General features: G+C 34.2%; 143 protein-coding genes and 5 tRNA genes (1 of these 148 running past the window's edge). 85 read left to right on the top strand and 63 right to left on the bottom strand.

The features are described 5' to 3' along the window. The 3 genes in view from ACX119_RS07710 to ACX119_RS07700 are tightly spaced (at most 46 nt apart) and all read left to right on the top strand, a layout consistent with a single transcriptional unit that may run on beyond the window. A protein-coding gene (locus ACX119_RS07710; protein WP_459350696.1) for a 2-oxoacid:ferredoxin oxidoreductase subunit alpha crosses the window boundary here: on the top strand, positions 1 to 1130 show its 3' portion. Its footprint begins 781 nt before the window's first position; 1130 of the gene's 1911 nt are visible here — the last part of the coding sequence; the start codon falls outside the window, past its left edge; its stop codon occupies positions 1128 to 1130. Then, complete coding sequence (locus ACX119_RS07705; RefSeq protein ID WP_459350695.1) at positions 1120 to 2082, top strand: 2-oxoacid:ferredoxin oxidoreductase subunit beta; 963 nt, start codon at positions 1120 to 1122, stop codon at positions 2080 to 2082. Before ACX119_RS07710 ends, ACX119_RS07705 begins: the two co-directional genes overlap by 11 nt. A gap of 46 nt (positions 2083 to 2128) precedes the next feature. Further along, positions 2129 to 2563, top strand: a complete 435-nt coding sequence (locus ACX119_RS07700; RefSeq protein WP_459350694.1) for a hypothetical protein — start codon at positions 2129 to 2131, stop codon at positions 2561 to 2563. Here the strand turns inward: ACX119_RS07700 and ACX119_RS07695 are convergent. After that, the gene (locus ACX119_RS07695) at positions 2556 to 3089 is read right to left on the bottom strand and encodes a hypothetical protein (RefSeq protein ID WP_459350693.1); all 534 of its coding nucleotides are present in this window, start codon (positions 3087 to 3089) and stop codon (positions 2556 to 2558) included. The two genes, ACX119_RS07700 and ACX119_RS07695, sit on opposite strands and share 8 nt — an antisense overlap. Positions 3090 to 3195: 106 nt before the next feature. On the opposite strand from ACX119_RS07695, the gene ACX119_RS07690 reads away from it, so the two are divergent. Then, complete coding sequence (locus ACX119_RS07690) at positions 3196 to 3525, top strand: hypothetical protein (RefSeq protein WP_459350692.1); 330 nt, start codon at positions 3196 to 3198, stop codon at positions 3523 to 3525. A gap of 1 nt (position 3526) precedes the next feature. Here ACX119_RS07690 and ACX119_RS07685 read toward each other — a convergent pair whose 3' ends face one another. Genes ACX119_RS07685 through ACX119_RS07675 form a run of 3 tightly spaced genes read right to left on the bottom strand, consistent with a single transcriptional unit; the run spans position 3527 to position 5107 of the window. Beyond that, positions 3527 to 4078, bottom strand: a complete 552-nt coding sequence (locus ACX119_RS07685; RefSeq protein ID WP_459352014.1) for a hypothetical protein — start codon at positions 4076 to 4078, stop codon at positions 3527 to 3529. 54 nt (positions 4079 to 4132) lie between these two features. Further along, positions 4133 to 4903, bottom strand: a complete 771-nt coding sequence (locus ACX119_RS07680; RefSeq protein WP_459350691.1) for a coenzyme F420-0:L-glutamate ligase — start codon at positions 4901 to 4903, stop codon at positions 4133 to 4135. A 39-nt stretch (positions 4904 to 4942) separates the two neighbouring features. Further along, the gene (locus ACX119_RS07675) at positions 4943 to 5107 is read right to left on the bottom strand and encodes a hypothetical protein (protein WP_459350690.1); all 165 of its coding nucleotides are present in this window, start codon (positions 5105 to 5107) and stop codon (positions 4943 to 4945) included. A 203-nt stretch (positions 5108 to 5310) separates the two neighbouring features. On the opposite strand from ACX119_RS07675, the gene ACX119_RS07670 reads away from it, so the two are divergent. Genes ACX119_RS07670 through leuD form a run of 4 tightly spaced genes read left to right on the top strand, consistent with a single transcriptional unit; the run spans position 5311 to position 9073 of the window. Continuing rightward, positions 5311 to 6582, top strand: a complete 1272-nt coding sequence (locus ACX119_RS07670; protein WP_459350689.1) for a 3-isopropylmalate dehydratase large subunit — start codon at positions 5311 to 5313, stop codon at positions 6580 to 6582. Then, positions 6579 to 7070, top strand: a complete 492-nt coding sequence (locus tag ACX119_RS07665; protein ID WP_459350688.1) for a LeuD/DmdB family oxidoreductase small subunit — start codon at positions 6579 to 6581, stop codon at positions 7068 to 7070. The genes ACX119_RS07670 and ACX119_RS07665 overlap by 4 nt, the downstream gene beginning before the upstream one ends. A gap of 1 nt (position 7071) precedes the next feature. Further along, positions 7072 to 8487, top strand: coding sequence for a 3-isopropylmalate dehydratase large subunit (leuC, locus tag ACX119_RS07660; protein WP_459350687.1), 1416 nt, complete (start codon positions 7072 to 7074; stop codon positions 8485 to 8487). Position 8488: 1 nt separating this feature from the next. Then, the gene (gene leuD / locus ACX119_RS07655; protein WP_459350686.1) at positions 8489 to 9073 is read left to right on the top strand and encodes a 3-isopropylmalate dehydratase small subunit; all 585 of its coding nucleotides are present in this window, start codon (positions 8489 to 8491) and stop codon (positions 9071 to 9073) included. Here leuD and ACX119_RS07650 read toward each other — a convergent pair. The 5 genes from ACX119_RS07650 to ACX119_RS07630 all read right to left on the bottom strand — a co-directional run bounded on the left by ACX119_RS07650 (position 9051) and on the right by ACX119_RS07630 (position 11732). Continuing rightward, on the bottom strand, positions 9051 to 9767 hold the full coding sequence (locus ACX119_RS07650; protein WP_459350685.1) for a nucleotidyltransferase family protein: 717 nt from the start codon (positions 9765 to 9767) through the stop codon (positions 9051 to 9053). The two genes, leuD and ACX119_RS07650, sit on opposite strands and share 23 nt — an antisense overlap. 3 nt (positions 9768 to 9770) lie before the next feature. Continuing rightward, the gene (gene rpsI / locus ACX119_RS07645) at positions 9771 to 10220 is read right to left on the bottom strand and encodes a 30S ribosomal protein S9 (protein WP_459350684.1); all 450 of its coding nucleotides are present in this window, start codon (positions 10218 to 10220) and stop codon (positions 9771 to 9773) included. Then, positions 10217 to 10681, bottom strand: coding sequence for a 50S ribosomal protein L13 (rplM, locus tag ACX119_RS07640; protein ID WP_459350683.1), 465 nt, complete (start codon positions 10679 to 10681; stop codon positions 10217 to 10219). The genes rpsI and rplM overlap by 4 nt, the downstream gene beginning before the upstream one ends. Continuing rightward, complete coding sequence (locus ACX119_RS07635; RefSeq protein ID WP_459350682.1) at positions 10674 to 10997, bottom strand: 50S ribosomal protein L18e; 324 nt, start codon at positions 10995 to 10997, stop codon at positions 10674 to 10676. Before ACX119_RS07635 ends, rplM begins: the two co-directional genes overlap by 8 nt. Positions 10998 to 11066: 69 nt before the next feature. Further along, a complete protein-coding gene (locus ACX119_RS07630) occupies positions 11067 to 11732 on the bottom strand; it encodes a DNA-directed RNA polymerase subunit D (protein ID WP_459350681.1) in 666 nt (221 codons plus the stop codon). A gap of 276 nt (positions 11733 to 12008) precedes the next feature. Here ACX119_RS07630 and ACX119_RS07625 point away from each other — a divergent pair, with 276 nt between their 5' ends. From ACX119_RS07625 to ACX119_RS07580, 10 genes are read left to right on the top strand one after another with little or no spacing between them, the layout of a single operon-like run. Next, positions 12009 to 12194 (top strand): hypothetical protein, encoded by a 186-nt coding sequence (locus tag ACX119_RS07625; protein WP_459350680.1) that lies wholly within the window; start codon positions 12009 to 12011, stop codon positions 12192 to 12194. A gap of 57 nt (positions 12195 to 12251) precedes the next feature. Further along, positions 12252 to 12938 carry a ribosome assembly factor SBDS gene (locus ACX119_RS07620; protein ID WP_459350679.1) on the top strand — a complete coding sequence of 229 codons (687 nt, stop codon included), beginning with the start codon at positions 12252 to 12254 and terminating at the stop codon, positions 12936 to 12938. Beyond that, positions 12938 to 13618 carry an exosome complex RNA-binding protein Rrp4 gene (gene rrp4, locus ACX119_RS07615; protein WP_297591709.1) on the top strand — a complete coding sequence of 227 codons (681 nt, stop codon included), beginning with the start codon at positions 12938 to 12940 and terminating at the stop codon, positions 13616 to 13618. The genes ACX119_RS07620 and rrp4 overlap by 1 nt, the downstream gene beginning before the upstream one ends. Beyond that, positions 13618 to 14352 (top strand): exosome complex exonuclease Rrp41, encoded by a 735-nt coding sequence (gene rrp41 / locus ACX119_RS07610; RefSeq protein ID WP_459350678.1) that lies wholly within the window; start codon positions 13618 to 13620, stop codon positions 14350 to 14352. The genes rrp4 and rrp41 overlap by 1 nt, the downstream gene beginning before the upstream one ends. Before the next feature lie 3 nt (positions 14353 to 14355). Continuing rightward, on the top strand, positions 14356 to 15171 hold the full coding sequence (gene rrp42 / locus ACX119_RS07605) for an exosome complex protein Rrp42 (RefSeq protein WP_459350677.1): 816 nt from the start codon (positions 14356 to 14358) through the stop codon (positions 15169 to 15171). Between the two features lie 4 nt (positions 15172 to 15175). Next, positions 15176 to 15388: an eL43 family ribosomal protein gene (locus tag ACX119_RS07600; RefSeq protein ID WP_297591712.1), complete on the top strand. Its 213-nt coding sequence runs from the start codon at positions 15176 to 15178 to the stop codon at positions 15386 to 15388. Next, positions 15372 to 15617 (top strand): KEOPS complex subunit Pcc1, encoded by a 246-nt coding sequence (locus ACX119_RS07595; protein ID WP_459350676.1) that lies wholly within the window; start codon positions 15372 to 15374, stop codon positions 15615 to 15617. Before ACX119_RS07600 ends, ACX119_RS07595 begins: the two co-directional genes overlap by 17 nt. Before the next feature lie 23 nt (positions 15618 to 15640). Further along, positions 15641 to 16027 (top strand): prefoldin subunit beta, encoded by a 387-nt coding sequence (locus ACX119_RS07590; protein ID WP_459350675.1) that lies wholly within the window; start codon positions 15641 to 15643, stop codon positions 16025 to 16027. Between the two features lie 52 nt (positions 16028 to 16079). Continuing rightward, the gene (locus tag ACX119_RS07585; protein WP_459350674.1) at positions 16080 to 16766 is read left to right on the top strand and encodes an ERCC4 domain-containing protein; all 687 of its coding nucleotides are present in this window, start codon (positions 16080 to 16082) and stop codon (positions 16764 to 16766) included. 34 nt (positions 16767 to 16800) lie between these two features. Then, complete coding sequence (locus tag ACX119_RS07580) at positions 16801 to 17559, top strand: sulfurtransferase (RefSeq protein WP_459350673.1); 759 nt, start codon at positions 16801 to 16803, stop codon at positions 17557 to 17559. Here ACX119_RS07580 and ACX119_RS07575 read toward each other — a convergent pair. Next, positions 17518 to 18024 (bottom strand): NOB1 family endonuclease, encoded by a 507-nt coding sequence (locus tag ACX119_RS07575; protein ID WP_459350672.1) that lies wholly within the window; start codon positions 18022 to 18024, stop codon positions 17518 to 17520. The two genes, ACX119_RS07580 and ACX119_RS07575, sit on opposite strands and share 42 nt — an antisense overlap. After that, positions 18014 to 18829, bottom strand: a complete 816-nt coding sequence (locus ACX119_RS07570) for an NAD(+)/NADH kinase (RefSeq protein WP_459350671.1) — start codon at positions 18827 to 18829, stop codon at positions 18014 to 18016. The genes ACX119_RS07575 and ACX119_RS07570 overlap by 11 nt, the downstream gene beginning before the upstream one ends. A 90-nt stretch (positions 18830 to 18919) precedes the next feature. On the opposite strand from ACX119_RS07570, the gene ACX119_RS07565 reads away from it, so the two are divergent. The 4 genes from ACX119_RS07565 to ACX119_RS07550 are packed head-to-tail and all read left to right on the top strand — an operon-like array spanning position 18920 to position 23183. Then, positions 18920 to 19765, top strand: coding sequence for a sulfurtransferase (locus ACX119_RS07565; protein WP_459350670.1), 846 nt, complete (start codon positions 18920 to 18922; stop codon positions 19763 to 19765). A 1-nt stretch (position 19766) separates the two neighbouring features. Then, on the top strand, positions 19767 to 20078 hold the full coding sequence (locus ACX119_RS07560) for a hypothetical protein (RefSeq protein ID WP_459350669.1): 312 nt from the start codon (positions 19767 to 19769) through the stop codon (positions 20076 to 20078). A gap of 36 nt (positions 20079 to 20114) precedes the next feature. Next, positions 20115 to 21062, top strand: a complete 948-nt coding sequence (locus tag ACX119_RS07555) for a 4Fe-4S binding protein (RefSeq protein ID WP_459350668.1) — start codon at positions 20115 to 20117, stop codon at positions 21060 to 21062. A gap of 54 nt (positions 21063 to 21116) precedes the next feature. Further along, entirely contained in the window at positions 21117 to 23183 is a 2067-nt protein-coding gene (locus ACX119_RS07550; RefSeq protein ID WP_459350667.1) for a cellulose synthase family protein, read from the top strand. Here the strand turns inward: ACX119_RS07550 and ACX119_RS07545 are convergent. After that, positions 23180 to 24682: a chemotaxis protein gene (locus ACX119_RS07545; RefSeq protein WP_459350666.1), complete on the bottom strand. Its 1503-nt coding sequence runs from the start codon at positions 24680 to 24682 to the stop codon at positions 23180 to 23182. The two genes, ACX119_RS07550 and ACX119_RS07545, sit on opposite strands and share 4 nt — an antisense overlap. A 419-nt stretch (positions 24683 to 25101) precedes the next feature. Here ACX119_RS07545 and ACX119_RS07540 point away from each other — a divergent pair, with 419 nt between their 5' ends. Together ACX119_RS07540 and ACX119_RS07535 are read left to right on the top strand one after the other, a co-directional pair. After that, the gene (locus tag ACX119_RS07540; protein ID WP_459350665.1) at positions 25102 to 26430 is read left to right on the top strand and encodes a cation:proton antiporter domain-containing protein; all 1329 of its coding nucleotides are present in this window, start codon (positions 25102 to 25104) and stop codon (positions 26428 to 26430) included. After that, positions 26423 to 26851 carry a hypothetical protein gene (locus ACX119_RS07535; RefSeq protein WP_459350664.1) on the top strand — a complete coding sequence of 143 codons (429 nt, stop codon included), beginning with the start codon at positions 26423 to 26425 and terminating at the stop codon, positions 26849 to 26851. Before ACX119_RS07540 ends, ACX119_RS07535 begins: the two co-directional genes overlap by 8 nt. Before the next feature lie 4 nt (positions 26852 to 26855). On the opposite strand, the gene ACX119_RS07530 is transcribed toward ACX119_RS07535, so the two are convergent. Next, a tRNA-Gly gene (locus ACX119_RS07530) sits at positions 26856 to 26932 on the bottom strand. Positions 26933 to 26995: 63 nt separating this feature from the next. Here ACX119_RS07530 and ACX119_RS07525 point away from each other — a divergent pair. Continuing rightward, positions 26996 to 27259: a hypothetical protein gene (locus tag ACX119_RS07525; RefSeq protein WP_459350663.1), complete on the top strand. Its 264-nt coding sequence runs from the start codon at positions 26996 to 26998 to the stop codon at positions 27257 to 27259. On the opposite strand, the gene ACX119_RS07520 is transcribed toward ACX119_RS07525, so the two are convergent. Continuing rightward, the gene (locus ACX119_RS07520; protein WP_459350662.1) at positions 27251 to 27760 is read right to left on the bottom strand and encodes a 50S ribosomal protein L16; all 510 of its coding nucleotides are present in this window, start codon (positions 27758 to 27760) and stop codon (positions 27251 to 27253) included. The genes ACX119_RS07525 and ACX119_RS07520 overlap by 9 nt on opposite strands. A gap of 98 nt (positions 27761 to 27858) precedes the next feature. On the opposite strand from ACX119_RS07520, the gene endA reads away from it, so the two are divergent. Next, entirely contained in the window at positions 27859 to 28422 is a 564-nt protein-coding gene (gene endA, locus ACX119_RS07515) for a tRNA-intron lyase (RefSeq protein ID WP_459350661.1), read from the top strand. Here endA and ACX119_RS07510 read toward each other — a convergent pair. Both ACX119_RS07510 and ACX119_RS07505 read right to left on the bottom strand, forming a co-directional pair. Further along, positions 28419 to 29075: a DNA repair helicase gene (locus ACX119_RS07510; RefSeq protein ID WP_459350660.1), complete on the bottom strand. Its 657-nt coding sequence runs from the start codon at positions 29073 to 29075 to the stop codon at positions 28419 to 28421. The two genes, endA and ACX119_RS07510, sit on opposite strands and share 4 nt — an antisense overlap. A gap of 68 nt (positions 29076 to 29143) precedes the next feature. Further along, complete coding sequence (locus ACX119_RS07505; RefSeq protein ID WP_459350659.1) at positions 29144 to 29581, bottom strand: universal stress protein; 438 nt, start codon at positions 29579 to 29581, stop codon at positions 29144 to 29146. Between the two features lie 262 nt (positions 29582 to 29843). On the opposite strand from ACX119_RS07505, the gene ACX119_RS07500 reads away from it, so the two are divergent. Continuing rightward, complete coding sequence (locus tag ACX119_RS07500; RefSeq protein WP_459350658.1) at positions 29844 to 30275, top strand: universal stress protein; 432 nt, start codon at positions 29844 to 29846, stop codon at positions 30273 to 30275. A gap of 106 nt (positions 30276 to 30381) precedes the next feature. On the opposite strand, the gene ACX119_RS07495 is transcribed toward ACX119_RS07500, so the two are convergent. Beyond that, positions 30382 to 30459, bottom strand: a tRNA-Glu gene (locus ACX119_RS07495). Positions 30460 to 30570: 111 nt separating this feature from the next. On the opposite strand from ACX119_RS07495, the gene ACX119_RS07490 reads away from it, so the two are divergent. Both ACX119_RS07490 and ACX119_RS07485 read left to right on the top strand, forming a co-directional pair. Next, complete coding sequence (locus ACX119_RS07490) at positions 30571 to 31455, top strand: DNA ligase-like domain-containing protein (protein ID WP_459350657.1); 885 nt, start codon at positions 30571 to 30573, stop codon at positions 31453 to 31455. 53 nt (positions 31456 to 31508) lie between these two features. Next, positions 31509 to 31652: a hypothetical protein gene (locus ACX119_RS07485; RefSeq protein WP_459350656.1), complete on the top strand. Its 144-nt coding sequence runs from the start codon at positions 31509 to 31511 to the stop codon at positions 31650 to 31652. A gap of 39 nt (positions 31653 to 31691) precedes the next feature. Here ACX119_RS07485 and ACX119_RS07480 read toward each other — a convergent pair whose 3' ends face one another. Beyond that, entirely contained in the window at positions 31692 to 31859 is a 168-nt protein-coding gene (locus ACX119_RS07480; protein ID WP_459350655.1) for a hypothetical protein, read from the bottom strand. Positions 31860 to 31983: 124 nt separating this feature from the next. On the opposite strand from ACX119_RS07480, the gene ACX119_RS07475 reads away from it, so the two are divergent. Beyond that, positions 31984 to 33477, top strand: a complete 1494-nt coding sequence (locus tag ACX119_RS07475) for a peptidase (RefSeq protein WP_459350654.1) — start codon at positions 31984 to 31986, stop codon at positions 33475 to 33477. Positions 33478 to 33540: 63 nt separating this feature from the next. Then, the gene (locus ACX119_RS07470) at positions 33541 to 33900 is read left to right on the top strand and encodes a tetratricopeptide repeat protein (protein WP_459350653.1); all 360 of its coding nucleotides are present in this window, start codon (positions 33541 to 33543) and stop codon (positions 33898 to 33900) included. Between the two features lie 2 nt (positions 33901 to 33902). On the opposite strand, the gene ACX119_RS07465 is transcribed toward ACX119_RS07470, so the two are convergent. Next, the gene (locus tag ACX119_RS07465) at positions 33903 to 34379 is read right to left on the bottom strand and encodes a hypothetical protein (RefSeq protein WP_459350652.1); all 477 of its coding nucleotides are present in this window, start codon (positions 34377 to 34379) and stop codon (positions 33903 to 33905) included. An 81-nt stretch (positions 34380 to 34460) separates the two neighbouring features. Here ACX119_RS07465 and ACX119_RS07460 point away from each other — a divergent pair, with 81 nt between their 5' ends. Further along, entirely contained in the window at positions 34461 to 35105 is a 645-nt protein-coding gene (locus tag ACX119_RS07460; RefSeq protein WP_459350651.1) for a hypothetical protein, read from the top strand. On the opposite strand, the gene ACX119_RS07455 is transcribed toward ACX119_RS07460, so the two are convergent. Next, positions 35106 to 37325: a beta-propeller domain-containing protein gene (locus ACX119_RS07455; protein WP_459350650.1), complete on the bottom strand. Its 2220-nt coding sequence runs from the start codon at positions 37323 to 37325 to the stop codon at positions 35106 to 35108. It abuts the gene before it with no gap. A 145-nt stretch (positions 37326 to 37470) separates the two neighbouring features. On the opposite strand from ACX119_RS07455, the gene ACX119_RS07450 reads away from it, so the two are divergent. Beyond that, the gene (locus tag ACX119_RS07450; protein ID WP_459350649.1) at positions 37471 to 38256 is read left to right on the top strand and encodes an ArsR/SmtB family transcription factor; all 786 of its coding nucleotides are present in this window, start codon (positions 37471 to 37473) and stop codon (positions 38254 to 38256) included. 2 nt (positions 38257 to 38258) lie between these two features. Here ACX119_RS07450 and ACX119_RS07445 read toward each other — a convergent pair whose 3' ends face one another. Next, positions 38259 to 38582, bottom strand: a complete 324-nt coding sequence (locus ACX119_RS07445) for a nitroreductase/quinone reductase family protein (protein WP_459350648.1) — start codon at positions 38580 to 38582, stop codon at positions 38259 to 38261. Between the two features lie 34 nt (positions 38583 to 38616). Here ACX119_RS07445 and ACX119_RS07440 point away from each other — a divergent pair, with 34 nt between their 5' ends. The 9 genes from ACX119_RS07440 (at position 38617) to ACX119_RS07400 (ending at position 47801) form a co-directional block, all read left to right on the top strand. Continuing rightward, positions 38617 to 39123: a PRC-barrel domain-containing protein gene (locus ACX119_RS07440; protein ID WP_459350647.1), complete on the top strand. Its 507-nt coding sequence runs from the start codon at positions 38617 to 38619 to the stop codon at positions 39121 to 39123. A 207-nt stretch (positions 39124 to 39330) separates the two neighbouring features. After that, the gene (locus ACX119_RS07435) at positions 39331 to 40329 is read left to right on the top strand and encodes an ATP-binding cassette domain-containing protein (RefSeq protein WP_459352013.1); all 999 of its coding nucleotides are present in this window, start codon (positions 39331 to 39333) and stop codon (positions 40327 to 40329) included. Next, positions 40326 to 41111, top strand: coding sequence for an ABC transporter permease (locus tag ACX119_RS07430; RefSeq protein WP_297591746.1), 786 nt, complete (start codon positions 40326 to 40328; stop codon positions 41109 to 41111). The genes ACX119_RS07435 and ACX119_RS07430 overlap by 4 nt, the downstream gene beginning before the upstream one ends. Before the next feature lie 71 nt (positions 41112 to 41182). Next, positions 41183 to 42748, top strand: coding sequence for a 6-bladed beta-propeller (locus tag ACX119_RS07425; RefSeq protein ID WP_459350646.1), 1566 nt, complete (start codon positions 41183 to 41185; stop codon positions 42746 to 42748). A 197-nt stretch (positions 42749 to 42945) separates the two neighbouring features. Beyond that, positions 42946 to 44556: a hypothetical protein gene (locus ACX119_RS07420; protein WP_459350645.1), complete on the top strand. Its 1611-nt coding sequence runs from the start codon at positions 42946 to 42948 to the stop codon at positions 44554 to 44556. A 174-nt stretch (positions 44557 to 44730) separates the two neighbouring features. Then, positions 44731 to 45369: a DUF47 domain-containing protein gene (locus tag ACX119_RS07415; RefSeq protein ID WP_459350644.1), complete on the top strand. Its 639-nt coding sequence runs from the start codon at positions 44731 to 44733 to the stop codon at positions 45367 to 45369. Positions 45370 to 45378: 9 nt separating this feature from the next. Next, complete coding sequence (locus ACX119_RS07410) at positions 45379 to 46365, top strand: inorganic phosphate transporter (protein ID WP_459350643.1); 987 nt, start codon at positions 45379 to 45381, stop codon at positions 46363 to 46365. Positions 46366 to 46416: 51 nt separating this feature from the next. After that, positions 46417 to 47502: a sodium-dependent bicarbonate transport family permease gene (locus tag ACX119_RS07405; RefSeq protein ID WP_459350642.1), complete on the top strand. Its 1086-nt coding sequence runs from the start codon at positions 46417 to 46419 to the stop codon at positions 47500 to 47502. Next, entirely contained in the window at positions 47499 to 47801 is a 303-nt protein-coding gene (locus ACX119_RS07400; protein ID WP_459350641.1) for a DUF3240 family protein, read from the top strand. Before ACX119_RS07405 ends, ACX119_RS07400 begins: the two co-directional genes overlap by 4 nt. On the opposite strand, the gene ACX119_RS07395 is transcribed toward ACX119_RS07400, so the two are convergent. Beyond that, positions 47798 to 48097, bottom strand: coding sequence for an ArsR/SmtB family transcription factor (locus ACX119_RS07395; protein ID WP_459350640.1), 300 nt, complete (start codon positions 48095 to 48097; stop codon positions 47798 to 47800). The two genes, ACX119_RS07400 and ACX119_RS07395, sit on opposite strands and share 4 nt — an antisense overlap. Positions 48098 to 48137: 40 nt before the next feature. On the opposite strand from ACX119_RS07395, the gene ACX119_RS07390 reads away from it, so the two are divergent. The 12 genes from ACX119_RS07390 to ACX119_RS07335 all read left to right on the top strand — a co-directional run bounded on the left by ACX119_RS07390 (position 48138) and on the right by ACX119_RS07335 (position 58270). Further along, on the top strand, positions 48138 to 48542 hold the full coding sequence (locus tag ACX119_RS07390; protein ID WP_459350639.1) for an arsenate reductase ArsC: 405 nt from the start codon (positions 48138 to 48140) through the stop codon (positions 48540 to 48542). Between the two features lie 2 nt (positions 48543 to 48544). Next, positions 48545 to 49228, top strand: a complete 684-nt coding sequence (locus ACX119_RS07385; RefSeq protein WP_459350638.1) for an MIP/aquaporin family protein — start codon at positions 48545 to 48547, stop codon at positions 49226 to 49228. Positions 49229 to 49250: 22 nt separating this feature from the next. Next, positions 49251 to 50531, top strand: coding sequence for a glutamate-1-semialdehyde 2,1-aminomutase (gene hemL, locus ACX119_RS07380; protein ID WP_459350637.1), 1281 nt, complete (start codon positions 49251 to 49253; stop codon positions 50529 to 50531). After that, positions 50528 to 51463 (top strand): hydroxymethylbilane synthase, encoded by a 936-nt coding sequence (gene hemC, locus ACX119_RS07375; RefSeq protein WP_459350636.1) that lies wholly within the window; start codon positions 50528 to 50530, stop codon positions 51461 to 51463. Before hemL ends, hemC begins: the two co-directional genes overlap by 4 nt. Further along, complete coding sequence (cobA, locus tag ACX119_RS07370; protein WP_459350635.1) at positions 51460 to 52200, top strand: uroporphyrinogen-III C-methyltransferase; 741 nt, start codon at positions 51460 to 51462, stop codon at positions 52198 to 52200. The genes hemC and cobA overlap by 4 nt, the downstream gene beginning before the upstream one ends. Before the next feature lie 2 nt (positions 52201 to 52202). Then, positions 52203 to 53000 (top strand): uroporphyrinogen-III synthase, encoded by a 798-nt coding sequence (locus ACX119_RS07365; protein WP_459350634.1) that lies wholly within the window; start codon positions 52203 to 52205, stop codon positions 52998 to 53000. Between the two features lie 90 nt (positions 53001 to 53090). Next, positions 53091 to 54491 (top strand): Fe-S cluster assembly protein SufB, encoded by a 1401-nt coding sequence (gene sufB / locus ACX119_RS07360; RefSeq protein WP_459350633.1) that lies wholly within the window; start codon positions 53091 to 53093, stop codon positions 54489 to 54491. A 26-nt stretch (positions 54492 to 54517) separates the two neighbouring features. After that, positions 54518 to 55918: a Fe-S cluster assembly protein SufD gene (sufD, locus tag ACX119_RS07355; RefSeq protein WP_459350632.1), complete on the top strand. Its 1401-nt coding sequence runs from the start codon at positions 54518 to 54520 to the stop codon at positions 55916 to 55918. Between the two features lie 5 nt (positions 55919 to 55923). Further along, complete coding sequence (locus ACX119_RS07350; RefSeq protein WP_459350631.1) at positions 55924 to 56232, top strand: Rieske (2Fe-2S) protein; 309 nt, start codon at positions 55924 to 55926, stop codon at positions 56230 to 56232. A gap of 4 nt (positions 56233 to 56236) precedes the next feature. After that, positions 56237 to 57481, top strand: a complete 1245-nt coding sequence (locus tag ACX119_RS07345) for a cysteine desulfurase (protein ID WP_459350630.1) — start codon at positions 56237 to 56239, stop codon at positions 57479 to 57481. After that, positions 57478 to 57921 (top strand): iron-sulfur cluster assembly scaffold protein, encoded by a 444-nt coding sequence (locus ACX119_RS07340; protein ID WP_459350629.1) that lies wholly within the window; start codon positions 57478 to 57480, stop codon positions 57919 to 57921. Before ACX119_RS07345 ends, ACX119_RS07340 begins: the two co-directional genes overlap by 4 nt. 1 nt (position 57922) lies before the next feature. Next, the gene (locus ACX119_RS07335) at positions 57923 to 58270 is read left to right on the top strand and encodes a hypothetical protein (protein WP_459350628.1); all 348 of its coding nucleotides are present in this window, start codon (positions 57923 to 57925) and stop codon (positions 58268 to 58270) included. Here the strand turns inward: ACX119_RS07335 and ACX119_RS07330 are convergent. Then, entirely contained in the window at positions 58263 to 59489 is a 1227-nt protein-coding gene (locus tag ACX119_RS07330) for a phosphoglycerate kinase (protein WP_459350627.1), read from the bottom strand. The genes ACX119_RS07335 and ACX119_RS07330 overlap by 8 nt on opposite strands. Positions 59490 to 59608: 119 nt before the next feature. Between ACX119_RS07330 and ACX119_RS07325 the strand changes: the two genes are divergently transcribed. Continuing rightward, positions 59609 to 60277, top strand: a complete 669-nt coding sequence (locus tag ACX119_RS07325) for a phosphatase PAP2 family protein (RefSeq protein WP_459350626.1) — start codon at positions 59609 to 59611, stop codon at positions 60275 to 60277. Here the strand turns inward: ACX119_RS07325 and ACX119_RS07320 are convergent. Beyond that, positions 60266 to 60577, bottom strand: coding sequence for a hypothetical protein (locus ACX119_RS07320; RefSeq protein WP_459350625.1), 312 nt, complete (start codon positions 60575 to 60577; stop codon positions 60266 to 60268). The genes ACX119_RS07325 and ACX119_RS07320 overlap by 12 nt on opposite strands. A 134-nt stretch (positions 60578 to 60711) precedes the next feature. Here ACX119_RS07320 and ACX119_RS07315 point away from each other — a divergent pair, with 134 nt between their 5' ends. Next, complete coding sequence (locus ACX119_RS07315) at positions 60712 to 61656, top strand: ATPase V (protein WP_459350624.1); 945 nt, start codon at positions 60712 to 60714, stop codon at positions 61654 to 61656. 54 nt (positions 61657 to 61710) lie between these two features. Continuing rightward, on the top strand, positions 61711 to 62313 hold the full coding sequence (locus ACX119_RS07310; protein ID WP_459350623.1) for a hypothetical protein: 603 nt from the start codon (positions 61711 to 61713) through the stop codon (positions 62311 to 62313). Here ACX119_RS07310 and ACX119_RS07305 read toward each other — a convergent pair. Then, positions 62307 to 62621 carry a single stranded DNA-binding domain-containing protein gene (locus ACX119_RS07305; protein ID WP_297591776.1) on the bottom strand — a complete coding sequence of 105 codons (315 nt, stop codon included), beginning with the start codon at positions 62619 to 62621 and terminating at the stop codon, positions 62307 to 62309. The genes ACX119_RS07310 and ACX119_RS07305 overlap by 7 nt on opposite strands. Before the next feature lie 121 nt (positions 62622 to 62742). Between ACX119_RS07305 and ACX119_RS07300 the strand changes: the two genes are divergently transcribed. After that, positions 62743 to 62843, top strand: a tRNA-Leu gene (locus ACX119_RS07300). 40 nt (positions 62844 to 62883) lie between these two features. Here ACX119_RS07300 and ACX119_RS07295 read toward each other — a convergent pair. Beyond that, positions 62884 to 63006: a hypothetical protein gene (locus ACX119_RS07295; RefSeq protein WP_459350622.1), complete on the bottom strand. Its 123-nt coding sequence runs from the start codon at positions 63004 to 63006 to the stop codon at positions 62884 to 62886. A 185-nt stretch (positions 63007 to 63191) separates the two neighbouring features. Between ACX119_RS07295 and ACX119_RS07290 the strand changes: the two genes are divergently transcribed. Both ACX119_RS07290 and ACX119_RS07285 read left to right on the top strand, forming a co-directional pair. Then, a complete protein-coding gene (locus tag ACX119_RS07290; protein ID WP_459350621.1) occupies positions 63192 to 63812 on the top strand; it encodes a hypothetical protein in 621 nt (206 codons plus the stop codon). Next, positions 63812 to 64432: an HD domain-containing protein gene (locus ACX119_RS07285; RefSeq protein WP_459350620.1), complete on the top strand. Its 621-nt coding sequence runs from the start codon at positions 63812 to 63814 to the stop codon at positions 64430 to 64432. The genes ACX119_RS07290 and ACX119_RS07285 overlap by 1 nt, the downstream gene beginning before the upstream one ends. Here the strand turns inward: ACX119_RS07285 and ACX119_RS07280 are convergent. From ACX119_RS07280 to ACX119_RS07265, 4 genes are read right to left on the bottom strand one after another with little or no spacing between them, the layout of a single operon-like run. Next, positions 64429 to 64740, bottom strand: a complete 312-nt coding sequence (locus ACX119_RS07280; RefSeq protein ID WP_459350619.1) for a hypothetical protein — start codon at positions 64738 to 64740, stop codon at positions 64429 to 64431. The genes ACX119_RS07285 and ACX119_RS07280 overlap by 4 nt on opposite strands. Continuing rightward, the gene (hemB, locus tag ACX119_RS07275) at positions 64737 to 65717 is read right to left on the bottom strand and encodes a porphobilinogen synthase (protein ID WP_459350618.1); all 981 of its coding nucleotides are present in this window, start codon (positions 65715 to 65717) and stop codon (positions 64737 to 64739) included. Before hemB ends, ACX119_RS07280 begins: the two co-directional genes overlap by 4 nt. A gap of 31 nt (positions 65718 to 65748) precedes the next feature. Next, a complete protein-coding gene (hemA, locus tag ACX119_RS07270) occupies positions 65749 to 67014 on the bottom strand; it encodes a glutamyl-tRNA reductase (protein ID WP_459350617.1) in 1266 nt (421 codons plus the stop codon). Beyond that, complete coding sequence (locus ACX119_RS07265) at positions 67011 to 67664, bottom strand: precorrin-2 dehydrogenase/sirohydrochlorin ferrochelatase family protein (RefSeq protein ID WP_459350616.1); 654 nt, start codon at positions 67662 to 67664, stop codon at positions 67011 to 67013. The genes hemA and ACX119_RS07265 overlap by 4 nt, the downstream gene beginning before the upstream one ends. Positions 67665 to 67765: 101 nt before the next feature. Between ACX119_RS07265 and ahbA the strand changes: the two genes are divergently transcribed. Continuing rightward, on the top strand, positions 67766 to 68782 hold the full coding sequence (gene ahbA / locus ACX119_RS07260; protein ID WP_459352012.1) for a siroheme decarboxylase subunit alpha: 1017 nt from the start codon (positions 67766 to 67768) through the stop codon (positions 68780 to 68782). Here the strand turns inward: ahbA and ACX119_RS07255 are convergent. The 11 genes from ACX119_RS07255 to ACX119_RS07205 form a co-directional block, all read right to left on the bottom strand. Next, positions 68779 to 69117, bottom strand: coding sequence for a hypothetical protein (locus tag ACX119_RS07255; protein WP_459350615.1), 339 nt, complete (start codon positions 69115 to 69117; stop codon positions 68779 to 68781). The genes ahbA and ACX119_RS07255 overlap by 4 nt on opposite strands. Before the next feature lie 6 nt (positions 69118 to 69123). After that, complete coding sequence (locus ACX119_RS07250) at positions 69124 to 70122, bottom strand: aldo/keto reductase (RefSeq protein ID WP_459350614.1); 999 nt, start codon at positions 70120 to 70122, stop codon at positions 69124 to 69126. A gap of 96 nt (positions 70123 to 70218) precedes the next feature. Continuing rightward, the gene (locus tag ACX119_RS07245; RefSeq protein WP_459350613.1) at positions 70219 to 70893 is read right to left on the bottom strand and encodes a chlorite dismutase family protein; all 675 of its coding nucleotides are present in this window, start codon (positions 70891 to 70893) and stop codon (positions 70219 to 70221) included. A gap of 49 nt (positions 70894 to 70942) precedes the next feature. Continuing rightward, positions 70943 to 71152 (bottom strand): DUF167 domain-containing protein, encoded by a 210-nt coding sequence (locus ACX119_RS07240; RefSeq protein WP_459350612.1) that lies wholly within the window; start codon positions 71150 to 71152, stop codon positions 70943 to 70945. A 29-nt stretch (positions 71153 to 71181) separates the two neighbouring features. Further along, positions 71182 to 71952, bottom strand: coding sequence for a Fe-S cluster assembly ATPase SufC (gene sufC / locus ACX119_RS07235; RefSeq protein ID WP_459350611.1), 771 nt, complete (start codon positions 71950 to 71952; stop codon positions 71182 to 71184). A 94-nt stretch (positions 71953 to 72046) separates the two neighbouring features. Further along, complete coding sequence (locus ACX119_RS07230) at positions 72047 to 73003, bottom strand: transcription initiation factor IIB (protein ID WP_459350610.1); 957 nt, start codon at positions 73001 to 73003, stop codon at positions 72047 to 72049. After that, positions 73000 to 73248: an H/ACA ribonucleoprotein complex subunit GAR1 gene (locus tag ACX119_RS07225; RefSeq protein ID WP_459350609.1), complete on the bottom strand. Its 249-nt coding sequence runs from the start codon at positions 73246 to 73248 to the stop codon at positions 73000 to 73002. The genes ACX119_RS07230 and ACX119_RS07225 overlap by 4 nt, the downstream gene beginning before the upstream one ends. Before the next feature lie 95 nt (positions 73249 to 73343). Further along, on the bottom strand, positions 73344 to 73643 hold the full coding sequence (locus tag ACX119_RS07220) for a signal recognition particle subunit SRP19/SEC65 family protein (protein ID WP_459350608.1): 300 nt from the start codon (positions 73641 to 73643) through the stop codon (positions 73344 to 73346). A 1-nt stretch (position 73644) separates the two neighbouring features. Further along, the gene (locus ACX119_RS07215; RefSeq protein ID WP_459350607.1) at positions 73645 to 74028 is read right to left on the bottom strand and encodes a 30S ribosomal protein S8e; all 384 of its coding nucleotides are present in this window, start codon (positions 74026 to 74028) and stop codon (positions 73645 to 73647) included. Between the two features lie 63 nt (positions 74029 to 74091). Beyond that, entirely contained in the window at positions 74092 to 74670 is a 579-nt protein-coding gene (gene scpB / locus ACX119_RS07210; RefSeq protein WP_459350606.1) for an SMC-Scp complex subunit ScpB, read from the bottom strand. Between the two features lie 53 nt (positions 74671 to 74723). Beyond that, positions 74724 to 75401, bottom strand: a complete 678-nt coding sequence (locus ACX119_RS07205) for a chromosome segregation protein ScpA (protein ID WP_459350605.1) — start codon at positions 75399 to 75401, stop codon at positions 74724 to 74726. Positions 75402 to 75496: 95 nt separating this feature from the next. Between ACX119_RS07205 and ACX119_RS07200 the strand changes: the two genes are divergently transcribed. After that, positions 75497 to 76573: an alcohol dehydrogenase gene (locus tag ACX119_RS07200; protein ID WP_459350604.1), complete on the top strand. Its 1077-nt coding sequence runs from the start codon at positions 75497 to 75499 to the stop codon at positions 76571 to 76573. Positions 76574 to 76624: 51 nt separating this feature from the next. Further along, a complete protein-coding gene (locus ACX119_RS07195) occupies positions 76625 to 77374 on the top strand; it encodes a response regulator (protein ID WP_459350603.1) in 750 nt (249 codons plus the stop codon). Here ACX119_RS07195 and ACX119_RS07190 read toward each other — a convergent pair. Both ACX119_RS07190 and ACX119_RS07185 read right to left on the bottom strand, forming a co-directional pair. After that, the gene (locus tag ACX119_RS07190) at positions 77366 to 77866 is read right to left on the bottom strand and encodes an Lrp/AsnC family transcriptional regulator (RefSeq protein ID WP_297591797.1); all 501 of its coding nucleotides are present in this window, start codon (positions 77864 to 77866) and stop codon (positions 77366 to 77368) included. The genes ACX119_RS07195 and ACX119_RS07190 overlap by 9 nt on opposite strands. A 72-nt stretch (positions 77867 to 77938) precedes the next feature. Continuing rightward, the gene (locus ACX119_RS07185) at positions 77939 to 78499 is read right to left on the bottom strand and encodes a YkgJ family cysteine cluster protein (protein ID WP_459350602.1); all 561 of its coding nucleotides are present in this window, start codon (positions 78497 to 78499) and stop codon (positions 77939 to 77941) included. 110 nt (positions 78500 to 78609) lie between these two features. Between ACX119_RS07185 and eif1A the strand changes: the two genes are divergently transcribed. Both eif1A and ACX119_RS07175 read left to right on the top strand, forming a co-directional pair. Then, on the top strand, positions 78610 to 78921 hold the full coding sequence (eif1A, locus tag ACX119_RS07180) for a translation initiation factor eIF-1A (protein ID WP_297591799.1): 312 nt from the start codon (positions 78610 to 78612) through the stop codon (positions 78919 to 78921). 72 nt (positions 78922 to 78993) lie between these two features. After that, positions 78994 to 79185 (top strand): cold-shock protein, encoded by a 192-nt coding sequence (locus ACX119_RS07175; RefSeq protein ID WP_297591800.1) that lies wholly within the window; start codon positions 78994 to 78996, stop codon positions 79183 to 79185. Positions 79186 to 79274: 89 nt separating this feature from the next. On the opposite strand, the gene ACX119_RS07170 is transcribed toward ACX119_RS07175, so the two are convergent. Further along, positions 79275 to 79401: transfer RNA gene (locus ACX119_RS07170), tRNA-Tyr, on the bottom strand. 109 nt (positions 79402 to 79510) lie between these two features. On the opposite strand from ACX119_RS07170, the gene ACX119_RS07165 reads away from it, so the two are divergent. The 6 genes from ACX119_RS07165 to ACX119_RS07140 all read left to right on the top strand — a co-directional run bounded on the left by ACX119_RS07165 (position 79511) and on the right by ACX119_RS07140 (position 84796). Further along, the gene (locus ACX119_RS07165; RefSeq protein WP_459350601.1) at positions 79511 to 80122 is read left to right on the top strand and encodes a hypothetical protein; all 612 of its coding nucleotides are present in this window, start codon (positions 79511 to 79513) and stop codon (positions 80120 to 80122) included. Positions 80123 to 80211: 89 nt separating this feature from the next. Next, the gene (locus ACX119_RS07160) at positions 80212 to 80622 is read left to right on the top strand and encodes a translation initiation factor IF-5A (protein WP_459350600.1); all 411 of its coding nucleotides are present in this window, start codon (positions 80212 to 80214) and stop codon (positions 80620 to 80622) included. 116 nt (positions 80623 to 80738) lie between these two features. After that, positions 80739 to 81428 carry a diphthine--ammonia ligase gene (locus ACX119_RS07155; protein WP_459350599.1) on the top strand — a complete coding sequence of 230 codons (690 nt, stop codon included), beginning with the start codon at positions 80739 to 80741 and terminating at the stop codon, positions 81426 to 81428. Further along, positions 81421 to 82746, top strand: coding sequence for a signal recognition particle receptor subunit alpha (locus tag ACX119_RS07150; protein ID WP_459350598.1), 1326 nt, complete (start codon positions 81421 to 81423; stop codon positions 82744 to 82746). The genes ACX119_RS07155 and ACX119_RS07150 overlap by 8 nt, the downstream gene beginning before the upstream one ends. A gap of 20 nt (positions 82747 to 82766) precedes the next feature. After that, complete coding sequence (locus ACX119_RS07145; RefSeq protein WP_459350597.1) at positions 82767 to 83912, top strand: tRNA pseudouridine(54/55) synthase Pus10; 1146 nt, start codon at positions 82767 to 82769, stop codon at positions 83910 to 83912. A 176-nt stretch (positions 83913 to 84088) separates the two neighbouring features. Next, on the top strand, positions 84089 to 84796 hold the full coding sequence (locus ACX119_RS07140; protein WP_459350596.1) for a hypothetical protein: 708 nt from the start codon (positions 84089 to 84091) through the stop codon (positions 84794 to 84796). 10 nt (positions 84797 to 84806) lie between these two features. On the opposite strand, the gene ACX119_RS07135 is transcribed toward ACX119_RS07140, so the two are convergent. Then, positions 84807 to 84980 carry a 30S ribosomal protein S27ae gene (locus tag ACX119_RS07135; protein WP_297591807.1) on the bottom strand — a complete coding sequence of 58 codons (174 nt, stop codon included), beginning with the start codon at positions 84978 to 84980 and terminating at the stop codon, positions 84807 to 84809. After that, on the bottom strand, positions 84980 to 85396 hold the full coding sequence (locus ACX119_RS07130; RefSeq protein WP_459350595.1) for an eS24 family ribosomal protein: 417 nt from the start codon (positions 85394 to 85396) through the stop codon (positions 84980 to 84982). Before ACX119_RS07130 ends, ACX119_RS07135 begins: the two co-directional genes overlap by 1 nt. An 81-nt stretch (positions 85397 to 85477) precedes the next feature. On the opposite strand from ACX119_RS07130, the gene ACX119_RS07125 reads away from it, so the two are divergent. Next, complete coding sequence (locus ACX119_RS07125) at positions 85478 to 86038, top strand: DUF309 domain-containing protein (RefSeq protein WP_459350594.1); 561 nt, start codon at positions 85478 to 85480, stop codon at positions 86036 to 86038. Here ACX119_RS07125 and ACX119_RS07120 read toward each other — a convergent pair. After that, on the bottom strand, positions 86022 to 87308 hold the full coding sequence (locus ACX119_RS07120) for an alkaline phosphatase family protein (RefSeq protein WP_459350593.1): 1287 nt from the start codon (positions 87306 to 87308) through the stop codon (positions 86022 to 86024). The genes ACX119_RS07125 and ACX119_RS07120 overlap by 17 nt on opposite strands. 229 nt (positions 87309 to 87537) lie before the next feature. Between ACX119_RS07120 and ACX119_RS07115 the strand changes: the two genes are divergently transcribed. Together ACX119_RS07115 and ACX119_RS07110 are read left to right on the top strand one after the other, a co-directional pair. Then, entirely contained in the window at positions 87538 to 88554 is a 1017-nt protein-coding gene (locus ACX119_RS07115) for a galactose-1-phosphate uridylyltransferase (protein WP_459350592.1), read from the top strand. Positions 88555 to 88596: 42 nt separating this feature from the next. Next, positions 88597 to 89037, top strand: a complete 441-nt coding sequence (locus ACX119_RS07110; protein ID WP_459350591.1) for a hypothetical protein — start codon at positions 88597 to 88599, stop codon at positions 89035 to 89037. Here the strand turns inward: ACX119_RS07110 and ACX119_RS07105 are convergent. From ACX119_RS07105 to thiD, 3 genes are read right to left on the bottom strand one after another with little or no spacing between them, the layout of a single operon-like run. Next, positions 89034 to 89471 (bottom strand): GNAT family N-acetyltransferase, encoded by a 438-nt coding sequence (locus tag ACX119_RS07105; RefSeq protein WP_459350590.1) that lies wholly within the window; start codon positions 89469 to 89471, stop codon positions 89034 to 89036. The genes ACX119_RS07110 and ACX119_RS07105 overlap by 4 nt on opposite strands. 8 nt (positions 89472 to 89479) lie before the next feature. Then, complete coding sequence (locus tag ACX119_RS07100; RefSeq protein WP_459350589.1) at positions 89480 to 90181, bottom strand: nucleotidyltransferase family protein; 702 nt, start codon at positions 90179 to 90181, stop codon at positions 89480 to 89482. Between the two features lie 52 nt (positions 90182 to 90233). Next, positions 90234 to 91529 carry a bifunctional hydroxymethylpyrimidine kinase/phosphomethylpyrimidine kinase gene (gene thiD, locus ACX119_RS07095; RefSeq protein ID WP_459350588.1) on the bottom strand — a complete coding sequence of 432 codons (1296 nt, stop codon included), beginning with the start codon at positions 91527 to 91529 and terminating at the stop codon, positions 90234 to 90236. A gap of 104 nt (positions 91530 to 91633) precedes the next feature. Between thiD and ACX119_RS07090 the strand changes: the two genes are divergently transcribed. Both ACX119_RS07090 and thiC read left to right on the top strand, forming a co-directional pair. Next, a complete protein-coding gene (locus ACX119_RS07090) occupies positions 91634 to 91825 on the top strand; it encodes a hypothetical protein (RefSeq protein WP_459350587.1) in 192 nt (63 codons plus the stop codon). A gap of 458 nt (positions 91826 to 92283) precedes the next feature. Continuing rightward, the gene (gene thiC / locus ACX119_RS07085) at positions 92284 to 93612 is read left to right on the top strand and encodes a phosphomethylpyrimidine synthase ThiC (protein WP_459350586.1); all 1329 of its coding nucleotides are present in this window, start codon (positions 92284 to 92286) and stop codon (positions 93610 to 93612) included. Here the strand turns inward: thiC and ACX119_RS07080 are convergent. The 10 genes from ACX119_RS07080 to ACX119_RS07035 all read right to left on the bottom strand — a co-directional run bounded on the left by ACX119_RS07080 (position 93595) and on the right by ACX119_RS07035 (position 103147). Further along, complete coding sequence (locus ACX119_RS07080) at positions 93595 to 93999, bottom strand: NUDIX domain-containing protein (protein WP_459350585.1); 405 nt, start codon at positions 93997 to 93999, stop codon at positions 93595 to 93597. The genes thiC and ACX119_RS07080 overlap by 18 nt on opposite strands. 5 nt (positions 94000 to 94004) lie before the next feature. Continuing rightward, positions 94005 to 94856: a prephenate dehydrogenase/arogenate dehydrogenase family protein gene (locus tag ACX119_RS07075; RefSeq protein WP_459350584.1), complete on the bottom strand. Its 852-nt coding sequence runs from the start codon at positions 94854 to 94856 to the stop codon at positions 94005 to 94007. Next, positions 94853 to 96223, bottom strand: coding sequence for an aminotransferase class I/II-fold pyridoxal phosphate-dependent enzyme (locus ACX119_RS07070; protein ID WP_459350583.1), 1371 nt, complete (start codon positions 96221 to 96223; stop codon positions 94853 to 94855). The genes ACX119_RS07075 and ACX119_RS07070 overlap by 4 nt, the downstream gene beginning before the upstream one ends. A gap of 4 nt (positions 96224 to 96227) precedes the next feature. Beyond that, on the bottom strand, positions 96228 to 97325 hold the full coding sequence (aroC, locus tag ACX119_RS07065; RefSeq protein WP_459350582.1) for a chorismate synthase: 1098 nt from the start codon (positions 97323 to 97325) through the stop codon (positions 96228 to 96230). A 327-nt stretch (positions 97326 to 97652) separates the two neighbouring features. Next, entirely contained in the window at positions 97653 to 98921 is a 1269-nt protein-coding gene (gene aroA / locus ACX119_RS07060) for a 3-phosphoshikimate 1-carboxyvinyltransferase (protein WP_459350581.1), read from the bottom strand. Next, complete coding sequence (locus ACX119_RS07055) at positions 98911 to 99765, bottom strand: shikimate kinase (RefSeq protein ID WP_459350580.1); 855 nt, start codon at positions 99763 to 99765, stop codon at positions 98911 to 98913. The genes aroA and ACX119_RS07055 overlap by 11 nt, the downstream gene beginning before the upstream one ends. Then, the gene (aroE, locus tag ACX119_RS07050) at positions 99765 to 100586 is read right to left on the bottom strand and encodes a shikimate dehydrogenase (protein ID WP_459350579.1); all 822 of its coding nucleotides are present in this window, start codon (positions 100584 to 100586) and stop codon (positions 99765 to 99767) included. The genes ACX119_RS07055 and aroE overlap by 1 nt, the downstream gene beginning before the upstream one ends. A 51-nt stretch (positions 100587 to 100637) precedes the next feature. Continuing rightward, the gene (gene aroD, locus ACX119_RS07045) at positions 100638 to 101309 is read right to left on the bottom strand and encodes a type I 3-dehydroquinate dehydratase (RefSeq protein ID WP_459350578.1); all 672 of its coding nucleotides are present in this window, start codon (positions 101307 to 101309) and stop codon (positions 100638 to 100640) included. A 1-nt stretch (position 101310) separates the two neighbouring features. Then, on the bottom strand, positions 101311 to 102372 hold the full coding sequence (locus ACX119_RS07040; protein ID WP_459350577.1) for a 3-dehydroquinate synthase II: 1062 nt from the start codon (positions 102370 to 102372) through the stop codon (positions 101311 to 101313). Next, the gene (locus ACX119_RS07035) at positions 102365 to 103147 is read right to left on the bottom strand and encodes a 2-amino-3,7-dideoxy-D-threo-hept-6-ulosonate synthase (protein ID WP_459350576.1); all 783 of its coding nucleotides are present in this window, start codon (positions 103145 to 103147) and stop codon (positions 102365 to 102367) included. Before ACX119_RS07035 ends, ACX119_RS07040 begins: the two co-directional genes overlap by 8 nt. Positions 103148 to 103303: 156 nt before the next feature. Here ACX119_RS07035 and mqnC point away from each other — a divergent pair, with 156 nt between their 5' ends. Further along, entirely contained in the window at positions 103304 to 104422 is a 1119-nt protein-coding gene (gene mqnC, locus ACX119_RS07030) for a cyclic dehypoxanthinyl futalosine synthase (protein ID WP_459350575.1), read from the top strand. On the opposite strand, the gene ACX119_RS07025 is transcribed toward mqnC, so the two are convergent. Further along, positions 104417 to 105859: a menaquinone biosynthesis decarboxylase gene (locus tag ACX119_RS07025; protein ID WP_459350574.1), complete on the bottom strand. Its 1443-nt coding sequence runs from the start codon at positions 105857 to 105859 to the stop codon at positions 104417 to 104419. The two genes, mqnC and ACX119_RS07025, sit on opposite strands and share 6 nt — an antisense overlap. Before the next feature lie 113 nt (positions 105860 to 105972). Here ACX119_RS07025 and ACX119_RS07020 point away from each other — a divergent pair, with 113 nt between their 5' ends. Next, complete coding sequence (locus ACX119_RS07020) at positions 105973 to 106203, top strand: hypothetical protein (protein WP_297591830.1); 231 nt, start codon at positions 105973 to 105975, stop codon at positions 106201 to 106203. Position 106204: 1 nt separating this feature from the next. Here the strand turns inward: ACX119_RS07020 and ACX119_RS07015 are convergent, their stop codons facing one another. Next, positions 106205 to 106579, bottom strand: a complete 375-nt coding sequence (locus ACX119_RS07015) for a hypothetical protein (RefSeq protein ID WP_179361415.1) — start codon at positions 106577 to 106579, stop codon at positions 106205 to 106207. Between the two features lie 97 nt (positions 106580 to 106676). Between ACX119_RS07015 and ACX119_RS07010 the strand changes: the two genes are divergently transcribed. The 3 genes from ACX119_RS07010 (at position 106677) to ACX119_RS07000 (ending at position 108680) form a co-directional block, all read left to right on the top strand. After that, complete coding sequence (locus tag ACX119_RS07010) at positions 106677 to 107366, top strand: trans-sialidase (RefSeq protein ID WP_459350573.1); 690 nt, start codon at positions 106677 to 106679, stop codon at positions 107364 to 107366. Between the two features lie 67 nt (positions 107367 to 107433). Further along, positions 107434 to 107625 carry a hypothetical protein gene (locus ACX119_RS07005; protein ID WP_459350572.1) on the top strand — a complete coding sequence of 64 codons (192 nt, stop codon included), beginning with the start codon at positions 107434 to 107436 and terminating at the stop codon, positions 107623 to 107625. A gap of 140 nt (positions 107626 to 107765) precedes the next feature. Continuing rightward, the gene (locus ACX119_RS07000) at positions 107766 to 108680 is read left to right on the top strand and encodes a trans-sialidase (RefSeq protein ID WP_459350571.1); all 915 of its coding nucleotides are present in this window, start codon (positions 107766 to 107768) and stop codon (positions 108678 to 108680) included. A 28-nt stretch (positions 108681 to 108708) separates the two neighbouring features. Here the strand turns inward: ACX119_RS07000 and bcp are convergent, their stop codons facing one another. Beyond that, entirely contained in the window at positions 108709 to 109173 is a 465-nt protein-coding gene (gene bcp, locus ACX119_RS06995; RefSeq protein ID WP_459350570.1) for a thioredoxin-dependent thiol peroxidase, read from the bottom strand. A 98-nt stretch (positions 109174 to 109271) separates the two neighbouring features. Between bcp and ACX119_RS06990 the strand changes: the two genes are divergently transcribed. From ACX119_RS06990 to ACX119_RS06975, 4 genes are all read left to right on the top strand, one after another. Further along, on the top strand, positions 109272 to 109976 hold the full coding sequence (locus ACX119_RS06990) for an MIP/aquaporin family protein (RefSeq protein ID WP_459350569.1): 705 nt from the start codon (positions 109272 to 109274) through the stop codon (positions 109974 to 109976). A gap of 38 nt (positions 109977 to 110014) precedes the next feature. Beyond that, entirely contained in the window at positions 110015 to 110434 is a 420-nt protein-coding gene (locus ACX119_RS06985; RefSeq protein WP_459350568.1) for a hypothetical protein, read from the top strand. Next, positions 110434 to 111249, top strand: a complete 816-nt coding sequence (locus tag ACX119_RS06980) for a hypothetical protein (RefSeq protein WP_459350567.1) — start codon at positions 110434 to 110436, stop codon at positions 111247 to 111249. The genes ACX119_RS06985 and ACX119_RS06980 overlap by 1 nt, the downstream gene beginning before the upstream one ends. 38 nt (positions 111250 to 111287) lie before the next feature. After that, a tRNA-Arg gene (locus ACX119_RS06975) sits at positions 111288 to 111362 on the top strand. Positions 111363 to 111700: the final 338 nt, after the last annotated feature.

Here is a 111700-nt window from a genome sequence, read left to right as displayed (position 1 = left end):
TTCAATCGTACTATCCGATTACTCCTGCATCTGATGAAAGTGTCTATTTAGAATCCAATGAAATCTTGCAAGTTCAAAATGAACGACCTGGTTCTACAATAGTAATTCAAACAGAGGATGAAATTTCTGCAATTGGTATGATGATTGGTGCTGCATTAACTGGTGTGCGTTCATCAACTTCTACATCAGGTCCTGGATTTGCATTGATGACTGAGGCATTAGGTTGGGCTGGAATTAATGAAGTCCCTATTGTACTTACATTGTATCAAAGAAGTGGTCCGTCCACTGGTCTTCCAACTCGACATGGTCAAGATGATTTACTATTTTCAATATTTGCAGGACATGGAGATTTTCCTAAAATAGTATATGCATCTGGTGATATTGAAGAAAGCTTCTATGATACTGGAAGGTGCTTTAATTATGCAGATGTTTATCAAATGCCTGTAATTCACATGATGGACAAATTTCTTTCAAGTTCCGTGGTCACATGTCAAAAATTTGATCCTAACAAGGTCTCCATTGATAGGGGAAAATTACTTGATAAAATTGAAGGTGAGTATAAGAGATTTGCATTTACTGATGATGGAATTTCTCCACGCTCAAAACTTGGAATGGATAATGGTGTTTTTTGGAATACAGGTGACGAGTCTGATGAGTATGGGCATATTTCTGAAGATCCTCAAATCAGAATCAAGATGATGGATAAAAGAATGTCCAAATTAGATCTTGCTTTAGAAAAAATCCCTGATGAAGAGCAAGCCGTATCTTTTGGCATTCATGAATATACAATAATTTCATGGGGATCAACTAAGGGACCAATTATTGATGCCCAAAAAATGCTAAAAAAAGAAGGAATTGACATTGGATTTTTGCAAATTAAACTTCTTAATCCGTTCCCTGCAGAATACGTGAAATCTCTTCTAAAAGATGCAAAAACACTCATCGACATTGAAGCAAATCATTCAGGACAGTTTGGAAAAGTATTCAAGCAAAACATATCAAGAGAAATTGATTACTATATTTTGAAATACACTGGACGTGGCATGACAAGCACTGAAATTTATGATTCTATAAAGAAGATTATTGAGAACAAAGCTGAAAAGCGGGAGATTTTAACTCATGGCGCTTAAGCTTGCAGATTACAAAACAGATGTTCACAATGATTGGTGTGCAGGATGTGGTGATTTTGGAATAGTCAATGCACTACAAATGGCCCTTGCTGAGATGGGAATTGAAAGAGACAAGGCAGCAATATTTTCAGGAATTGGTTGTTCTGGAAAGACGTCTCATTTCATTAACACATATGGTGTTCATACCTTGCATGGACGAGTTCTCACTTTTGCTCAGGGTGGGAAATTGGCAAATCCTGACATGACAGTAGTTGCAGTTGGAGGTGATGGTGATGGTTTAGGGATTGGAGCTGGTCATTTTGTAGCTGCTGGAAGACGAAATGTGGATATGACTTACATAATTTTTGATAATGGTGTTTATGGATTAACAAAAGGTCAGGCCTCTCCTACTCTAAAACTAGGTGAGAAAACAAAATCACTACCCTCTCCAAATACCAATTACAATGTTAATCCAATAGGATTGGCAGTTGCAAGTGGCTTTACATTTGTTGCAAGAGGTTACTCATATGATGTAAGACACCTTAAGGATTTGATAGTCAAAGCTGTAAAGCATAAGGGTCTGTCATTTCTTGATGTGTTGCAACCATGCCCTACATACAATGATCTAAACACAAGAGATTGGTATGCTGGTGTTGATTTAGCAAAAGAATCTATGGAAAGACATTCTAGAATTTACAAGTTAGAAGATACTCATTTTGAACCAAGGGTTCACTATGGGGAGGAGGCTGAAGTTAATGAAAAAATCTCTCAGGCAATGATAAAATCCTTAGAGTGGGGAGACAAAATTCCAACTGGTATCTTTTATCAAAATGAACTCATATCTACTTATGAAATTCGTCTAAAAGATAAGATTCCAAACTATTTAGAGAATCCCCCTGCATCTCAAACCATTTCTAAAGACGGCTTACCTACAACCGATGTTTCAGAAATTCTTGATTCTTTAGAAGTTTAGTGTGCCACCTAACAAGTTATAGACTAGTTATTTGATTATTCTCCTGTTGAACATAACTGATGCAAATAGAATATTTCGAAAATCAATTATCAAAGGCTTCTTTGAGCCTGAATTGGTTAATTTAGATTTTAAAAAATCACCGGTCAAACATCCTACAATAAATTATGATGGCCTTATGCAGTCGGACTTGCTTCACATATTCTTTGATGTTGAGACTGGTTCTGATTATCCTGATGGTGATGAGTGGTTTATTGTTGATATGTTATTTCCTCATGAAGTTAAATTGCCTGATAATCTAATTGGAACTGATTACTTTACGACTCTATCAGTTGAAGACGGAAAAACTTTTTGGCATCATCGTGAGTTAATCCGTTACAAATATGGCAAGTCTAAAAAATTAGATGATGCCTTGGAGTTTTTAGAATCAAAATATCAGGAACTTCATGAATTACTAGAACCACTTCAAAAGGATCTCAAGTGATTTCTTTCCAAGTGTCTCCTCTGAAAGTATATTTCTTATTTTCAGATAAAGCAGTGTTTAATCTCCATCTTACTGATTGCGAATCAAACTTGTAAACTATCTCATTAATGTCTGATGGCAATTTTGTAGGATCCAAATGGTATGGTAATAACTCTAAAACAAAATCTATCTTCTCTATTGCATTATCAAACCACACTTTATCTTCAATATCAATTGCAAAAACAATTTTTGGATTGCCAAAAAAATTGATTTGAATTCTTAGTGCATTTCCTGCACCTCTTCTTCTCTTCATTTCTTTGAAAACTGATTTTACTTTCTCCCACCTTTTATAATCAAACCACTGAAAAAACTCTTGATTAAATGCAAGAGGAATATCCATATCTAGAGAACTAACAAAATGCTCATCATTTGCCTCAATTTCATCTTGAATTATAGTAAAATGAGAGTTGAGAAAACCATAGAGAACTTCAATTTCCCATGGAGAAATTCCATAATATCTCAATGTTGTTTTCAAATTCTCTGACAATGAATTAAAACGAACAAAAATTGTAATTAAAGCTTCAATCACTCACAAATAGGCCTAATTTGACCTTAAAATTAAAATTATATGGATAGTACAAGTAATGTTAGATATGAAGAAAGAATTTGTAGTTAGAAGTATTGATTCTGCACCTGATGGGGCTCCTTATGTAATTGTCTCGTTATCCTCATTAAAAGATCTAAAAGAAGGGAATCAAACTCAGCCATCTCCTTTTGGAAGTCCAAAAGTCATGGGATTCACAAACATGAATGACATGATGAAAGATCTCAACAAGATGCTTGGTGGCATGGGGGGAATGGGTATGCAAGCAGGTGGGGTAACTCAATTAAAGCTTGAAATGCATGAGTACAAAGAAATGGGTCTCTCAGTTGGAGACAAAGTGTTCTTGGAATTAAGTAAAGAAGAATCTCTTGGTGTTTAATCTACCAAATAGTATTGAAATACTTCCAACCATAAAATGCAGCAATTGTACCAATGACAAATAGCATTGGTTTCCATGCAAAAACTGGAATGCTTGGAGTAGCTAGCTTTACCTTGTAATTATCTACAATTGCATGAATGTTTTTCTTTATTTTACCATGCCAAATACTATAATCTACTTGGTATTTCTTTAGAATTTCTTCTACTTCGTAGACAACAGGTGTTCTTTGTGAGAATAAATGCTGTAGATAATCCCTTGATACTTCTACTTCGGCATGAATTCCTATCAATCCTTTTTTCAAATCAACCATTCGAACATGCATCTCCCATGGTTTTTTTAATTTTAAATTCAAACCATTGCCAATTTGTCCGGGTTGTTTGTGTTCAAATTTTACTTTGGTAAACCCTTCACTTGTAAAAATTTTCAATAATTCTTCAAAACTCTTCTTAACAACAATATGCAGCTGCTCTACTCCTTTATTATCAACATGAATTCTATGTTTTAATCCATCAAGAAATGAAACTGTTTTTGGGTATGTTGTAAGATACTCCATTATTCTGTCCACCAAAAAACCTCTATTTAAAGGCGAACCCAAAAAATATTGTTTCTATGGTGGATTTGACAATCCTCTCACATACACACACTGATCTGGTGCTATTGCCATCTCTGTGGGGTTTATTTTTCGGTCAGTAAGCTTTGAGTCTGAATTTCTAACAATTGCAATAGGTTTTGATTCTCCACCCTCTCCCATTTTGTGATTTGCAATTGTAGCCAAGTTATCCACCACTGCCTGAAATGTTACCTTTAGAGGATTTCCGTCAAGATCTTTTTTTGCCCGCATATCTAAAACTGGTTCAATACCTGCACATGCTATTGCAACCCCTGATGTACCGATTCTTGCTGGCATTAATCTACTGTCTACCAGAATAATCCCTACATGAATTAACAACTTTAAGAAAATCTTTCTGCGTAACTGCTCTGCAATGAGATATGGATTTAATGGATATAGAATTACTTTGCCTTTTTTTGCATTAGATTTGTCTATTCCAGCATTTGGAGCCATGATGTTATCTGCTGATGTTATAACAAAACCTCCTATTCCTCCAAATATTTTATCAGATTCTCTAATGATTACTTCGGCAATCTCAGGCTTTAACAGATATTTTTTAGAAATTGTATTTCCTTTTACTGATGGTTTTATTTTATGAAGATCTATTATTCTTCCTTGGGCGTTTGAGACATATTTTGTTGAAATAACTATGACATCGCCATCTTGCAACCTTTCATTATTACTTTCTAATGTCAGCATTAATTCTTCAAAAATGTCAAAACTTCCTACCTTTCTTTCTGCCAAAAGTGGTAAAACAGTTAATTGCACATTTTTTAACAAATTCCTTTCTTTTTTATTGTTGTGAAATCATATTATGATTTCTACGGATTCAATTATCTCATTATCTCCAAAATAGTTTTTACTGTTGACGCATGCTTCGCATACTAACCACTCAGGAGTGTGTTTACCGCCTCTTGCTGGTTTGTAGGTTACCTTGTATTTTGGTTCGTATCTGTCTTCACAGATATTCATAACTTGATTTTTGATTTTTGATTAATAATATTATCATAAATGTTCCAAAATTGGAAATACCTGGTGATTAGCAGAAATTCTAAATCATTATGATATAATTACTGTAGATTTTGGATCTATCATACTAATCCCTGAACAATTTTCATTTTATTCCTCTTACCACATCTGAAAGCTTTTAATCTGTATTACAAGCTTTTTTGATTATGAACATAGTAGAGAAGATTCTAGCAAAGAATTCGGGAAAATCCAAAGTCTCACCTGATGATGTAATATTTGCTAATGTCGATAAAGTAATGGTTCATGATGTTTCAGGACCTGGTGTAATCAAGGTCTTTGACAAGTTAAAGAAGCAAGGAATTTCAGTTGATAAATTATGGGATCCAACCAAAGTTTGGGTTGCTGAAGATCATTTTGTTCCTTCAGCTGAAAAGGTATCAGCTGAAAATATCGTAAAATTATCAAACTTTACAAAAAATTACGGAATTGAGAAACATTTCAAATATGGGATGGGTCAATATGGGATTTGCCATACCTTATCCCATGAAGAGGCAATGGTCAGACCTGGTGATGTTTATGTTGGTGGTGATTCTCACACAAATACCACCGGTGCACTTGGCGCCTTTGCATGTGGATTAGGACATACTGATGTTGCCTATGTTTTGTTGAATGGAAAAATATGGTTTAAGGTTCCAGAGACTTTTTACTTTAAACTAAATGGAAAACTCCCCGAACATGTAATGGCCAAAGATCTTATTTTGAAAATTATTGGAGATATTGGTACTGATGGTGGCGCATATAGAACAATGCAGTTTGGAGGGACTGGTATTGATGAAATGTCAGTTGAGAGCAGATTGACATTGTGTAATATGACTACTGAGGCAGGAGCAAAAAATGGAATTGTTGAACCAGATCAAAAAGTTGTGGATTATCTTACAAGCAGAGGAGCCACCAATTTGAATTTGATAAAGGGTGATGCTGATGCAGAGTATGCAAAAACTTTTGAATATGAAGGATCTGAAATGGAACCAATTGTTGCAAAACCATTTTCTCCAGAAAATATTTCAATAGTGAGAGAAGCTCCTTCAGTAGAATTAGACAAAGCATACATTGGTTCTTGTACAGGTGCAAAATACGAAGATTTGGAATCTGTTGCAAAGATACTCAAAGGAAGAAAAGTCAAGATTAGAACTGAAATTTTACCTGCTGCTATTTCCATTTATCAACGTGCAATGGAAAATGGATTGTTGAAAATTTTCTTAGATGCCGGTGTTACAGTTGGTCCACCAACATGTGGTGCATGTTGTGGTGCTCACATGGGTGTATTGGCAAAAGATGAAATCTGTATTAGTACTACAAATCGTAACTTTCCAGGTAGAATGGGACACGTAGAATCTCAAACTTACCTTGCATCTCCATTAGTTGCCGCAGCTTCAGCAGTTACTGGAAAAATAACTGATCCGAGGGATTTGAAATGAAGGGAAATGTCATAAAATACGCACAAGATAACATCGATACGGATGTGATTATTCCTGGTCAGTATCTCAAAGTACATGATTATGCAGAACTTGCCACTCATGCAATGGAGGGTCTTGATCCTGATTTTCACTCTAAAGTAAAAGAAGGTGATTTTATTTTATCTGGGAAAAATTTTGGATGTGGTTCTTCTCGTGAACATGCTCCAATTGCATTATCTCATTCTGGTGTAAAGGCAGTACTTGCATTATCCTTTGCAAGGATTTTTTATCGTAATGCAGTAGACGGGGCTTTCTTGTTGCCAATTGAAATAGATGAAGATGCTTATAATGGAATTTCAGAGGGTGACGAAATTGACATTGATGTTTCAAAAAATGAAATTACTAATCTCACCAAAAATCAAACATACAAAATGAAACCTTTCTCTGAGATCATTGGAAAGATAATTGCAGCTGGCGGTCTATTCAAATACAAACCAGACCAGGATTGAAATGGGAAAAACTCTTTTTGAAAAAATTTGGGATTCACACACTGTTGTTGAGAATGATAGTGGTCCATCACTGATTTATGTTGATAGACATTTAGTTCATGAAGTAACATCTCCTCAAGCTTTTGATGGATTAAGAATGAATAATCGTAAAGTTCGTAGACCTGATCTAACTATTGCGACAATGGATCATAATGTTCCTACCAATGATAGGTCACTTCCAATATTAGATCAAACATCTGCAATCCAGATTCAAACATTAGAAAAAAATTGTAATGATTTTGGAATTACATTGTTTGGAATCAATAGTCCAAACCAGGGAATAGTTCATGTTATTGGTCCGCAATTAGGAATCACTTTACCTGGTAGCACTATAGTTTGTGGTGATAGTCACACTTCAACTCATGGAGCTTTTGGTGCACTTGCATTTGGAATAGGAACAAGTGATGTAGAACATGTTTTAGCATCTCAAACAATTTGGCTTGAGAAACCTAAACCCTTTGAAATTAGGGTTGAGGGAAAAAGGAAGAATCCTCATGCTGTTACTGCAAAAGATATTGTTCTATCTATTATCAAAAATATTGGAACTGGAGGTGGTACAGGCACAGTTTTAGAGTATCGTGGTCAGGGAATCACTGATCTATCCATGGAACAAAGAATGACTATTTGTAATATGTCCATAGAGGCAGGTGCAAGAGCAGGCTTGATTGCCCCTGATGAGAAGACCTTTGAATATCTTCGAGGTCGAAAATACGCCCCAAAAAATTATGAATCACTTGTTGATTATTGGCGAGATGAACTAAAAACTGACAATGATGCAAAATTTGAAAAACAATTCATTTTGCATATTGATGATATTGCACCGCAAGTAAGTTGGGGAACAAATCCTGGAATGACATGTGATGTAACTGAATCAATTCCAACTCCTGAAGAATTCTCAAAAGGAGATGTTAATCAAAGAAAGGGTGCAGAAAAAGCACTTGACTATATGGACCTTAAAGCAGGTACTCCAATTGAAGAAATCAAAATAGATAGAGTATTCATTGGTTCATGTACTAATGCCCGATTAGAAGATCTTATTGAAGCATCCAAAGTAATTAAGGGACAAAAAATTTCTTCACATGTTAGAGCAATGGTTGTTCCAGGTTCTCAAATGGTAAAAAAACAAGCTGAAGAGATGGGTCTTGATAAAATTTTCGTTGATGCAAATTTTGAATGGCGCGAAGCCGGATGTAGCATGTGTCTTGGAATGAATCCTGATATTTTATCTCCTGGTGAGCGGTGTGCAAGTACATCAAACAGAAATTTTGAGGGGCGACAAGGAACTGGTGGTAGAACACATTTAGTTAGCCCTGTAATGGCAGCTGCTGCAGCAATTCACGGTCATTTTGTAGATGTTCGAAAATTGGATTTGAATTAAATTGGATTCTTTTAAAAAAGTAACAAGCATTGTGACGCCTCTTGATAAGGTAAATGTTGATACTGATCAAATTGTTCCAAAACAATTCTTAAAATTAGTTCAAAAATCTGGATTTGGAAAATTTTTGTTCTATAATTGGAGGTATGATGAAAATGAAAATCCAAAAACTGATTTTGTTTTAAATGATTCAAAATATCATAATTCCAAAATTCTTGTAACCGGTGATAATTTTGGTTGTGGCTCTAGTAGAGAGCATGCGGTTTGGGCTTTACTTGATTATGGTTTTTCAGTGATAATTGCGCCTTCTTTTGCAGATATTTTCCTTAGTAATTGTTTCAAAAATGGTGTTTTGCCTATTTCATTGGATGAAAAACTCGTTGAGAGACTCCAACAAGAAACTAATCCTGTTGAGATTGATCTTGAAAATCAAACCATCAAAACCACATCTGATGAAATTCATTTTGAGATTGATCCTCACATGAAAAAAATTCTTTTAGAGGGACTAGATGATATTGCACAAACTTATCAATATGAGGATAAAATAACTGAATTTGAAAAGAATTCTAAAGTCCCATCTGTTTTATGATCTTTTGTACGGTTTTTTCATTTCTTTCTAAAACCGTTGGAGATTCCGCATCCATCCATTCTCTATCTTTAATGTCATAAGCACTAATTTTTCCTTCCTTTGATAATTTCTGCAAAATATCATATGATAAATTGACCTCTCTTTGCTTTGTTTTTTTAATTCTTTTAATAATTTGAGTATCTAGCATATAGATCCCCAGACATTCTGATAATTGCAACTTCATTACTGGTTTTTCTTTGAATTCTTTAATTATTCCATCTTCTACTATTGCAAATCCTGTTTCCTCCTTTCTTCTTGTTCTTGTTGCAATACACGCTGTACTTTTTTTATCTTTGAAGACTTGCTTCATCTCTTTAAGATCAATTGCACATAGATTATCTACAAACCATAATAGGAATTCTGATTCTCCCTTGAGATTTTTTTCAACGTGGAGAAGATCTCCTCCAGTTCCACTTTGTGAATCTTGAACAAATGTAATTCCCTTTTGGTTTCCATAATAATTTTTGATTTGTCCTCCCAATCCATTAAAATCTGAAATAATGATTATCTCTTTTACAAAACTAAATGACTTTAGATATTTTATAATATAATCAATTACTGGTATTCCATTAATTGGCGACATTGCCTTTGGAAAGAATTCAGTATATGGTTTTCCTCTGGTTCCCTTGCCGCCTGCTAAAATTACAGCCTTCACAGTCTAACGGTAAGATTTTTGTTTTCTTCTTCGAGCACCAGGTCCGCCAAATTTCTTTGGTTCCTTTTGTCTGGCATCTCCACTAATCAGATATTTATCAAATTCTGAGATACGCTTTCTTAGGTCTTCTCTAGTTGATTTTGGGAATGGATGATCTTTTGGATCTTTCTTTGATTTAGTCCATCCAATTAGTGCTCTTGAAATTCCTGTTGCAACAGCACTTGCTTGCCCCATAAATCCGCCTCCTCTTACTCTAACTGAGATATCGATTTTATCTCTTAATTCTCCAGTGATTTCCAATGGTGCTAAAATTACTTCTCTTGCAGTTTCTTGTGGAATCATTTCAACTGGTACATTATTGATTCTAACTTTGCCTTGTCCTTTTGTGATATAGACATGTGCACTAGATGTTTTTCTAGTTGCAAAATAAATTTCGGTTTTTGGAGTTGTCATTCAGTCCACCCTACTACTCTGCCTAATTCTCCCATTGTTGTATAGTTTGATGGGGATCTTTTAATTTTAGCTTTTTCAAACTGAATCTTTTCAAATGATTTTAATTCTTTTGGAGAACCAATATATGTTCTAAGTCTTTGATGTGATGATTTCCCTGATGGTTTTCTATCATAAGGTAACATTCCACGAATCATTTTTGCAATGATTGTATCTGGTCTTCTTGGATGTACAGGTCCATGCTTTGGATTAATTACACTGTTAATTTCTAAAAATTCTCTGTACTCTTTAATGTGATTTCCTCTTGTTCCACTCATCATTATTTTTTCACAATTCACAACTGAAACTCTATTTCCCTTTATCAATAATTTTGCAACTTGTGATGATAGTCTTCCTGCGATGTGATTAGAACCATCTACGACAATAGGTCTGTCTGTTCTAACAACTGTTTCTTGATCAGCCAAGTAGTACTACTCCTTTTCCTGTTGGGTTTTGTTCAATTAAATCTGAATAATTAATTAGTTTTCCACCATTTTCAATGATTTTGTTAGCTGCTGAATTTGAAATTGAAAATGAACATAATGTAATTTTGTGTGGGATGATTCCCGTACCTAGTACTTTTCCTGGAAAGACCACTGTATCATTTTCCTTTGTTAGCTGAGCAATTCTCTTCAAATTGATATCTCTTCGTGCTACTGATGGCTTTAATGCATATTCTGCTAATTTTGCCCAAATTGGAGCATCATTTTTAGTTGATGCCTTTTTTAGATCTCTGGCCATGCGTATAACGACTTGATTAGTCATGTGAATAATGCGGTTTAAAACCCAAATATAATGTCTATGCTTAGATTATGCTTCTATTTTACTTATCATTTCTTTGAATTCTGATAATCTGTTACTTACCTCATCTACTCCTGAAATTATAATTTGCTCAGGGTTGAGTGCTCCTGTTGATTCTACTGTGAGAACCCTTTCATCTTCTTTGTCTGTTTCTGTAAGTACTGACACATTAGCAGAATTCCATTTTGCATGTTCTGTACCTCTTCCTAGTCTGGCATAACATTCCACTTTGATTCTTTGACCTGGTGCTAGTTGTACTATTGGAATTTTATCTGATGTTGGCTTTATTGAGTCATCTTCAGAGGATAACTCATTTGATAGGACACTTCTTGTTACATCTGAATCCCCAGAATCTAATACTAACATGACTTTGCAATTTGAGCATCCTGTTTCACTTTGACATTCACACTTTGATGGCTCATTAAATCTTACCAAGTCTGTTTTTAATGGAATTAAACCTAATCTATGTGCCAATCCTTCATCTGGCAATACTGATGAATTTTCTATAATGTCTACCGTATCAATTGCAAATACTGGAACTCCGTTTAGACAAACTCTTCTTAGCGCATTAGCATACTGTAATGGCACTCCTTTTAGCTTTACAGCTATTTTTTGATTATCTTTGCTAATTACTTCTAAGGATGACAAATCTTGAAGAAAATCTTCAAAGTCCACATAAAAATCTAGCTAGTTTTGGACTTGGTATTATTTCTCCCATTTATCATTAAATCGATTTTTACTATAATCTAGCCATTTAGCCTTAATGTTTCCTAGTAAATAATCTTGATTTGCAATATGCTTGGATGTGATACAGGCCTTTACACAAGTTATGTTTTACCACTTTGAGAATGGAAATCAAAAACCCTACTGTAAGCAGATCATGAGATTTTGTGTAATTCATGCCAAACTAATCTCAAGGGATGAAAGTAAAATTAGGATTCAGGTGCTAAATTGAGAAAAGTAGAGATTGATGTGAAGGAGAAGGATTATCTTGATTTTCTATCCATTTGTGTCGAAGAGGAACTATCTGTTGAGGAGAAACTCAAAAATATAATTCGATATCACCTGATAACTTATAGAAATCGAAGAAAGATAGAAAACAGTAAATTATTTTCACATACTAAGGATTGTGATTGATTTGAACATGGTATGTTTAGTACAGATAAATAGCAAATCCACATACATCTTTTAGAAATGGCCGATGTTACAGTGGTAAGATACTCCTATGAAGGAGAAAAATTTGAAATTATGGTAAAACCAGATCCTGCATTGGATTACAAACTTGGAAAGAAAAAAGACATTTCATCTGTTTTGATTTCCGATGAGATTTACACTGATTCAGGAAAAGGAACAAGACCTTCAAGTGAAAAATTACTAAAGGCATTCAAAACTGAAGATCAAACCCAAATTGCTGAGATCATTCTTCAGAAGGGAGAGCTAAATCTTACAACTGATCAAAGACGAAAAATGATCGAAGATAAACGAAAACAGATTGTGACATTTATTGCAAAAACCTACGTAGATCCTAGAACTCATTTACCTCATCCTCCATTAAGGGTGGAGCAAGCAATGAAAGATGCACGAGTTTCAATTGATCCGCACAAAAGTGTCGATGATCAAGTAAAAGAGATAGTTGAAAAATTACGTTCTATTATTGCTCTAAAATCTGAGAATCTGAATTTGGAAATAATAATTCCTGCACAATATGCATCTCAATCATATGCCGTTTTAAAATCAGTAGGTTCTCTGAAAAAAGAAGAATGGCAAAATAATGGTTCTCTAAAAGCAATACTTGAAATACCCGCTGCAGCAAGGCCAAACGTGATAGACAGATTAGGCTCTATAACTAAAGGCTCTGCTACAGTTGAGGTAATGAAATAATGGATAATAAAAGAAAATACGTAATCCCTGGTGATGTTGTTACTACAGGCCCTTTCAGACCTGAGCAAAATGTGATTCTTGAAGGAAACAAGATAATTTCTACAACTATTGGTATTTCTGAAATTTATGATGACTCAGTTAAGGTAATTCCATTAACTGGAAAATATATCCCTAAAATCAATGATCTTGTAATTGGTAAAGTAATTTCTCACACTTCTTTGTCTTGGGAATTAGACATCAATTCCTGCTATGTGGGATTTTTGCCAGCACAAGATGTTTTTGGACGAGATTTCTCTGCTCATGCTGATGAACTTACATCAAAACTAAAATCTGGAGATCTTGTAGCAGCAAGAATCGCAAATTTTGATAGAACAAGAGATCCACTTGTAACAATATCTGATAGAGATTTAGGTAAAATAGACTCTGGAGACTTGGTAAAAATCTCTCCAAGCAAAGTTCCACGTTTAATTGGTAAAAGAGGTACTATGATTCAAACTATTGAAATGGCAACTAATGCTGCAATTACCATTGGCCAAAATGGATGGGTAGTAGTTGCATGTGAAACGCCCGAGGGATTATTAAAGGCTAAAAAGGCAATCCAAATGGTCGATGAGAAAGCACATGTTGCAAATTTGACTGATCAAGTGAAAGAAATGTTAGAATCAAAAGGTGAATCATAATGGGCGGAAGAGACGCAACAATGATCCTATTGGACGAAAATGGTATTCGTTGTGATGGAAGAAAAGTCGATGAACCACGACGAATAATGATCAGAGCTGGTGGACTAAAGAATGCTGATGGTTCTGCCTATATTGAATTTGGTGATAATAAAATTTTAGTTGGTGTTTTTGGACCAAGAGACGTTCATCCAAAACACATGTCAAATACTGATACAGGAATTTTAAGAGTTAGATATCATATGGAACCCTTCTCTGTTGGTGAAAGAAAAAACCCTGCACCATCAAGAAGAGAAATTGAAATTTCCAAAGTAATCAAAGAAGCATTAGAGCCTGCAGTAATGTTGGATAAATTCCCAAGAACTGCAGTAGATGTATTTATTGAAGTATTGCAAGCTGATGGTGGAACAAGATGTGCAGCACTTACCGCAGCCTCTGTTGCACTAGCTGATGCTGGAATCCCAATGAGGGATATGGTAGCCGCAATAGCTGCAGGTAAAGTTGCTGATACCGTAATCCTTGATGTTAATAATGAAGAAGACCAAGCAGGTCAAGCAGATATGCCAATTGGATATATGCCAAATCTTGAAAAAATTACACTATTACAATTAGATGGTGTATTAACTCCTGAAGAATACAAGAAATGTGTTGAAGTTGGAGTTGAAGGATGTAAAATCGTTTATGATTTACAAAAGAAAGCACTACAAGACAAATACTTTGGAAACGGAGGAGACTAAAAAATGACTTCTACTTCTGTTATTGATGAACTAAAAAAAACACAAATCCTTGAATTACTAGAACAAGGAAAAAGAGTTGATGGACGAGCGCTAGATGAACCAAGAGAACTTCATGTTGAAATTAATGCAATTCCAAAAGCAAACGGCTCTGCACGAGTAAGATTGGGAGAAACTGAAGTCATCTGTGGTGTAAAAATTCAACCGGATAGACCTTTCCCAGATATGGGTGACAAAGGAATTTTCATTTGTACTGCAGAGTTATTGCCTCTTTCACATCCTACTGTTGAAACAGGTCCACCTGGACCTGATGTAATTGAATTGGCACGAGTTGTTGATAGGGGAATTAGAGAAAGTCATATGATAGATGTATCACAATTAGTAATTGAGAAAAACAAATCAGTTGTTGGGGTATTTGCAGATAATGTTGTAGTTGATTATGATGGTAATCTCTTTGATGCATGCTCTTATGCTGCTACTGCTGCTTTACTATCTTCAAAATCTCCTAAATGGAACATGGTAGATGATGTTCCAACATTGGTAGAAGGTGAGGATCAACCAGTTCCAATATCAACAATTCCAGTATCTGTTACAATGGGTAAAATTGGAAATCATATTGTAGTTGATCCAAATGGAGATGAATGGGATAGTATGGATTCTAGAGTTACAATTACTACTGATTCTGATGGAAATATTTGTGCTTTACAAAAAGGTGGAAGTGATGGATTCACACTAGATGAAATTGTCAAATGTGGTGAGATTTCTGTTCGTGTAGGTGCAAAAATAAGAGAAAAATTAAAAGAAGCATCAAAGGCAGGATAATAAAATGGCAAAAGCAAAAAAATCACTCAAAGGTTTAGGTGCAAGATATGGAATTAAACTTAGAAAACAATATACTAAAATTCACTTACAACTAAAAGAAAAAAGAACTTGTCCTGAATGTGGCTCTAAAACCTTTGGTAGAGATGCTGTAGGAATTTGGTCTTGCAAAAAATGCAGCTTTAAGGTAGCTGGAACTGCATATGACATTAAACTTTAGTGCAAAAATTACAATTGATGCTAAAGACAAAACTAAGGCTATTTTTGATTCTGTAAACACTGATAATGATTTTTACCCCGAAAACCCAGTACAGACTAAAATCAAATTAAGCGATAAAATTGAAATTTCAGTAGAATCTGAACACCTGCCCCATTTGAGAGCAAATCTTAATTCAACACTTAGGTTGATTCAAGCAAGCTATGATTCTATAGAATCGGTAAAGATATAATGAAATAAATTTTCTGAGTAAACATGTCATCACCACAAATGCCTCCATGGCTTCAAGAACAACTAATGAAGCTACAACAATCCCAACAAAACCTTCAATCAATAATGACTCAAAAACAACATTTGGAGATGGAAAAAGCTGAAACTCAAAAAGCACTTGAAGAATTAAAAAAAGTTGTAGATGGTGATAATGTTTTCAAGCAAGCAGGAACTGTTTTGATCAAATCCACAAAACAAGAACTGATTAATGAATTGGAAGAAAAATTTGAGATGGCAAAGACACGTGGTACTGTTTTAGAAAAACAAGAAATTCGTGTAAAAGAAACACTAAAGGAACAAGAAACCAAAATCACTGAAATGATGAAATCCGGAGCAAAAAGTCCTCCTACAGAAGATAATCCTAGAAAATAACCAAAAATCTAATTTCAAATAAGATATTAACAATTCTTTACATCTATTATTTGTGAAATTAGAGAATCTTAGAATAGTTGTTGATGAGCGAGAAAAAAAAAGTGGAATTCCTGAACTCTTAAAATCTGTTGGATTAAACATTGAAATGAAAACCCTTCCTATTGGAGATTACATTGTTGCCCCTGAAACAGTAGTTGAGAGAAAAAGCATTCGTGATCTTATGGCGTCTGTTTTTGATGGACGTCTTTTTGATCAATGCTCAAGATTAAAGGAACATTTTGAAAATCCAGTTGTTCTTATGGAAGGAAATGTTGATGAAATTGAGGAAATTACAGATAATCCTCTAATTTTCTATGGTGCCATTTCCACTGTAGTACTTGATTTTAAAATTCCAGTTATTCCTACACCTAGTGCAACACATACTGCAAAATTACTTGTATCGATGTGTTCTAGAAAAGACTCACCAAAGGGACCTTATCTGAAAAAAATTAAAAAATCATCAGATCTAGAACGCCAACAATTATCATCACTATGTAGCCTGCCTGGGATTGGAGAAAAATTTGCAGTTCGCATGCTTGAAAAATTTGGAACACCTCTAAAGGTTTTCACTGCAACAACTGCAGAACTAGGAAAAGTTGAAGGACTAGGTGAAGCAAGAGCAAAAAAAATCAAAAAAATGCTTGATACTACTAGTAAACATCTCAAAGAATCAAATCAAACCACATTATCTGATACATGATATGATTAATTAAATTGGTAAAAATGGTTTTTCTATGTTAGTAACAGTTGATTGGCTCAAAAAAAATATTGATGATCCTAATCTTGTGTTATTAGATACACGTCCAAAAACAATGTATCTTTATGGTCATCTTCCAAAAGCACAATCTCTATCTATTGAGAATGTGATTCAATTTGATCAATTTGGTTCTAATCTAGTTGCAGAAGATGATAAAATAATTTCATTGTTTAGTAGTTTGGGAATTAATGAAACAAAAACTGTAGTGCTAGTTGGTGATTCAATGGATCCATCCGCTGCAAGAATTGCATGGACTTTGATGTATTTTGGACATGACAAAACATTCTTACTTGATGCTAATTACTCTGATTTACAAAAATATGGTTTCGAGTTAACAAAACAGATTATCACTCCAACTCCCACTCTCTTTACAATTAAAAAAAATTCTAAACTTCGAGTTGAAGTAGATTTTTTAAAAGATAATTTGAATTCTTTTGAAATTTTAGACGCTCGAAGCCCTCAAGAATTTATGGGAGGACACCTTCCAAATGCAAAACTGATTCCATTTACCGAAGGAATTGGATATGATGGAAAACTTTTTCGTGATAAAGAGTCCCTCAATGAATTATTCACTCAAAACAATGTATCTTATGATAAAGAGATTGTTTGTTATTGCATGCATGGTCATCGTGCCTCGAGTTTATTGTTACAATTAAAAATTACTGGATTTGAAAATGTTAAACTCTTTGATGGCTCATTCGTTGAGTGGAACGGAAAGAGATTTCCCCTTGAGTAATTTTCTTTTTAGAGTAGTTCCGCACATTGGACATTCTTTTCCTTTTGAGTGATTTGTTCTGCATCCTGGACAATAATGAACCCAAACTCCTACAGCCTCAATCCCACTAGTCATTATTGGGGAAATTTTTAATCCCAAATTTCTACCAACATTTGAAATTGCAAAATCATCACTAATTATCTCCCCCCTTGTTTCAATACCTAGTGCAATTATTGAGATATCTTGTTTTGTTAACTGTTGAAAATCACCCGTATCTTTAGAAGCCTTTATTGCAGCATCTGTAGACTCTTTACTAGGCTCTCTAATTTTTAGCCTATTAGTTTCTAACAAAGTTCCTAAAGCATCCTGGTTTTTCTTTATGTGTTTAATTTCATCATACACTAGTGAAGTTGTATAACAATCACTATCTGATCCAAATGGTACGCCTGCATAAAATGCACTGGCATCTAAAATTCTAAAATCCAAGTTTGCTCATCTGTCTTAGTCCTCGTTTCTTCAATCTAACAAAGACTGCTGGTTTATTATATTTTTTAATTATTATTGGTTCTTCAAACCCAGCTGTCTTAACAACTTGTGCATCCATCACAATGTTGCAATCATGTGAAGAAATGATCTCTATCTTTTCATCTGGGACAACAATTGATTCTAATCTGTATACTGGCGCAACTGGAGTTATAATTAACACATCTAAACTCTCATGCAAAATTGGACCTCCAAGTGAAAATGAATGCCCTGTAGACCCACTAGGTGTTGCAATAATTACACCATCCATTTTCTGCTTTACAGTATCATTTTGAAATTTGATCTCAATTTCTGCTGTTTTTGTAAGATTTGCTCTACTAATGTAAATCTCATTTAATGCCGGTGGAAATTCCTTTCCTCCACAGGTTGCAGTAACTCGTGTTCTTTTATCCAAGAAAAATTTGCCCTTTTCAATTTGATTTAGGGCATTATCAATTTCTTCAAATGTTATCTCAGATAATATGCCTCTGTTTCCTCCAACATTAATAGTTAGAATGGGTGTCTCATTTTGGAGATTTCTAAATACTCGAAGTGTTGTTCCATCTCCCCCTAATGTAATGACTAGATCTAACTTTATTTTTTTCAAATCTTCTAGGGTCTCCATCTGTTTTGTACCCTCAACTTCTATCGGTGAAATTGTATAGACTGTAGATTTTTTAGCCAATAGTTTTTTGGAAACTTCTTTAGCTGCCTTCTCTGAATCCTTAGATCCTACCTTACTTACCACTGCAACTTTCTGAAGTTTCAAGCAGTTCTTCTGAATCCTATTTACATAAAAATGATATTTTTAATTAGTCCTGGAAAAACAATTAAGTATGAAAGCATATCCGTAAAAATCATGACTTACGCACATCCTGAAGTATTAGTTGATACAGAATGGGTTTCAAAAAATCCACCTGATGCAAAAAGAAAACTTGTTGAAGTCGATTATGATCCTGTAAATGGTTATCAAAAAGGTCACATTAATGGTGCCACCCTGATTTGGTGGAAACGTGACATTAATGATCCTGTAACTCGAGATATTATTGGTAAAAAACAGTTTGAAGCACTAATGGCAAAAAATGGAATCTCTACTGATTCTGAAGTAATACTTTATGGTGATTTTAACAATTGGTTTGCAGCATTTGTTTTTTGGGTTTTCAAATACTATGGACATGAAAATCTCAAAATAATGAATGGTGGAAGAAAAAAATGGGAATTAGAAAATAGGGATTATACAACTGATGAGCCCCAAGTAACTCCAACAACATATTCTGCACAACCTCCTGATGAGGGACTTCGTGCATATCTATTTGATGTTAGTAGAGCATTAGGAAAAGAAGATACAGTAATGGTTGATGTAAGATCTCCTGCAGAATTTTCTGGGCAAATTACTGCTCCTCCAGAATATCCCATGGAACACGCACAACGTGGTGGACATATTCCACATGCAAATAATATCCCATGGGCAACTGCTGTTAATGATGCTGATGGAACATTCAAAGCAGTTGAAGAACTAAGACAAAATTATGAACCAAAGGGTGTGACACCAGACAAAGATGTAATTTGTTATTGTAGAATTGGAGAAAGATCTTCTCATAGTTGGTTTGTTCTAAAATATTTACTTGGATACCCAAAGGTTCGAAACTATGATGGTTCTTGGACTGAATGGGGAAATATGATAGGAAATCCAGTGGAAAAATAAATTGCTATTAGACCTTCCTGTATTAGAGAAAGGATCTTTTTATTTTGTAAAAGACGGGGAAGATGATCTAATTTTAGAAGACAAGACAAAACGTGGTCTTGAAATTAAAGAAACATCCATTGATGAAAAAACTAACGTAATGGCAGATAAGGGAATGATTCATGATATGGATGGAATTGGACACTGGGTGGTAATTCGTTGGTATTTTCCAAAAACGTCTTTTAATCTATCTAAAGTAATGGTTCACGCAGAAGATATGGAACAAAAATATACCAAGCTACGAGAACTAACATGTCCTGACGATGATGACTGATAACCTTTTTAAATAAAATCAATTCATTAAAATCAAATGTCCTTACTTCTCAAAGATCGAGTTTGGTCAATGGAGGCTCCAACAGCTAAACGTGGCGTTTATCCATTACATGGTTTCAAACTTGGACTTTACAGATTACCAATAAAACTAGAAGATCCTGTTGAACTAAAATCTGTTCATGATGGACTCAAAAAGGCATTTGAAATGGACATGTATGCAGATAGAATTTTTGCAACATACCGCTGGAAAGAACAAAACATGGATGATCCTGATGCAAAAGGATACGAAGAAGTTGAATTATCTGTAACCGTTGAAATTGTTTCTGGTGAAGTCGTAGATATTATTTATCAAATATTTCCTATTGAAAAATTTGGAGATCCAAATTGGGTTAAGGATTATAGAAAAAAGGCAGACCATTTTGCAAAAATGGTTATTGATACTATTCTTAGAAACACAATCCTAGCCGATAAAATGATCTCTTACTTTGTAAAATCTGAGAAAATTTCAGAAGTTGCAGCTATTCAAAAGCTCGAAGAACTAACCCCTCTTGCAAAAATTGTTCTTGGCGCAAAACCAAAACCAGTTGAAGCAAATGAAGATGAGATTGAAGAAGATGACAGCGAAATTGAAATTCCAGATGGTGCAAAGCCTGGACCAATTGACGTTGAATTCAAATCAAAAATGAAACCATCAGCCGTATATGAAGCACCAGAGCACACAATCAAAACATGGGGTAGAAGAGGAACCAGTAACGCTATACTTGGTGTGTGGGGAGAATTTGTTTCTGTAGATTATGATATTTGTATTGCAGATGGAGGATGCATTGAAGCATGTCCTGTTGGTGTGTATGAATGGTTTGACACTCCTGGCAATCCTGCATCAGAGAAGAAACCATTAATGTCAAAAGAACCTGATTGTATCTTCTGTCTTGCATGTGAGGGTGTATGTCCTCCTCAGGCAATCAAGATCTTTGAACAAAAATAAATTAAAATTTTTGCAAGTATAAATAGCGATTAGTAATTCAGTGAGACTAGGGACATGGCAATCAACCCTTTCACACAATTGATCTTTGATCTATTCATTTTATCCGCTATTATTATCACAGCATATACTTGCAATTTTTACTATCTGGCATTTTTATCAAGAAAAAGAAAAGATGTTTTATCTCCAACTGATTGGGGAACACCATCCATAACAATTCAACTTCCAATATACAATGAAAAGTATGTTGCAAAAAGACTTGTGGATTCTGTTTGTCATTTGGATTACCCTCAAGATAAAATGAGGATTATGGTTTTAGATGATTCTGACGATGATACTGTGGAATTACTTAGAGATGTAGTTGATGATTACAAGAAAAAAGGATTTTGCATTGAGCATGTACGTAGAGGTACAAGAAATGGGTACAAAGCAGGTGCCCTAAAACATGCAATGCAAAGTACTGATACTGAACTTGTTGCTATCTTTGATGCTGATTTTATTCCCCCTTCTTGGTTTCTTAAAAGAGCAATTCCTCACTTTTCAAAACCAAATATTGGACTTGTACAATGTAGATGGGGTCACGTCAATGAAAACTATTCTGCAATCACTCAAGCACAAGCACTATCACTTGATTTTCACTTTCTCATAGAGCAAAAGGCAAAAAGTAATTCTCATTTGTTTATGAATTTTAATGGTACTGCAGGTATCTGGAAGCGTAGTTGTATTGAAGATGCCGGAGGTTGGCATACTGCAACACTTGTAGAGGATTTAGATCTTAGTTATAGAGCACAAATGAAGGGATGGAAGTGTGTCTTTCTACCTGACATTGTAGTTGATGCTGAATTACCTGTTCAGATGAATGCAGCAAAAAGACAACAGTTTCGTTGGGCTAAAGGTTCTATTCAATGTGCAATTAAACTACTAACTGATATTGCTCTAAAACGTAAAGTTGCAATAGAGGCTAAAATTCAAGCATTTATTCAATTAACTAGACACATCGTATACCCATTAATGCTAATACAATTTTTGGCATTGCCTATATTGTTAGCCGGAAACGTTAATCTTTATGTGATTAGCTTTCTTCCTGCATTAACTATTGCAACATATCTTGCAATGGGACCTGGGGCATACATAATGATTATTCAAAGTATGTATCACAAATCCTGGAAATCAAAAGCAAAGATTCTTCCTGCATTGCTAGTCTATAATGCTGGAATGTCTGTAAACAACACCGTAGCAGTATTTGATGCAGTTCTGGGAAAAAAGAATGAATTTCTTAGAACTCCAAAATATGGTGTCCTAAAGACAAAAGATGACTGGAAAGATAATGCATACAATTTACCCTTCTCACAGGTAACATTACTTGAGATTTTCTTTGGTGTTTATGGTGTTTTGGGAATTTTCATCTCAATTTTTTCAAATAATCCTATATTTGCTCCAATTATTGGTCTTCAAACCATTGGATTCTTCTATATTGCTTACATGAGTCTATCTCATACGCGATTTAAAAGAAATAAATCAAGTAATCCTGTACCAAAAACTAAGAAGGAAAAAATGGCAAATACTGTTTACAAACTTTCCATGATTGGAATTGTTGCAATAATTATTTTTGGAGGCTTTATGGCAATTAATGGATACAATACTGATATCTATCCCCTTGATAGAATTCGTGGTCATCTTGATGGAATTGTTGGTTCTTCAGATCCTACTGCAATCCGTAACCATCTTTTAGCAATTCAAACTGATTTGGCAATAGTCATGGAAAAAGTACCTGAGATAACTGATGCCAATGGTGAAGTAATTTCTAAAAACCCTGTTTGGATATTTGCTACTGAATCTACAAATTTGCTTAGAATACAAAATGATGTAAACACAATGATTGCAAGCATTGATAAAATTTCAACCGTACCAAAGGATAGTTCAGCATATCATACAGGGATGCTTGATCTTAATGATAGGGCCTTGCTGTTGAGAACCAATATTATGGATGCAACCCCATACATGTATGTCAGTGTTGCAAACATTATGTTTGGAACAATTTGGATTGCAGGAATATTAGGAATATTTGCAGCTCTTAAGAGAAAGAAAGAGCAACTTAAACTTGCAGATGAAACTGGCGTCTAAGAAATATTCAAATCTTTTCTAATCTCATCTACAGCTCTAATACCGTAGATGTCTCTAATTTGTTGAATTCTTACAGATTCTTTTAACATGTCTCTACCAATTGCATTTGTTAATATTGAATATACATCGCTAAATCTAATCTCCCACTTGTCTGCACAGTCTAATATTTTTCCAACTGCCCATTGTCTTACTTCATGTGGTAAAGGAATTTTTTCACCTGACTCTATTGAAATTCTATCAAACAAATTAACAATATCTGATGTCTGTGATGCCATATTTTCTAGATCTTTTGTATCACCATATTTTGATTCTGCATTCATTCTAATGTTTGATTGATACTCTGATAGTTTTAACAAAGCCATCATCTCTTTAGAAGAATCACTTGATGACTTGCTAGTAAAATTTTTGACTGATTGCATCTCTTCAAATAATTTCTCAGACTTTTTATGAAATTCAGCAGTTGAAGCATCTTGCCTTTTTAGAACATCTGACACAGAGGCTATTTTTTGTTCAATACTGTTTGTTTTATCAAATACATTTGCTTTGAAACTGGAGAAATCCTCCTGAACTGATTTTAGACCTTCTCCAACAAATGCTGTTGAGTCTGCTCTTTTAGCAAGTGAGCCTATCTCAGTCTCAATTTTATCTATTTTTCCTCCTAATTCCTTGATTGATTCTAAACTTAGATTATCAATGGAATTTGCTTTAGCTGATACTGTTTCAAATTGTTGTTTTAGACCATCAATAACTCCACCAAGAGAATCCATCTTTGAGGCTTTGGCAGAAATTGCATCAATAGTTACTTTGATTGCCTCAAGTTCTGCATTAAGATTTGATGTTGACATTACCCCTTCTGTAATCTTTTCAAATTCTTGTTTGAGACTTTCAATAATCTTATTTCCAGTATCTAATTGTGCTGTTTTTCCTGAGATTTCCTCGATACTATTTTTTAGCTTCTCTATTTCAGAACCAATATCTTTAAAGGATTCTGTTTTACCAGAAACTTTTCTGAGATCATCTCTTACTTCATCAATTCTTTGTGCAATTTTAATTATCATTTGAGAGTTATTCTTAATAGAATTCATACTCTCTTCAACTTGTTCTGATAATTCTTGAGATTTTGATGATTTCTGTAATTCTGAAATTCTGTTAATCTCTTCTTGTAGCTTTGTAGTTTGATCATTTATTTTGGTAACTAGATTAGTTTGATTTCTAACTTGATTAAGACCTGCATAGAGTTTTTGCGTGTCATCTTCAATAATGTTGATTTGTTTTGATTGCTTTTGAATATGTTCAAGTGTTGATGCTAAAGTATCAATCATTCCTTTCATGGATACGAGAACTTTTTGATTATCTCCAAAAATTTTTGTCATTACCTTGATTTCCTTTTGTAATGCTTTGTTGGAGTCTGATACTGATGCTACTTTTTTGAGTATGGCTGAAGGGGTAGGTTCTCTCTTTGGAGTTTTTGTAGTTTTTTTCTGTGATTTTGTAGCCATGTAAGTTAAATTATAAAATTGATGATAAAAAAGTTAGGTCTAAAATAAAAAATGTAAAGAGTTACTTGTTTACAACTTCTGGTGCATGAAGTAACTCATGAAAGGTCTTCTCAGCTAACCCGTTAGCCGTCTCGATAAACCCCTGTGTACAATATTCACATTGAATCATATAGTACGGTATGGTACCGTACTATTAATACTCGGGTAATTACATCGTTACCAGTTATGCAGTCAGATACCCCAGGTCATATCTCTACATTTTATTCAGTTGACCTAATCATCATTCTACACAGACAGTATTTTATCTTGGCATAAAGACGTTAAAGATTCTTGAATATGTTGAGCCTGTATTTTTTAATTTTATTTTTAATATCTTGATTTTTAATAATCATTTTTAAAGAAATTTGTTAATTGATAGCATGAATAACATTTCTCTTCAACTAGATTCTGGTAATATTCAAAGTTCTCTTAACAATACTGTAACTAGTTTAATTGAGCAGATCACTCCAGAACTTCCTCACACTAGTTTTGTTACTGATTTGGCATTTATCATGATTATTGGTGCAGTAGTAACTCTTGCGTTTTTTAAAATTAAACAACCTTTGATAATTGGATATCTTTTTGCAGGAATGCTTATTGGACCTCTATCTCCATTGTGGTCTTGGATCTTACCTGAAGGTGGACCTTCTAGTGATGTATTGGAAGGGGTTGGAATTTTATCTGATATCTCTGCACTGAATCTTTTTTCAGAGATTGGTGTTATCCTACTTCTTTTTGTAATAGGAATTGAATTTCCTTATGCAAAAATTCGAAATATTGGTAGAGTTGCAATAGGTGTTGGAACTATTGGATTATTTTCTACATTAGCAGTTATATTTTATACTGCAATTGCGCTTGGATTAAATTTTATGGATTCATTATTCATTGCAGCAGCATTATCCATTTCAAGTACTGCAATAATTGTTAAAATTTTAGAAGAGATGGGAAGAATAAGAAAAGAATCATCCATTCTAGTTTTGGGAATATTGATTGTTGAAGACGTAATTGCTGTAATTTTGATATCATCATTACAATCTATTGCACTAGTTGGAACTGTATCAATTGAATCCGTCGTCGTTGTTGTATTGGTGGCAACTGGTCTTATTGTTGGCACATTTACCGTTGGCACACGTGTAATTCCACCTCTTATTGATAGAGTAGCTGCTGCTGAGCATAGAGAAATTTTACTTCTTAGTGTTCTAGGAGTATGTTTTGGGTATGCCCTATTTGCTAACATAGTTGGATTGTCTGTTGCAATTGGAGCATTTTTAGCAGGTGTATTAGTTGCTGAATCAAAATCAGCTGAAGTTGCAAAACTTCTTTCTAGTCCAATTAAAGACATGTTTGTGGCAATTTTCTTTATCTCCGTAGGTGCTCTAATGGATGTTTCACATATTGGGGATTATATTGTAATAGCTATAATTTTGATTGCAGTTGCAACTGGAATGAAATTTGGAGGAAATATGATTGGAAATATTCTGTTTAGGCAAAAAAGAGTAAAATCTATTCGTTCTGCGTTTACATTAGCTGCACCTAGAGGTGAATTCTCTATTGTAATAGTAAAAGCTGGTGTGGATATTGGTGCAGTAAGTGCATTTTTGTTCCCACTGATAGGGATTATTTCTATAATTACTGCATTTATTTCTCCCTTTTTGATAAAGGCTGGAGATAAAATTATACCACTAGTGGATGATAAAAAAAATGTCTGATGAATTAAAGAGATTGCTTGAGCAAGTCCATGATGGAATCACTACTTTTGATTTTGATGGAAAAGAAATCCCATGTATTGTAATTGAAGAAAACAAATATGATGCAATGTTATCAAAAGTTGCTGGAAAATCACTTGCAATTAATACTGATTTAAATATTTTACAGGATGGATTGGGAAATGTTTTTGTTGAGATTGTATTGACATTTTCAACTGGAAATATTGTTGAAAAGTATCTAGTTAATGCAAATAAAGATCTTGAATTTTTTAAAATACTTGCAAAAACTTCAATGCTTGCCTTGTCATCTCCAAAGTCTCAATATGGCAAAGACAATGTCTTTATGATTCAACTGCCTCGCCCAGAAAAAGCAATTGATGCCTTGGAAATAATTCAAAATGCTTTGATCCCAAAAAATCAATGATAAATGGTGCAGTTACCGGGATTTGAACCCGGGTCACGAACTTGGCAAGCTCGAATATTAACCAAACTGTACTATAACTGCAACAATCCTACAGGCTGAATTTGGATATTAAACTGTTTTTAACTAATTCAAAGACGATAAGATATGGATGAAATTCTTTTTAAAAAAATTGAACAAAAAATTCATGATACCATTTCAAATAAAGATGAGATTAAACAATTGATCAAGATTCTATCTGATATTGATAATTCGAAATCGTTTGCAATGGGAATTATTGTTGGACGATTATACAACTCATTTTACTATCAAACAAAAAGAATTCTAAATCGTGAACCAACAAAAGATGAGTTTGAAGAATTTTTAGTTTTTATTAAAAACAAGAAATCTGATTTAGAAAACTTATGGTGATTCTTTATTCCAATCAATAACTTTGATTGTTGGGGTCCCTGGTAATTTTACACATGAACTTTTTAGTGCTTTTTTTGCAGCCTCTAAATGTGCATCACCATTTACGTATAATTCCATAATGCATTGTCCTTGTTTTACTCTTGCACCTAAACTAACAGCTTTTCCCCATGATCTTCTCATTCCTTCTGAAACTCTATCTGCACCAGCAGTTGCAATTTGCTTGTTTTCTCTTAGAAGGTTATGTGGATAAATTCTCAGTCTTGAATAGTATCCTGATTCCCCAGTTGTTTGCTCTAGTGTTTTGTTTGCTGCCAATCTGGCTGATTCAATTGCCATGTGTCTGATTTGCATCTTTTCATTTAGGAGTAGTTGAACACAATATTGGTAAGTTCCTCTTTTTCCACCTTGAAATTTTGCAATTTTGATCTGAGGTTTACCTTTGATGTACTCTTTTCTTGTAAACACTTGACCTGTTGCAGTTCTGTAATTGGCACCATGCATGATAACCTCAAACCAGAATGCCCATATTTTAACGGTTAGACAAGACTCATTCGTATTCTCCAATGCTTATATGGAAATCCTTTGATTTTCTCATCAATATGGAAGAAACGCCCCTAGTTGCTGGTGAATTGATTTCAGATCAAGTCTGTATATCTGATAAGAAAATGATTCATGAATTAGATCAAAAAGGATATGGTGAAATTGAAAAAAATAAAATGTATTTGAAACAATTTGAATCTCTTTACCTGCTTTATGCAAATAGGCTTAATCTCAAGAAAAACAAAAAAGAGATTGATTTTGATTCTTTTATGAGTATTTGTCAAAAAACCGATTCTGACATTTTAACAAAATTTCTGATTTATCGTGATTTGCGAAATCGTGGCTATGTTGTAAAAGACGGATTTGGATTCGGTTCTGATTTTCGTGTCTATGAAAGGGGTCACTTTGGTGAAAAGGGTGCTAAATTTCTAATCTTTGGATTAAATGAGGGACAACAAGAAAAGATTGGTTTGCTTCAAAAAAAGATTGAAGAGATTACTCAAATGGGAAAAGAACCAATTATTGCAGTAATTGAGAGACGTGGTGAAGTGATTTATTATAAGATTAACCGAATGAACTTTCCTGAAAACAAAGCTCGATTAGAAGAATCCTTTAACCTCTAATCCTGCATTATCCATTCAGATGAATATTTTAAAAGATTACTCTCTTCTGCATACATAAAGTCATAAACTTCTACATACTTTGTCTTGTTCTGCCATAATTCCTCAAAATCTTTCATCTTTCGTTCAACGCGAGATTTATCATTCCAAGAAGTAAAGACATCTACTGATTCAAAATCTCTTGTTTGTGTGGAAAATGATTCTCTTGATGTTCCTGTAAATGCCACTGCATGGTCGTGCTCATCTCTAAAGATTCCAATTCTCTCTGAGAATGAATTTGCAACTTGCTCTGAATTGGGAATTGCAATCTTTAATTCTATTTGACCATTATTTACAATGTCTTGAAGTTTTTGGATTTTGGTATTTTTGATAAATGTTCCTTCAAATGACTTTGTATATTTTTCTGAAAATAGTTTTGTAAATAGATTCAAATCCTCTGTTCTGAATCTATGTCCTGTGATCATTCTTATTTTTGCCTTACCTCCAGCAAAATTGTCAAAAGCCATTGAAATTGTGATCAGAGTCTGAATCGATAAAAAATCTACACATCTATCATACTCTATGCAATTACTCAAACAAGGAAAGAAAAACTCTGTAACAATATCGTCTATGTCAGAACGATACTCTTCCTTGAGCTCAATATCTCTTAATCCCAACAATGACCGTTAAGGATTTTCTTATTTAAAGAAACAATTTTGATTATTTGAAATGCTCTTACGTGGTTCTATTTTTTGATTTGTTTAACTATCAAAACTTTACATTTTGATTTTGTTACTACCTCTAAAGCAACACTTCCAAGCACCAATTTTTTAAAACCTGATCTGCCATGAGATCCCATAATAATCAAATCTATGTTATGACTTTCAGCAAATGAAAGAATTCCATTTGCAGTAGAAGGATTATGAACAAGTTCAACTAAAATGGACATATTTTCACCCAAATTGGAATTTTTTATTTTATTTAAATCATCTCTTGCCTTACTCTCTACTTCATCATGTACTTCCTGAGCACGTGACCATGACATCCCAGATGTATTTGTGTCGTTTCCAATTATGGTCAACAAAGTTATTTTTGAATCAAATTTTTTTGAAATTTCTAATGCCTCTCTAAATGCTAAATCTGAATAATCTGTAAAATCGTGAGGAACAAGAATATTTTTCAATACTATAATTGTTATACTTTCAAATATTAACATATGTAAAAAATCAAAGTTAATACTGTTATTGATATATTTGATTTCAGCAGATGTAGTGTTTCAAGGAAAATTGCTGAAAATGCAACTTTCCATGTAATCGATATAGAGAAGATATGGATAGAAATTTTGAGTACATGTCACCTTTTAATTTTAAATTAAGATAAACTATTGATTATCAAAACTAATAATCATCTTTTAGAATAAATAGAAAACTACCATCCTATTGTGTATGGGAAATAAGAGAATCATGGTTTGTTTGGATGGATCAAAGAATTCTCTGCGAGGATTAGATAAGGCAATTTCGTTTGCAAAACTATCAGATGCTGTAATTATTGGGGTTCATAGTGATACAAGTTTTAGTGCATTTTCTGCGGTTCGTGCCCCTATACTTCCAGAGGAAAAATGGAATGATGAAGCTGCAAAATTAATGAATGTTGCAAAGAAAAAAGTAGAACAAAATAAGATTAAATTCGAAGGGGTGGTTATTGGGGGTCATACTTCAGGTATTGATTTAACCACATTTGCCAACAACCCTGCAAACAAGATTGATCAAATTGTTATAGGTTCAAGGGGAATGGGATTCCCAAAGGAGTTGTTTTTTGGAAGTACGTCAAATTTCGTGTTACATAAGGCAAAAGCTCCTGTAACCATTGTGAAATAATTTTCATGCCCATCTATGTCCATTCCCATCGCAAGATGTGGATAAATCCCAGTCTGTCAATTCTGTAAAAAACCCATTAGGGACTTTCACTATCTAGTTAAAATCATGGTGCTCCCATCGGGATTTGAACCCGAGTCACTGCCTTGAGAGGGCAGTATGCTTAACCGGACTACACTATAGGAGCTTGTTGAAAACCAAATCAAATCTCAATTTAAAGGAAATGTTTTGACTTTGAATGAATTTGTAAAACTTTCTGAGTTGGATCCTTTAAAGAAAATTTATTCTATACCAATATGTGGATTTCAAAAAATTAATTGCAGAACAAGAATTCTCTGATTTCCCTATTGGTATTGGAGGCTGCAAAAATTCTGACATTAGTTTTGATATATGCCCTATTGATGTTTGTGTTTTTGATGGAAAAAATGAAACTGACAAAATTATCCAATACGATGGCAAACCACTTGTAATTCATCATGTATCCTTATCTGAAAAAAAATCTGAGAACCTTCTAAAATTTGATAAACTACAGATTATTCAAGATGAGTCTTGGGAATTGAGAATGCTGTTATCTAAAATTAATGAAAAACGTTCTCTGCTTTTTACAGATTTTGCAAAGAACTGTCTGATCGAATCCCAGTTTTGTTGTCAGAAAACAAAAGAAGCAATAGAATCCTCTAATGCCTTTGCACCTTGTTGGCAAAAATGCGCATCGTACTATTTGGCTGATGCCATATCTGCAATTAACCACCTGCAATCAAGACCTTCACATATGTTGGAATCTCTTAGAAAATTAGCTAAAAATAATATCAATGAACACATTTCTATTGTTACACAAACAGTTGGAATAGAAAGAGCAATTCCATCTTTGCTTGAGAGAATGCTAAAATCAACTATCGGGTTCTCTGATTTAGTTGAAAAAAATGACCATTCCAAAATTATTCAGGCAAAGCACGATTATTTTTTAAAAAATTCTATGCTGTCTGATTGCTATTTTTATTTGGGATACATCAACAAGGAAAATTTTGTTAAAGTAAAAGATGCATTGAATAGGGAGCCTGATCTTATCTATATTCTAAAGATAGCCTTTGATGTTGAGGCTGATTCTAATCTATTACTGCAGCATGCAAACCTTGTTCAAAAATCATCCAACGATATACTTGAGATAATTTCAAAAAAATAGCGTTCTTGAAATATGTACTAACCTTTTAAAACAAGTAATATTACTGATTAATCATGGTAGATCAAGCATGTGGATGCGAAGCAGAAAGCGGCGATCCAGATTACTCATGTGATTGTGCTATGCAAGGTCATTGTATATGCAGTGCAGATTGCAAATGCTCAACCGACGTTTGTAAAGAAGCTGTCGGACAATTATAATTCGATAGTTACTTTCAATCTTATTTTTTCTTTTTATGATTATTCTTCTTCTTGCTCAAAGCCCCATGATTTTACTAATTCTTTTTGGAACTTGTCAGATTGTTTTTCATCAAGTGCAAATCCACAATTTTTGTGGGTTGGTACTACTGTCATCCCATCTAGTTTGAATTCAACTTCAAAGAGGTGAACTTTAGAACATTCGCACATTTCTGGAATAACTGAGAATTTTCCTCTATATTTGCTTATTTGAATTGAAATCTGCTTGTAATTATCTTGTTTTTTTAATTTATGAATAACGTTTAACTATCCGTTTTGCTCATTTTTAATAGATTTGAAAGTAACTTTACTCTTAATTCCAATAATTACTGCATTGTTCTTTGGTTCATTATTACTTCCTTCAAGTTTTGCACAGTATGAAGGAGGAGGTGTAAATAAAGAAGGAACTTGGTATGCTGGTGAAGGTCTCAAGAAAGGAGATTACTTTGAATACAATTTGTGTCATGTAGATTACAAAGAATGTTCCAAGTTTGAATTGAATATGTGGATTAAAGGTGATAAACAAGTTGGTTCTGAATCAAAGTGGCTTGCAGAAGTTGTAGTTTATGATGGAAATAAAATAATTAAAGGTGAAATGGAGTTGGGAAAAATTGCTCCAGAGCCAACTGGAGGTAGTGAAGAACTTGGAATTTACAGAGGTGCATTCAAATCCTCTGTTGCTTGGCTATCTGCATTTGCAACAGCTGATGGAAGCTCTGGTGGCAAAGGACCTAAGGCATTTTCAGCTCAGTCTTGGGGTAAAATTGGAAACATTGGTGGCCAACAAGTAGCTCCTAGAGGACTAGAGACAATCACTGTTCCAGCTGGAACTTATGAAACTGTTGTAGTGGGTTGGAAGACTGGTGGTGCAACAAGTAAGGTATGGGTTGTAGATGATTTTCCATTTCCAATAAAAGCAAAAACATTCACTCACGTTTCTGAAGGCATTCCTCCAACAGAATACGAATTTGAATTATTAAAATATCAATATGGTGTACTGGAAAGTCCCTTTGGTAAAATCACCTCTACTCCAAAAGGTGGAAAAGCTGGATGTGATGGAAACTTTGAAAAAGAAGTTAGCATAAAGAAACCAACTAATAATTTTGATTACCAAATACATGCATTTTATGGTCCTGAAGATCCTGTCGAAGGATGTGATATGCAATGGCTAATCAAATTTATCAGTAAATATGATGATACGGAATTTTTGAACCAAGTTCAATTTGATTTCCTTGTTGTTGACAATAATTTAACTCCGCTTAGATCAATTGCACAAGAAGAAGGCAGACAGTTCCTATACTCTCCATCAGGTCAATACATTCTTGACATGACCATAAAGGAAAAACCCGGTACTGCAAACTATGTAATTTGGATTTATGGGTTAGCCCCTGAGGGAATAGTTCCTTCTACTGCAACTGATTATCTAAAAATCCCTGTTCTGATATACGGTGATAAGGATACTACATCTCAAAGTATTCCTACATGGATTAAGAATAATGCAGGATGGTGGGCAGATGGTTCTATTGATGATAACTCATTCGTTCAAGGAATTCAATTCCTGATTAAAGAGGGAATTATGAAGATTCCACCAACCTCTCAAGGCTCCTCTTCATCCAACCAAGTTCCTGCTTGGATTAAGAACACAGCAGGATGGTGGGCAGATGGCATTGTTTCTGATAATGAGTTCGTTCAAGGACTTCAATTCCTGATTAAAGAGGGAATTATGAAGATAGAAAAGCCTGTTGAAAAGAAAAAATCTAGTGGCGCTGAACCTGAATCCTGGTATTAGTTATAATTCAGTCGAGTTCTACATTCAAATTACTAAGATCAATTTATTCAAGATGAAGGTATTTTGGTAAGTCTCTTTAGATATCCTAAACGAAAATTGAAAAAACTGCTCAAAGATGGTGAATATGATGAAGCAGTAAAGTTTGGAAAAAGTCTAGAGAAAGAATTCTCTGATGATGCTGATTTTATGTTTATCATGGGAAGTATTTTCTTTATAGTTGAAGATGCAAAAAAGGCACTACCTTATTTTGAAAAAGCATCTGCATTAAATCCAAAAGATGTTGAGACATTAACTCTCAAAACTAATGTTCATTTGGCGTTGGAACAAAAAGATGATGCAATTAACTGCTGCAAAAAAATTCTAGAACTTGATCCAAAAAATTCTGAGGCTCAAGACTTGTTAGAACAATTAGAAAGTGTATGATCTTATTTCTTTTTCATCTGATAAGCATTCTCTAATAACCAATCACAAAATGCAGTTACATTGTCAGTAAATTCAGTCCAGATGTGAACTGAGTGTGGCAGTATGTCTATCTTCCATTTATCCGTAAATACTCTTACTCCTTCTTTATTCTCATACATGTAAGCATCCTCTGTTTTTACATCGCCTAACATCTCTACTGCCTTTTGTTTGATGAGTTGCCTGTCTATGGGAAATCTTGTTTTTTCATAATCTACAATCAAACTAAGATCTCTTTTTCCATACATGTCGTACTCTTCAATTCTTCCTTCTTTAGGAAAATTTACAATTAGATTAATATTGTATTTTTTTCCAACCTTTTTTCCGATCTCAACAATTCTATTGTATCCAAGTGCTGGATTTTTTTTGAGGAGAAATATGATTTGGGCAAGTTCTTTTTTTAACTCTCTTTGCAAATCCCCAATAATTTCAGAAAACAACATGTTTTTCATGGGTAATTTCCTATTATAATCATTAATTATTTCTAAAGGTTGGTTTTTTTAGAACTCTGGGAAATTCTAGTTATGGCAATGCCTATGGATTATGATGGTTTGAGAACAGATGATGCCTCAGAGAGAACAAACAATGTTGATGAATACAAAAGAACTTGCATTGATTTTATCGAAGATATTTCTCATGATTATGAGGCTTGGGTAGATTATTACAAATTGCCTGAAGATGAGGATAAAAGAAGACGAGCTGGTATTCATGCCACTATTACTAGAACAAATGAATGGATTGCCAAAGTTGCACAAACAATCAAGGCAGTTGATGTTGTAATGAATGATGGAATTCAAAAGATGGCTGAATCAACTGCAGGAAAACCTCTAGAGATTGGTGTGTTTGTAAATCACAAGTCTGGTTACACTGAAGGCAAGCCTGGTATTATTGATGTCAATGTAAAGGGGAATGGACGAGAAGGAAGAAAAATGAAACTTGGATTTCATTTTAAAGATGATAGATTTCGAATAGAGTCTACATGTGATGCATATTTAGATGAGACAGATCTTCCAACACAAGAATTTGAAATGCTCGATATTAATTTAAAACTTCATGCAGAAAAAGCAAAAACCCGAGATGTTATATCATTTACCGTAACCCTAAGTGAAATTGAAAATGATGTGGAGATTGATAGAAGGGGTGTCTCTACTATAGTTCACATTGTGTAATTATCTGACAATCTCTTCTTCTAAATAATCGATAAACTTTCCAGTGTTCTCTAGTTTAATTGAATTAATTCCTTTCAAATCATCCATTTGATTCATCTTTAGATAATCAGTAGATGTTGTATACAATACATCATCAATATAGAATGTTCTTGCATTATTCATTCCATAGTATCTCTTGTCTTCTGCAGAGTGTGTGATTGTTCCTTTGAGGCTAAAGCCATCTGAGCTATTCAAATCATATACATAGAATCCATTCCAGCGATTATATTCTGGTGCAATCATCTTTGCCCCTGAAATACTCTTTAGGCTCTTTGCATCTGAACTAATTGGAATTGACAGGGTTCCTGTTTTTCTATCAAAGAAGAATGCCTTGTGATTGTATAATGCTTCAGACTGTGTGGAACTATCTCCGATGACTACTTCGTCAGCAACTTTGGGATTTTTAACATCCTTTACATCAAACAAGGCTATTTTGATGCCTAATTGCTGAACTCTGCCTTCGCCAATCTCTTTTGTATCTCTTCCTACCCCGATAATGTATTCCTTATCATATGGGTGCAAATAGTTTGAAAATCCTGGAATTTTTAATTCTCCTAGAATTTTTGGCTTGTCAGTTGATAAATCAATTACAAAGAAGGGATCGATTTGCTGGAATGTTACTAGGTAAAGTCTATCTCCCATAAATCTGGCAGAAAATATACTCTCATCTAGTGCAATGTCTTCCAATGCTCCAACTATGTTTAACTCCTCATCTAAGACATAAACTGCATTTGCTCTGACCATTCCTTGATATTGTGTATAGTACTCAGTTGTTGTGGCAACTCTGAATCTATCTCCATCTTGATCCATTGAGAATTGGTTTAGTAGTCTTCCTGGAACGGAACCTTTAGCAACATACTCTAGTTTATCTTTGTTAATTGCAATCTTGTGAATGATTGTTTTTGAATTCTCTTCTTGAATCTTTGTATCATATTCAATTAGTGCTTCGCGTATTTTTTCAAATAATTTTTCTTTTTGTGTTTTATCCATTGTGTTGTATGACTCTTGCATTACTTCTGAAATCTTTATCCACTGTTGTGATAAGTTCAAAGAATCATCTTTTTGGATATCTGTAATTTTATTCTGGATGTTTTTTGGAAGTAGTGGAACTATAACATCAAAGAATCTGTCTTGTGAAGATTTTTCATAAAATCCAAATGGCATGTTCTGCTGATATGTCAAGTAAAAATTATCTTCAGAGACATACACTGAACCTGAATACCCCATTAGGAATGTCTCAGAACTTATTGTATCTCCAAAAATATCGATTGCTGTTAATGTGTTAAAATTTGAGAATTGCTCTACATTATCAAAGTAAAATGCCTCTGGAGTCATAATACGAATAGAATCCTCCATAATTATTGGAAGTCTAGGATATTGGTAATTGATATTGCTGTTAGTAACAAAGTATGCATAATCTCCTATCATTCGGGCATCAGTAAAGTATCCATCAATTGAATAGTCTTTGAGGATGGTTGGATTTTCTTTGTCTGATACATCTACAATTAATGCATGTGTGACTGGGCTGTAGGAGCGCTGTGGCACAAAGTCAAACTGAGGAATAATTTCCTCATCACTTTGTCCGTTATAGAAAATTACCAATCTGTCGCCATTTAGGAACATGTTCTCAATGTACTGTGATTCTATATCTAGTGCAATTTTGAGAATTAATCTTGCTGATTCTGCAGGATATGCATCAATAATTGATAATGTGTTTCTTGATACAATGTATACGTATTTTGCATCATTTTTTAGGAAATCTGGCTCATCTACATTTTCAACTTGAACATTTGTTGTTGAATAACCTGTTTCATCCATTGATTTCTCTACAGCACCTGGTGGAATTGGCGCTGGTGCTCCTGCAGATTCGGCAACTGCATTTCTTGTAGTCACCATGTCGCCATCCATTACCATGGGTCGGAAACTTCTTTGATCAAAGTATTGACCTCCAAATAATGCAGCAGCATCAAGAATGTTCTTTAGTTCTTTTTCTGAAGATATTTTTTTAATCTCATTGTTTCCTTCAAAAAATTCTGATATTGTTTTATCGACATAGATAATTTCTGGTTCTGAAGTTTCTGTAACTTGTACTTGTTGATCAAAACCAATGGAAAACATTACTCCGGCAGTAACTATTGCCGAAACGATTACTGCAATTGGAATCATTATTTTTGAATTCATTTTTTTCTCCTCGCTTTTCTAGACTGTTTTTTACTGATCTTGAATTTAGCGATTACTACTATTTGCTAGTTGGAGATAAAAGGTTTAGTGAAACTCAAATTTTACCAATCAATTTACATATACCTCAACTTACTAGACAACTCAAATGTCCAGTGAAAACCCTGAGGATGAACTGACTGAAAAAATCAAAATCCTTGCAACCGATGATGAAAAGATAAAGTCATTTGGGGAGCTTTTAACAAATGATTCTAGTCGTGAAATACTCCAATTACTATTCAATGAAGAATTATCTGCTAATCAGATTTCTCAAAAAACTGACATCTCTTTACAGCTGGTAAAGTATCATTTGCAAAAACTTCAGGACTTGGGAATTGTAAAAATTGTGAAGATTGAAAAAAATTCAAAATCTCAAGATATGAAAATTTATTCTGCAACAAAATTCAGCATTGTTATCGTTCCTCCTAAATTCTCAGAGAAGACAAAAGAGAGTAAATTACTTGTACGTTCATTTAGACATATTTACAGAGTTGCAGGTCTTGGAATTGCTACAGGACTTTCAGGATTATTTTCACTATCACTTGTTAATCAAGACAAGAAAATTGTTGTAGATGAACTACCTCTAAGAGAAATCTCAAGTCTTGATGAATCTGCAGATTTTACAATGTCTGAATCACTTGATGCAGGGACAGCAGAATCAGTTGCTGCTGCTCCTAAAATGGCTGCTGAATCAGAATCTCAGATGGAATTTAGGGCAGCCATTGAACCTCCGGATGGAAATCAAAATTTAGAAATTGTTCAAAGCCTTGCAGATGCTGATGGTGGTGCAATGTTTGGTTCTGATTTGTTGTTGCCCTTTATAGTGATCACTATTATTTTGGCTGGAATCACTATTTTTTATGCAGTAAAACTTTTCAAAAAATCTAGATTATAAAACTAGTTTTCATTTAATGTCACTTCGATTGTGACTCTTTTTTCTTTTGCCCTTTCTTCTCCAGGATATTTTAGATATGATATTTTTTTACCAAGTTCTTCATCTGTAATTTCTTTTGCAATTCCTGAAAAAACTTTATCCTTATATGTAATTTTGACTTGAGGATTTGCAATTGCATTTTTGAACCAATCTCCATCTGGTTTGTGTCTTGAAAAATAGATTTTTCCATTATAATTCACTGCCCTCAACATTACAGAATGACTCTTTCCTGTCTTTCTTCCTATTGTGGTTAGGATTGGTCTGAAAAGATCCTCTTTGATCTCCATGCGTAATTTTTTCCTGTCAAGTAATTTAACCCCATTGATAGAAATTTCTGATATTTGGTATGATAAGCAAATCTGTTCAATTGAGGATATGTCCGTAAAACTAGAAGGAATGCCTGAAAACATATCTACAGCAGACTCTTTTACTGGAAAAAAAGTAATTGATAGAGAAGGAATCGAGTATGGTAAAGTAAAACATATTCACATAAACTCTGAAACCCTTACAGTGTCTGGTGTAACCATTCACCAGGGATTCAAGAAAGACTACTTTCTCTCAGAAGACTATATTGACAAATTCGCAGATGAAACATTACTTCTTAGCCGACCTCCTGTGAGAACTGGAATTCCAGTTACTGATATTGACCGCCATAAAATCGGTAAAGTAAAACGATTACATAGAAATCCTGATACAAACGAATTGGAATCAATTGAAGTCAGTGATGGTCTGATGCATTCAAAAATATTGTCCAAATCAGAAATTTGGGGAATAGGCGAAAAGGTCATTTTAGGAATGACAAAAGAAGAATTCAAGAAACTTGAATGATCTCTTTTAATTTTCTTTTTTAATTACTCACTTTAGAACATGCTGTGCAAACTGGAATGCCGTTTTGAACAGTGATCTCTACATTTGATGAGTGACATTTTTGACATAATCCTCTCATACAATAAATTCACAGATTGCACTTTAAATTTTTTTTGAGGATCTGATTGAATACTTAGCAATTTATAATTGGCAAGTGCGATCTATGTGTTGCACTCAATAGAAACTCGATCACTTACAAAATCATTTGGTGATGTTACTGCTGTAAATGATATCTCCTTCACTGTTAATGATGGGGAAATTTTTGGATTTCTAGGTCCAAATGGAGCTGGTAAAAGTACCACTATGATGATACTTACTACTTTGCTAAAACCCACATCTGGCAATGCAGTGATATGTGGTTTTGATGTGATGGTAAATCCAAAAAAAGTTAGAGAAAATATTGGTTATGTTCAACAAGAATCAACTGTTGATGAATATCTGACAGGACGAGAAAATCTCCTACTTCAAGCAAAGCTAAACCACATCCCAAAAAAAGAGATTAAGAAAAGAATTGATGATGTTTTAGAATTAATTGAATTATCTGATAAACAAGACATGGCAGTAGTTACATATTCTGGTGGAATGAGAAAGAGGCTAGATATTGCTGGTGGACTTTTGCATAGGCCTAAGGTTTTGTTTTTAGATGAGCCTACAGTAGGTTTGGATATTCAAACTCGCAGAAAAATTTGGGAATATATCAAAAAAATTCATACTGAATTTGAAATGACTATTTTTTTGTCCACTCACTATATGGAAGAAGCTGATCAACTCTGCGACAGAATTGGAATTATTGATGGTGGTAAAATCCAGATAATTGATTCTCCTGAAAATATGAAAAATGCAATGGGTAATGAGGTAATAACGATGATTTTAGACCAGGATAATAATATTGATTCTTTTATTGCAGAACTTGAAAAAATTGAATTTGTTAAAAAAATAAATAAAGATGGTTCCAAGATTACGTTATTTGCATCAAATGGAACCGAAGTAATTCCTAATGTCTTTCAAATTTCAGCTAAACAAAATATCAAGATTACATCTATCTCTCTTACACAACCAACATTAGATGATGTGTTTGTATCATATACTGGACATGAAATCAGAGATGATGATTCTGGATTTAATAGAAAACGTGAGCATGCAAAGATGAAGAGGTTACGTGCATGAATACTTTGATGTATGATACCTATACAATTTTTTGGCGGGAGCTTAAAAGATACAAAAAATCTAGAAGCGGCGTTCTAATCAGATTAATTCAGCCAGCAATTTGGATTATAGTTATTGGAAATACTTTTTCTGGAACACAACCACTTATTCAATCAGTTGGATTTGATGGAGAATACATAGAGTTTATGGCACCTGGTGTCATTATTCTTACAGCAATCTTTACGAGTATTTTTGGCGGAGTAAATACACTCTGGGATAGAAGATATGGATTTATGAATAAAGCATTGACCTCTCCTATCTCTCGTTCTTCGATTGCATTAGGCAAGATGTCTGCAATTTCATTAATTGCAGCTCTGCAGGCTAGCTTGATTTTGGGAATTGCATTGGCAATTGGTGTCAATTTTCCAAACCCCATAATGATTGCACCAATAATGGCAATTGTGATTTTGTTCTCACTTGGATTCTCTGGAATCTCCGTGATGGTAGCTGCTACTGCAAAATCTCAAGAAACCTTTTGGGGTGTGATTAATTTTCTTGGAATGCCATTGTTTATGCTAAGCCCTGCATTGTTCCCATTGGAACTATTGCCTGATTGGCTTGCAGTGATTGCAAAACTTAATCCTGTGACCTACACTGTTCTTCTAGTTCGAGAGATGATGACAGGTGTATCTGAAGGAGGTATCTCTGTTTTTCTTAGTCTTGGAATAATCTCTGTGTTTGTGCTTGTAATGGTTGGTCTTGCTAGCTATGTCTTTACTCGTGAAGTAAACAAGCCATTTTAAGATAAAATTGACAAAAATTGTAAAAATTGCTAACTCTGGCAATGTTTCTCAAATTTTGTAATGACTAATCGTTGAAACTCTCTCTAGGTGTAATGATATTATCTGTAATTTTGTTTGCCGGTACTTTTACTCCTACATCTTTTGCATTAGGTGACTATGACCTTTTATCTGAATTTGGCTCTTTTGGAATTTCAAAACCTGGACATTTCTCCCACCCACAATTCATTGCAGTAGGCGATGATGGAAGTGTATTTGTAAGTGATCTTGGAAATAAGCGAATTCAAAAATTATCCAGTAATGGTGAATTTCTTGCTGAATGGGGACAAGGAGGAAAACTACCTGGTGAATTTTTCTATCCGACAGGAATAGCAGTTTCAGGTGATTCTGTATTTGTTGTGGATCGTGATCTTAATCGAATTCAAAAATTCACACTTGATGGTGAATTTGTATTGGAATGGGGAAAGAAAGGAGTGTATGATGGACAATTCATGTATCCAAATGGAATTGCAATTTTTAATGATATAGTATATGTTGTTGATACTGGTAATCAAAGAATTCAATCATTTAGTATTGATGGTGAATTTATCTCATCATTTGGTTCTAGTGGTCTAGGTGCTGGTCAATTTCTAAATATTGTTGGAATTGATATTGATGGTGAGGGAAATATCTACATTACAGATAAAGGAAATAGTAAGATAGAAAAATTCTCTCCATCTGGAGAATATCTAGAATCATTTTCATTTTATGCAAATAACTATATCTTTTCTCCTGAAGCAATTGCAGTTGATCCTAGCGGTGAAATGTTTATTGTAAACTCTGCAACAAATAGAATTTTACATTTATCGCAGAACTCCAGTCAGTATCTTGACATCTTTGATCAAAAGGGGCCATACCCAGATTCATTTGATGTTATTACTGATTTGACTATTGGAATTAATGGTGAGTTGTTTGTAGTTGATTCTGCTAACCATGAGATAAAATCATTTGAAACAGAATTTTACAAAAAACCTCTCTTTGAATATGTTCCAACACCAGAAATAGTTGAGGACTATTCTTATGATAAAACTAAACCACAAATCACTGCTCCTGTATCATTGACTGTTGAGGCAGAAGACTATCTAACAACTGTGAATTTAGGTGAGGTCATTGCCACTGACAATAGCGGAATAAAGGCAATAATCAACAATGCCCCTGATGGATTTTCTCCTGGAATTAGTAATGTGATTTGGGTAGCTTTTGATTATGTTGGGTACTCTTCAACTGCAGTACAAACTGTAACTGTTAATGTATGTGGATACGATCGTTCTCACTACAACATCATAATGGGTACAGACGGTGATGATATAATCATGGGTACAGACGGTGATGATTTGATATTTGGCTTGAAAGGAGATGATCTAATTTCTGGTGGTTATGGTAATGATTGCATTTTTGGCGGATACGGTGATGATGTAATCTCTGGAGATGATGGGGATGATACAATTCGAGGAAATTATGGTAATGATGTTCTCAAAGGACAGTCAGGAAATGACATTATTTTTGCAAACTCTGGAATGGACATAGTTGATGGGGGAGCAAACAATGATAGATGCTATTCTGATGACCCTACAAATGATCTTGTGCTGAACTGTGAATAATCCTTCAGTATTCCAAAAACCTACTTATCATACCTGCCATTGTAATTTTTAAAATACATTATGAACAAATGTTTTAATTTTTTGAATATGTGTAGATAAAAGTTCTCTATATAGTGATATGATGATACTTTATTTCTATGTTCTAATATGATAGAATAGTCATACAGCTTATAATCAAAAAAATAATCTGTTAAACAATGACTTGTAAAAACGCAACAAACATTGCACTTTTTAGTATTATTGCAGTATTGACAATAACTCCATATGTTTTCTCAAATGTATTGGCTGAAGAAAGTGAAGGTTACAAAATGGTTGGAGATATTTCTCCTGTTCTAACTTTTACTTTTAGAGAGGGAGTTGAAGTATACGAATTCCCCGTGTTTGAAATGGGTGAAAATTTTGCACAAAATTCAGGAACCTCTTTTTCAGTTGAAGGAACAGTTACCAAATCCCCTCTTTTACATAAAGCCATGGACGAAGCATACAAATACAGATTATCAAATGCAGCCTATGATCATCAATTCAAATACTTTGATGTAGATGCAAATTTTGTAAAAGGAGATAAATCAATACTTACACTTGATTACAATAATTGCAGAGTTGAAAACTATCAAATAGAAACCCTTGATTCTAATGACTATGAAAGTTATTTCAAAGCAGTTGGTTTTGCAATTGTTGATAAGATAGATTTTGTGTGTAGTGGAGTAAACATTACTAATGTGGAAAAAATCTCTTCTTCAAAAACTGTGCTAGATTATGGTAGTTCTGGATTTAATTTTGCCAATGATGTTAAGCCTTTGGCTACATTCAAATTTGATTCTGGAATTGAAAAAATTGAATTTCCTGTTTTTAATTTAATTTCAGGTTATCAAGAATCATCTGATAATGTAGTTGCACAGTTTCAACTTGAGGGTATTTTAGATTATTACCCATTACTGTACAACGCAATTGACAAATCAAGACAGGTATCGGGGATTTCTTCTGCCTCACATGTTGACTTTGATGTGTTGGTAGAATTTGCAAATTCTAATTCTACTCTCAGAGGTTTTAATTTTAAAGATTGTAGAATTTCTGATGCTAAAATAACTACTCAAAGTGACAAAGAAGAGGGATTTACTGGAAAAAGTGGGTTTGCTCTGGTTCATCAATTGACTTTTACCTGCTCTGGACTTGCTCCAGTAAACATGAATTATTCTAAACTTGGAGGAAATGGTCCAAGTTGGAAAGTTTCACAACTATACAATGCGTATGCAGAACCAATTAAAAATACTGACAAAGGCCTAAAGACAGTTAGTACTTTTACTTTTGCAGATGGAATTGAGGAAATAGAATTCTCTATGTTTACACAGAGTGATGTTCTAACTTCTACAGTTGATACCGGTTCTCCAGCTGTTACTAACAAACCTGTAGCTCCCACATTGGAATTACGTGGAATTGTTGGAGACTATCCAATGCTTTACAATTATGTAGATAAAATTCGTAAAGTGCAAGGTGTGGCTGGAGCTCAGTTTAAAGACTTAGCAGATATTGATGTGAAAATAATTTCTAATGAGGAAATAATTCGCAGTTTTAACTATCAAAACTGCAGACCCACAAACTACAGCATATCCACTGACACTAACAGTGAAGAAAGTTATACGAAAAACTCTTTTGCAATAGAGAGTATTTTTGACTTTGAATGTCAGGGATATCATCCAAACAATCCTGTGTATGATGCAATGTTTGATGTAAAAAAAGCAAATACTGAAAACTCAAAAGATCTTAGAAATACAGATCAATGGCGTGAAGGATTCACTGTCAGAAAATAATTTTTTTCTTTTCTTTTTTACTCTTTGAAATTTGTAAATAAACATCATTTTTAGATCGAAATAAATCAACGAATATTCTATTTTTTTAAATTATTTTGCGATCAAATAATTAGACTGTGTTTCTATATAGAGAAAATAGTTCGTGTAAGTCATACTATTACGTCTATATTATTTATGGCTGATATGGGACAATGGCTATCTTGGATTAAATCAAACGAAAAAGAACTTTTAACAATTCTTGATAATTTGGCAAAAAAAGCAGTTGAAACATCTGAAGCCGTAGTTGTCTTATTATCTGATCTTAACAACGTTGAACAGTATCAAAAAATTCATCGACTTGAAACAGAGGCAGATCAATTAACTCGTGATATTTTCTCCGAATTAAACAAGACCTTCATCACGCCGCTTGATCGTGAAGATATGCAGAGAATAGCCTCAAAAATCGATGATGTCATTGATTTCATGGATGGTATTGCTGCAAGACTATACAGTTATCAAATTACTGAAGCTCCTCCATATTGTCTAAAAATGGCTGATGAACTTGTAAATGCTACAAAAGAAGTTCAATACATGATTTCAAAATTACAGAAAATAAAAAATCCTAAAGATATGATCGAGCATTGCAGAAACACGAGTGATATTGAGCATGCAGTTGATGATTTGTATAGAGATGCAATCAAAGAATTGTTTGAATCCAATGACGCAATTACCATCATTAAACTAAAAGATATCTATGAAACAATGGAGACTGCATCAGATAGATGTGTAGATGTTGCAGATGTCATTGAAGATATTGTTTTAAAATATACCTGAGATGATTAAATGTTAGAGATAGCAATAGGAGCAATTATTGTTGCACTAATCTTTGATTTTGTAAATGGATTCAATGACTCCGCAAATTCTGTTGCAACAGTTATTGGAACACGTGTTCTAAAACCAATTCAAGCAGTAGGGTTATCTGCTGCAATGAATTTCATAGGACCATTTGTTTTTGGTGTTGCTGTGGCGACTACTATTGCAAAAGGAATAGTCAGTCCTGATGATATTACTGTCTATATGATAGTTGGTGGGCTGTCTGGTGCAATTGCATGGAGTACTCTGTGCACATATTTTGGATTACCAATTTCAAACAGCCATTCTTTAATTGGTGGTATAATGGGTGCAGGCATCGCAGGATTAGGGTTTGAAAAATTAGTTTTGGGTGGATTGACCAAAGTATTTGCAGGAATTGTTATTGCGCCAATTGGTGGAATAATTTTTGGTGTTCTATTGACAACTGTGATAATTACTGTGTTTGCTAGTAAAAAACCTGGACCTGTTAACAAAACTTTTGGAAGGTTACAAATTATTTCATCAGCTTGGTTTGCTTTAACCCACGGGGCAAATGATGGACAAAAAACCATGGGAATTATTGTGTTAATTTTATTCTCTGCTGGAATGATTCCAGATCTTGAGATGCCCTTATGGGTGATATTTGCTGCTGCAGCTGCAATGGGGCTTGGAACATTCTTTGGAGGTTACAAAGTAATCAAAACATTAGGCGTAAAAATTACAAAACTCAAACCATACCAAGGGTTTGCAGCAGAAACTGGTGGAGGTCTAATGTTGGCAATATTTGCGGTATTTGGAATTCCTGCCAGTACTACACATGCTATTACCGGAACTATAATGGGTTCAGGCGCTGCCCGTAGGAAACGTGCTGTACGATGGAAGGTAAGTCGACAAATTGTATTTTCATGGGTGATCACTATTCCAGGAGCTGCCTTGTTTGGAGTAGGCTTTACCTACCTTATTGATCTATTTGTGTGACTTTATCATACCTTGATTTTTATTTCAGCCAAATTTTTTTGATATGTTATAATGGATATTTTACAACTAATTCAAGCTAATCTTCTTACACCGATAATTCTGTTCTTCTTATTTGGAATTATTGCAGCAAGAATAAAGTCTGATTTGAAAATTCCTGAAGCAATATCAGAATTTCTACCAATCTATCTTCTTGCAGCAATTGGACTCCATGGAGGAATAGAGATGAGAAACACAGGTTTTGAAAACATGTTGCTTCCAATGCTAGTGGCAATTGGGTTGTCTCTGTTGTTTACTCTGAATCATTACCAGATACTTAGACGATTAGGAAAATTCAACATATTTGATTCGTATGCGCTCGCATCGACTTATGGTGCAGTAGGCGCAGTACATTTTTCAGTTGGTTTATCCTTTTTGAAAAATCAAGGAGTGACTTCTGAAGGGTATATTGCAGCAATACTTGCAGTGTTAGAACCACTTGCATTCATTTTGGCAATATTTATGACAAATATGGCAGTTTCAAAACAGATCAAAGTCAAGAAACAATCTTTTGGAGATGATGCTTCTGCTGAAATAGATATTGGATTAAGTCAAACTAAAGCAAAACTTTCTCAAGTATTACGTGAATCTATTACTGGAAAAGCAATTGTAATTCTTCTAGGTAGTATTGTAATTGGTTACATAATTGGTGAGGAAGGTTTTGAATCAATCAAGATTGTTTTTGATGATATGTTTACTGGAGCAATAGTGATTTTCATGATAGAAATGGGAATTATAGCAGGTCAAAGACTAGATGATATTAAAAAAGTAGGTATTTTTCTTACTTCCTTTGCCATAATCGTACCTATGTTCAATGGAATAATTGGGGTTCTGGTTTCAACTGCTCTAGGATTAAGCATAGGAGGCGCAGTCATGTTTGGATTACTAATGGCAAGTGCATCATTTATTGCAGCACCTGCAGTTTTACGGCATGCAATTCCTCAGGCAAAACCCAGTCTGTACATAACATCTGCCTTGGGCATTACTTTCCCCTTTAACATCATTGTTACATTGCCAATCCTATTTTCAATATCTACATTTGTTCACACTGGCGAAGGGACGATAGACTTATTCCAACATATTGTAGAGGTATTTCGATGAAACTATACAACGTAAAGCTACTAACAATTACTTGTGAAATATTAGCACAAAAAAATATTATTGATATTTTAAAAAAACATAACATAACTGGATATACAACATATGAGGTTGATGGAAATGGCGCTCGTGGACTAAGAGGTCAGGGATTAAAAAATGAAAAAAATGTTAAAGTGGAAGTTATCATGAGAGACGAAAAACTATCTGATATAGTCGAAGAGATTTCTCGAACGTTATTTGCAAATTTTGCAATCGTACTTTATGTTAGTGATGTAGGTGTAGTGAGAATTGAAAAGTTCTAACAGCAAGTATCATCTGAACACAAAACAGGAATTTTTTTGCTTGCCTTTGTAACATTTGAGATTAAATCTGATAATTGATTACTTGTAATGGTGTACATTGCCTTTTTACCTTCATCTCTAGATTTGACAATGCCGCATTTTTTCAATGTCTTTAGATGGTGTGACACTAGAGGTTGATCTTTTTTTAATTTCTCAACAAAATCATTCACACAGAGTTCTTTGTCTTTTTGTAATAATTCTAAAATCTCAAATCTTGTCTCGTCACATATGCATTTTAGAAGACTGACTCCATTCATATCAATTTAAATTTATATAAACTAATATTTATGTGATTATATGGTTGAGCCTAAAAAATTACTTTTTGTATGCGTAGAGAATGCAGGCAGAAGTCAAATGGCAGAAGCATTCCTTAGAAAATTTGCTCCTGGACTTCAAGTAATCAGTGCTGGAACCAAACCCAATGCTGAGCTTAACACAATTGTTGTGCAGGTAATGAGTGAGATTGGAATTGATATGATTGATCAAAAACCAAAAGAGTTGACAAATCAAATGATAAAAGAATCAATTACTGTCAACATGGGATGCATGGATAAGACATCATGCCCTGCATTATTTGTTAAAGATGTGATAGATTGGAATATTCCAGATCCTAAAGACAAAAACATTGAAGAAGTTAGAAAAATCCGAGATCAAATAAAATCTCAAGTCATTCAACTCTTAGATTCTATTCAGGATAAATAATAATGACATATTCAAATTTGCAAATTTTTACTGTAGAATTGATTGGGACATTTATTCTTGTAATTTTTGCAACGGGTTCGATAGTATATGATGCAGAAGTTTTTGATGGCCAACTGGGAATCCCGTTTGCTGCACTTGCTCCCTTTATTGCATTACTAATTGGAGTCTATTCATTTGGGAAAATATCTTTGGCTCATTTTAATCCTGCAGTAACTATTGGTTATTACATTACAGGACATATTTCAAAAATTCAGATAGTATATTATTTTGCAGCTGAAATTATTGGTGCCCTATTGGGTTCACTGTTTGTTTTATTATTTATTGGTGATAAAGCAAATCTTGGAGCAAATACTCCTAATTATGATCATTCAATATTTTTAATATTTCCTGTTGAAGTATTGGCCTCTGCGATGCTAATGGGTGTAATTTTTTATGTTGTTTATACAAAAGGATTGAAAGGATTTAGCGGTGTAGCAATTGGTGGAATTGTTGGACTTGATATTTTATTTTTGGCTTTTATTTCTGGGGCATCGATGAATCCGGCAAGAGCACTAGCCCCTGCGCTATTGTCTGGAGCATTGGGTGATTTGTGGCTATATTGGAGTGCACCATTTGTTGGTACAATAATTATGGCATTTCTCTTTCGGAGTAAATTCCAAGCCCAGAGAACCTCAAATTACGAATAATAATGACCCATATTCAGAGTTGATGTTGCCTAATTCCAAAAAATTATTCAATATTGCCAAAAATGTAATTCCTTCAGGAGTTAATAGCCCTGTAAGATATTTTGAGCCATATCCATTTTTTACAAAAAAAGCAAATGGTGCATACATTTGGGATGAGGACAATAATAGATACATTGATTTCTGCAATGGTTATGGTGCTTTACTATTAGGACATAGAAGAAAAGAGATTGTTGATTCTGTAAAAAATCAACTCAATAAAGGAACTCTCTACTGTACTCCAACTGAATCTGAAATTGAATTATCAAAACTAATCATTAGAAATTTTCCATCAATTGACAAAGTCCGACTAGTAAATACTGGTGGAGAAGCTACAATGACTGCAATTAGACTGGCACGTGGTTTTACAAAAAAGAAAAAGATCATAAAGTTTGAAGGATGCTACCACGGCGCACATGATTCTGTATTGGTGAAAGCAGGATCTGGCTCAGCTCATAATGGAATTTCCGTATCTGATGGTGGGTTAGATGAAGTCTCAAAAAATACTCTTGTTGCACAGTATAACGATATAGAAGATTTTCAAAAGATAATTCGTAAAAATAAAGACATTGCTGGAGTTATTGTAGAGCCCATATTAGCTAACATGGGATTGATTTTACCAGAAAAGAATTTTCTCTATGATTTGAGAAAAATTACAAAAGAAAATAACATCCCATTGATTTTCGATGAGGTCGTTACAGGATTCCGTGTGGCACCTGGTGGGGCACAAGAGCATTTTGGAATAAAACCTGATATTACTACAATGGCTAAAGCATTAAGCAATGGCTTTACAATTTCTGCAGTGGGTGGAAGAAAAGACATAATGGATTTACTATCTCCTGCAGGTAAAGTCTATCAGGCTAGTACCTTTGCAGGAAATCCAATCTCTGTTAGTGCTGCAATTAGTTCTATTAAGACAATTAACAAAATCAAAAATAAACTATATTCAAAACTAGAGAGATTCAATTTGTTACTTAGTACATCCCTTGATGATATGGCAACCGACATGGGAATTGCCCACCAAATCAATTTCACTGCATCTATGTTTCAGATCTTCTTTACCAATAAACCTGTGATTGATTTCAAATCCTCAAAAAATGCCGATGCAAAAAAGTTTCAAAAAATGTTCAAAACATTACTAAAGCATGGTATATTCATTGCACCGTCCCAATTTGAGGTGGTTTTTCTCTCTGATGCTCACACTGAAAATGATTTAAACAAAACACTTGATGCATATCATGCTGCATTCAAATCGGTGAAGAATTGAAGTATGTAGTAGGTGCACGTGGTAGTCAATTATCAGTTGCACAAACAAACTGGGTAATTTCAGAATTAAAAAAAGTAAATCCTGATTCTGAATTTGAAATTAAAACCATCACAACAAAGGGCGATACTGATGCACGACCACTCTTTACAATAGATCAAAAAGGAATCTTTGAAAAAGAGATTGATAAAGCAGTATCTCAAAATGAAATTGATTTTGCAGTTCACAGTCTCAAGGATGTTCCATCACAAATAGATGAGAGATTATTTTTAGCATGTATTCCAAAACGAGAAGTAGTCAATGATGTCTTTATCTCAACAGATAATTCAACACTTGATACTATAAAACCCGGATCAATTATAGGAACCAGCTCACTTAGACGCGCTGTACAAATTTCTAGAATTAGATCTGATGTTAAAGTAAAACCAATTCGTGGAAATATTGAGACAAGGATTAGAAAAATTAATGGTGAAAATTATGATGCAGTTGTTCTTGCACAGGCTGGAATATCTCGATTGGGATTGGATACAAAATATTCTCCACTATCAACTGATGATTTTTCTCCCTCTCCAGGACAAGGTGCTATTGCTATTATCGCACGAAAAAATGATTCTCAAACAGTATCCATGCTAAAATCAATTGAAGATACTAATTCTAGACTTGAGATAGAGGCAGAACGGGCTTTATCTGATTTTGTTGACTCTGGTTGCAGGTTTCCTGTTGGAGCATATGCCAAATCAAATGGAACGGAAATGACACTTGATGTGAAAGCATTCTCAGTTGATGGAAAAAAATCATTACATGTGAAAAAATCTGGTGATATAACAAATCCTCAATTTATTGGGAAAAGTGCAGGAGAAGAACTTGTTAAGCAAGGAGTAAATGATCTTGCATTAAATTGGAGAGAAAAAGTAGAGGAGTGGAATAATTTATGACTGGAAAAGTGTATCTTGTTGGAGCAGGACCTGGAGATAGTAAATTAATTACTTTGCGAGCAGTAGAATTACTCCAAAAGGCTGATGTTGTTTTGTATGATAGATTGGTAAGCAAAAAAATTATCTCAATGATTCCAAAGTCTGCAGAAAAAATCTATGTGGGTAGAGCAGTAGGTGATGATACTACTCATCAAAACTCTACAAATGATTTGATGGTAAAATATGCAAAATCTAGAAAAAATATTGTCCGACTAAAAGGTGGTGATCCAATTATCTTTGGACGTGGTGGCGAAGAAGCAGAATTTCTAAAAGAAAACAAAGTAAAATATGAAATTGTCCCTGGAATTACTTCAGGAATTGGTTCTGCAACTTATGCTGGAATTCCTCTTACTCATAGAAAATTTGCATCTTCTGTTGTCTTTGTAACAGGACATGAGGATCCTGATAAGAAGACTGAAGTTGTAAAATGGAAAAGACTAGCAAAATCAGTGGACACTATAGTGATTATGATGGGGCTATCTCGAATTGATGTTATTTGTAAGCAACTCATTTCTGGAGGTATGGATAAAAATACACCTGTAGCTGTGATTCAGAATGGTACCACTCCTAAACAGAAAATGATCAAAGGAACTGTTTCTAATATTGCAAAAATGATCAAAGAACATAAAATCACTCCTCCTACAAATATCATAATTGGTAAGGTAGTTGATTTATCTGACATTATAGGATGGAAATAGAAATGCTGGATGGAAAAACTATAGCAATTACTCGCTCACAAGATGATGCCTCAGAGTTCATAGAACTTGCAAACCAAAACCATGCAACACCAATTGCATTACCCACAATTGAGTTAGTTAGTAAGGGTGAAAAAATTGTCGATGAATTTTTAGAAGCAATTCAAAACTATGATCCTGATTACTCTATCTTTATGAGCTCAAAGGCAGTCAAACTATTATTTGATACTGCACGAAAAGTCGGAAAACTGGAGAAATTACAATTGGCAGTTGCAAACACCAATGTGATGTCAGTTGGCCCCAAGACTACTATTGCCTTAGAGCAAGAGGGCATCAAAGTAAATCATCAACCAACAACTTTTTCATCCGTAGGTGTTGGTGAAGAATTTACACAACTCAATGCAGTAGGAAAAAAAGTAATTGTTCCACGTAGTGGTGCATCAACCCCATTTCTTAAGGAATTACTTAACAAGATTGGAATTGATGTTATGGAGATTCATCTCTATGATGTTTGCTCATTTAGAGACACAACTCAATGGAATGGATTCAGGGAATTATTCTCACAAAACAAAATTGATGGTGTGATATTTACTAGTGCATCATCAGTTAGAGGATTTTTTGATATTATGTCAAAAGATTATGATGAGAATTCTTTGCTTGAGCATCTAGCAAATCTATCTGTGGTATCAATTGGACCATTTACCTCGGACGAACTAAAAAAATTCAATGTCAAAAATACTATTGCAGAGGTTCATACTGTTGCAGGCGCATTTGATGCAATAAAAAATATCTTAACTGCTTGATTTGTTCTAGATGTGTAGAATTTAGCTCAACCTATTTAGCTGTGCCTATTTTTCCTCATGTATTTATAATATAACGGGGTTATGACGTGCATGGCCACAGAAAATCTTGACATGGATTATTCAAAATATGATTTTAAAGACTCTACAGAACTCTATGTTCACCTAAGTAAGAAAGGACTCTCAAAAGAGACAGTAATTAGCATTAGCAAAATGAAAAATGAGCCTCAATGGATGCTTGATTTCAGATTAAGATCATTTGAGATCTTTATGAAAAAACCAATGCCAACTTGGGGTGGAGATCTTAGTACTATAGATTTTCAAAATATTTACTATTATGCAAAAGCATCTGATAAAGTAGAGAAGAACTGGGATGACGTTCCAGATAATGTCAAAAAAACATTTGACAAACTTGGAATTCCAGAAGCAGAAAAGAAATTCTTAGCTGGTGTCGGTGCACAATACGAATCTGAAGTTGTGTATCACAGTCTAAGAGAAGACTTGGCAAAACAAGGGGTTCTCTTTTTAGATACTGACGCTGCATTACATGAACATCCAGAAATCTTCAAGAAATATTTCGGTAAAATTATTCCTCCAGAGGATAACAAATTTGCAGCACTAAACAGCGCAGTTTGGAGTGGTGGTTCATTTATCTACATCCCACCAGGTGTCAAAGTTGACATGCCTCTACAAGCATACTTTAGAATTAATGCTGAAAACATTGGACAATTTGAAAGAACTCTAATCATTGCTGATGAAGGTTCTGAAGTTCATTACATTGAAGGATGTACAGCTCCCGTTTATTCTTCTGAGTCCTTGCACTCAGCAGTTGTTGAGCTTGTTGCACACAAAGATGCAAAATTGCGTTACACAACAATCCAGAATTGGAGTAGTGATGTCTATAATCTCGTTACAAAACGTGCTTATGCATATGAAGGTGCAACCGTTGAATGGATTGATGGAAACATTGGAAGTAAACTTACAATGAAATATCCTGGAATCTATTTGATGGGTGAGAGAGCATATGGTGAAACACTATCTATTGCCTTTGCAGGCAAAGGTCAGCACCAAGATACAGGTGCAAAAATGGTTCATCTTGCACCAAATACCACATCCAAAATTACATCAAAGTCTGTTAGCAGACTAGATGGACGTTCAACTTACAGGGGATTACTCAATGTTGCTAAAGGTGCTACAAATGTTAAAGCCACTGTGAGATGTGATGCATTACTATTAGATGATACATCAAAAACTGATACTTATCCATACATGGAAATCAACCAAGAAGACGCAACAATTACTCACGAAGCAACAGTTGGAAAAATTGGTGATGAACAAATCTTCTATTTGATGACAAGAGGATTCACTGAGGAAGAAGCATTATCGTTAATTGTTAATGGCTTTATGGAACCATTCACCAAAGAACTCCCAATGGAATATGCAGTTGAACTAAACAGACTCATCAAACTAGAAATGGATGACTCTGTGGGATAGTCTCCCTCGCTTCATTTTGAATTACCATGTCTCAAGAAACTTTATCAAAACTTAACTCAAGTCACATTGATGAAATCTCCTCATCACACAATGAGCCTGATTGGCTAAAAGATTATAGAAAAAACTCTCTCTCAATTTATTCCAGTCTTCCAATTGAAATGTCTCCTCTATACAACAAGTATACTGATGCAAAGAAGATGGATCCTGAGAAAGTATCTTTGTCAAACTCTACTGCTGAAACAATACCAAGCTTTCTTGAAAAAAGACTATCAGAATTACAAAATGAAATCTGTATTATCCAAATTGGAACAAACATTCACAGAATTAATCTTCCCGATGATCTAAAATCAAAAGGACTTGTAATATCTTCAATATCTGATGCAATCAAAAATAATTCAGAACTTGTTAAAAAAGCACTAGAAACATCAAATTCTAAAGATGATAAATTTACAGCACTAAACAATGCAGCCTTTAACTCAGGTGTATTTATTCACATTCCGCGCAACATGATATTAGATAAAGCAATTCACTTTTTGACCTGTCTATCTGAGGATGGCCACTCTACAATATCTAGAAATGTGATTTTTGCCGATGAGAGCAGTAAAGCAATAATTGTACAAGAAATGTATTCTCCAAAGATTCAAACTCAACAAGCATATCTTGAATTACTAAACACCACTCTTGGAGCAAATGCACAACTAGATGTTACGACTCTACAGATGATGGATCAAAACGCTGTAAACTTTTCAACTCGTAGAACCGATTTGGGACAAGATGCCAAAGTTAATTGGTATTCTGGTTTGTTTGGCTCCATGCTATCTAGATACAAGATAGACTATTTTCTAAATGGTTCAGGTGCATCAACTAATGATTCAGAAGTGATATTTGGAAATAATGAACAGTCCTTTGATATTCAAACCAATGTTAATCACGAAAGTCCATCTACTGAAGCTAGAGTAGTTGAGAAATCCATATTGAGAAATAAATCAAAATCTCTTTTCAAGGGTATGATTAGAATTAAAGAACATGCTGCAAAATCAAATTCCTTTTTGTCTGGTCGTTCCATTTTACTAGATAAAGATGCAAAATCTGATGCAATTCCAGGACTGGAGATCTTTACAAATGATGTAAAGGCAACTCACTCTGCATCAGTTGCACAAATTGATGAAGAACAAATATTCTATCTTAAAACTAGGTGTCTAAGCCATGAAGAGGCAGAGAGAACAATTGTTGAGGGATTCTTAGAGCCCCTATCAAGAAAGATGTCATTTCAAGTTAGAGCATGGATTGCTTATCTAATTGAGTCTAAATGGGATAACAAAGAACTTACAATAAACACCGATGAAGAATTAGCAAAGTTTGTTGAAATTGAAGAGACAAGATATAACGAAGACTCTGAAATCGAGCAGCACTACAAGTATAGGTGATTTTTTTGTCTGAATGGATAAAGGCTTGCAAATTAGAGCAGGTAAAGGAAGGTCAGCTTTTTGGATTTACTCATGATGATAAAAAAATACTATTGGCAAATCAAAATGGAAAAATTCATGCAACAGATTTGATTTGCACACATGCTGATGCTGATTTATCTACTGGAATTCTCAGTGAAGAAGGTGTTAGATGTCCATTACATCTCTCTGTTTTCAACTTAGAGAATGGGGAACCACAAAATCTTCCTGCTGAAGTTGCACTCAAAGTATACAATGTTAAAATAGACGACAACGAAATTTACGTGGAGGTTTAAAGATATGCAAAGCCAACAATCAATTTTTGAAAATTTACGAAAAGATTTTCCTATATTGTTGAGAACTGTTAGAGATAACAAACCCCTAGTATATCTTGATAATGCATCAACTACTCAAAAACCAAATCAGGTTATTGATTCTATTACTGATTACTATCAAAACCATAATGCTAACATTCACAGAGCAGTCTATGCTTTAGCTGAAGAAGCAACAGAAGCCTATGAGGAGACTCGTGACAAAATTGCAAAATTTATCAACATAAAAGATCGTCAAGAGATTATCTTTGTTAGGGGCACAACTGAAGCAATTAATTTAGTTGCATATGCATGGGGAAGAGCTCATATCAAAGAAGGCGACATTATCGTAACTACAGAGTACGAACATCATAGCAATATTGTTCCATGGCAACTTCTCACCCAAGAAAAACATGCAAAACTAGAATACATTGGAATGGACGATGATGGAGAATTAATTCTAGATGATCTTGATAAATTACTTGCAACAGAAAAAGTAAAACTTGTAACTTTTAGTTTGATGTCTAATGTTTTGGGAACAATTACTGATGCTCAAAAGATCATTGAGAAATGCAAGGCAGCAGGAGTTTTGACACTAATTGATGGTGCACAAGCAGTTCCTCACATGAAAGTTGATATTGAAAAATTAGGCTGTGACTTTTTTGCATTTTCAGGTCATAAGATGCTAGGTCCTACAGGAATTGGTGTTTTGTGGGTTAAAAAATCTGTTTTAGAAACCATGAATCCATTTCATGGTGGTGGTGATATGATTAGAGAGGTTCACAAGTACGAGACAACATGGAATGATTTGCCATACAAATTTGAAGCAGGAACTCCAAATATTGCCGACGTTGTTGGATTAGGGGCTGCAATTGATTATCTAACAAAGATTGGAATGGATAACATAAGAGAACATGAGATTGAATTGACAAAATATGCAATTGAAAAACTCTCACAAGTAAAAGGGCTTCACATCTATGGAACCAAAGACATTTCAAAACGCGGAGGTGTGATCTCATTTAATTTTGCTGATGTCCATCCGCATGATGTTGCACAAATCATTGATGAAGAAGGAATTGCAGTCAGATCTGGTCATCATTGTGCACAAGTACTAATGGAGCGATTAAATGTTGCAGCCACATCACGGGCAAGCTTTTACATTTACAACAATCATGCAGATGTGGATGCACTGATGAATTCATTAAATACTGTTGCAAGGTTGTTTAAACTATGAGTAGCAATGCCGATATCTATCATGAGATGATAGTTGATTATTCAAGAAATCCAATTAACTATGGAAAAATTGAAGATCATGACGTAACATTTCATGATTCAAATCCATTGTGCGGAGATAGCATTGACATCGATATGAAAATTGATGATAACAAAGTTAGTGATATAAAATTTCACGGAAAAGGTTGTGCTATTTGCATGGCCTGCTCATCAGTACTTACTGAAATTACAAAAGGCAAAAGTCTTGATGAAGTTAGAAAAATTGAGAAAAATGACGTTCTAAGTGAATTAGGACTAGAACATCTCCAGGCAGTTCGAATAAAATGTGCCTTACTATCATTGAAGGTCTTAAAGTCTGCTCTTTACACATACCTTGGAGAGCATCTAAAAGATTCTCCGGATATGGATAAACTAAAAGAAGAGGCAGCCAATCTGTATTAGCATGAGTGATTTTACTCCTGCAACTCCTGTTGAACTTCAAATTAGAAAAATAATTTTCGAGAAATTTAATGATGTAGATGATAAATTTACCAATGATGAGATTTTTGAAATAATCAAAAAAAATGGTGATATTGATCCCTCTTGGATAATTGATGATACTGAATCATTCTTTACAAAAATCTGTGATTCGGGTTTGGCAAGAAACATCGCACAAAATTTTACTACGATTTGGATGAAGCTATTTGATTCTGTAGAAAAACTTCACTGCAATTCTTGCAACAATGATGTCTATCTTGGAGTATCTGAGGATAGAATATGTCCTAATCCTTCTTGCAATTCTTCTATTTAGAACGATATTTTATTGCAGCATCTTCAAGAGCTTTAATCATTGGTAATTTTTCTCCCGTAAGATACAATACCAAAGCTCCTCCTGCAGTGCTGACATGATCAATCTTGTCAGCTAATCCTTGTTGTTTTAATGCTGTAGTTAAATGACCTCCACTAACTATTGTCGTGGCCATTGAATTTGCAACTGCATTTAACAGCTCTTTTGTTCCGTACCTGAATCTTTCTTTTTCAAAAAATCCTGCTGGTCCACTAAAAAATACAGTTCCTGCTCCGGAAATTAATTTTGAATAATATTCTACAGTTTTAGGACCTAAATCGTAAATTTTATCACCTTTTCCCATCTCTCTTACGTCCATCTCTATTCTCTCCCCATCTTTGTCAATAGCAATATCTACAGGAGTTGCAAAGACATCAGGATATTCGCCAATTAATGCATGTGCTTTTGCAACTACTTCCTCTTCTCGTTTAATTCCTAAAGGTGATTTTATTCTGGCTTGCGCTCTCATGAACACATTTCCAATTAATCCCGTAAGCAAAACATGATCTGCCCTGCCGTTTTGAATTAGCTGTTTTATCGCCTCTAGCCTGTCTATTACTTTGGAGCCTCCAAGGACAATCACATGTGGTGCCTTGGCCACAGTCATTATTTCATCTAGATTTCTAACTTCTCGCTCTACAATTCTTCCTGCACATGCAGGAAGCACTTGGGCAAATCCAACAATTGATGGGTGTGATCTATGTGCACTTGGAAAAGAATCCAAAACTACAAGATCAAATAATTTGGCTAATCTGGTTACCATGATTGTTTTAGCTGCGTTTTCTGGTTTGAATTCATAATTTTCTTCAGCACATAATCTTAGATTATCTAATAGTAGAATATCTCCATCTTGTAAATTCTTAATTGCATTTTGTGCAGCTTCACCAATTGTGTCTTCGACATATTTTATTTTTTTATTCATAAGTTTTTCAAGAACTTTTGCATGTTTGTCCATCCCAGTGTAATCATTATTTCCAACCCTTCCTTGGTGAGATGCAACTACAACTTTGGCATCTTTGAGAGATTGTAATGTCTCAATTGCTTCTTCGATTCTTTTTGTACCTGAAATTTCTAACGTATCTGGATCAATTGGACAATTCATATCTACTCTCAAAAAAACAGTTTTACCTTTTAGATCAAAATCATCTAATGTGAGTACTTTCACGACTTTTCTATTATGCACTTGGTTAAATTCTTTGAGCCGATCAGAATTATTTTCCCCAACTGTGTTTCTAGATAATGAGATGCAATTCCAAAACTTATGTATTGTTAAAAATTAAAAATTACTTGAGGTTTAGTTAATTGCAAAATTGGATTTTTGATATTAGGTCACGTCCCTTTGTTTTACTTACAATTTTATTTCTAATTCTAACTGTATTTGTTTACTATGGTATAACTGAGAGTTTTGACCAAAGTGTAATAGGGTATTTTTCTCAAAATGTAGGGGATACTTCACTTGACCTCTTTATGCAGTATGTTACTGAAAGTGGTGAGGCTCTTTGGATGTTGGGATTTGGAATTTTGATGTTAATCATTCCAAAAACTAGAAGGATAGGAATTACGCTGATGATTTTGATTGTACTCTCTACACTTCTAACTGGATATATCAAATGTGGAATAGATAGAGAAAGGCCTGATTTTGAGTATGAAGGTGCGCCATTCCCAGTTCCAATTAGCAAGGATACGTTTGCTTTGTTTTGTGAGGGTGGTTATGATGCATCTTTCCCATCTGGGCATGCTGCAAGGTCTATGATATTTGCAATAATCCTAGGCTATGCCTTATCTGAGCGATTTCCACGTGGCGCATATTTGATGTTCTTGTATCCTGTTATGATATCCATTAGCAGAATCTATGTCTTACAACACTATCCAATGGATGTGATTGGTGGGGCAGTAATTGGTGTCATGCTTGCAGGTGTATTGGCAAAGAGAACAAAATTATACAAATTTTTTGAAAAATCAAAATCCTAAATCTGAAACTGCTTTACTACTAATCAAAACTATTGCATAATGATCATCATCATGGTGATATGTCCAATACCTGATATCTCTAGTTTCATTTTTTTGTTTTAATCCATATGTTACACCTGTAGTTACTGTATATCCAATTCTTTTTGCAATTTTTGATTCTTTTGGCATCAAAACTCTGAATCCTTCTTTCCTGTCTTGGAATCCTGATCTTACCATGTCTTCAACTGCGTCTGCAGCATCTTTTTCATCTTTTAGATCATATGTTTTTGAAATTGGCAAATCTTTTGGATGAAATTCCATTCTGAATCAAATCTTTGTACTAATATTTTTTAAAAAATGTTTTTTGCGATCAAAGTTAGTTAATTTTCTTAACTGGTAAGTCAAATCATGATTATATTAACAACTTAACCGAGTCATATGCTTTGATTTGATTATTGGCATCATTAGAAAAATTAGTAGTTAAACTACGCCAAAAGAAACAAGAAGCAACAAAGCTTAGAAAAAAGGCTGAACAGCAACTCAAAGAGTTCCGTTCTGCAGAAAGACGATCTTTGTCATCATTAAATACAATTGATAAAAAAATTGAATCAGCTAAAGAAGATACATCTGATATTTTAGGGGTTCTCACTCAAAAAACTGCTCAAATAGAGAGTATTGAGAGATTGGTAAATGCTGCCCAAGAACGACTGGTTAGAGAAAAAGAGGCATTTGAGCAAGTTCAGCAAGAAATAGAATTTTCAGATAATCCTGAAGAAAAGCAGAATGCTGAGGCTAGATTACGCTCAATAAATGATCGTATTGAAGAGCTTAATTCTGAGATAAAAAACCGACAAAAAACTGCTAAGAAAATATCTGATGAGGTTGGAAAATATTCTGAAATCAAATCCAAGATTACATCAAAAATTCAAAAACAATCACAATCAAAACCATCCCTACGAGAAACTATGGCTTCTAGTAGAAAAGAAGCTGCAAAACTTGTAAAGGAATTGGAAAGACGCACCAAAGCAGAAGAATCTGCAAAAAATGCATTAGACAAAGTATCTTCAAAACTTCAGGAACTCTTAGCTAAAAGAAAAGCAGCTAAAAAGAGACCAGCAAAAAAGAAAACTGCAGCTAAAAAGAGACCAGCAAAAAAGAAAACTGCAGCTAAAAAGAGACCAGCAAAAAAGAAAACTGCAGCTAAAAAGAGACCAGCAAAAAAGAAAACTGCAGCTAAAAAGAGACCAGCAAAAAAGAAAACTGCAGCTAAAAAGAGACCAGCAAAAAAGAAAACTGCAGCTAAAAAGAGACCAGCAAAAAAGAAAACTGCAGCTAAAAAGAGACCAGCAAAAAAGAAAACTGCAGCTAAAAAGAGACCAGCAAAAAAGAAAAGAAGATAACTAAACTGCCTTGATTAATTGATATTAAAGTGGGCTTAAATCCTCTAAATTGTATTGAATAAACGCGGACCAATAATTACTATTATTGGATTGATAATGGTGGTTACGTCTCTATCCATAGCAATGGCTCTTGTTCCTTCAACTATGATGGATTCTAATTCTCTACAGGCCTCTTCGCTTTTTGAAGGGATGTTCAATGAAGTTTCAAATGAGATTCAAATCATGCCTGGTGAATCTGAATATGTCTCTTACAGCACACTCTCTTCAAACGTTCCATTACTTTGGGGAATTCAAATCAATGATTACCAATCTGATGATATGCTTTCAATAAAAATTTCCAATATTTTTGGAGATGAATATGGAGCATTCGTCCAAGACGGTCCGCTTCTTTTTGATATGTTAGAGATTACTCAGTCTGATACTTTGAATTTAGAAATTAAAAATATTGGTCCAAGAAGTGTTCACGTTGTAACGATGTTTTCTGAAGATCCTGAAAACTCTGCAATGTCTAATCCTAATTCTCCTATTGCAACTATGATATTGCCTCTTGCTATTTCTGGACTTTTTCTAATTTTAGGAATTATAGTTGTAATTGTAGGAGTTATTGTAACTTTAGTAGACTGGAAAAATAATCAAAATAATAAAAGAAATTATTGAGGATTGATCTCCATCTGACCAAATTTGCCTTTGGTTAGGGACACTTCTCCTTTAAACTCATTTGTATATCCATTAGTAATGACAACTCTATCTCCAACATTTACTGCCTTGATATCGTCACCCCATAATGTGAGTTTCATTTGGTCATCTTCAGTTTCACCGTTAGAAATTATTGCATCACAGACATCAACTGTTCCTCCACTTTTGAGATTTACAGTTCTTGGGTCTCCTTTGCTCTTTACTTCGGCGTCTACATTAACCCCACTTCGCATTTTTTTTGCTTGTGAAATTGGTATGAATTCTGCCATCTATTTTTGAAACAAATCTGCACGATTATAAGCTTTGTTAAAAAATCTTCAAAATCATGGATCAATTTTTCTCTTTACTTCAATAGCAATTGAAAAATATCGGACTATTCCATTTCTTTTTGCAGAGGTATCGAAGCCCGGTCAACCGAGAGGGACTCAAGATCTTCTAAATAGGAAATCCCTTCTCTCAGGAGTTCGTGGGTTCAAATCCCACCCTCTGCATTATTTAATACCCAAAATTGATTTGATCTAATTTCACAAATTATGCAACTAGAGCTTTAACTTTAGTTATAGAATGATTTGATATTTTTTTATGAACTTCGGCTATTTCAATTTCTTTAAAGGTAAGATTGCACCTAAAACACTTCCAAATAACCTCAGTCATAATTAAATATAAGTTCAAATTGCTTATAAAGATATTGCATGATTGATCCAATTTTTTACAAATCATGATCAATGTTTTGAAAATTATGTAATTTTTATAATTTTTTAGATCATTTTGAAATTTTTTTCTGACTAGTCTATGATCCAAGGGTTTAGAAGCAAAAAAAGCAATATGATTTTAGAAATATGGTTGATATTTTTGAATTATTTGCAGAATATTCGTATTTTGGAATTTTTCTAGTTCTAATTGGTGTCAATGCATCACCAATTCTTATGCCACCTAGCTGGATAGTTCTGACATCGTTTTATCTTCTTGATCCAACACTAAATGTAGTTCTTTTAGCAGTTGTAGGAGCAACTGGAGCTACCATTGGTAGGTATTTTCTCAAACGAATTAGTGGATTATTTAGAAAGTTTGTTGGTGAAGAACAAAAATCTAATCTTGATATTATTGGTGATTATCTGAATCGTAAAAAATATGGCTATGTCATTGCATCCTTTCTCTTTGGTGCAACCCCTCTTCCAAGTAACATGCTCTTTATAGCATATGGTCTGATGCGCGCAAAGAGCATTGGGATTTACGTTGGATTCTGGTTTGGACGTGTACTATCCTATATTGTTATGATTTATTTTGGAAATGCTGTATTACGTCCATTCTTTGAAATATTTGAAGATAGGTTAATTGGAATTTTACTAATTGATGGTGTTGGAATTGGAGTGCTTGTAATGTTTGCATCAATTAATTGGACAGCATTAATTACTGAGAGAAAAATTAAATTTGTAAAACCAAAAATTTGGAGATTCTAATGAAAGTTCTTGATTCCATAAGAGAAGAAGTAAAGAAAAGAATGCAAAATGATTCTGCACATGATTTTGAACATATCATGAGAGTGTATAAAAATGCACAAAAAATTTGCAAAAAAGAAAAGGCAAATGAAAAACTAGTTCTTAGTGCTGCACTATTACATGATATTATTTCATACCCAAAATCAGATAAACGCTCAAAAAACTCTTCTATTGAGAGTGCAAAAGAGTCTCAAAAAATTCTTAAAAAATACAATTTTACTCAGAATGAAATTAGCATTATCTCAGATGCTATTCGTGATCATAGCTTTTCGCAAAACAAAACTCCAGAAACCCTAGAAGGAAAAATTCTTCAAGATGCTGACAGATTAGATGCCCTTGGTGCAATTGGTATTGCAAGGGTATTTGCTACAAGTGGCTCTCTAGGTAGGCACTTCTACAACATCGATGATCCTTTTTGTAAAAAAAGAACTCCTAATGATAAGGTATGGACTGTAGATCATTTTTTTCAGAAATTACTCAAACTAGAATTATTGATGAATACAAAATCTGGAAAAATTGAAGCAAAAAACAGAACTAGAATTCTAAAAGAGTATCTTAATCATCTAAAGCAGGAACTTTAGCCATAATCTACATATCTGTCGTATCTTTTCTCAACTTCTTTGTTTTCTCCAGATTGTATCTTTCTGTATTCCTCGTTTTTTCTAAAATCTACATATTTCTGAATATCTTCAAATTCTTTCTCTTTTGGATATGAAATAAAGACCGGTTCAGCCAATTTGAAATATTCAAGGGTTTTCTCCCTGTATTCTTCCCTAGTTGGCTTTTTGATTCCCTTCATCCTAAACCAGATTACTGCCCAACTAGAGCCTATAACATGTGGCAGTAAATCAAATGCTCTTTCTATCTCAAATCGCTCGTCGTTTCTCATGATTCCTGAAGAAATCTAGAAGCTGATTTTGCAAAATATGTGACAATCATGTCTGCACCTGCTCTCTTAATAGAGTAGAGGATCTCTTCAGTAATGTCTTTTTCATTGACATATCCTAATTGTGAAGCTGCCTTTACCAGTGCATACTCTCCTGAAACACTGTATGCAGAAACTGGAATGTTGTATTTTCTTCGAGTCTCTGCAATCAAATCCAAATAAGATAATGCAGGTTTTATCATTACAATGTCTACTCCTTCATTGATGTCTGTTTCTACTTCCATCATTGCTTCTCGTGCATTAGTATATGGAACCTGGTAAGTTTTTCTATCTCCAAATTTTGGTGCACATTCTGCAGCATCTCTAAATGGTGAATAAAAGTTTGAACGATGTTTGGCTGAGTGAGACATTATTGAAACATCTGTGAATCCTTCATCATCAAGTGCTTTTCTAATTGCTGCAACCTGACCATCCATCATTGCAGATGGTGATACAGTGTCTACTCCTGCCTTTGCTTGACTAACTGCAATTTTTGATAATGTTTCAAGACTAGTATCATTATCAATTTTGTCTCCATGAATAATACCACAATGCCCAGATGATGTGAATTGACAGAGACAAACATCTGCCATGATGACTATCTTATCTCCAAAATTTTTCCTAATCTGAGATATTGCTTTTTGAACAACTCCATTATCGTCAAATGCAGAAGAACCTGCTTCATCTTTTTGTGATGGAATGCCAAAAAGCATTATTGCCGGAATTCCTAAATCACTAATTGTTCCTACCTCATCATTAATGTCATCTAAAGGTAATCTTTCAATTTCTGACATTGATTCAACTTTGACTCTTGTTTTTAGATCTTCTTGAACAAACACAGGACAAATGAAGTCTTTCGGTGAGAGTGTGGTCTGTTGAACTAATTCTCTCATTTTATTTGATATTCTTAATCTTCGAAGTCGTCTAGTAGGAAATGACATGTTTGAATTCCTCTTTTGCTAAAATATAATCCTAGTCTGCCTTTTTCTGTTTTTTATAGTCAAATAATTTGCCTGCAAGCTCGACAATATCGGGATTTCCTTGCTCAGAAGCTTTTCTAATATTATTCATAGGGGTTGAGACAATGCTTTCAACGACTGCTTTTGTTAATTCTTCAATTATTTTGATTTTCTTTTCATCTTTTTCATCAAGCATTTGAAGTGCTTTTTGTAGTTCTTTTTCTCTAAGACTTTCTATGTTTTTGAATACATCTTTTACAAGTGGTTCTGCTTCTAATCTTTTCATTGAGGCTTCTAATACAGATACTTCCTCATTAATTATATTTTCAATGGATTTTACCTTGTTTAATCGAGCATTCATGTTCTTTTCCACCATTTCGGCAATTTGATCAAGATTCATTAGTTTGACTCCTCCTATGGTTGCAACTTTTTCGTCTACTGTTCTAGGGTTTGATAGATCCAAAATCATCATTCCCTTCTTTTTATTACTCATAGCTTTGGTTAGTCTTTCATGTGTTACAAGAAAATAGGGAGCTGTAGTTGCAACAAAGAGTACATCATAGTTGTTAAATCCTGAGAGAACTTCTTCAAATTTTACTGGCTTTCCTCCCATTGTTTCACAAAATGTAATTGATCTTCCAATAGTTCTACTTGTTACATCAAAATCATATCCTCGTCTTTGTAATGATTTTGCAACTAGTGTTGAAACTTCTCCTGTTCCAATTAACAAAACTTTTTTTGTCTTTAATTCATCAATGTTCTCCTCTGCAAGCTTTACTGCCATAGAGCCAACTGAAATTCCTCCTTTTCCTATTCCACTTGAATTTCTAATTCTTGTGCCAATTCTGATTGCTTTATCAAATAATGTGTTCAGGTGCTGGCCTGATGCTTTAATTTTTCTAGCTGATGTGATGGAGTTTTTTATCTGTCCAAGTATCTGTTCTTCCCCGATAACCATCGAATCTAATCCTGATGTTAATTTCAATAAATGATGAATTGCTTCTTGGTTTTCTACAAACTCCACATTTTCATTAAATGCTTCGGCTTCTAATCCTGTAATGGAAGCCCAAGTTTTTTTAATTTTTTCAAGATCATATTGATGAGATTTTCCAAATAATTCTATTCTGTTACATGTCTGTATAATTACACATTCATCAAGGTTTGAGTGTTTGATGAATTGCTCATATGCGTTTTCTATGTCTCTAATTGTAAATTGCTCAAGAATATGGATTGGGGAGTTACGAAAAGTTACACGTGCATTAATGATATTTTGATTCATTTCCAGTTCCTCAATATTGTAATTGCTCGCTTTTCAGCTTTTTTCAGATTTCCGTCTTTTATTAACTGATCAATATTTTTGTCTGCTAAAATAGCATGTAGGTATTCTTTTCTTTCTGATTGAGTAGGAATTTGATCTTTTGCAAGTTTTCTTGCGATCATTTGTATCTTGATTTGAGAGATGTCTTCCTTTGTGATTATTTTTTTAAACATCTCTTCAGATTTTGCTTTTAGTTTTTTTGACATTGCAGGACTTTTCCCTCCAGTAAAAATGGCAATTTGAATAATTTTCTCAAAATCTATTATTGCGGGGTTTGAAAAATCGCTCTCTTCAGGATTATCCGAACTGTAAACAATTATCTTTCTTTTTTTAGCAAAATTAATTATTTTGGAATTTAGTTTGCTGTCAGTTGTTGTAGTAATTAGAATATCTGGCTTATATTTTGAAATAAGTTTAGTGTCATGAATTTTCTTTTTTTCTAACTTTATCTTTTTTTTATTTGCAAGATTTTTGATTGCTGAGCTGACAGAATCACTAATTACTGTAATATTGCAATTTTGATTTAACAATGAATTGATTCTTTTTTGAGCCTCATTTCCGCCTCCAATAACTAGTATCTCTTTACCCCTAAGATTAAGATCAACTATCATCTATTCAATGCCCTTGAGTTTCTATTTATGTATTAGATTAATGCGTAGATTTCTAGCTACATTTTTAATTGAATGGGCAACATCATGACATGATGGCTAACATGGATGAGTTTGATAAAGAACTATTAAATGAAATCCAATGGACTTTTCCACTCGTAACAAGACCCTTTGATGCTATTGCTAAAAAATTTGATACTACTCCAGAAATTGTAAAACAACGAATGAATAATCTAAAAGAGATAGGAGTTTTGAGACAACTAAGTGCAATTTTTGATACAAGAAAACTTGGGTATACAAGTTCTCTTGTTGCAATGGAGATTGAACATGATAAACTAGAATATGTTGCTAATCAAATTAATCGTCACCCTGGCGTCAGTCATAATTATGAGCGTGATCATGAGTTTAATCTCTGGTTTACTTTGGCTGTTCCTCCAGGCTCTGATTTGAAAGTAGAATTGGAAAAATTCAATGTTCTCAAGGGAATTAAAAAAGTAAGAATGCTTCCCACATTACAACTATTCAAGATTGGTGTTAAACTGGACATGGTAGATGAAAAGAAACATGAAGTAGCGCCATCAGAGCAAAAAAAAGAAATTAAAAATACAAAATTTGTTCCAACAGAGCAAGACAAAGAGTTTATTCGCGAATTACAAAAAGATATGGAAATAATTGATGAGCCCTTTGTAAAGGCTGCAAATAATCTTGGAATTACAGAAGATGAGTTATTTGAAAAAATGAAACACTATGAGGAGATTGGTGTGATGAGAAGATTTGCTGCAATTCTACGACACAGACAAGTAGGTTTTACTGCTAATGGAATGATAGTATGGAAAGTTCCTGAAGATAGAATCTCTCAAGTAGGAGAAACATTAGGATCATTCCCACAAGTTAGTCACTGCTATGAGAGACCAACCTATGCCGATTGGCCATACAATGTGTTTTCTATGATTCACTGTAAAACCCATGAAGAGGCAAATGAGATGGCAAAAACTATCCAGAATCAAATCAATATCGATGATTATCGTATCTTGTTTAGTTCTCGTGAATTCAAAAAAACACGAGTTGAATACTTTGTAGAGAATTCCTTTACTTTGGAAGAAACAGTTCCAGCCTCTTAGATTTCATTCTCATCATGTCCAACGACATGAATTGTACAAAAATACTGATCATTCATGTTACAATAGTATTGTGAAATCTCCCCACATGTTTTACATGGTGGTTTCTCATCTTGTTCTGATAGTTTTGAGTGAAAAATTTTACTCCTACTTGTAATCTTTGACTCTTTGTAAATTCGGGTTAAATTTGAATAGTATTCTAGTTCTTCAGGATTTAGTTCCTGCTCGTTTTTTAATTTCTTGATAATTTTTTCCCATTTGTTGTATTGGCCAATTTTAGCCAGTTTCATCCTCTCTATGATTTCTAGAGTTTTTTTTGCATCAATTGGATGTTTCATTTAGAATTAATTTGCTTGTGGTGTTGCCTTTAATTCATAGGATGGCCATGTATCGTATAGTTCTTGAATCTCTTTCATGTCTGATGCTGAAATATATTCACCATTTGTCATCTCTGCATAGTTTACAATCTCTTCTTCGCTGACAACTGTTGGAAATACTGATACAAATCCTTTCTTTGACATGATGAACTTCATGGACAATTCTGTAATGCTTAATCCGTTTCTTTGTGCAATAGGTTTTAGTTGTTCAACTTTTTGCAGTGATGCTTTAATCCACTCTCCTTTTCTGACTGATCTGTGATCTTTCTCATCAATTTTTGTTTCTGCATTGACTTTACCTGTTAGAATACCTGATGCTTCTGGAACTCTGACTAAGATTCCGACATTTTTCTCTTCAGCTTTTTGCATTAATTCATTTCCAGGAGTTTGCTCTAAAATATTGTAAACTGTTTGGACTGCACTAAGATTGGGTCTGTCCATTGCTTCAAGACCCTCTTGTGTCCATCCAATTGCTGGACCTAGTGCAACTTGATATGTTCTAATTGATTCATCTTTGATAAAATCGTCAAGAACATTAAAGATTGAATCATCACGAATATGTGATAGTTTTGGATTGTGTAATCCATACATGTCAAGATGATCTGTTTGTAATCTCTCTAGACTGTTTCGTAATGCTTTTCTAGTAAATGCCTCGTCAAATTTTTGTGGAAGTTCACTATGACCGATTTGTTCTACTCCTTCAAAATCATAACCATATTTTGTTGAAATAACAACTTCGTCTCTCATGTCTTTGAAAACTTCTCCAATCAATCTCTCGCTTTTCCCCTTACCGTACATATCTCCTGTCTCAAAAAAGTTAATCCCTACATCGTATGCTTTTTTTAGCATTCGTTTTGCTTCGTCTTCTTCAATTTTCTTTCCCCACCAATCAAGTGCAATAGACCATGCGCCAAATCCTACCTCTGATACTTTAATGTCTGATTTTCCTAGTTTATTGTAATGCATTTCTTTTATTTTTTAAAATTCATCATTTATGTTTATCCAAGATTTGCGGTTTTGAATCTAATTTATGTGGGAGAATCTTAATTTATTTTGGAATTTCTAGCCCAGGCTGGATATTAATGGCACAAGATCTTTTTTCACACATACAATCATTGGAACATCATTTTTTACATATGTGGAAACCTGTGTTTCCCTCAAATCCATTATGAGATCCTGAAAATCTCTGATATTATCTACCTCAAATGCAAGCATAAAATCTTCATCATGAATTCCAAAAGAGTATGTGGTGTTGAGTATGACTTGTGGATATCTTTTGCTTACCTCAATATGCTCATCCATTATTTCTTGACGCTTTTCTTTTGGTAAAAGATACCATTCCCTTGTTTTAGTAAATGGATATACTATGACATGTTTTTTGGGTTCTGTTCCAGTTACAAAACCGTGAGATTTTTGTTCTTGAACATAAATTGATGGTCGTGTGCACGATAAATATGTCATTGAAGGATTGATGTATTTTCCAAAAACTGTTTTGTATAATTTTTCAATTACTACTTGAATCTCTACAACTGATTTTGCTGCAAACCAAAACAAAAAGTCTGTATCATCTCTTAATCCTAAGTTTGAATAAGATCTAAACATTATTCCTGAATTTTTTATTACGTTTTCAACTTCTTTTGCAGACTCTTCTTTTGCCAAATCGGCCATCCATCTCCATTTGGGGTCTACTTTGAAAAATGAGAAATTAAAATAGTATTGATCATTTGATTCGGACATGTTTTCTCCAGACTTGAAACCCTATTTAAACAAAAAACTACATTCTCAATTATAGAATCTCTATTATCTTCTCTGTAGATTTATGTCCTTTTTTTATCGTTACATGTGAAGATGAAATTTGAAAGTGTCTTGCAATTTTTTTAATTAATTCTTTATTTGCTTCTCCCTTGATTGGTTTTGATTTTATACCAATATTGATGTGGTTATCTTTAACTTCTAGAAACTCTTTAGTAAACTCAACACTTAGTGTATAAATCAATAATTTTTAGGAAATTTTTCTGTTTAAATTTATGCTGTTTGCTCTAAGACCCAGTCATATCCCTCGGCTTCTAGTTTGTCTGCAAGGGATGCATCTCCTGTTTTCAATACTTGTCCTCTGGCAAATACGTGAACAAAGTCTAGTTTGTCTAAGAATTTTAGAATTCTGGCATAGTGGGTAATTACTATTACTGTTGCATCTTTTCCAGACACTTTGCTGATTGCTTGTGCTACTGCTTGAACGGCATCAATATCTAATCCTGAATCTGGTTCATCTAAAATTGAAATCTTTGGCTTGAGAACTGCCATCTGTAAAACTTCTGCTCGTTTCTTTTCTCCTCCAGAGAATCCTTCGTTAAGATATCTTGATAGAAACTCTTCTTTTAATCCCACTTTTTCTAAATTTTCTTTTAGGTATTTTTGAAACTCTCTTACTGTGATGAATACTTCTCTGTCGTCTCCTCCAATTGCTTTACTTAGTGAATTGTATGCTGTTCTTAGAAAGTGAGAAAATCCTACCCCTGAAACTTCTGTTGGGTATTGAAAGCCTAAGAACAATCCTTTCTTTGCTCTCTCATCGGCTGATAATTCTAAAATGCTCTCTCCATCAAGCAAAATATCTCCTTTTGTAACTTCGTACTTTGGATGTGCAAGTAATGTATATGCTAAGGTGCTCTTTCCTGAACCATTTGGTCCCATAATGGCGTGTATTTCTCCAGGCCCTGTCTTTAGATTAACTCCTTTGAGAATCTCCTTACCTTCTCTAGTGACATGAAGATCTTTGATTTCTAATACTGCCATGATTCAATTTGCTTTTCTTCTATATATAATGCCGACGAAATTTAGCTGATCCTAACGGAAATTTTTGATAATAAAATGAAAAGGGGGGGGGGGGTTAAAGTTTGGCCAGAGATGGTCTCAAAGTAATTTTGAGTTTGTAGCTTGTAAGAATCTCTTTACATCTATTTCTGATAGTGACTTCTGTAACTCCTGCAATGCTTGAGACGTCTCTTTGAAGGACGTTTTGTCCAAGTAGGACTGAGGCTACATACAGATATGCTGCTGCAATTCCGTTTGGTGCCTTTCCATCTGCAATGTTACTTTCTTTCGTCTTTTCTGCAATTTCTAAGGCTAGTCTTTCGACTCTGACCTCAGTTTGAGTCATGTTTGCTATCTTTGAGATGTATTTGTCCATGGTTACAACTGGTGCAGTTAATTGTCCCATTTCCATAACCATGGTTCTATAGTATCTAGCTGCAAGTTTTGTTTTTGATTTTACGTCTTTTGCTGGACAAATTCCTCTACAAATTTCTTCTAGGGATCTTACAACTGAACATTGTTTGCATGCCATGTAAATTGTAGCTGCAGTAATACTGACTACTGACTTTCCTTTTACATCTACATATCCATCCAAGTTTCTGTAAATCATTGAAGCTGTTTCTAAGACATTCTTTGAAAGACTTAGATCATTGCATGTTTCACCCATCTTTGATAAAACATTTGCAAGACGTCTCTCTCTTGGTGAGGCAACTCTAACTCTTTGTTGCCATTTTCTTAGATTGTGCATTTGATTTGCAACTTCATGATTGATTGTTTTTCCGCTAAAGTCTTTTGTACTGATTGAAATCTCTGTTGTTATTCCCAAGTCATGTTGGGAATAGGTTGTTTGCCCTGTTGCTCTTGCTAACTTCATCTTGTCTTCGAGATTTGAGCTAATTGTTTCTGGACCACTGTCTGCAATCTGATCAGCGACTACTACGCCGCAACCAGAGCAGATTATTTCACCATTCTGCATGTCATCAACTAATGATGATTGACATTCAGGACAGCTTTGGGGTTCAAGTATGTTCATTTTTTTCTTCTCCTAAATTTTTTCTTTGAATTGTCAGGGGAATATTCTGCGGCAAATACACTTTTGCCAATGTATTTTTTGATGCTATTTGTTAACGGCGTTGCTGATGCAAATGGTCTTTTTACTGGACCTATCAGTTCCATTACTTTTGCAACTCTAGTACCTTTTTCGTCACAGAGTATTTGTCCTTCAACTAATTCTTTAGATAGTTGAATGATTACCCTGCCACTACCGGCTAGGTGCATTATTTCGCCTACCTCCTGCAATTAAAAACAATAATTATCATATTCTTATCATAGACTTCTGTCAACTTTACTTTAGCTAAGAGCTAGAATTGATTTTATTTTGATTGTTTGATTCTTCTTGCTACAAGTTTTTCTGAAATTTTGTTAAGAATATTTGTCTTAGAGGATCCTTTTGGTAAGATTACATAACCTGACCTTACAAAGGGTCTTCTTGGAAATCTGACTTTGTCATCTGATTCTTTAATTTCAAACCCTGCATCTTTTGTCGCATCCATCAATTCTTTTAATGAAGGATCAAAAACGCATTTCTCTAATCCCATTCGTCTGCCTTTTGATTTTTTTAAATTTTTATTAAAATAATCCAACCAGACTACGACATGCTCGTAATCTTTCATTTTATTCCTTTAGTAAAATTGCGTTAGCTATTCCGTTTTGTCCTGGTCTAGAAACTACTTTACACTTTCCTTCTTGTGTTTCTAGTATTGCCCCTTTTGTAATGATGCCTCTTCTTTGATAATCATTATTGGTAGCGTTTTCTAAAACTTTGATTATTTTTGTTTTTTTTACTTTAGCATCACCTGTTGCAAGATTTACAAAATCAATTGACTTTAATGCAGTTTTACTATTTTTTCCACGAACTCTTCTTGTTACAGTTACTTGAGCTGCATTTACAGCTTCATTTGGATATCTATCAGTTTCATACTTTCTTCTAATTCTTAATGGATGTCTTCTTCCTCCAGTAATTTTACTGGTTGCTAAATTCTCTACTGATTTTCTCACGAAATTATCACTGAATTACTCTAATTTATACAAAACGCAAAAAATTAGCCTTAAACCCATTACTTAGTTTAGTTCTGAAACTATTTGTGGAGTAGGAGATGTTTGTCTCATGCTGGCAGTTTTTCTTACTTTGGAAAATAGTCTCTGTTTTAGATCTTCTACATCGCCTTGAATTCCAAAATATTTTTGGAACTTGTTTGTTGTTGTGTATATTTTCATTCTTCCTACATTTTGGTGATTGATAAAATCTAACTGTCTTAATTCTTTTAGGTGTGCATATACTCCTGATCCTCTGGTTTCAACAAGTTGCTTTGATGAAATTGGTTGCATGTATGCGATGTATGATAATGTCTTTAGTGTTGCATTTGGTAAAATCGGTTTTGATGCATATCTTTTCACAGTTGCACTATACTCTGGCTTTAACTGCATTACATAAGAGCCATCTGGAAGGATTACAACTTCAAGTGCTTTGAATGCTGACTTGGTTTTTTTCATAATGCTGTTGAGTATGTCCAGAGTTTTTGTTCTTGATTCTGTGCCTGAGGCTCGTATGATATCTTCGATTCTTAATGGCCTTCCTGCTGAATACAGCGCAGCCTCAATTCTGGCTGTTGCCTCATCCAGATTATCTATTTTTGCCATTCATAATCTCCTTTTTTGAAATATAGTTAAAGAAATCCTTTGTTCATTTTTGATCAATTAGTTAACTCTTCTTTTATTGCAATAATTTTGATGTCGTCTCCTGCTTGTTCCAAATCTACTTTTTGATCCCTCGCCAAAAACAACACTGCAAAGAAGCATCTGATAGAATCAATCTCATCAAGATCTAAAATGATGTCTTGTAGCAGTCCAAATCCTTTCACTTGAATTTTTTTCATTATCAAATCCTCATATTTTCCAATGATGCTCTCAAGTGAAATAAAATAATCTTTGAAATCTGGAGCTTCAATAGGTTCGATGTCTAACTGCCTGTTTCTTCTTGACTGTGGATTTGCAATTGTTCCAATAAGATTTTGTAGTAATCCGAGTAGATCATCTAATGATACTGGATATGTTGATTCATGTCTGTATGGAAAATCAATTAATTCAATATCTACATCTGTTCTTTGATGCATTGGTTTTTTCTCCATTGCAGCTCTTTGTAATGCAAAAATACTCTCAACCTTCATTCTGTAAATTAACGATGACGAGAGAGCTGCCATTCCTGCAACTTTGAGATCTTTTTTGCCTGATTTTTCGAGAATTTTTATTAATAAATTCAAAATTTGAATAAGATCAATTTCCCAAACATCTTTTTTTGCAACTGATGTAGGACTAAATAGTATATTTACTGGTTCTTGAGAAATACTGCTTGGTGCTTCTGCTTCACTCACATAACAATTTCATTCCTATTCAATAATATCTTAGGGCTCTACTTTTTTCTCACATCCAGTCAACTCTTATATTGTTAAAGCAAAAAATCACCATAATGAAATCTGCCAGAATAACTGGTCCAAACGAGCCTCTAGCAGTATCTGAATCAGAGACCCCCAAACCACAAGGTGACCAAGTTTTAGTCAAAGTAAAATCTGTAGGTGTTTGTCATAGTGATTTACATCTGTGGGAGGGTGGATATGATTTGGGTGATGGTCAATTCATGAAAGTAACTGATAGGGGAGTAAAGTATCCCGTTACTCCTGGTCATGAAATTGTTGGAACTGTTGAGGAAATAGGTGATACAGTGTCTGGAATACAAACTGGGGATGAGGTTCTTGTTTTTCCATGGATTGGTTGTGGTGAATGCCCGGCATGTAAAGTCGGGAATGAAAATCTATGTGATACACCAAAATCAATGGGTGTTTTTCAAGATGGTGGTTATTCTGATTATGCTTTAATTCCAAATTTTAAATATTTAGCAAAACTTGATGGTGTGAATCCTGATGCTGCTACGTCATTAGCTTGTTCAGGACTTACTGCATATAATGCTGTGAAAAAAGCAAATTCTAATTCTCCTGAATTCTTACTAATTATTGGTGCAGGTGGTCTGGGATTGATGGCAATTCAAATTGCCAAGGCCATTACTAAAGCTAAAATTATCTGCATTGATAATGATGATAAAAAATTTGATACTGCAAAAAAGATGGGCGCAGACTTTGTAGTTAATACCAACGTAGTTGGATCTTTATCCTCTGGCGGTGGCAGTCCAATACAAAAAATAATTTCTATTTGTAATGGTAAAGGTCCTGATAGTGTGATTGATTTTGTAAATGCTCCTCAAACTGTTAAAGTTGCCCTTGGTGTTTTACGTAAACGAGGAAATCTTATTCTTGTGGGATTATTTGGTGGGTCATTGGAAATCTCTCTAGTTTCTATTCCACTCAAATCTATTGTGATTCAAGGTGCATATACTGGAAATTATACTGATATGGTTGAACTCCTTGATTTGGCAAGAAAGGGTGTTATTAATCCCGTAATATCAAAGCGATATTCCCTTGATCAAGCAAATAATGCCTTAGAGGATCTTAAAGCACGAAAAATTATTGGTCGTGCAGTAATTAACCCATAGTTTACTTTGCTGCTACAAAATCTTATAACATCAAATCTATTGTAATCACTCATGGATGCAAAAACTAGTTGTGAAATTGCACTTACTCATCTAAAAAATAAACAATTCATCACTGCTCATAATTTACTAATCAATCAAGCAGAATCTATGAAAAAAACTGAGTTACTAAAATCTGCTCTACTTTACATGCTCGCATCTGAATGCAAATCACGACAAGGCAAAGTATCCCAAAATGAAATTAAAGAAGCAAGTGAGTTGTTTTTGAAATATTCAAAATCAAAGAATGCATCCAATGTAAAAGGCGCATTGCTTTGTGCATCAAAATGTTTGTTGACTCTGGGAGAATTTGATAAGGCAAAAGATGCTTATCAAAAAGCCAAATCCATCATCTCTGAAAATATTCAGATTGCAAGACCTGTTGTAATTATTGATGATAGTGCTGCAATTGCAATGAAGCTCAAAAATTATGCCGAAAAATTAGGATACTCTGAAATTTTGGTATTTGAAAATGGTAAGGATGGGTTAAAGGGATGCAAAAAATTATTTTCTGAAAATAAAGAACCTGTAGTTTTACTAGATATGGGATTACCTGATCTTGATGGTGATGTCGTTGCTACAAAATTACTAAAAGATAAAGTAAATCTGCAAATTGTAGTAATCACTGCTGATGAGAAATCAACATCGCGTGTAAACAAAACTATCAGTTCTGGCGTCTCTGCATTTATTCAAAAACCATTTACCTTGGATGAAGTCAAAAAGGCAATTGATATTACTGAATCCGAATATTCTCTATTACAATAATAACAATGACATGTTGAGAATATTTACATCTCTGATATCTATTTCATTAATTCTGTAATCAATTAGTTCTTCAGAAAACTTTTCAACAATTTTTTGTGCTGTGTTTGCTTTTTCTGAATTTATCTGAATGATTGATAGCATATTCCATTCGCCCTCCATACTGGCAATCAGTACGTAATTGTCTAATTTTTTAATGAATTCTTTAATTGAATCTTTTACTGCCTCTATTGATTTTGATGGTTTTATCTTCATCAAAACAATTTGGTATGTATTGATTCCAGATACATCTGTTAAAACTGCCTTGTATCCTTTTATGATTCCGCTCTTTTCTAAACGCTCAATTCTTTTTCTAATGGTTCTATCTGAAACATCATGACCTGATTTTTTTAATTCTAGTGCAATCTCTTTTGATGGGGTTCTGGCATTGTTGTTTAGAATCTCTATAATTTTTTGATCAACCTTATCTAGATTAGACCAGGCATCCTCACTCATACTCTGTCAATATTGTAATGCCTTTTGAATTTTTGGATGGTATTATACTGACAATCAATATTTGCAAATTAACTATTCTAAGAACCATCCTGATTCTATTTTGGATTGATCCTCTTTCTCCCCAATACCTGTTGCATATCTCCAAATGACTTTGGCATCTACATTCATCATCTCCTTAATTTTCAAAAGTGATTCTGTTTCTGAAACTAAGTTCTGATCTGCATTTCCACAATCTTGACAAAACTTGCATTTGCTATCTAGAGTGATAGGATCTGATTCAATTAATGGATAAGCACTACATGCAAGTGGTCTTTGATTGTAAATCTTACAAGGAAATCCACCATGTGGTGATTTTTCTCCACTTTCTTTATCTAAAAACGGACAAGTATTCCCATTCTCCTCTACTCCCATTAATTGATATGCCAGAATTTTTGTGGGAAATTCATTTGTATTGTTGGAAATTCCGATTCTAGGTAAAATTTGGATTTTTAAATTTTTAGATAGTGCTAATTTTTCTATTCTTTCTTTTTCTTCAGGTAGTATGAGCACTCCTATCTTTCCAAACTTTTTACTGGGATAATACTCTCTTTCAATGCAGCACTGTGAGCAATCCTCTACACAATGAAATTCCACTGTTCTAATTTTGATCTAATAGATAAAATCCCTTGCGAATTTTGATAAATTGTTGATCTAAAGTTGCCAAAAACCCTACCAGTTATATGCTCATTATGATAAATCACATCATGGGAAAACGCCAAGTAAAAAATGAAAGTGCTCTAAAAGAGATTAGACTTCCAGAGGAAGGAGAGCTATTCGGTAGAGTTTTGAAAATGCTTGGAGGGGAAAATGTCATGATAAAATGTACTGATGGAATTACTAGACGTGGAAGAATCAGAGGGAAACTAAAGAGACGTGTTTGGATTCGAGATAATGATATTGTAATTATTGCACCATGGGATTTCAAGGAAGATGAAAGAGGCGATATAGTTTGGAGATTCACTCTTCCTCAAGTTGAGTGGCTAAAGGAAAATAATCACATTCCAAAAGATTTCTAGTCATTTTTTGCCTTTCACTTGATTACTATTTGATGACTTAGTTAATATAGTGAATCTGTTTTGCAAAAGCAAATGGAACAAGGTACCGTAAAATGGTTTAACCGTACTAAGGGCTTTGGTTTTATCGAAAGAGAATCTGGTGAAGATCTATTTGTTCACAAATCAGATGTTGACGGATTCATCAATGAAGGCGATAAAGTCGAGTTCGAAGTGGGCGAAGGTAAAAAAGGACCTGCAGCTCAAAAAGTCAAGAAATCAGCATAGGCATAGTTTTTTAATTTAAGACTTCATCTTTGTTTTCTTAAATCAGTCTATCTTTTTATTATTTTTAATTTAATTTTTAGAAAAGTTTGTGGTCCCAAGCGAAGGAATTGAACCTTCGACAACCCGGTTTCTGTATGCCTGATATGCTGTTTTTCGGTCAGCCATCTAAAGCCAACAACTACAGCCGGAAGCTCTACCAGGCTGAGCTAGCTTGGGACAAGAAAAACGAAGTTCTCTGCTATTAAAAAACTATCGTAGATGATTTTTTCACGATGATCGTGCGATCTCTATATGCATAAATACCCTGCCAAGTTTTTTATGATCTGTGTCTGAACTAGCACTGTCATACTTGGGTTATGTTTGTGCACCATATTTGCACACACATGAATCAGTTGAACTAAAAGAATTATGGATAAATTCTAAAAACATTGAAAAATTATATTTTGTAACTGGAACATTTTCTTCAGAAAGCAAACCCTACTTTTCTGATTCTACTAACCACTATTTGTTAGCTAAATTCAAAGATAGTGAAATTATCTCAAAAGATCTAACTAAACATAATCAAGAAAAGACTTCGTTTGTTTTCAATATCAAAGATGATCTGTTCCAAAGAGAAGTTCAAGGAGATACTAACTTTGTATCTGTATATTATTTGGAGTATGGAGAAGATGCTGAAGACTTGCAAGAAGTAGCAAATCTATTACTTAAACGAGATAAAATTGAGAAAGCAGGTCTAGGTAATATGAACACATATTGCACTACTCCTTCAAAATTTACATTCCCTTATTCCGAAAATATAGTGGTAATTGAGGTGGCAAGTGAGAAGAGTCATCAAAGCGTCAAAAAATACTGTGAGCAGACAAGACGAGATGTGAATCGAAAGGGACTTACAATGACTAATTTGATGAGTCTTTCACTACTTGATCAATTAAAATAGAAATTTTTTATCTATTTTCAAAATTTTTCTCAAATTATTGATCACTGATTTTGAGTAAAGTTAAATATTCGAGCAAAAACTGTTTTTTCATGAGCAAACCATCAGATCTTGGATCATTGAAGATAGGATCATACATTCTACTGCCACACTCTGATCAACCAAGTGGTGAGCCATGCAGAATTGTTGAGTATGATACATCAAAACCTGGAAAGCACGGTGCTGCAAAAGCAAGAATTGTAGGTGAGGGTGTTTTTGATGGACAAAAAAGACCTCTTGTAGGTCCTGTCAGCATGCAAGTTCACATTCCTCTAATTAACAAAAAAGTAGGTCAAATCATCTCAATTAATGGAGACACTGTTCAAGTAATGGATTCTGAAACATTTGAAACAATAGATGTAGTTCTAATTGATGATGAAGTAAAAGGAAAATTAGAAAACGGTCAAAATGTAGAATACTGGGTCGTTATGGACAAAACTAAAATCATGCGCGTTAAGAACTAATGCGGATGCTGATGATGAGCGGAAAAGCCGTCTGAATGTTGATGAGGATTATGAGTAATGAAGCATCCTTTTTCAACAAATCTTACAAGTTTGTTGAATTGAATATTTTTTAGATTATGAAATTAGCATCTCTGTTTTCAGGTGGAAAGGATAGCACATATTCAATTCATGTGGTACAAAAACAGGGACATGAAATTTCTTGTCTTCTCAGTGTGTCTCCAAAGTCTGATGAAAGCCATCTATTACATCATCCAAATTTAAAATGGACCAAACTTCAATCCGAATCTATGAAAATTCCCCAATTAATTTCCGAGTCTAGCTCCGATGATACTGAAAATGAATTAATTCACTTAGAGAAACTATTGCTTAGTGCAAAAGAAGAATTTGGAATAGAAGGCTTAGTTCATGGAGGAATTAAAAGTAAATTTCAAAAAGAAAAATTTGAATCCTTATGTTCAAAATTAAATTTAATAACAATAACGCCCTTGTGGAATTTAGAGCCCATCAAATACATGAATGATTTAGTTGATTCAAATTTTGAATTTATTATGACTACTGTAACATCTGATGGTCTTGATGATTCTTGGCTAGGAAAAGTAATTACAAAAAATGATTTAGAAATTTTAGAAAAACTTTCTAAAAAATACGGATTTAATTTAAATTTTGAAGGTGGAGAAGCTGAGACCTTTGTGATTAACTGTCCGATGTTTTCACATTCGATCAAAATTAATGAATTCAAAAAAACATGGGATGGATATAGAGGAAGGTTTGAAATAGTGGATGCGGGGTTAGATCTTTATGCTTGATGGACTCAAGAATAGTCTTAGTGATGCAATCAAAAAGATTGTAAAATCCTCAGGAATTGACGAGGAGCTAATCAAAGAATTGTCTAAGGATGTTCAGAGAGCACTACTTCAATCAGACGTAAATGTACGACTAGTTTTAGAGATTACCAAGCATCTTGAGGAGAGGGCAATTAATGAAACCCCTCCACCTGGACTATCTAGAAAAGATCACATTGTGAAAATTCTCTACGATGAACTCTCAAAATTACTTGGTAATGAGTCTGATTTTGATTTCAAGCCTGGAAAACAAAATAAAATTATCTTGCTTGGGATTCAGGGAAGTGGTAAAACTACCGTTGCATCAAAACTTGCAAAGTTTCTAACCCGACAAGGATACAAAGTTGGAGTTATAGGTGCTGATACCTACAGGCCTGGAGCTCTTGTTCAGCTAAAGACAATGTGTGAAAAATCGGGAGTTGAAGTTTTTGGTGAGGAAAATAACAAAGATTCTCCAAGTATTGTTAAAAATGGACTAAAATATTTTGCAGACCAACCCCTTGATGTAATTCTAATAGACACTGCAGGTCGTCATAAAGAGGAAAAAGATCTTCTTGAAGAAATGGATCGAATCAACAAAGTCGCTGATCCTGATTTGGCATTATTAGTAATTGATGGAACTATAGGACAGCAATGCTTCAATCAAGCAGAAGCATTTCACAAAACTATTCCCGTTGGTGGAGTAATTATTACAAAACTGGATAGTTCTGCAAAAGGCGGAGGGGCACTAGCTGCATCAGCAGCTACTGGTGCACAAATAATGTACATTGGTACTGGTGAAAGAATTGATGATTTAGAAAAATTTTCTCCAACAAGATTTGTTGGACGTTTACTTGGCATGGGTGATATTCAGGCTGTCTTGGATTTGGCAAAACGTCTTGAAGAAGAAGGCGATGATGTCCGAATGAAGAGAATCTCTAGTGGGAAAATGAATATGGATGATTTCTTTTACCAATTGGAAGAAGTCACCAAGGTGGGCTCACTACAAGGAATTCTGGAAAGCATGCCCGGCTTGTCAGGTATGGTAAAAGATGATCAACTAAATCAAATGGAAGGAAGGGTTTCAAAATGGAGATACATTATTCAAAGTATGACCAAAGCTGAAAAAGCGGATCCTGATTTACTGAATTCGTCTAGAATCAAAAGGATTTCAAGAGGTTCTGGATGGCCAGAAGGTGAAGTCAAAGAACTGATCAAAAATTACAAAAACTCTAAGAACATGATGAAGGCATCCAAAGGTCGTCAAATGCAAGGCACACTTAGAAGAATGGGACTAGGTTAGTCTTTTCAAAACTTTCTAACATGTCTGCACAACAAAAAATAATTCCTATTGCAAATCAAATTCTAAAAAAACATGAACTTTGTGATAATTGTCTTGGAAGATTGTTCTCAAAAAAATTACATCTATCTTCAAATAAATTACTAGGAAAAAAATTACAGATAAAATCCCACTCCAAGCATTCTTGTTATATTTGTAAAAATATCTTTGATGATCTTGAACATTTTTTGAGATTGATGATTGATGCGTCCTCATCATATTCATTTAAGACATTTAGCGTTGGTGCAATGGTAAAACCATCCATTGTTGATAGGGATGATTACATTCGATCTAAATTCAAGTTAAAGGGAATTGATGGAATAAAGACTGACATCACAAAAGAACTAGCCAAATCATATTCAAGAAAAACCAAAAAAACCCTTGACCCAGTGGATTCTGATGTAACATTTACTGTAAATCTTAAAGATGGCATATGCGAACTTCGAGCAAAATCGATAGTGTTTTCTGGAAGATATGTAAAACCCATCAGAGGTCTTCCTCAAAAACAAAAGTCGTGTGATAATTGTCTGGGAAAAGGTTGTAGATCATGCCATTTTCATGGTATTTCAGAATTTCAAAGCATTGAAGGAATAATCTCCAAATTCCTTTTTGAGAAAATTGGAGGAACTACTGCAAAATTTACCTGGATTGGAGGGGAGGATAAATCCAGCCTAGTTATGGGCAAGGGTAGACCATTTTTTGTAAAAGTTCAAAATCCAAATAAACGAAAAATGACATCCACATCATTCAAATCTGAATCAGTAAAAATTGATAATCTCAAAATTATTACTGATTCGCCAAAACGACCACTCAAATTCAAATCAACAATAGAAATGAATATTTTAACAAATTCTGAAATTACCTCAAAGGATCTCTTAAAATTAAAACAATTAACAAAACAACCAATAGTAGTTTATGAAAAATCAGGCAAGCGCTCGGAGAAAACTATCTTTTCAATAAAGTATAAAAAAAATCCAAAGAGTGGTTTTACATTAATTATCAATGCTGAGGGAGGACTTCCTGTTAAGAGATTTGTAACAGGTGACGATGTGACTCCAAGTATTTCTAAAATACTCAATAACCCCTGTAGCTGCCAAGAATTTGATTTTCTTGATATTGATGTAAAATGATAACAATTAACTAGCGCAAATTACAATCAAAAAGCATGCCAATAAGAAAAAAAGGTAAACACCAAAGACATGCTGATCAAAGGGAAAATACTCGTAAAAGAAAGAAAGCAAAGTCTGGAAAACCAAGATCCTGATTAAATCAACCTTTTTACATTCAAAATTATCGAGGGGATACAATGGATCCGTTAGTTCGTTTAAGAGATGCACATTCAAAGGGAATAATTCCTGATGATGTCTATGAACTTGCCGTAAAGCGATTTCCAATTACTGTTGAAGGGATTAATAGAATCGAAAAAGCTTCAGGTATTCGTTATCCTGTAGCATATGTGGAACCATCCCTAATTTTGACTTCACCTAGCTCAAACTCTTATCAATTTGGAATTTTGTTTGCAAGAACAATCCCTGTTATGTTTGAAGAAAAATTTCAAGTAGTGATTCAGATTTCTGCCCCCCTTGTAGCCTATGGTCTAAAGGGTACAATTCATGCCATTTTGGCTCATGAATTTCTTCATTTTCTAGATCTGATGAAAAAAATCTCGAAGATGGAATTACTTTCTGATGAAATTTCTGGAAACCTATTTGAGAATGTTTACAGTGATGAGACAAGATTATTTGAGCCAAGAGTTGTTTTTAAAGATAGAACACTGCTAAACCACATTACAAAAAAATTTCCTTCTGGATTTCGTGATTACAAACTCGAAGATAAGGTAATGAAATTTTGGGCAGATAGAAATCTTCCAAAGGCAAACATCTCTTTGGATGAAAACACTGTAAAATTATCTGCTGAATCCTTATCTAAAATTAAACTTGATCCTGCATTTATTGCAAAAATCAATTTACTAGAAGAAAAAAGTTCTAAAATTCGCAAAAAACGTTTGTACTAAATTTTAAATTTTATTGAATAAATTCTGTTAATCCACATTTTCCACAAGTGTGTCTGTCTTTGTGCTCTGACATGAAAACTCCTTTACCACATCTTGAGCAAATCTTTCTAATACGTGACACTTTGTCTCCATCCACTTTGAAATATTTGTAAACATTAGGACTGGAGCCTTTTTTTCCTGCCATTATTCAGATTTCTCCTCTTTTGCTTCTTCAGCTGGCTTGTCGTCTGCTTTTACTTCTGCAGGTGTTTCTTCTGCTTCAGCTTTTGCCGTCTCTTCAGCTTCTTTTGCAGCAGCATCTGCTTCAGCAAGTTTTGCTTTTGTCTTTTCTAATCTTGAAAATATTGTTGGATTGACATGTTTTTTTGCCAATCCTTCATCTTCATAAACATAAAAAGTTCCAGTTACCATTGGTTTTCCGACATGTGTCTTTAGTCTCATTGGAATTACGACTTTACCGTCAAGTTTGAATTCCTTTGTAATCATGTCCACTGCCTCAAGTTTTTTGAGTTTGCCGCCTAATCCTGCAAAGTTGCAAGTAAGCTCTCTACGTGATAGAAATGCATTTTCTACATCTGTAATTGTCTCAATTATGGACATGTATCCAAAATCTCTGGATATTTCATATAAACCTTGATTGGAATAGAGAAGAAATTTATGAAATTCCTTTAAAATAATACTATGGAACGCTATATGCTTCATCTAGAAAATACACGATATGGACCGGAGCATTCTCGTGAGGTAGTCTACAAGGCAAGAGATCTGGCATCTGACATGAATGTCTCTGTTCGTGTTGCACGAATTGCAAAAAAATTCGTAGAGTTAGATGTCTCAGTTGAAAAAGAGGAACTCGACAAGTTATTGAAAAAATTAGAACCTATTGGATCAGTTGTCGATGTCCGACATGTCTTTGAAGAGGAGATCGAAAAAGAGAAAGGAATTGCTGATGGAATATTTTATTTTAACAATGAACGATTTTGGGAAAGTCATGAAGCATTTGAGGGTGTTTGGAAGAAATGCTATGGTCGAGAAAAAGAACTGGTTCAAGGAATTATTCTAATAGCCGTTGCTTTTGCACATGCCCAAAAAGATGAACTAAGTATTGGAATTGGAATGCTTAGTAGAGCATTAGAAAAATTAGGAACTTCCCCATCTGTATATCATTCCATTGATGTTGATAGAATTAGAAAGAAAGCAGTAGAAATGCAACAATCAAATCAATTAACTACTTTTGAGATTTAATTAATTCAAGAGCTTTTGATACTACTTCTGCTCCTTGCAGCAAACCAATACTTCCTTTCTTTGCCTGCTGTTCTGTCATTCTGGTAGTGCCGTCATTTTTTATGAAATTAGCTGAAACCAGTACTGGAACAGGATCATCGCTGTGCCCTTTGTTGATACAAGGAGTAGAATGATCAGCTGAAATTACTATTGCAACCTTATCTGAATCAATATTCTCAACTAATGTCTTGAAGAATCTCTGGTCAATCTCCTCTATGTTTTTCATCTTTCCAATAGCGTCACCGTCATGTCCAAATTCATCAGGTCCTTTTAGATGAACATAGATTGAATTTTGTGTCTCCATAGCTTTAGCTGCAACTTTGGCTTTTTCTTCATAATCTGTCAATCCTCCAGCTTCAAATGCTTTCATCTCTAGTACATCTGATATGCCAAGTTCAACTGGCATATCAACAATACATGAAAAATTCATTCCATATTTTTGATTAATTGGTATGACGTTTGGATATCTATTTCCTGCATCCCTTAATAGAATACAACTTAGCAGTTTCTTGTTTTGCTCTTTTCTTTTTACATTAATTTGACTGTTCTTTAAAATCTCAATTGATTTATCTGAAAACTCATTGACAAGATTAGCAGTAATCTTAGAATCTTCTGTATCTTCTAATGGAAGACATCTCTCAATTTTTAGATAATCCCCAACAGCTTTTGCAACTCCCATTCCACCAATGTTGCTATAGGCTGGATCCGTATTTGTAATCCTTGATGATAATTTTTTTCCATTAGTTCTGATTCTAACTGTCACTCTGTGACCAATTGTTGGGGCAACAACTACTGATGTATCTGGATTTGAAAACTTGATGGTCTTTTCAATCTCTTTTGCAACTCCTTGTGCATCCTCTTTTTCAATATGTCTTCCAGCTCTTCTATCGATGATCACTTGTTGGTCATCTAATGTGGAATAATTTCCTCTAAGAGCTAAATCACCATCCTTAAAATCAATACCAATCCCAATTGCTTCGATTACTCCCCTTCCAACATAGTCTGCATGTTTGAATTTGTAACCTAGCATGTTAAAGACTGCAATATCTGATTCAGGAGCTATGCCTTTCCCAACAGAAATTACTTCTCCAATTACTCCATTACTTGCAATTTTGTCCAAAATCGGAGTTTTTGCAGCCTCCAGTGGCGTTTTTCCATTCAAATCTGGGTGTGGCAAGTCCCCTACACCATCTAATAATACGTAAATCATATGAACATCAGAATTATCCATAATCTCCCCTGTTTAACACAGATCTGAAGCTCTGCTTTAAAGCTTGCATGATCTATACGATCAAAAATTAACGACTATTTTATGCAATGTAAAATTTTTAAAAATTGCTCACTGATTAAATTAGGTTTTTCATAAATTTATTATAATTTTTTTTGAAAAATATTTTTTATTTTTTAATTGAGTAGGTCTTAGTAAACGTTTTAACAGACATTTACTTCCAATTACAATTATGGGGGATATGCGCAAGGATTATGTTTCAGAGCGTTTTATGATTGTCTCTAAAAAAGATGACAAAGTAATTGATCCAAAAAAATCTCCCTTTGCCCCTGGAAATGAATCTATGACAAACCCTTCTGTCTTATCACTTGTAGCAAAAGATGGAATGCTTCAACGTCTCCAAGACAATGAAGATGAATATGTTGAAGGATGGTCCATTCGAGTTTTTGAAAGCAAAAATCCTATAGTCTCAATTGATACTGAAAATTCTTACAGTGATAGACCATTTTACAGCGAACCTGCATATGGATATCATTACATTGTTGTTGCATCCCCAAATGAAAAAGATACTTTTGCAACTATTGATTCAGAACAGTGGTCTAATGTTCTAGTTGTTGTTCAGGACAGATTAAGATGGCTTTATACTCAGAAAGGAGTAACTTACGTTTCAATTTATGCAGATCAAGGTGATTTGGCAGGAAGCAAAAATCCACATCCTCATCTTAACATTTTGACATTCTCAACAATTCCTCCAATTATTGAGGAAGAAGCAGAAGCATCACACAAAATTCTAAATGAAAAAGGAGTTTGTCCAATGTGTCAAACCGTAAATGAGGAGATTGGTGGCCCTAGACAAATCCTGCAAACTGAGGGATTCATCGCATATTGCCCATGGTCTCCTTCATATCCTTACGAATTTTGGATATCGCCCAAAAAACACACCACAAGTTTCTCTAAAATTACTCAAAAAGAAATCAATGATTTATCATTAATTCTGCGTGCTACTCTTGGAGGACTATCAAAGACTATCAAAAACGTCTCATACAATCTTGTATTTCATTTATCTCCTGAGAAGAAAAACAGTCGCCAAATTCATTGGCACATTGAAGTTTATCCAATTACCAAATCATGGTCTGGTCTTGAACGTGGTTATGGTATTTTCTTAAATGATGTTTCTCCAGAGCAGGCAGCAGAAAAACTAGGAGCTGCATGCAGGAAAGAATTAGCTAACCTAGTTGGCATTGTTTAATCTTTTGAATGGTTTATTTATCAACTAGGAATTGTTATAACTGTGGCAATAGAAAAATGGCTTGCAATAACTGCAGTTGGACTTTATGCAATGTTTGCTGGCGAGATGATTTCGATTTATAATTTTATGATTAATGTTCCAGAAGATTTTGAATATGCCCAAATGTTCTCAGCTGATCCTAAGTTAATCCAGTTTGTATCAATTGGTGTAGCTCCTGCATCCATTTTAGCTGCAGTTTCATTTATCATGACAAGACAATATGGTTCAAAATCTATAGGTGGCTTTATTGTAATTGGCGGTATAATCATGTTATCTGGACTATCTGTATGTTATATGATGCTTGATCAAATAGAAGAAAAATATCTTACTGATGCAGTAAAAATTGTTCCTCCACTCTTTATGATTTTATCTGCTCCTGTAATTGGAACTGGAATATATCTGATGAAAAATATCAAGAAGCGTCCAAAGAAAGAATTCTTTTAGATGTGATCGTATCTTAACTCATTTCCTACTGTCTTAAAACCTAATTTTTCATAAAATGGCTTTACATCATCTGTACAATCTAAAATGGTCTTGTAACATCCTGATTCTTTTGCAATGTAGAGAAGAAAATTCATAATTTTTGCGCCTATTTTCTGTCCTTGGAAGTTTTTATCCACTACAACATCTTCAATGTGGCCCACTAGCCCGCCCTCGTGGATAAATTTTTGTTCAATTAGTAGAGTTGTTGCACCAATTATTTTCCCATCAAGCTCTGCAACGGCAATGATGTGGTTTGGATTTGAATTAATTTTTTCAAATATATCTTCAGCTTTTTTATTATCAATACTGCTTGTTTGCCTTAGGGAATCTAGAGTTTTTAGAAATCCATTTTGGAGGTCTTGCCTTTGTAATTTTCTAATAATTGGCTCACTCATCTTAATTTTCAGATCTTGCCTAGTTTTTGAATATAGTCTTGATATGTTTTCTTGTATGCTGATTTATTGCCAATATCAATAAATCCATTTTTTGTAATGAAACTGTTTACAAATTTTTTTCTACTCATGACTTTTTTAATCACATCATCCATTCCATATGGCTTGTTTTTTGGGATAAAACTTAGAACTTTGGGATCCATGACATAACAGCCCATATTCACATTAGCTTTTATCTCTGGTTTTTCATTCCAACTGGTAACTTTCCCACTCTTTGATGTCTCAATGACTCCATATGGGAGATTTGTTTTGTACTCATTAAGACTCATTGTAACAAATGCCTTTTTCTTGTTGTGCTGCTTTATCATATTTCTTAGACTAAAATTGAAAATTGAATCTCCATACATGCACACAAAAGTATCATCGATGAACTCTTCTGCTGTCTTTAACTGACCAGCTGTTGCAAGTGGTTTATTTGAAATTGCATATTCAATATCCACCCCAAATCTTTTACCCTCCTCAAAATAGTCTTCTATTGTCTTTCTAAGATAACTGACACACAATACAATTGATTTTACGCCATTTTTCTTTGTCCAATCTACTAGATGTTCTAAGATTGGTTTTTCTCCTAGTGGCAGCATTGGCTTTGGAAGAAATGTCGTATAGGGTTGTAGTCTTGTCCCTAAGCCTCCAGCAAGAATTACGGCTTTCACAAATGCTATTTGAATAATGACTATTTATGTTCAAGGATGTTTTTTGACTATATCAAATAATTTTTAATATTTTTTTTAATACGTCATTTGGTGTTTTCCCAAAAACCAAAATCATAGGCTCCTTCCCAAAATCTCCTTTATGATAAATCACATCCGGAGTTTTTTTTGAATTCTTAATCGCATTTTTAATTCCCCATTGTATGGTGGAGCCTTTGAATTTTACATTCTTGGGCTCATCCAATCTATCATAACTTGACATTACTAGTTTTGATTTTTTAATTCTTGAAATGGTGCTTGCTTGAAATTTAATATTTACAGCTGATTTGATCTCAGAGAATTTTTTATTCATTATTAGTAATGCAGTTGCTACGTGTTTAGAACCTCCGTATTCTAAATTTCCTGCTACTATTGCTTTTTTTCCTGCTTTGACTATTCTTCCAGAAATCCCTAGAATATCTTTAGTGGATTTTGGTTTTTTCTTTGCAAATACAAAATTTGTCTGACACTCTGGAATATTTTTGTAGATATTTTTTATCTCTACAAATTTGTTAATTGACTCTGATAATTCTGAAATATGTTCGTCTTCTAGGAACTCTGTAATTGAAATACCATGTCCAAAATTCTTTGCATTTTTAATTGAGTTGAAAGTAAATTGTTTTGCAAATTTTACTGATTCTTTGATGTTTTTCTTTTTGGCAAGTGAGTAGATCATTGCTGCTGAATAATTGCACCCACTTCCATGATTTAGACTATTGATTTTATTTCCAGAAATTACATATTTGGTATTTTTTTCTAGAACAAAATCTGAAATTTTGTTGTTTTTATTCTCTATTCCTGTAATGACAACATTTTTTGCCCCCATTCTCTGAATCTTTAGTGCAATCTTATTTGGGGGATTTTTTGAACCCATTTTAGAATTTGATAAAACTTCGGCCTCAAATTTATTAGGTGTGATAACTGTTGCAAGTGGAAGAATTAATTTTTTAAAATCTTTAATTGCTGCTTTTTCAATTAATTCTCCACCAGTTGTTGACTTTATTACGGGATCAACTACGATGGGAATTTTTAATTTCTTTAATCTATCATGAATAATTTTTATGATTTTAGAATTATACAGCATTCCAATTTTTACCCCATCAATTTTAAAATCCGAAAAAACTGCATCTAATTGATTTTTTAGTATTTTATCTGAAACTGGTTCAACCATACCAAATGATGATGTGTTTTGTCCCGTAATTGCAGTTATTACGGTTAATCCATGAGCCTTTAGTGTTGAAAATACTCTGACATCACTTTGTATTCCTGCCCCTGAAGATGGATCAGATCCTCCAATTGATAATAAATTCATTGTATTTTCTTGTTATTTGTCCTAATCTATATTTCCTTTAACACACAAATTTCTTTTTAGATTTTTAATAGCTGTTTTATACTTCATTTACCTGCATGGAACAAATGACAAAACTCCCTGTTGTTGATGACACAATTCCTGAAGAGTTGCGGTGTACAACTTGCTTACTGCCAATGCAATATCAAACAAAAAAAGATGGAAAATTTCTTTGGCAATGTTTCAAGTGTGGTAAAAAATTCCTAGTATCTGAAAATAATAATGATGCAGTTGAAGAAAGTTGGAGTCCTCCAAGGTAATTCTATGTCTGATATTGAATCGCTAAAATCTGAGAATCAAAGACTCCGTAGTTACATATTATTAGTTTTGGCAGAACATGAATTAGTACAACGTGTTTCTGAAATTTGAGAAAACTTTGCAAATTCCCCTGAATCTGAGCGTATTATTGGGCCTATTTTGAGTAGAATTGATAAAATAAAATCAGAAAAACAAATTTTAGAAAATGATTTGAAAATAAAATAGATGGTTATGATGATGCTTGATTTACACAATCAAACGAACAAAACTCATCTTTCATACTGTAAAATTCTCTACCACAATGTCTGCATTCCTTACTTGTTCTCATATGAATATAATACCAATTATTACATATAAGATCGATCATTTTTCTTAATATAGTGTTAAGAGGATGTGAGATTCCTTTACTCCTATGTACTTCTCAGATTGTTTAAATCAGGGAAATCACTCATAATACATTATGGCAACTCAAATGACTGCAGCACGACGTGGGGTTGCCACTGAGCAAATGAAGCAAGTTGCAAAAGATGAAGATGTTTCACTTGATTGGCTGATTCCAAAAATTGCACGTGGTTCAATTATTATTCCAAACAATAACGAAAGACCGCAAAAAATTCACAACGTTGGAATTGGTAAAGGGTTAAAGACCAAAGTCAATGTTAACATTGGAACCTCTACTTTGAATGTAAACTTGGATGAAGAAATTGAAAAAGCCAAAGTTGCAATAAAATATCATGCTGATACTATTATGGATTTAAGTGATGGGGGAGATGTAAAAAAAATCAGACAAACTCTCTTGGAAGCTGCACCGATAACTTTTGGAACAGTTCCAATTTATGAGGCATACAACTATGGCGTTGAATTTCATAAAAATCCACTAAATCTTACAGAAGATGATTATCTAAATGCATTTGAAAATAATGCAAAAGACGGCGTTGATTACACCACAATTCATTGCGGTATTACAAAAGATATTGCAAAAAGAATTCTAAAAGTTCAAAGATATGGTGGTGTTGTTAGCAAAGGCGGTACTATTACTGCAGCTTGGATGCTAAAGCATGATAAAGAAAATCCCTATCTTACTCACTATGATTATCTAATTGAAATTGCAAAAAAATATGATGTGACATTTAGCCTCGGTGATGCACTAAGACCAGGCTCAATTTTGGATTCTCATGATGAGCTACAAGTTCAGGAGATGATCAACATCTCTCAATTAACTAAACGTGCTCATGAGCAAGACATTCAAGTTATGGTTGAAGGTCCAGGACATGTTCCATTAAATGAAGTTGCAGCAAATGTTAGACTAGCAAAATCTTTGATTGGTGATGTGCCATATTATGTACTTGGTCCACTAGTTACGGATATTGCATCAGGCCATGATCATATTGCAAGTGCAATTGGTGCTGCAGTTTCTGCAAGTGAAGGAGTTGATTTACTGTGCTATCTTACTCCTTCTGAACATTTGGCATTACCAAATGCCGAAGAAGTAAAAGCTGGATTAATTGCATATAGAATTGCAGCTCATGCTGGAGATCTTGTTAAAATACGTGATAAGGTGATCAAATGGGATATGGAGATGACCGAGGCAAGACGTACTCTTGATTGGGAAAAACAACTTGCATTATCAATTGATCCTGAAGAGGCAGCTAGAATTCATAGCAGAACAGGACAACATCCTGGAAATAATGTTCCGTGTACGATGTGTGGTGGTGCATGTGTCTATATGATGTTGCCACAGCAAAAAAAATATGAAAAAGAAAACAAAAACTTACAACAAGTTGAGTAGTACTTTTTCTAGACTAGGAACTGTCTCAAAATTATCCAACTCTTCTAAATTGATCCACTTGAATTCTGAATTCTCCCAGTTTAATTTTATTGTAGGATTATTTGCTTCAAACAAAAATGGAAATATTTCCCATTCATGATTTTCATACTGTGGTGAATTCACACGCATCTCCTCGGCAGATTTGATTAATGTGATTTTATCTTCAGTGATTCCAACTTCTTCAAAAATTTCTATCTTTGCCCTTGTTAATGGCTCTTCATTTTTCTCAATAATTCCACTAATGCCTGCCCATAGACCTTTCATGGATTTTACCTTTTCACTTCTCTTTAGAAGTAGGAGTTTATCGTTATCTCTGATAAACGACGTGACAATCTTCGTTGAGCGCATATCTGTTATTTTTCAACGACTTTTACCATTTTTGTTAATTTTTTATATGATTCATTAATGTCCGTGTGCTTGGATAGCCTCTCTTGACAATCTTTGATGTAATTAATTACTTCTTCAGTCTTTGATTCTTGTACTGCCGTCAGTAGCCTTCCAATGTCTTTCCAAAGCTCTTCTGCAACTCTGCGAATTTCTGGATTGGCAATGATTGTCTCAATGAGTTCTGGGGACTCAGTCATGATGCTTTCAGCTAATGTTTTTTGAACTCTGAATGTAGTTCCTGACATCTTTTCTGTTAGGAGCATCTTTTCATCTTTTGAAATGATATTTGCAAATACTAAATTCATTAAATGAGTTAATCCTAAAATCACTGCAATCTTTTTGTCATGTTCTACTGCATCAATTGTGACAAAGTTTGCACCTTCAAATAATGATTTGGTAACTGTTAGTTCTTTTTTTGCATCTTTGATTGGAACTGAAATAATATTTTGGCCTTTGATAGTTTTTACACCTGGTCCAAACATTGGATGAATACAAATTGGATTGATCTTGGCAGGCATCTTTGATAATGATGAAACTACTTTTGATTTCTCTGATGATATCTCGATGAGGTATGTCCCTCTTTTCATCTCTTTTGCAATTAGTCTAATAATTTCTGGTGTTCTTCTTGTAGGTGTGCATAATACTACATAGTCTGCTTTGAGAATAGCTCCTACTAGGGAATCTGATTCAATAATGTCTTTTCCCCCTATCTTTGATTCTGAATCATAACCTGTAACTTCAAATCCTTTTGATGCAAAATATTTTGAAAACCATTGTCCCATTTGACCGCCGGCACCAATCACTGTTACTTTTTTCATCTATTCTCACTCATTATGTTACCAAGTATATTCATTCCGTCAATTAGTGTTTTTTCTTCTTGACATGCTGAGATTCTAATGAAATTTTTGTAATCTCCAAAACCCTCTCCCGGTGCAACTGCTAATCCTTTCTCCAAAGTATCATTTGCAAATTTTACCCCATCAAATCCTTCTTGATTGATTCTGGCAAAGAGATACATTGCACCATCTGGGGAAACAAAGTCTAATCCCAAGTCTTTTGCTTTTTGTTCCAATACATTTAGTCTATTCTGTACTGTATTAGTATTGTTGGATGTGTCTGATTCCAATGCTTTCATGGCGATATATTGGATAGGTTCTGATACATTTGTGAGGCACAAAGCCTCCAATTTTGACATTTTTTCAATAATTTTTTCATCTGCTACGGCATATCCTATTCTAAATCCTGTCATGGCATGAGATTTTGAAAATGACTGAGTTACGATACTTTTGTCATAATTGTAACTTAGAATACTCTTCCATTCTTTTTTGGCATATTGTGAATAGATCTCATCACTTAACACAAAGAGACCATTTTCTCTTGCAATATCTATTATATCATCTTGAAGTTTTTCTGGTAAAATTTTTCCTGTTGGATTGTTTGGATAGTTTAGTACTATCATCTTTGTATTTGGATTTATGATATTCTTGATTTGCTCAACTGATGGTTCCCATTTATTCTCAAGTGTTGTATTGATTGTTCTGACTTTAATTCCTGCATGAAGTGCACAATCTTTGTATGCCGGCCATGCAGGCTCAATTACAATCATTTCATCACCCGGATTGAGAATAGTAGTAATTGCTGTAAATATTGAAAATCTAGCTCCGGGGCTAACTATGATATTATCTTGTGTTACTTTGGCATTGAATTTTTTAGTTACATGATTTGCAAGTGCCTCTCTGAAGATTGGCATTCCTTTAGGTTGACCATACTTTACAAATCCTTTTTCGAAGACTTCTTCTAATGCTTTTTTTACAATTTGAGGTGGCATAAAGTCTGGTTCTCCTACTTCCATATGGATTATTTTTTTCCCTTGCTGTTCAAGTGATTTAGCTTTTAAGAAAATTGATAAATGTGATTGCTTGTTACCTGTTTGAACTTTTATTGATTCGTTTAAAAGAAAATTTAAAAATTTAGTTGCAATTGACTCATCAAATTCTAAATCTTTGCAAAGTTTGATTACTTTTTCACGTAAATTATTTTCTCTCTTCTCATCGGTAACTCCCTTGCCGATACTTTTTTTCAACTCTCCAATTTTTTCAGCAATATTCGTTCTTGTTTTTAGCAATTCTATCATTTCTAGAGTGACTTCGTCCATCCTATTGCGGAGTTCATCAATATCTGCCATTTTCTTACAAAACTGGCTTAATTATGCCTGAAATTAGTGCATGATCTGCTATGGTTAATGCTACAAGTGAGTCTACAACTGGTGGTGCTCTAGGCACTACACATGGATCATGTCTTCCTTTCACTTGAAGTATGGCCTCTTTCTTTGTTTTAATATCTACAGTACTTTGTTTTTGTGCAATTGATGATGCGGGTTTGAATGCAATTCTCATAGTAATTGGCATTCCGTTTGAAATTCCTCCAAGAATGCCTCCTGAATTATTTGTCTTTGTAGTTATTTTTCCTTTCTTGATTGTATAAAGATCATTGTTCTCTGAGCCAAATAATTCTGAACCTGCAAACCCTGAACCAAACTCTATTCCTTTGACAGATGGAATTGAAAATATTGCTTTACTCAAATCTGATTCTAGTGAGCTAAATATTGGTTCTCCTAATCCTACTGGCACTTTGGTTGTAGTTGATTCGATAATTCCACCAAGGGAATCTCCTTTTTTTCTGGCATTCAAAATTGCTTCTCTCATCTTCTTTGCAGTTTTATCTTCAGGACATCTTACTTCATTTTTATAAATTGATTTAACCATTTTTTCATTAAATTCTTTTTCCATCTTTATTTTTCCAATTTGTGTAGTATAGGAATTTGTCTCAACCCCTAGTGTAATTTTTAGTAATTTTCTTGCAATTGCACCCCCCATAACATGAGTTGCAGTTAATCTTCCTGAAAATCTTCCGCCTCCCCTATGATCATTATAGTGATTGTACTTTATCATTGCAGTGTAATCTGAATGACCAGGTCTAAGTTTAGTTTTCAAACTATCATAATCTTTTGATTTTTGATCACTATTCCAAATTACCATTGTTATTGGAGCTCCTGTTGTGTATCCTCTAAATACTCCAGAAATAATCTCTACAACATCGCCTTCTTTTCTCTGCGTTGAAATTAAATTCTGACCTGGTTTTCTCAAGTCTAACATTTTTTGAATATCTTTTTCATCAATTTCTAAACCTGCTGGACACCCATCTAAAACAGCACCAATTGATTTTCCGTGACTTTCACCAAAACTTGTTAAAACAAGACGCTGGCCTATTGAACTTCCGGGCAACATTCTAACAAAGTAAAATGATGCTTATAATTCCTCATTCTGTATTTTTTTCAATTTTCAAACTGAAAAATTACCTGTATTGCCTATTCATGAGCAAATATAATTTATAAAAAATATGATATTTTATTGAAATAATTATAATATAATCTTAAATATCATGATAACGTATATAATATATGCGAAAACGTGCGAATTCTAACAAATAGTTTGCGCGGCTCTGCGAAAAAGACATGTTATCTACGCAAAAGCGTTGTGGGTGAGGAGAATGCTTTTCACTCTATACAGGGTCGCGCCTTTTATCACTTAAAATTCATTTTTTTGAAAATATTTTTACTGTATCTGTATTTTTGCCCCGAGTCGATTCATTTCTGAAATAAAATCTGGATAAGATACGCTCACTGATTCTGGGTCTGATACACTACAATTACCTACAAACATCCCTGCAATGCAGAATGCCATGAAAAGTCTGTGATCATTTTCTGAATTTAATTTTGCCCCAACAAGTTTTTCTGATGGTTCTAAAACTAAACCATCTTCATTTTCTTGAATCTTTATTCCTATTTTTACTAATTCTCTGGCAATTATTGCAATTCTATCTGTTTCTTTTAGTCTTGCGTGTTTTACATTTACAATCTCAATTGGTGTTGATGATTTTAATGCAAGAATTGAAAGTGGAGGTAGAAGATCTGGAGAGTTACTCAAATCAAATTTACCGCCTCTTAATTTTTCAGGTAATTCTATCTTAATTTCTTCATCATCCATCTTTACAATTACTCCTAACTGTTCTAAAATATCAATAAACAACTCATCGCCTTGTGGCAAGTTTCCAATACTTCCTTTAATTGTCACATCTTTTCCATTAAGAACTGCAGCTGACAATAGTAATGCTAGACTTGAGAAATCTATTGGTACAACAAAAGTAGTGCTTTTGTAAATTTGGGGAGAGATATTGTATCGTTTGTAGGGGATTAATGTTTGAACAGTAACTCCAAACTTTCTCATTGTTGCAATTGTGGCATCAAGATATGGCTTTGAAACTAAATTCTCTTCAATTGATAGATTGATTCCTTTCTCAGTTAATGGAGCACAAATTAATAATGATGATATGAATTGACTCGAAAAATTTCCGGGAATGGAAACATCTCCTCCTATTATTTTTCCTTTAATTGTAATTGGTGGATTACCATTAGTTGAAGTGCATTGTGCTCCTATGCTAGATAATGCATCTAAGAGAGGCTGCATTGGTCTTTTTTGCAAACTTGCATCTCCTGTTAATGTTATTTCATGTGAAAACAAACTTGCAATTCCTGAGGCTATTCTGATAGTAGTTCCTGAGTTTTCTGTGTTGATTTCGGGTACTTTTGTTCCTAAATTAATTGGATTTTTAACAATTATTGATGAATTATTGGTTTCTATCTCTGCTCCAAATTTCTTACATGTTTCAATTGTTGCTTTGGTATCTGCTGATAGTAATACATTCTCCACCTTACTGTTATTTCCGGCTAGTGATGCAAGAAATATTGCTCTATGCGTGTAACTCTTGTTGGCTGGACAAATAATTTCTCCTGTAATGCTTGATTTTTCTATATTACAACTCATGTACTTCAGCCTTTTTGTTACTAATTTTTGAAACTATTACACTTCCTTCAAGTGCAGAAAATATTTTTTTAATATCTGATTCGTTCTCTTTTTTTGTTACAGCTGCAATTGCTGGTCCGTTACCTGAAACTGATGCAGCAAGTGCACCTTTCTCAATTAAGCTTGTGATTATTTTTGGATCTGAATTTAATATTGATGCGGCAGCTAATCCGTTGACTGTCATTGCTTCCCAATAATTCCCCTTTCTTGCAAGCTCCCATGCTTTCTCAAAGACAGCAGATAATGAACTTAAATCTTTGAGATTCCCTCTTTTTCTGTTTTTTGGAATAAATATCACTGCAATTAAATTTGAAGGACCGTTTTCAAAATGAACTCTAGTTTTTTTTGCATTATCTGTGACATTGAATCCTCCATAGTAACATGAGCATGCATCATCATATGCCCCAGTAATGCTCACTTTAGATTCAATTGATGCATCAACTCCTGCAATGAGTATTTGTTGGTCCGTCAACTTTGGTTTGAAGATTTTTGCACATGCCAATGCAACTGCAGATGATATAGCACTGGAACTTTTGAGTCCATACCCTGTTGGAATTTCTGAATCCAGTGTTACTGTAATCTTATTTTGTTCAAGATCTTTTTTAGAGAGAATTTTTTCTATTGTTTTTGTAATTAGACGAGAACTAAGACTTTTGCTCTCTGATTGAATTACTATTCCTTTACCTGGGGTTGCCTCAACTTCTGCTTCTACTTTTAGTGCTATGCCCAGCGTTGCACCTTTTTTGTTTGCAATCGCGTTAACTAATGATATCGCTCCATGGACTGTAGCCTTTGCTTTTGCCATCAAACTCCTCCTAACAGTGCTTTTTTCATGGCATTATAAGGTGCTTCTATGCCGTGCCAAATCTCAAAGGCCCTAACAGCTTGGCCCAAAAGCATTTCATAACCATAAATTACAGTCGCCCCTGCCTCTTTTGCTTTTTTGATAAAATCTGTATTCATTGGCATGTACACAATATCATACACGATTGTTTTTTCTTTAATTCCCTGTAGTGAAATTGGTGATGATTCATTTTTGAGACCAACTGATGTTGCATTTACAATAAAATCATAATCTTTTACAGAATTTCCTACCTCTTCAATTTTAATTGGATTGGAATCCAATCCAATCTTTTTTGCAAACGCTGATAGCTTTTCTGCGTTTTCAAGTGTTCTGTTTGCAATAGTGATACTTTGTGCTTTCTCTTTTGCAAAACCTGCTACAATTGCTCTGGCAGCTCCGCCTGCACCAAGGAGGAGAACTTTTTTGTTTGCAATTGTGACGTTTCTTTTCTTTAGTGGATCCAAAAATCCATCCATATCTGTATTGTATCCTTTTAGAACTCCATCTGTATTTTTTACAGTGTTTACTGCTCCGATCAAACTGCAGGACTCATCAATCTTGTCTAGATATTTCATCATCTCCACTTTATGTGGAATAGTGATGTTGAAACCATCGATCTTTATTTTTTTTAATCCTTCTATTCCTTCTGCAAGTTCACCTACGGGAATTCTATATGCAATGTAAGAGCTGTCCAAATTTAATTCTCTAAATGCTGCACTGTGAATGTTTGGAGATAATGAATGATCAATAGGATCTCCAATCACTGCAAATGATTTTCCCATCTTAATTTTTAGAATAATTTGATTGATTTAAACTCTCAACTTTTAGTTTGATTATTGTTTTAGATTTGTAATTTTTTTAATTTCATCTACGCTAAATTGCCCTGGTGCTACTGGCTTTCCAAGTGAGACATATGTGTAGGGGCTTCCTAAATATAGGCATAAAATTCTTGATATTCTGCCAAAATCCCCCATCGCAAATGAAATCAAAGTATTACTGCCTTTTTTGCTGTATAATTCTAGCATTCTAGTAGAATCATTTGGAGTTTTGGCTGTGCTCACAATTTTTACAAATGATGAGAATTTACTCATCTGATTCATTCTCTTTTTTAGGTTTGCAGAATTTGGTGTCTTTTTAAAATCATGCCAAGAAACAAGTAATTTTGTTTTAGTTGATTTTAGATATTTTGCCAAAGTTGGATTTTTTTGTAATGTGTTAAACTCTACATCCAGTAAGAATGGATTGTATTCTGCAATTAATTTCAGAATTGCAATTCGCTCCGTTTCATTTCCTGAAAATTTCCCTCCTTCATTTTTTGGTCGTAAGGTACAGACAGATCTTTTAAGATCTTTTTTTATCAACTTAATTGCTTCAGGAATTTTTTCAGGATTTAGAAAATCAAATCTTATTTCGGCATAATCTGATTTTTTTAAAGCAATTTTTAATGTCTGTACTACTTTTTTTGGTGTTTTTTCTGCAATTGAAACACATGTTTTGTATTTCATTTTATTTTTCTAATATGTATTCGTCTGAGACTTCCATTCCAAAATGTCTTCCAGTTGCAGGCTTGGAGTGAACCATTACAGTATCGCCTTTTTTTAGATGTGTTACTGATACTAGTTGTCCATTTGGTTTTACAAAACGTATTGTTTCTGCATCTTGTGCAATAATACCGCCAATCTCTCCTCCTGCTGATGCCTTAATCATTAGCATTGGTCTGCGTTCTATCTTTGATCTTCCTACCGTAGCTCTTCTTGCTTTTCCTTTGGAGTTTAGAATCAATACTTCTGAACCTGTCTCCACTTCTGATAGGTAGTTTGTTGTTCCATCTGGTGAGAGAGTATAGCAATGCACTGCTCCTGCATTTACTCTAAATGGTCTTGGTGATGTAAACGATGAGCCAACTGATTCATTATGAACTAAAAACAAAAAGTTTGATCTACTGCCAATTAACATTCCTTCTCCTTTGTGAAGCATTGATGCTGTATCAACACAAACTCTTTCTCCATCACCGACTTCTTTGATTTCAATAATTTTAGCTGGCATCATCTCAAAACTTCTAGTACCTAGGTATACCATTGCCTCTCTTACCTCGTTGATTGATGATGTGCTGAAAATTACTCCATCAACTCCTACCTCTAAAATTGAAAACATCTTTCTTACTTCTTCAGGGGTTCTTGCAATTGCAAAAATTTTGGTATGGATTTTGTGAAGTTTTGCAATGATATTTTCAAGTGGAATTATTTTCCAATCCTTTACTTCCACTATTACAAAGTCCAATCCTTTCTTTGCAATAGTTAGGATGTTTTCAATATCTGCATTGGATAATACTTGAAATTTCTTTCCAACTTTTTTGCCCTTTGGGTTTGTGGCTCCTTCCTTCTCTAATACAACATAATTTGCTGAACTTGAAGGGTATACAGTTTGCATTTTTGTCTTTTTCTTACCTAATTTTTTTGGGTCAAGATATATGGTTTTGATTCCTTCTGCCTCTAACTGTGGTATGAATTTAGATAATTGTGCTTGTGACACTTTGGGTGATATTATTAATTCTCTGGTTTTACTCAATTTTTTTCAGTGCTTCCTTTGCTGTACCTTTTCTGAAAATTATTTCAGCTAATGCATCTACCATTTTTTCAGGTGATTTGTGAGCAAAGATGTTTCTGCCATATGTTACTCCTTTAGCACCTGCTGTCATGGCATCTTCTGTCATTTGAAGAATATCTAAATCTGTTTTTGCTTTAGGCCCACCAGCAATTACAATTGGAACTGGTGTACTCTTTACAATCTTTGCAAATGAATCGATATCCCCTGTGTAGAGTGTTTTAACAATATCTGCACCGCATTCAGCGCCAATTCTTGCAACATGACCAACAATTTCTGGATCATGTGGATTTTTGATGTTCTCTCCTCTAGGATACATCATTGCTAAGAGTGGCATTCCCCATTTATGACATTGATCTGCTGTCATTCCAAGTTGTTCTAACATCTCTGGTTCTTCTTTTCCACCAATGTTGATGTGCAATGAAACTCCATCTGCCCCCATAGCTACAGCTTCTTTGACTGTACCAGTAAGCATTTTTCGGTTAGGTGATAATGATAATGATGTGCTACTTGAAAAATGAACTAAAACTCCAATCTTTGTTGGTTTGGGTAATGTTTTGAGAATTCCTTTGTTAATAATAATACTAGTTAATCCGTGACTTTCACATTTGTAAATAATGTCTGCAGGATTTTCAAGACCTTCAATTGGCCCATTTGAAATTCCATGATCCATTGGAATGCATAACATTCTTCCTTTTCTGAGAATTCGATTAAGTCTAATTTGATTGCCAGATACCATGAGATGATCTGATTTTTGTGCCCTACTTAAAAATAACGTGAATCTTTGAACACAAACTAATGCGTTATTGAGCCCAAATCAATCATTTAGATTGACTCTCTTTTATGCGTAATTGCTATCAAGGATTAAATAGAAATTATAAAAGATGAATAGCAATTGAGTCAGACAACTGAACAAATTCAAAAAAGTGACATTAAAGATATTTTAGAAAATTCCCTTAATGGCCAGCGTCCAAGTCCTGAAGACTGTATGAGACTATTAGAATCAGATGATGTTCATTTAATGGGACTTGTTTCAGGCCATCTTGCTAGAAAACAATTTGGCAAAAAAGCATCTTTTGTAAATAATATTATTTTGAATTATACCAATGTCTGTATTACTGATTGTAAGTTTTGTGCATTTTATAGATCTCCAGGATCTGAAGATGCTTATACTTTAACACTTGATCAAATTGAATCTAGAGTAAAAACATCTTGGGATATGTTTAAGATCCGTCAAGTTTTGATTCAAGGTGGACATAATCCAAATTTGAAAATTGAATATTATGAGGATGCTTTCAGAATGATTCGAGAAAAATTCCCAAAGGTTGGAGTTCATGGATTATCTACATCTGAAATTGATATGATCGCAAGAGTTGAGAAATCATCTACAAAAGAAATTTTGTCAAGATTAAAGGATGCAGGTTTACAATCTATTCCAGGAGCTGGAGCTGAAATCTTAGTTGATTCTGTTAAAGATATAATCAGTCCAAAGAAAATCTCTAGTGCTGACTGGATACGAATTATGGATGAAGCTCATTCACTTGGAATTCCTGGCTCTGCTACAATGATGTATGGTCATGTAGAAAACAAACAAGATATAGTTGATCATTTTTTCAAAATTGTAAAACTACAAGAGAAAACCAAAGGATTCATGGCATTTATTCCTTGGAATTTTGAGCCAAACAATACATTGATGCATGAAGAAGGAATTGTTGAATATGGAACTGGTGGAATTCAACTCTTAAAGATGATTGCAATTTCTAGACTTGTTTTAGATGGATTAATTCCACACATACAATCTTCATGGCTAACAAATGGTGTGGGTATGGCACAACTCGCTTTGCAATACGGCGCTGATGATTTTGGTGGTACTCTTATTGGTGAAGAAGTTGTATCTTGTACTGGTGCACGCTCAACTGAGTTAACTGATAAAATAATCATTGATGCAATACATCAAATTGGTTACCAAGTTGAAGAGAGAGATAATTTCTATAATCCTGTTAGTTTATCATAAATAATAATCAGACCATTTAGCGTCAACTAGATCTTTTGTTTTCTCATCCACTTTTACTTGTTGTTGAATTTCTCTTTCATATCCTTCCTCTTTTGTTTTCTGAGTTGCATCAATTCCCATCTTAGATCCTAGATTTACTAGCGGTGATGCAGGATCCAATGTGTCAGTTGGTGTATTGTTAATAATTACCGTATCTCTTGCAGAATCTGCTCTTGTAGTAATGGCCCATAACACATCATTGAAGTCATGAACGTTGATGTCCTCATCTACTACTACCAAAGTCTTGGTTAGAGAAAGTTGTCCCATTCCCCATAAACCCATCATTACTTTTTTTGCTTGACCTGGGTATCTCTTTTTTATTGAAACAATTGCAAATCCTTGGAACCATCCAGCAGGTGGCATACTAAAGTCAATTACTTCTGGATGGAACATTCGAATCAATGGTAAAAATGATCTTTCGATAACTTTTCCAATATATGCATCCTCTAAAATCGGCTTTCCAACAACTGTTGTAACATATATTGGATCTTTTCTTCTCATAATTCCTGTTAGTGTAAATGTTGGATATGGCTCGACTGGCGTATAGTATCCAGTATGATCTCCAAATGGACCTTCATCTCTAATGTCTGCAGGATCTACATATCCTTCTAAAACAATCTCTGCATTTGCTGGAACATCCAAATCAATTGTTTTGCATTTGACAGTTTTGATTCCTTCTTTCCTTGTAATTCCTGCAAACAAGTATTTGTCTAACCCTTCTGGAACTGGAGCAATTGATGAAAATATTGTTGCAGGTTCTCCACCAATAATTATTGCAGCTGGAATTTTCTCTCCTCTGTCTTTGGAAATATCTCCATGATGAGCTCCTCTCTTGTGTTTTTGCCAATGCATTAGTGCATGAGTTTTATCTACTATTTGCATTCTATACACACCAAGATTTCTAACTCCTGTCTCTGGATGTTTTGTTGCAACCAACCCAAGTGTAATGAAACGTCCAGCATCATTTGGCCAAGACTTTAGAATTGGCAATTCATCAAATGATGCATCAGTTGATGTTACTTCTGTAACTGGCCCACTTGATTCTGATTTAGGAAATGATGCTGTCATCTTTGATAGCTCAGGTAATTTTTTTATTTTATTGAGAAAGCCTGATGGAATATCCATCTTTGTCATATCTACAATTCTTTGACCAATTTCAGTAAAATCCGTCATTTCAAGTCCAATCTCTAATCTTCTCATTGAACCAAATGCATTTCCTAAAACTGGCATTTCATATCCTTTTACATTTTCAAAAAGTATTGCAGAACCATTTGCATACATCTCCCTTCTTAAAATTTCTGCAATTTCTAAATCTGAATCAACTTCTATTTTTACACGTTTTAGTTCTCCCTCTTCTTCTAATTTTTTAACAAAATCATGAATATCTTCTATAGGCACGTACCTCCTGAAGTTAAATCTAGTATAAGCTTAACTGGATTTGTGTAATAACTGATTATCTTAAAACTCTCTTGACAAATGCATTTTAATTCTCATTAATACGATAATCTGTATTGGCCGATGATAAATGTGCAGTATGTAAAGGAAATGGAACTATCGAATTATTGGGTTCAGAGTGTCCTTTTTGCAATGGCACTGGTGAGCCAAACAAACCAGCTAAAGCATATCTTGATTCTCATATTTGTCAATGTATCTTCCTTGACAGAAAAAGATGTCCATTATGTGGAAAGAGATGTCATCATGATACGCCAAACAAACCAAAAATCTTACTTAGTCCTGAATAATCTACATTGGTGGAAGTTCTGTCTTTTTGTCATGTCCGCCTGATCCAAATTTACAGTAAAAACACAACTCTGATTCCATGTACTTTAGTTGCTCAACTTGAATAGCTCCAAGCTTTAGTGCAATCTTTGTTAGAATTTTGTACTTTAGAGGCATTGCTGGAATTACCTCGTCCATGTAGACTCTATAATGATCGGGACAAAACTTTAGTGTCACCTTTGATGGCTCTTTTCCTTTCTCGTTTACTTGTTTTGTAAAATTGATCTGCTCTCTGATGTACTCGTGTTTTGGACATGGGCAATCTTTGCCTCCTGGATGCTTGTATGCTGGAGTATTCTTCCAATCAAATTCGGGGTATTCCTTCTCAAAGTCATCCATGACACCATTAGGTCTTTAGTGCATATAAAACTTGATCAAGTTTAGTTGTGGTATTCAACCCAAATGTACATAAACCCCAGATTGCTCATGCAAAACAATGGTAGCTGCTAAAAAGCAAACTAAACAAGATCTTGAAAAAAAGATTGCCGAATTAGAAGCAAAATTAAATCAACTTTCTACTCAGCTAGAGTCTAAACCAAAAGAAGCTCCTACACCAAAGGAAGCACCAAAACCAGCTGAAGTAAAACCAGCAGAAACTAAACCTGCTGAACCAAAACCAGCACCAAAACCAGCTGAAAGACCTGCTGCAACAACAAAACCAAAAGGCACTTTGCCAAAAGGATTTGATACAAAACCAGCAGAAGATCCTAAACCAAAGGAAGCACCAAAACCCGCAGATAGCAAATCACAGCCTCCAGCAACATTCCAAGCAGCATTAGAGGAAGCATACCAAAACGCTCCAATGACTGATTTCCATCAGTACAGAGCAAAGGTAACAGGCTATTCTCCAGCTCCTAACAGATATTTTGTTAGAGGTTATGCTCCAGTCGGAAAAGTTCCAACAACAAATTGGAATGATCAAAAAGTAAAGGTAACTGGTTATACACAACCATCAAACCAATACTTTGCAACAAGACCAAGACTTGCATATCATCCAGCTGACAAAAGATTTGGAAGTTTTAGTGGAATCAACATGAGTGTTGAGGGACTAGCTTTAGAAACTAAACAAGCTCCAACACCAGAACCACCAAAACCTAAAAGAGGCACTCTTCCAAAAGGTTTCTAATTCAACTATATCTTTTATTTTCTATTTTTAAAAGTAATATTCTTGTTTGTTCATATCCATTTTGTAGATGCCTCCAAAAATAAAATGCCCAAATTGCCAACAAAATGAATGGCTTGAAAATTCTGAATTGAATTATTTGCCACAAGTTCATAAAATGAAAGATGGAAAATATGTGGCTGATACTGATAATGGGATTCATGTAAAATTATGGAGATGTAATAATTGCATGTATGTCATGCAATTTTGGGAACCTGACTGAGAGTTAACCTCATTCATATCTGATTGATTTTTAAAAATTATGAATTTTTTTCAATTTATTCTCATTTTTTTATTATTTTATTGGAAAAAAATAGGGACTGATCAAAATGTAAATAAACAATGCATTATTTACTCTAAGAAATGGCAGCAAAGCGAAAAGCAAGTACGAAAAAAGATCTTGAAGAAAAAATAGCCGAACTTGAGGCAAAACTAACTAAATTATCAACACAACTTGAAGCAAAGCCAGCTCCAAAACCAGCAGAAACAAAACCTGCTGAACCAAAGCCAGCTCCAAAACCAGCAGAAACAAAACCTGCTGAACCAAAGCCAGCTCCAAAACCAGCAGAAACAAAACCTGCTGAACCAAAGCCAGCTCCTAAACCCGCAGAAACTGCCCCACCAGCTCCAGTAAGTTTTCAGGATGCATTAGAGGAAGCATACCAAAACGCTCCAATGACTGATTTCCATCAGTACAGAGCAAAGGTAACAGGCTATTCTCCAGCTCCTAACAGATATTTTGTTAGAGGTTATGCTCCAGTCGGAAAAGTTCCAACAACAAATTGGAATGATCAAAAAGTAAAGGTAACTGGTTATACACAACCATCAAACCAATACTTTGCAACAAGACCAAGACTTGCATATCATCCAGCTGACAAAAGATTTGGAAGTTTTAGTGGAATCAACATGAGTGTTGAGGGACTAGCTTTAGAAACTAAACAAGCTCCAACACCAGAACCACCAAAACCTGCAAAGGGGACACTTCCAAAGGGTATGGGACAAACACAAACACAACAAGCACCTCCTCCACAACAATCCACTTCTAGTGGAAGTGAAGGAAAATCAAGAAAGGAACAGCTTGAAGAATATGAAAAAGATTACTTGCAAAGAATAGAACAAGAAAGAATAGAACAAGAAAATGCTTATCAAAAAGCAGCTGAAGCTGAAGCAAAAGCTAGCGCAACTCAAACACGTGGTACTTTGCCAAAAGGTTTTGAACCAAAACCAGAACCCGAAGCACCAAAGACTTCTAGAGGCACTCTTCCAAAAGGTTTCTAGTTCTACAAATTCTTCTTTTTACTTTATTTTAATTTAAATTTAGAAAATCATTTAGTACTTCTTTTGAATGTCCTGCAGGTTTTACTTTGGGATAAATTTTGAAAATTTTTCCTTTCTCATTTACAAGAAATGTACTTCTGTTTACTCCCATGTATTCTCTGCCCATGAATTTCTTCAATCCCCAAACCCCAAATGCCTTTGAAATTTTCTTATCTACATCTGATAAAAGTGGAAATTTTATGCCCATCTTATCACAGAACTTTTTGTGGGAATCTACATCATCAGGACTAACTCCTATGATTTCGATTCCTTCTTTTTGAAATTTTTTATAATCTTTAGAAAATTCATCAGCTTCTGTGGTACATCCAGGTGTGAAGTCTTTTGGATAAAAATAGATCACATGTTTTTTACCCTTAAAATCAGTAGACTTTACTTTGTTACCATTAGCATCATTTACTTCAAATTTTGGAACTGGATCGCCTTCAGAAATCATATGTTCTCAACTGCATTACTCTATAATTAATTACTTTTTGATGTCCAGAGCATACGTACTCCGAATCTTTTATATGGAAATTCTCGTGGGATTAGCTAATGGTTAATCCAAGAGCATACCTTGCAGAAGCAATTGCAACTTATGGTTTGGTATTTTTCGGTCCACTTTCAGTAATTTTGGCAATTGCCTCATTTGGTGAAGAACTAACAACACAATCTGTCTTGTTTATCTCATTAGGACACGGAGGTGCAATTGCTTTGATGGTTTATGCATTTGGACATATCTCTGGTGCTCACATTAACCCTGCAGTTACCATTCCGATGATGATTACAAGAAAGATTGGAATTGCAGATGGTATTGGATATATTATTTCACAATTAATTGGTGCAGTTGCAGCTGCTGCAACACTCAAGGTAATATTGCCAGAACTTGGAGCCAAAGTAAACTTTGGAACTCAAGGCGGCCCAAGTGAATTGATCAATAACAGCATCACTTCTGGATTTGCAGTTGAAGCCGTTCTTACCTTCTTCTTAGTTACTGTGATCTTTATGACTGCAGTTCACAAAAAGGCATCTCCTGGATGGCATGGATTTACAATTGGTGGAATGGTTTTCCTAATTCACTTAATTGCTGTACCTCTAACTGGTGCATCTGTAAATCCTGCAAGAACATTTGGTCCTGCACTAATCTCTGGATTTTGGGAATTCCACTGGTTATACTGGGCAGCACCAATTGTAGGTGGAATTATTGCAGGATTGATTATGAACTATGTTTTTGTCAAACCTGCCGAAAAAGAAGCATAATCCCAACATTTTTAAAAATTTAATTTCATTTTGCTCACATGAGTTCAAATGATATTTCAGATATGCTTCATAATGAGTCTCAAAAACTAGAAAATCTAATTGATCATGCCGAAAGTAAACCAGAACTTACCATTCATGAAATAATTGAGACATACTATCAAGTCATGAATGTATCTTCTATGGCTACAATGCTAAAACAAACAAATGAAAATCCTTCATTAACTGAACAAATTACCTCGATTGAAAAAAAAATTTCTGAAAAATTTAATTCTAACATACATCCCAAAATTACGAAGCAACTTTCTGATTCTGTTAAAAGTATTACAGAAAACTTACGATCAAAAAGTCCTCAAAATAAGACAAAAGAAGACATTGAAAGCGAAGCAAAACAATATGAGAATCTTAGAGAAATTATGAGCACAAAAGAATTTGTTAAACAATACGAAGATGGGCTCTAATGATTGAGTCTCTTGCAAAAAATCTAGTCAATCTAAAAAAAGAATTTGTAAATGTCTATGATGGACAAAGTCAGATTCAAGAATTAATCCCTGTATCAAAAACTGAACTATTTCCAATACCAGAAGGAGACTTGGAATTGTTACATCAGTTTGCAACAAAAAATCCAATCTATTACAATTCATATGAAAAAATTATTGGGAATACTTTGTGCATGGTTTACGAGGGTGACATTAACAAATTTTGGCTAAACAGTATACAACATGGTTCAAGTCATGCTCCATTTTCTCCTACTTGGATAATGTCTGCATATATCTTGAGTTTGATTGCAAAAGAGAATAGATATCAAGAAATTATTGATATTGGTTCAGGTGATGGGAGGATTGCTTTTTGTGCAAAAATTCTGGATTTGGAATCCTACAGCGTTGAGATTGACGAAATGTTAGTGGACGTTCAAAAAATTCTTTGTACTACCCTCGATTTTAACCCTAGTTGTGCTGATGCAACACAATTTGATTATGCCTCATTGAATCTGTTAAATCCTATTTTTTTCATTGGAGGTCTGGCACAGATGGGCGGAATTGAATTGGCTAGTGGTATTTTAGAGAAAATTAATTCCAAGCAATTTACAAATCTTGGGTGGGTTTTTGCTGGAACATATTCTCAAAAATACAAAGTTGATCCCAAAAATGAAGCTGGATGGGGCACATTAATTGAGAAGAATAATTTAAAATCCATCAACACAATTTCTCTGCCAACTGCATGGACATTTCATGAAACTGATGAAACACCATACATTTTTGCTGAATCTGTATAATCGCAATCCAAATTAAGCGTGATTGGCCCAAAAATTTTGGACTCGTTGCATAGCTTGGATAGTGCGAACGCTTGCGGAGCGTTAGGTCGCCGGTTCGAATCCGGTCGGGTCCGTTATTCTATCTCATAGTGATATACGAGAAATACAAAATTGCTGAAGCAATAATTGAAACAATCGAAATAATCCCTAGTTCTTTTTTTGAAAATACATCTGCTCTAAAACTCATATCATTTCTTCAATTTATCCCAATTGTCCATCTTTTAAATGATTAAAGATTGAAATTATCTTTTTTCACTTGTATGCGTGATTGTTATGTATGATGATGCTTGGGATGATATGTCCTCTCTTATTCAAACTAAATTAAAAAAACTTCAAGCCTCCAAAAATTTTCATCTTTGCAGGTTTCTTGAAGGATTACTTCTATTTTCATTTTCTGATATTTATCAATTCG

This window comes from Nitrosopumilus sp. S4 (genome assembly GCF_054515835.1).
Note: the sequence above shows the minus strand (reverse complement) of the source record. Positions and strands in the feature narration are given on the sequence as shown.

Excerpts from the sequence above, each read along its gene's own strand:
- ACX119_RS07705 (WP_459350695.1), top strand. The coding sequence starts at position 1,120 with ATGGCGCTTAAGCTTGCAGATTACAAAACAGATGTTCACAATGATTGG.
- ACX119_RS07690 (WP_459350692.1), top strand. The coding sequence starts at position 3,196 with ATGAAGAAAGAATTTGTAGTTAGAAGTATTGATTCTGCACCTGATGGG.
- ACX119_RS07685 (WP_459352014.1), bottom strand. The coding sequence starts at position 4,078 with ATGGAGTATCTTACAACATACCCAAAAACAGTTTCATTTCTTGATGGA.
- ACX119_RS07675 (WP_459350690.1), bottom strand. The coding sequence starts at position 5,107 with ATGAATATCTGTGAAGACAGATACGAACCAAAATACAAGGTAACCTAC.
- ACX119_RS07670 (WP_459350689.1), top strand. The coding sequence starts at position 5,311 with ATGAACATAGTAGAGAAGATTCTAGCAAAGAATTCGGGAAAATCCAAA.
- ACX119_RS07665 (WP_459350688.1), top strand. The coding sequence starts at position 6,579 with ATGAAGGGAAATGTCATAAAATACGCACAAGATAACATCGATACGGAT.
- leuC (WP_459350687.1), top strand. The coding sequence starts at position 7,072 with ATGGGAAAAACTCTTTTTGAAAAAATTTGGGATTCACACACTGTTGTT.
- rpsI (WP_459350684.1), bottom strand. The coding sequence starts at position 10,220 with ATGACAACTCCAAAAACCGAAATTTATTTTGCAACTAGAAAAACATCT.
- ACX119_RS07635 (WP_459350682.1), bottom strand. The coding sequence starts at position 10,997 with ATGGCCAGAGATCTAAAAAAGGCATCAACTAAAAATGATGCTCCAATT.
- ACX119_RS07620 (WP_459350679.1), top strand. The coding sequence starts at position 12,252 with ATGGCCGATGTTACAGTGGTAAGATACTCCTATGAAGGAGAAAAATTT.
- rrp4 (WP_297591709.1), top strand. The coding sequence starts at position 12,938 with ATGGATAATAAAAGAAAATACGTAATCCCTGGTGATGTTGTTACTACA.
- rrp41 (WP_459350678.1), top strand. The coding sequence starts at position 13,618 with ATGGGCGGAAGAGACGCAACAATGATCCTATTGGACGAAAATGGTATT.
- rrp42 (WP_459350677.1), top strand. The coding sequence starts at position 14,356 with ATGACTTCTACTTCTGTTATTGATGAACTAAAAAAAACACAAATCCTT.
- ACX119_RS07600 (WP_297591712.1), top strand. The coding sequence starts at position 15,176 with ATGGCAAAAGCAAAAAAATCACTCAAAGGTTTAGGTGCAAGATATGGA.
- ACX119_RS07595 (WP_459350676.1), top strand. The coding sequence starts at position 15,372 with ATGACATTAAACTTTAGTGCAAAAATTACAATTGATGCTAAAGACAAA.
- ACX119_RS07590 (WP_459350675.1), top strand. The coding sequence starts at position 15,641 with ATGTCATCACCACAAATGCCTCCATGGCTTCAAGAACAACTAATGAAG.
- ACX119_RS07580 (WP_459350673.1), top strand. The coding sequence starts at position 16,801 with ATGTTAGTAACAGTTGATTGGCTCAAAAAAAATATTGATGATCCTAAT.
- ACX119_RS07565 (WP_459350670.1), top strand. The coding sequence starts at position 18,920 with ATGACTTACGCACATCCTGAAGTATTAGTTGATACAGAATGGGTTTCA.
- ACX119_RS07555 (WP_459350668.1), top strand. The coding sequence starts at position 20,115 with ATGTCCTTACTTCTCAAAGATCGAGTTTGGTCAATGGAGGCTCCAACA.
- ACX119_RS07550 (WP_459350667.1), top strand. The coding sequence starts at position 21,117 with ATGGCAATCAACCCTTTCACACAATTGATCTTTGATCTATTCATTTTA.
- ACX119_RS07545 (WP_459350666.1), bottom strand. The coding sequence starts at position 24,682 with ATGGCTACAAAATCACAGAAAAAAACTACAAAAACTCCAAAGAGAGAA.
- ACX119_RS07540 (WP_459350665.1), top strand. The coding sequence starts at position 25,102 with ATGAATAACATTTCTCTTCAACTAGATTCTGGTAATATTCAAAGTTCT.
- ACX119_RS07535 (WP_459350664.1), top strand. The coding sequence starts at position 26,423 with ATGTCTGATGAATTAAAGAGATTGCTTGAGCAAGTCCATGATGGAATC.
- ACX119_RS07525 (WP_459350663.1), top strand. The coding sequence starts at position 26,996 with ATGGATGAAATTCTTTTTAAAAAAATTGAACAAAAAATTCATGATACC.
- ACX119_RS07520 (WP_459350662.1), bottom strand. The coding sequence starts at position 27,760 with ATGCATGGTGCCAATTACAGAACTGCAACAGGTCAAGTGTTTACAAGA.
- endA (WP_459350661.1), top strand. The coding sequence starts at position 27,859 with ATGGAAGAAACGCCCCTAGTTGCTGGTGAATTGATTTCAGATCAAGTC.
- ACX119_RS07500 (WP_459350658.1), top strand. The coding sequence starts at position 29,844 with ATGGGAAATAAGAGAATCATGGTTTGTTTGGATGGATCAAAGAATTCT.
- ACX119_RS07485 (WP_459350656.1), top strand. The coding sequence starts at position 31,509 with ATGGTAGATCAAGCATGTGGATGCGAAGCAGAAAGCGGCGATCCAGAT.
- ACX119_RS07480 (WP_459350655.1), bottom strand. The coding sequence starts at position 31,859 with ATGTGCGAATGTTCTAAAGTTCACCTCTTTGAAGTTGAATTCAAACTA.
- ACX119_RS07465 (WP_459350652.1), bottom strand. The coding sequence starts at position 34,379 with ATGTTGTTTTCTGAAATTATTGGGGATTTGCAAAGAGAGTTAAAAAAA.
- ACX119_RS07460 (WP_459350651.1), top strand. The coding sequence starts at position 34,461 with ATGGCAATGCCTATGGATTATGATGGTTTGAGAACAGATGATGCCTCA.
- ACX119_RS07455 (WP_459350650.1), bottom strand. The coding sequence starts at position 37,325 with ATGAATTCAAAAATAATGATTCCAATTGCAGTAATCGTTTCGGCAATA.
- ACX119_RS07450 (WP_459350649.1), top strand. The coding sequence starts at position 37,471 with ATGTCCAGTGAAAACCCTGAGGATGAACTGACTGAAAAAATCAAAATC.
- ACX119_RS07445 (WP_459350648.1), bottom strand. The coding sequence starts at position 38,582 with ATGGAGATCAAAGAGGATCTTTTCAGACCAATCCTAACCACAATAGGA.
- ACX119_RS07430 (WP_297591746.1), top strand. The coding sequence starts at position 40,326 with ATGAATACTTTGATGTATGATACCTATACAATTTTTTGGCGGGAGCTT.
- ACX119_RS07420 (WP_459350645.1), top strand. The coding sequence starts at position 42,946 with ATGACTTGTAAAAACGCAACAAACATTGCACTTTTTAGTATTATTGCA.
- ACX119_RS07415 (WP_459350644.1), top strand. The coding sequence starts at position 44,731 with ATGGCTGATATGGGACAATGGCTATCTTGGATTAAATCAAACGAAAAA.
- ACX119_RS07410 (WP_459350643.1), top strand. The coding sequence starts at position 45,379 with ATGTTAGAGATAGCAATAGGAGCAATTATTGTTGCACTAATCTTTGAT.
- ACX119_RS07405 (WP_459350642.1), top strand. The coding sequence starts at position 46,417 with ATGGATATTTTACAACTAATTCAAGCTAATCTTCTTACACCGATAATT.
- ACX119_RS07400 (WP_459350641.1), top strand. The coding sequence starts at position 47,499 with ATGAAACTATACAACGTAAAGCTACTAACAATTACTTGTGAAATATTA.
- ACX119_RS07395 (WP_459350640.1), bottom strand. The coding sequence starts at position 48,097 with ATGAATGGAGTCAGTCTTCTAAAATGCATATGTGACGAGACAAGATTT.
- ACX119_RS07390 (WP_459350639.1), top strand. The coding sequence starts at position 48,138 with ATGGTTGAGCCTAAAAAATTACTTTTTGTATGCGTAGAGAATGCAGGC.
- ACX119_RS07385 (WP_459350638.1), top strand. The coding sequence starts at position 48,545 with ATGACATATTCAAATTTGCAAATTTTTACTGTAGAATTGATTGGGACA.
- hemL (WP_459350637.1), top strand. The coding sequence starts at position 49,251 with ATGTTGCCTAATTCCAAAAAATTATTCAATATTGCCAAAAATGTAATT.
- cobA (WP_459350635.1), top strand. The coding sequence starts at position 51,460 with ATGACTGGAAAAGTGTATCTTGTTGGAGCAGGACCTGGAGATAGTAAA.
- ACX119_RS07365 (WP_459350634.1), top strand. The coding sequence starts at position 52,203 with ATGCTGGATGGAAAAACTATAGCAATTACTCGCTCACAAGATGATGCC.
- sufB (WP_459350633.1), top strand. The coding sequence starts at position 53,091 with ATGGCCACAGAAAATCTTGACATGGATTATTCAAAATATGATTTTAAA.
- sufD (WP_459350632.1), top strand. The coding sequence starts at position 54,518 with ATGTCTCAAGAAACTTTATCAAAACTTAACTCAAGTCACATTGATGAA.
- ACX119_RS07345 (WP_459350630.1), top strand. The coding sequence starts at position 56,237 with ATGCAAAGCCAACAATCAATTTTTGAAAATTTACGAAAAGATTTTCCT.
- ACX119_RS07340 (WP_459350629.1), top strand. The coding sequence starts at position 57,478 with ATGAGTAGCAATGCCGATATCTATCATGAGATGATAGTTGATTATTCA.
- ACX119_RS07335 (WP_459350628.1), top strand. The coding sequence starts at position 57,923 with ATGAGTGATTTTACTCCTGCAACTCCTGTTGAACTTCAAATTAGAAAA.
- ACX119_RS07320 (WP_459350625.1), bottom strand. The coding sequence starts at position 60,577 with ATGGAATTTCATCCAAAAGATTTGCCAATTTCAAAAACATATGATCTA.
- ACX119_RS07305 (WP_297591776.1), bottom strand. The coding sequence starts at position 62,621 with ATGGCAGAATTCATACCAATTTCACAAGCAAAAAAAATGCGAAGTGGG.
- ACX119_RS07295 (WP_459350622.1), bottom strand. The coding sequence starts at position 63,006 with ATGACTGAGGTTATTTGGAAGTGTTTTAGGTGCAATCTTACCTTTAAA.
- ACX119_RS07290 (WP_459350621.1), top strand. The coding sequence starts at position 63,192 with ATGGTTGATATTTTTGAATTATTTGCAGAATATTCGTATTTTGGAATT.
- ACX119_RS07285 (WP_459350620.1), top strand. The coding sequence starts at position 63,812 with ATGAAAGTTCTTGATTCCATAAGAGAAGAAGTAAAGAAAAGAATGCAA.
- ACX119_RS07280 (WP_459350619.1), bottom strand. The coding sequence starts at position 64,740 with ATGAGAAACGACGAGCGATTTGAGATAGAAAGAGCATTTGATTTACTG.
- hemB (WP_459350618.1), bottom strand. The coding sequence starts at position 65,717 with ATGTCATTTCCTACTAGACGACTTCGAAGATTAAGAATATCAAATAAA.
- hemA (WP_459350617.1), bottom strand. The coding sequence starts at position 67,014 with ATGAATCAAAATATCATTAATGCACGTGTAACTTTTCGTAACTCCCCA.
- ACX119_RS07265 (WP_459350616.1), bottom strand. The coding sequence starts at position 67,664 with ATGATAGTTGATCTTAATCTTAGGGGTAAAGAGATACTAGTTATTGGA.
- ahbA (WP_459352012.1), top strand. The coding sequence starts at position 67,766 with ATGGATGAGTTTGATAAAGAACTATTAAATGAAATCCAATGGACTTTT.
- ACX119_RS07255 (WP_459350615.1), bottom strand. The coding sequence starts at position 69,117 with ATGAAACATCCAATTGATGCAAAAAAAACTCTAGAAATCATAGAGAGG.
- ACX119_RS07250 (WP_459350614.1), bottom strand. The coding sequence starts at position 70,122 with ATGCATTACAATAAACTAGGAAAATCAGACATTAAAGTATCAGAGGTA.
- ACX119_RS07245 (WP_459350613.1), bottom strand. The coding sequence starts at position 70,893 with ATGTCCGAATCAAATGATCAATACTATTTTAATTTCTCATTTTTCAAA.
- sufC (WP_459350611.1), bottom strand. The coding sequence starts at position 71,952 with ATGGCAGTATTAGAAATCAAAGATCTTCATGTCACTAGAGAAGGTAAG.
- ACX119_RS07230 (WP_459350610.1), bottom strand. The coding sequence starts at position 73,003 with ATGAACATACTTGAACCCCAAAGCTGTCCTGAATGTCAATCATCATTA.
- ACX119_RS07225 (WP_459350609.1), bottom strand. The coding sequence starts at position 73,248 with ATGCACCTAGCCGGTAGTGGCAGGGTAATCATTCAACTATCTAAAGAA.
- ACX119_RS07220 (WP_459350608.1), bottom strand. The coding sequence starts at position 73,643 with ATGAAAGATTACGAGCATGTCGTAGTCTGGTTGGATTATTTTAATAAA.
- scpB (WP_459350606.1), bottom strand. The coding sequence starts at position 74,670 with ATGGCAAAAATAGATAATCTGGATGAGGCAACAGCCAGAATTGAGGCT.
- ACX119_RS07200 (WP_459350604.1), top strand. The coding sequence starts at position 75,497 with ATGAAATCTGCCAGAATAACTGGTCCAAACGAGCCTCTAGCAGTATCT.
- ACX119_RS07195 (WP_459350603.1), top strand. The coding sequence starts at position 76,625 with ATGGATGCAAAAACTAGTTGTGAAATTGCACTTACTCATCTAAAAAAT.
- ACX119_RS07190 (WP_297591797.1), bottom strand. The coding sequence starts at position 77,866 with ATGAGTGAGGATGCCTGGTCTAATCTAGATAAGGTTGATCAAAAAATT.
- eif1A (WP_297591799.1), top strand. The coding sequence starts at position 78,610 with ATGGGAAAACGCCAAGTAAAAAATGAAAGTGCTCTAAAAGAGATTAGA.
- ACX119_RS07175 (WP_297591800.1), top strand. The coding sequence starts at position 78,994 with ATGGAACAAGGTACCGTAAAATGGTTTAACCGTACTAAGGGCTTTGGT.
- ACX119_RS07160 (WP_459350600.1), top strand. The coding sequence starts at position 80,212 with ATGAGCAAACCATCAGATCTTGGATCATTGAAGATAGGATCATACATT.
- ACX119_RS07155 (WP_459350599.1), top strand. The coding sequence starts at position 80,739 with ATGAAATTAGCATCTCTGTTTTCAGGTGGAAAGGATAGCACATATTCA.
- ACX119_RS07150 (WP_459350598.1), top strand. The coding sequence starts at position 81,421 with ATGCTTGATGGACTCAAGAATAGTCTTAGTGATGCAATCAAAAAGATT.
- ACX119_RS07145 (WP_459350597.1), top strand. The coding sequence starts at position 82,767 with ATGTCTGCACAACAAAAAATAATTCCTATTGCAAATCAAATTCTAAAA.
- ACX119_RS07140 (WP_459350596.1), top strand. The coding sequence starts at position 84,089 with ATGGATCCGTTAGTTCGTTTAAGAGATGCACATTCAAAGGGAATAATT.
- ACX119_RS07135 (WP_297591807.1), bottom strand. The coding sequence starts at position 84,980 with ATGGCAGGAAAAAAAGGCTCCAGTCCTAATGTTTACAAATATTTCAAA.
- ACX119_RS07130 (WP_459350595.1), bottom strand. The coding sequence starts at position 85,396 with ATGTCCATAATTGAGACAATTACAGATGTAGAAAATGCATTTCTATCA.
- ACX119_RS07125 (WP_459350594.1), top strand. The coding sequence starts at position 85,478 with ATGGAACGCTATATGCTTCATCTAGAAAATACACGATATGGACCGGAG.
- ACX119_RS07120 (WP_459350593.1), bottom strand. The coding sequence starts at position 87,308 with ATGGATAATTCTGATGTTCATATGATTTACGTATTATTAGATGGTGTA.
- ACX119_RS07115 (WP_459350592.1), top strand. The coding sequence starts at position 87,538 with ATGGGGGATATGCGCAAGGATTATGTTTCAGAGCGTTTTATGATTGTC.
- ACX119_RS07105 (WP_459350590.1), bottom strand. The coding sequence starts at position 89,471 with ATGAGTGAGCCAATTATTAGAAAATTACAAAGGCAAGACCTCCAAAAT.
- thiD (WP_459350588.1), bottom strand. The coding sequence starts at position 91,529 with ATGAATTTATTATCAATTGGAGGATCTGATCCATCTTCAGGGGCAGGA.
- ACX119_RS07090 (WP_459350587.1), top strand. The coding sequence starts at position 91,634 with ATGACAAAACTCCCTGTTGTTGATGACACAATTCCTGAAGAGTTGCGG.
- thiC (WP_459350586.1), top strand. The coding sequence starts at position 92,284 with ATGGCAACTCAAATGACTGCAGCACGACGTGGGGTTGCCACTGAGCAA.
- ACX119_RS07080 (WP_459350585.1), bottom strand. The coding sequence starts at position 93,999 with ATGCGCTCAACGAAGATTGTCACGTCGTTTATCAGAGATAACGATAAA.
- ACX119_RS07075 (WP_459350584.1), bottom strand. The coding sequence starts at position 94,856 with ATGAAAAAAGTAACAGTGATTGGTGCCGGCGGTCAAATGGGACAATGG.
- ACX119_RS07070 (WP_459350583.1), bottom strand. The coding sequence starts at position 96,223 with ATGGCAGATATTGATGAACTCCGCAATAGGATGGACGAAGTCACTCTA.
- aroC (WP_459350582.1), bottom strand. The coding sequence starts at position 97,325 with ATGTTGCCCGGAAGTTCAATAGGCCAGCGTCTTGTTTTAACAAGTTTT.
- aroA (WP_459350581.1), bottom strand. The coding sequence starts at position 98,921 with ATGAGTTGTAATATAGAAAAATCAAGCATTACAGGAGAAATTATTTGT.
- ACX119_RS07055 (WP_459350580.1), bottom strand. The coding sequence starts at position 99,765 with ATGGCAAAAGCAAAGGCTACAGTCCATGGAGCGATATCATTAGTTAAC.
- aroE (WP_459350579.1), bottom strand. The coding sequence starts at position 100,586 with ATGGGAAAATCATTTGCAGTGATTGGAGATCCTATTGATCATTCATTA.
- aroD (WP_459350578.1), bottom strand. The coding sequence starts at position 101,309 with ATGAAATACAAAACATGTGTTTCAATTGCAGAAAAAACACCAAAAAAA.
- ACX119_RS07035 (WP_459350576.1), bottom strand. The coding sequence starts at position 103,147 with ATGGTATCTGGCAATCAAATTAGACTTAATCGAATTCTCAGAAAAGGA.
- ACX119_RS07015 (WP_179361415.1), bottom strand. The coding sequence starts at position 106,579 with ATGGATGACTTTGAGAAGGAATACCCCGAATTTGATTGGAAGAATACT.
- ACX119_RS07010 (WP_459350573.1), top strand. The coding sequence starts at position 106,677 with ATGGTAGCTGCTAAAAAGCAAACTAAACAAGATCTTGAAAAAAAGATT.
- ACX119_RS07005 (WP_459350572.1), top strand. The coding sequence starts at position 107,434 with ATGCCTCCAAAAATAAAATGCCCAAATTGCCAACAAAATGAATGGCTT.
- ACX119_RS07000 (WP_459350571.1), top strand. The coding sequence starts at position 107,766 with ATGGCAGCAAAGCGAAAAGCAAGTACGAAAAAAGATCTTGAAGAAAAA.
- bcp (WP_459350570.1), bottom strand. The coding sequence starts at position 109,173 with ATGATTTCTGAAGGCGATCCAGTTCCAAAATTTGAAGTAAATGATGCT.
- ACX119_RS06990 (WP_459350569.1), top strand. The coding sequence starts at position 109,272 with ATGGTTAATCCAAGAGCATACCTTGCAGAAGCAATTGCAACTTATGGT.
- ACX119_RS06985 (WP_459350568.1), top strand. The coding sequence starts at position 110,015 with ATGAGTTCAAATGATATTTCAGATATGCTTCATAATGAGTCTCAAAAA.
- ACX119_RS06980 (WP_459350567.1), top strand. The coding sequence starts at position 110,434 with ATGATTGAGTCTCTTGCAAAAAATCTAGTCAATCTAAAAAAAGAATTT.